This window comes from Pantoea phytobeneficialis (genome assembly GCF_009728735.1).
In the GTDB taxonomy this organism is placed as follows: Bacteria; Pseudomonadota; Gammaproteobacteria; order Enterobacterales; family Enterobacteriaceae; genus Pantoea; species Pantoea phytobeneficialis.
The window spans coordinates 557,199-656,760 of sequence record NZ_CP024637.1; the positions used below are offsets into that span (position 1 = coordinate 557,199).

Annotated in this window: 93 protein-coding genes and 2 pseudogenes (1 of these 95 running past the window's edge); 43 read left to right on the top strand and 52 right to left on the bottom strand. The window is 54.2% G+C overall.

Annotation, left to right across the window (positions count from 1 at the left end):
* The 3 genes from CTZ24_RS22785 to CTZ24_RS22795 all read left to right on the top strand — a co-directional run.
* Positions 1 to 1,020: the 3' portion of an iron-containing alcohol dehydrogenase gene (locus CTZ24_RS22785; protein ID WP_208725905.1), read on the top strand. Its footprint begins 141 nt before the window's first position; only the last 1,020 of its 1,161 coding nucleotides appear in the window; the start codon falls outside the window, past its left edge; its stop codon occupies positions 1,018 to 1,020.
* Positions 1,021 to 1,074: 54 nt separating this feature from the next.
* The gene (gene attM / locus CTZ24_RS22790; RefSeq protein ID WP_208725906.1) at positions 1,075 to 1,866 is read left to right on the top strand and encodes an AttM family quorum-quenching N-acyl homoserine lactonase; all 792 of its coding nucleotides are present in this window, start codon (positions 1,075 to 1,077) and stop codon (positions 1,864 to 1,866) included.
* Positions 1,867 to 2,132: 266 nt separating this feature from the next.
* Positions 2,133 to 3,512 carry an MFS transporter gene (locus CTZ24_RS22795; RefSeq protein WP_208725907.1) on the top strand — a complete coding sequence of 460 codons (1,380 nt, stop codon included), beginning with the start codon at positions 2,133 to 2,135 and terminating at the stop codon, positions 3,510 to 3,512.
* A gap of 38 nt (positions 3,513 to 3,550) precedes the next feature.
* Here CTZ24_RS22795 and CTZ24_RS22800 read toward each other — a convergent pair whose 3' ends face one another.
* The 3 genes from CTZ24_RS22800 to CTZ24_RS22810 form a co-directional block, all read right to left on the bottom strand.
* Entirely contained in the window at positions 3,551 to 4,903 is a 1,353-nt protein-coding gene (locus CTZ24_RS22800; protein WP_244634060.1) for a carbohydrate porin, read from the bottom strand.
* Positions 4,904 to 5,340: 437 nt separating this feature from the next.
* Complete coding sequence (locus CTZ24_RS22805; protein WP_208725909.1) at positions 5,341 to 6,507, bottom strand: M20 aminoacylase family protein; 1,167 nt, start codon at positions 6,505 to 6,507, stop codon at positions 5,341 to 5,343.
* Positions 6,508 to 6,522: 15 nt separating this feature from the next.
* Positions 6,523 to 7,866: an MFS transporter gene (locus CTZ24_RS22810; protein ID WP_208725910.1), complete on the bottom strand. Its 1,344-nt coding sequence runs from the start codon at positions 7,864 to 7,866 to the stop codon at positions 6,523 to 6,525.
* A 162-nt stretch (positions 7,867 to 8,028) separates the two neighbouring features.
* Here CTZ24_RS22810 and CTZ24_RS22815 point away from each other — a divergent pair, with 162 nt between their 5' ends.
* On the top strand, positions 8,029 to 8,967 hold the full coding sequence (locus tag CTZ24_RS22815; RefSeq protein ID WP_208725911.1) for a LysR family transcriptional regulator: 939 nt from the start codon (positions 8,029 to 8,031) through the stop codon (positions 8,965 to 8,967).
* Here CTZ24_RS22815 and CTZ24_RS22820 read toward each other — a convergent pair.
* A complete protein-coding gene (locus CTZ24_RS22820) occupies positions 8,958 to 9,836 on the bottom strand; it encodes a LysR family transcriptional regulator (protein ID WP_208725912.1) in 879 nt (292 codons plus the stop codon). The genes CTZ24_RS22815 and CTZ24_RS22820 overlap by 10 nt on opposite strands.
* A 126-nt stretch (positions 9,837 to 9,962) precedes the next feature.
* On the opposite strand from CTZ24_RS22820, the gene CTZ24_RS22825 reads away from it, so the two are divergent.
* From CTZ24_RS22825 to CTZ24_RS22835, 3 genes are all read left to right on the top strand, one after another.
* On the top strand, positions 9,963 to 10,580 hold the full coding sequence (locus CTZ24_RS22825; protein WP_208725913.1) for a glutathione S-transferase family protein: 618 nt from the start codon (positions 9,963 to 9,965) through the stop codon (positions 10,578 to 10,580).
* Between the two features lie 27 nt (positions 10,581 to 10,607).
* Positions 10,608 to 11,378 (top strand): enoyl-CoA hydratase/isomerase family protein, encoded by a 771-nt coding sequence (locus tag CTZ24_RS22830; RefSeq protein ID WP_208725914.1) that lies wholly within the window; start codon positions 10,608 to 10,610, stop codon positions 11,376 to 11,378.
* Positions 11,379 to 11,450: 72 nt separating this feature from the next.
* Complete coding sequence (locus CTZ24_RS22835) at positions 11,451 to 12,176, top strand: SDR family oxidoreductase (RefSeq protein ID WP_208725915.1); 726 nt, start codon at positions 11,451 to 11,453, stop codon at positions 12,174 to 12,176.
* A 48-nt stretch (positions 12,177 to 12,224) separates the two neighbouring features.
* Here the strand turns inward: CTZ24_RS22835 and CTZ24_RS22840 are convergent, their stop codons facing one another.
* Positions 12,225 to 13,337: an alkene reductase gene (locus CTZ24_RS22840; protein WP_208725916.1), complete on the bottom strand. Its 1,113-nt coding sequence runs from the start codon at positions 13,335 to 13,337 to the stop codon at positions 12,225 to 12,227.
* Between the two features lie 200 nt (positions 13,338 to 13,537).
* Between CTZ24_RS22840 and CTZ24_RS22845 the strand changes: the two genes are divergently transcribed.
* Positions 13,538 to 14,563 carry an AI-2E family transporter gene (locus tag CTZ24_RS22845; RefSeq protein WP_208725917.1) on the top strand — a complete coding sequence of 342 codons (1,026 nt, stop codon included), beginning with the start codon at positions 13,538 to 13,540 and terminating at the stop codon, positions 14,561 to 14,563.
* On the opposite strand, the gene CTZ24_RS22850 is transcribed toward CTZ24_RS22845, so the two are convergent.
* Positions 14,552 to 17,266 (bottom strand): cation-transporting P-type ATPase, encoded by a 2,715-nt coding sequence (locus tag CTZ24_RS22850; protein WP_208725918.1) that lies wholly within the window; start codon positions 17,264 to 17,266, stop codon positions 14,552 to 14,554. The two genes, CTZ24_RS22845 and CTZ24_RS22850, sit on opposite strands and share 12 nt — an antisense overlap.
* Positions 17,267 to 17,697: 431 nt before the next feature.
* On the opposite strand from CTZ24_RS22850, the gene CTZ24_RS22855 reads away from it, so the two are divergent.
* The 3 genes from CTZ24_RS22855 to CTZ24_RS22865 are packed head-to-tail and all read left to right on the top strand — an operon-like array spanning position 17,698 to position 22,806.
* On the top strand, positions 17,698 to 18,786 hold the full coding sequence (locus CTZ24_RS22855; protein WP_208725919.1) for an efflux RND transporter periplasmic adaptor subunit: 1,089 nt from the start codon (positions 17,698 to 17,700) through the stop codon (positions 18,784 to 18,786).
* Entirely contained in the window at positions 18,786 to 21,848 is a 3,063-nt protein-coding gene (locus tag CTZ24_RS22860) for an efflux RND transporter permease subunit (RefSeq protein WP_208725920.1), read from the top strand. Before CTZ24_RS22855 ends, CTZ24_RS22860 begins: the two co-directional genes overlap by 1 nt.
* Positions 21,841 to 22,806, top strand: a complete 966-nt coding sequence (locus CTZ24_RS22865) for an acyltransferase family protein (RefSeq protein ID WP_208725921.1) — start codon at positions 21,841 to 21,843, stop codon at positions 22,804 to 22,806. The genes CTZ24_RS22860 and CTZ24_RS22865 overlap by 8 nt, the downstream gene beginning before the upstream one ends.
* 40 nt (positions 22,807 to 22,846) lie before the next feature.
* Here CTZ24_RS22865 and CTZ24_RS22870 read toward each other — a convergent pair whose 3' ends face one another.
* Complete coding sequence (locus tag CTZ24_RS22870; RefSeq protein ID WP_208725922.1) at positions 22,847 to 23,200, bottom strand: DUF1428 domain-containing protein; 354 nt, start codon at positions 23,198 to 23,200, stop codon at positions 22,847 to 22,849.
* A gap of 178 nt (positions 23,201 to 23,378) precedes the next feature.
* Here CTZ24_RS22870 and CTZ24_RS22875 point away from each other — a divergent pair, with 178 nt between their 5' ends.
* Positions 23,379 to 24,065 carry a RipA family octameric membrane protein gene (locus tag CTZ24_RS22875; RefSeq protein ID WP_208725923.1) on the top strand — a complete coding sequence of 229 codons (687 nt, stop codon included), beginning with the start codon at positions 23,379 to 23,381 and terminating at the stop codon, positions 24,063 to 24,065.
* 31 nt (positions 24,066 to 24,096) lie between these two features.
* Here CTZ24_RS22875 and CTZ24_RS26770 read toward each other — a convergent pair whose 3' ends face one another.
* On the bottom strand, positions 24,097 to 24,354 hold the full coding sequence (locus CTZ24_RS26770; protein ID WP_244634061.1) for a hypothetical protein: 258 nt from the start codon (positions 24,352 to 24,354) through the stop codon (positions 24,097 to 24,099).
* A gap of 138 nt (positions 24,355 to 24,492) precedes the next feature.
* Here CTZ24_RS26770 and CTZ24_RS22880 point away from each other — a divergent pair, with 138 nt between their 5' ends.
* The gene (locus tag CTZ24_RS22880; protein ID WP_208725924.1) at positions 24,493 to 24,825 is read left to right on the top strand and encodes a gamma-glutamylcyclotransferase family protein; all 333 of its coding nucleotides are present in this window, start codon (positions 24,493 to 24,495) and stop codon (positions 24,823 to 24,825) included.
* Positions 24,826 to 25,101: 276 nt separating this feature from the next.
* On the top strand, positions 25,102 to 25,401 hold the full coding sequence (locus CTZ24_RS22885; RefSeq protein WP_208725925.1) for a hypothetical protein: 300 nt from the start codon (positions 25,102 to 25,104) through the stop codon (positions 25,399 to 25,401).
* Positions 25,402 to 25,651: 250 nt separating this feature from the next.
* On the opposite strand, the gene CTZ24_RS22890 is transcribed toward CTZ24_RS22885, so the two are convergent.
* Positions 25,652 to 26,944 carry a hypothetical protein gene (locus tag CTZ24_RS22890; protein ID WP_208725926.1) on the bottom strand — a complete coding sequence of 431 codons (1,293 nt, stop codon included), beginning with the start codon at positions 26,942 to 26,944 and terminating at the stop codon, positions 25,652 to 25,654.
* A 337-nt stretch (positions 26,945 to 27,281) separates the two neighbouring features.
* Here CTZ24_RS22890 and CTZ24_RS22895 point away from each other — a divergent pair, with 337 nt between their 5' ends.
* Positions 27,282 to 28,469, top strand: coding sequence for a low temperature requirement protein A (locus CTZ24_RS22895; protein ID WP_208725927.1), 1,188 nt, complete (start codon positions 27,282 to 27,284; stop codon positions 28,467 to 28,469).
* A 32-nt stretch (positions 28,470 to 28,501) separates the two neighbouring features.
* Positions 28,502 to 29,446 carry a LysR family transcriptional regulator gene (locus tag CTZ24_RS22900; protein WP_208726621.1) on the top strand — a complete coding sequence of 315 codons (945 nt, stop codon included), beginning with the start codon at positions 28,502 to 28,504 and terminating at the stop codon, positions 29,444 to 29,446.
* Here CTZ24_RS22900 and mdcH read toward each other — a convergent pair.
* From mdcH to CTZ24_RS22950, 10 genes are all read right to left on the bottom strand, one after another.
* On the bottom strand, positions 29,431 to 30,324 hold the full coding sequence (mdcH, locus tag CTZ24_RS22905; RefSeq protein ID WP_208725928.1) for a malonate decarboxylase subunit epsilon: 894 nt from the start codon (positions 30,322 to 30,324) through the stop codon (positions 29,431 to 29,433). The two genes, CTZ24_RS22900 and mdcH, sit on opposite strands and share 16 nt — an antisense overlap.
* Positions 30,321 to 30,926 (bottom strand): malonate decarboxylase holo-ACP synthase, encoded by a 606-nt coding sequence (locus CTZ24_RS22910; RefSeq protein WP_208726623.1) that lies wholly within the window; start codon positions 30,924 to 30,926, stop codon positions 30,321 to 30,323. The genes mdcH and CTZ24_RS22910 overlap by 4 nt, the downstream gene beginning before the upstream one ends.
* 2 nt (positions 30,927 to 30,928) lie before the next feature.
* Positions 30,929 to 31,888 (bottom strand): AEC family transporter, encoded by a 960-nt coding sequence (locus tag CTZ24_RS22915; protein WP_208725929.1) that lies wholly within the window; start codon positions 31,886 to 31,888, stop codon positions 30,929 to 30,931.
* A 130-nt stretch (positions 31,889 to 32,018) separates the two neighbouring features.
* The gene (mdcE, locus tag CTZ24_RS22920) at positions 32,019 to 32,807 is read right to left on the bottom strand and encodes a biotin-independent malonate decarboxylase subunit gamma (RefSeq protein ID WP_208725930.1); all 789 of its coding nucleotides are present in this window, start codon (positions 32,805 to 32,807) and stop codon (positions 32,019 to 32,021) included.
* Positions 32,804 to 33,640, bottom strand: coding sequence for a biotin-independent malonate decarboxylase subunit beta (locus CTZ24_RS22925; RefSeq protein WP_208725931.1), 837 nt, complete (start codon positions 33,638 to 33,640; stop codon positions 32,804 to 32,806). Before CTZ24_RS22925 ends, mdcE begins: the two co-directional genes overlap by 4 nt.
* The gene (gene mdcC, locus CTZ24_RS22930; protein ID WP_208725932.1) at positions 33,633 to 33,932 is read right to left on the bottom strand and encodes a malonate decarboxylase acyl carrier protein; all 300 of its coding nucleotides are present in this window, start codon (positions 33,930 to 33,932) and stop codon (positions 33,633 to 33,635) included. Before mdcC ends, CTZ24_RS22925 begins: the two co-directional genes overlap by 8 nt.
* A gap of 9 nt (positions 33,933 to 33,941) precedes the next feature.
* Positions 33,942 to 34,808, bottom strand: coding sequence for a triphosphoribosyl-dephospho-CoA synthase (locus CTZ24_RS22935; RefSeq protein ID WP_208725933.1), 867 nt, complete (start codon positions 34,806 to 34,808; stop codon positions 33,942 to 33,944).
* Positions 34,808 to 36,463 (bottom strand): malonate decarboxylase subunit alpha, encoded by a 1,656-nt coding sequence (mdcA, locus tag CTZ24_RS22940; RefSeq protein WP_208725934.1) that lies wholly within the window; start codon positions 36,461 to 36,463, stop codon positions 34,808 to 34,810. Before mdcA ends, CTZ24_RS22935 begins: the two co-directional genes overlap by 1 nt.
* Before the next feature lie 235 nt (positions 36,464 to 36,698).
* Complete coding sequence (locus CTZ24_RS22945; protein WP_208725935.1) at positions 36,699 to 37,175, bottom strand: nucleoside deaminase; 477 nt, start codon at positions 37,173 to 37,175, stop codon at positions 36,699 to 36,701.
* On the bottom strand, positions 37,172 to 38,479 hold the full coding sequence (locus CTZ24_RS22950; protein ID WP_208725936.1) for a nucleobase:cation symporter-2 family protein: 1,308 nt from the start codon (positions 38,477 to 38,479) through the stop codon (positions 37,172 to 37,174). Before CTZ24_RS22950 ends, CTZ24_RS22945 begins: the two co-directional genes overlap by 4 nt.
* A 122-nt stretch (positions 38,480 to 38,601) precedes the next feature.
* On the opposite strand from CTZ24_RS22950, the gene CTZ24_RS22955 reads away from it, so the two are divergent.
* Both CTZ24_RS22955 and CTZ24_RS22960 read left to right on the top strand, forming a co-directional pair.
* Positions 38,602 to 39,504, top strand: coding sequence for a LysR family transcriptional regulator (locus CTZ24_RS22955; protein ID WP_244634062.1), 903 nt, complete (start codon positions 38,602 to 38,604; stop codon positions 39,502 to 39,504).
* 533 nt (positions 39,505 to 40,037) lie between these two features.
* Positions 40,038 to 41,828, top strand: a complete 1,791-nt coding sequence (locus CTZ24_RS22960; RefSeq protein WP_208725938.1) for a sensor domain-containing diguanylate cyclase — start codon at positions 40,038 to 40,040, stop codon at positions 41,826 to 41,828.
* Positions 41,829 to 41,835: 7 nt separating this feature from the next.
* On the opposite strand, the gene bdcA is transcribed toward CTZ24_RS22960, so the two are convergent.
* Entirely contained in the window at positions 41,836 to 42,549 is a 714-nt protein-coding gene (gene bdcA, locus CTZ24_RS22965; RefSeq protein ID WP_208725939.1) for an SDR family oxidoreductase, read from the bottom strand.
* 193 nt (positions 42,550 to 42,742) lie between these two features.
* On the opposite strand from bdcA, the gene CTZ24_RS22970 reads away from it, so the two are divergent.
* From CTZ24_RS22970 to msrA, 3 genes are all read left to right on the top strand, one after another.
* A complete protein-coding gene (locus CTZ24_RS22970; RefSeq protein WP_208725940.1) occupies positions 42,743 to 42,988 on the top strand; it encodes a ParD-like family protein in 246 nt (81 codons plus the stop codon).
* The gene (map, locus tag CTZ24_RS22975) at positions 42,985 to 43,770 is read left to right on the top strand and encodes a type I methionyl aminopeptidase (protein WP_208725941.1); all 786 of its coding nucleotides are present in this window, start codon (positions 42,985 to 42,987) and stop codon (positions 43,768 to 43,770) included. The genes CTZ24_RS22970 and map overlap by 4 nt, the downstream gene beginning before the upstream one ends.
* Positions 43,771 to 43,835: 65 nt before the next feature.
* Positions 43,836 to 44,372, top strand: a complete 537-nt coding sequence (gene msrA / locus CTZ24_RS22980; protein WP_208725942.1) for a peptide-methionine (S)-S-oxide reductase MsrA — start codon at positions 43,836 to 43,838, stop codon at positions 44,370 to 44,372.
* A gap of 104 nt (positions 44,373 to 44,476) precedes the next feature.
* Here the strand turns inward: msrA and CTZ24_RS22985 are convergent, their stop codons facing one another.
* Both CTZ24_RS22985 and CTZ24_RS22990 read right to left on the bottom strand, forming a co-directional pair.
* Positions 44,477 to 45,832 carry an RHS repeat domain-containing protein gene (locus CTZ24_RS22985; protein ID WP_208725943.1) on the bottom strand — a complete coding sequence of 452 codons (1,356 nt, stop codon included), beginning with the start codon at positions 45,830 to 45,832 and terminating at the stop codon, positions 44,477 to 44,479.
* A 64-nt stretch (positions 45,833 to 45,896) separates the two neighbouring features.
* A complete protein-coding gene (locus CTZ24_RS22990) occupies positions 45,897 to 46,814 on the bottom strand; it encodes a LysR family transcriptional regulator (protein ID WP_208725944.1) in 918 nt (305 codons plus the stop codon).
* 127 nt (positions 46,815 to 46,941) lie between these two features.
* Here CTZ24_RS22990 and hpxD point away from each other — a divergent pair, with 127 nt between their 5' ends.
* Positions 46,942 to 47,973 (top strand): Rieske 2Fe-2S domain-containing protein, encoded by a 1,032-nt coding sequence (hpxD, locus tag CTZ24_RS22995; RefSeq protein WP_208725945.1) that lies wholly within the window; start codon positions 46,942 to 46,944, stop codon positions 47,971 to 47,973.
* Positions 47,974 to 47,984: 11 nt separating this feature from the next.
* Positions 47,985 to 48,950 carry a PDR/VanB family oxidoreductase gene (locus CTZ24_RS23000; protein WP_208725946.1) on the top strand — a complete coding sequence of 322 codons (966 nt, stop codon included), beginning with the start codon at positions 47,985 to 47,987 and terminating at the stop codon, positions 48,948 to 48,950.
* On the opposite strand, the gene CTZ24_RS23005 is transcribed toward CTZ24_RS23000, so the two are convergent.
* On the bottom strand, positions 48,947 to 49,660 hold the full coding sequence (locus tag CTZ24_RS23005; protein ID WP_244634063.1) for a LysE family translocator: 714 nt from the start codon (positions 49,658 to 49,660) through the stop codon (positions 48,947 to 48,949). The genes CTZ24_RS23000 and CTZ24_RS23005 overlap by 4 nt on opposite strands.
* Here CTZ24_RS23005 and CTZ24_RS23010 point away from each other — a divergent pair.
* The 3 genes from CTZ24_RS23010 (at position 49,659) to CTZ24_RS23020 (ending at position 51,823) form a co-directional block, all read left to right on the top strand.
* On the top strand, positions 49,659 to 50,573 hold the full coding sequence (locus CTZ24_RS23010) for a LysR substrate-binding domain-containing protein (protein ID WP_208725947.1): 915 nt from the start codon (positions 49,659 to 49,661) through the stop codon (positions 50,571 to 50,573). The genes CTZ24_RS23005 and CTZ24_RS23010 overlap by 2 nt on opposite strands.
* Positions 50,574 to 50,828: 255 nt before the next feature.
* A complete protein-coding gene (locus CTZ24_RS23015) occupies positions 50,829 to 50,993 on the top strand; it encodes a con-10 family general stress protein (RefSeq protein ID WP_013511857.1) in 165 nt (54 codons plus the stop codon).
* A gap of 368 nt (positions 50,994 to 51,361) precedes the next feature.
* Entirely contained in the window at positions 51,362 to 51,823 is a 462-nt protein-coding gene (locus tag CTZ24_RS23020) for an OsmC family protein (protein ID WP_208725948.1), read from the top strand.
* A 3-nt stretch (positions 51,824 to 51,826) separates the two neighbouring features.
* On the opposite strand, the gene CTZ24_RS23025 is transcribed toward CTZ24_RS23020, so the two are convergent.
* The 9 genes from CTZ24_RS23025 to CTZ24_RS23065 all read right to left on the bottom strand — a co-directional run bounded on the left by CTZ24_RS23025 (position 51,827) and on the right by CTZ24_RS23065 (position 62,009).
* Positions 51,827 to 52,903 carry a diguanylate cyclase gene (locus CTZ24_RS23025; protein ID WP_208725949.1) on the bottom strand — a complete coding sequence of 359 codons (1,077 nt, stop codon included), beginning with the start codon at positions 52,901 to 52,903 and terminating at the stop codon, positions 51,827 to 51,829.
* Between the two features lie 227 nt (positions 52,904 to 53,130).
* Positions 53,131 to 54,966: a methyl-accepting chemotaxis protein gene (locus CTZ24_RS23030; protein WP_208725950.1), complete on the bottom strand. Its 1,836-nt coding sequence runs from the start codon at positions 54,964 to 54,966 to the stop codon at positions 53,131 to 53,133.
* Positions 54,967 to 55,140: 174 nt separating this feature from the next.
* Positions 55,141 to 55,773, bottom strand: coding sequence for an aspartate/glutamate racemase family protein (locus CTZ24_RS23035; protein ID WP_208725951.1), 633 nt, complete (start codon positions 55,771 to 55,773; stop codon positions 55,141 to 55,143).
* Between the two features lie 43 nt (positions 55,774 to 55,816).
* Positions 55,817 to 57,094, bottom strand: a complete 1,278-nt coding sequence (fabF, locus tag CTZ24_RS23040) for a beta-ketoacyl-ACP synthase II (protein ID WP_208725952.1) — start codon at positions 57,092 to 57,094, stop codon at positions 55,817 to 55,819.
* Positions 57,095 to 57,114: 20 nt separating this feature from the next.
* On the bottom strand, positions 57,115 to 58,674 hold the full coding sequence (locus tag CTZ24_RS23045) for a DHA2 family efflux MFS transporter permease subunit (RefSeq protein WP_208725953.1): 1,560 nt from the start codon (positions 58,672 to 58,674) through the stop codon (positions 57,115 to 57,117).
* On the bottom strand, positions 58,671 to 59,696 hold the full coding sequence (locus CTZ24_RS23050; RefSeq protein ID WP_208725954.1) for an HlyD family secretion protein: 1,026 nt from the start codon (positions 59,694 to 59,696) through the stop codon (positions 58,671 to 58,673). Before CTZ24_RS23050 ends, CTZ24_RS23045 begins: the two co-directional genes overlap by 4 nt.
* Complete coding sequence (locus CTZ24_RS23055) at positions 59,693 to 60,238, bottom strand: winged helix-turn-helix transcriptional regulator (RefSeq protein WP_208725955.1); 546 nt, start codon at positions 60,236 to 60,238, stop codon at positions 59,693 to 59,695. The genes CTZ24_RS23050 and CTZ24_RS23055 overlap by 4 nt, the downstream gene beginning before the upstream one ends.
* A gap of 219 nt (positions 60,239 to 60,457) precedes the next feature.
* Complete coding sequence (locus CTZ24_RS23060) at positions 60,458 to 61,003, bottom strand: GNAT family N-acetyltransferase (protein ID WP_208726627.1); 546 nt, start codon at positions 61,001 to 61,003, stop codon at positions 60,458 to 60,460.
* Positions 60,996 to 62,009 (bottom strand): LacI family DNA-binding transcriptional regulator, encoded by a 1,014-nt coding sequence (locus CTZ24_RS23065; RefSeq protein ID WP_208725956.1) that lies wholly within the window; start codon positions 62,007 to 62,009, stop codon positions 60,996 to 60,998. Before CTZ24_RS23065 ends, CTZ24_RS23060 begins: the two co-directional genes overlap by 8 nt.
* 283 nt (positions 62,010 to 62,292) lie before the next feature.
* Here CTZ24_RS23065 and ascF point away from each other — a divergent pair, with 283 nt between their 5' ends.
* Together ascF and CTZ24_RS23075 are read left to right on the top strand one after the other, a co-directional pair.
* Entirely contained in the window at positions 62,293 to 63,741 is a 1,449-nt protein-coding gene (ascF, locus tag CTZ24_RS23070; protein ID WP_208725957.1) for a PTS cellobiose/arbutin/salicin transporter subunit IIBC, read from the top strand.
* A gap of 12 nt (positions 63,742 to 63,753) precedes the next feature.
* The gene (locus CTZ24_RS23075) at positions 63,754 to 65,184 is read left to right on the top strand and encodes a 6-phospho-beta-glucosidase (protein WP_208725958.1); all 1,431 of its coding nucleotides are present in this window, start codon (positions 63,754 to 63,756) and stop codon (positions 65,182 to 65,184) included.
* A gap of 57 nt (positions 65,185 to 65,241) precedes the next feature.
* Here the strand turns inward: CTZ24_RS23075 and CTZ24_RS23080 are convergent, their stop codons facing one another.
* The 4 genes from CTZ24_RS23080 to CTZ24_RS23090 all read right to left on the bottom strand — a co-directional run bounded on the left by CTZ24_RS23080 (position 65,242) and on the right by CTZ24_RS23090 (position 68,055).
* On the bottom strand, positions 65,242 to 65,841 hold the full coding sequence (locus CTZ24_RS23080; protein WP_303464706.1) for a nucleotidyl transferase AbiEii/AbiGii toxin family protein: 600 nt from the start codon (positions 65,839 to 65,841) through the stop codon (positions 65,242 to 65,244).
* Positions 65,842 to 65,867: 26 nt separating this feature from the next.
* Positions 65,868 to 66,140, bottom strand: coding sequence for a nucleotidyl transferase AbiEii/AbiGii toxin family protein (locus tag CTZ24_RS26910; protein WP_303464709.1), 273 nt, complete (start codon positions 66,138 to 66,140; stop codon positions 65,868 to 65,870).
* Positions 66,137 to 66,907 carry a type IV toxin-antitoxin system AbiEi family antitoxin gene (locus CTZ24_RS23085; RefSeq protein ID WP_208725959.1) on the bottom strand — a complete coding sequence of 257 codons (771 nt, stop codon included), beginning with the start codon at positions 66,905 to 66,907 and terminating at the stop codon, positions 66,137 to 66,139. The genes CTZ24_RS26910 and CTZ24_RS23085 overlap by 4 nt, the downstream gene beginning before the upstream one ends.
* 98 nt (positions 66,908 to 67,005) lie before the next feature.
* Positions 67,006 to 68,055: an NAD(P)-dependent alcohol dehydrogenase gene (locus CTZ24_RS23090; RefSeq protein ID WP_208725960.1), complete on the bottom strand. Its 1,050-nt coding sequence runs from the start codon at positions 68,053 to 68,055 to the stop codon at positions 67,006 to 67,008.
* A 111-nt stretch (positions 68,056 to 68,166) separates the two neighbouring features.
* On the opposite strand from CTZ24_RS23090, the pseudogene CTZ24_RS23095 reads away from it, so the two are divergent.
* A pseudogene (locus tag CTZ24_RS23095) lies at positions 68,167 to 68,597 on the top strand (winged helix-turn-helix transcriptional regulator).
* Here CTZ24_RS23095 and CTZ24_RS23100 read toward each other — a convergent pair.
* Positions 68,539 to 69,363 carry a helix-turn-helix transcriptional regulator gene (locus CTZ24_RS23100; protein WP_208725962.1) on the bottom strand — a complete coding sequence of 275 codons (825 nt, stop codon included), beginning with the start codon at positions 69,361 to 69,363 and terminating at the stop codon, positions 68,539 to 68,541. The pseudogene CTZ24_RS23095 and the gene CTZ24_RS23100 sit on opposite strands and share 59 nt — an antisense overlap.
* A gap of 104 nt (positions 69,364 to 69,467) precedes the next feature.
* Here CTZ24_RS23100 and CTZ24_RS23105 point away from each other — a divergent pair, with 104 nt between their 5' ends.
* On the top strand, positions 69,468 to 70,355 hold the full coding sequence (locus tag CTZ24_RS23105; RefSeq protein ID WP_208725963.1) for an SDR family oxidoreductase: 888 nt from the start codon (positions 69,468 to 69,470) through the stop codon (positions 70,353 to 70,355).
* Positions 70,356 to 70,435: 80 nt separating this feature from the next.
* Here CTZ24_RS23105 and CTZ24_RS23110 read toward each other — a convergent pair whose 3' ends face one another.
* From CTZ24_RS23110 to CTZ24_RS23130, 5 genes are all read right to left on the bottom strand, one after another.
* Positions 70,436 to 71,257, bottom strand: a complete 822-nt coding sequence (locus tag CTZ24_RS23110; protein WP_208725964.1) for a Cof-type HAD-IIB family hydrolase — start codon at positions 71,255 to 71,257, stop codon at positions 70,436 to 70,438.
* Between the two features lie 213 nt (positions 71,258 to 71,470).
* Positions 71,471 to 72,172, bottom strand: a complete 702-nt coding sequence (gene biuH / locus CTZ24_RS23115; RefSeq protein WP_208725965.1) for a biuret amidohydrolase — start codon at positions 72,170 to 72,172, stop codon at positions 71,471 to 71,473.
* Positions 72,165 to 73,475 carry a purine-cytosine permease family protein gene (locus CTZ24_RS23120; protein ID WP_208725966.1) on the bottom strand — a complete coding sequence of 437 codons (1,311 nt, stop codon included), beginning with the start codon at positions 73,473 to 73,475 and terminating at the stop codon, positions 72,165 to 72,167. Before CTZ24_RS23120 ends, biuH begins: the two co-directional genes overlap by 8 nt.
* Complete coding sequence (locus tag CTZ24_RS23125; protein WP_208725967.1) at positions 73,468 to 74,916, bottom strand: amidase; 1,449 nt, start codon at positions 74,914 to 74,916, stop codon at positions 73,468 to 73,470. Before CTZ24_RS23125 ends, CTZ24_RS23120 begins: the two co-directional genes overlap by 8 nt.
* A 218-nt stretch (positions 74,917 to 75,134) precedes the next feature.
* A complete protein-coding gene (locus CTZ24_RS23130; RefSeq protein WP_208725968.1) occupies positions 75,135 to 76,055 on the bottom strand; it encodes a LysR family transcriptional regulator in 921 nt (306 codons plus the stop codon).
* 112 nt (positions 76,056 to 76,167) lie between these two features.
* Between CTZ24_RS23130 and CTZ24_RS23135 the strand changes: the two genes are divergently transcribed.
* From CTZ24_RS23135 to CTZ24_RS23155, 5 genes are all read left to right on the top strand, one after another.
* Positions 76,168 to 77,313, top strand: a complete 1,146-nt coding sequence (locus CTZ24_RS23135) for a M20 family metallopeptidase (protein ID WP_208725969.1) — start codon at positions 76,168 to 76,170, stop codon at positions 77,311 to 77,313.
* Positions 77,310 to 78,707 carry a YfcC family protein gene (locus CTZ24_RS23140; protein WP_208725970.1) on the top strand — a complete coding sequence of 466 codons (1,398 nt, stop codon included), beginning with the start codon at positions 77,310 to 77,312 and terminating at the stop codon, positions 78,705 to 78,707. The genes CTZ24_RS23135 and CTZ24_RS23140 overlap by 4 nt, the downstream gene beginning before the upstream one ends.
* A 232-nt stretch (positions 78,708 to 78,939) precedes the next feature.
* Entirely contained in the window at positions 78,940 to 80,202 is a 1,263-nt protein-coding gene (locus tag CTZ24_RS23145) for a DUF1479 domain-containing protein (RefSeq protein ID WP_208725971.1), read from the top strand.
* Positions 80,203 to 80,280: 78 nt separating this feature from the next.
* Entirely contained in the window at positions 80,281 to 81,033 is a 753-nt protein-coding gene (locus CTZ24_RS23150; protein WP_208725972.1) for a DeoR/GlpR family DNA-binding transcription regulator, read from the top strand.
* Positions 81,034 to 81,116: 83 nt separating this feature from the next.
* Complete coding sequence (locus CTZ24_RS23155; protein ID WP_208725973.1) at positions 81,117 to 82,214, top strand: NADH:flavin oxidoreductase/NADH oxidase; 1,098 nt, start codon at positions 81,117 to 81,119, stop codon at positions 82,212 to 82,214.
* A gap of 82 nt (positions 82,215 to 82,296) precedes the next feature.
* Here CTZ24_RS23155 and CTZ24_RS23160 read toward each other — a convergent pair whose 3' ends face one another.
* Positions 82,297 to 83,682, bottom strand: a complete 1,386-nt coding sequence (locus CTZ24_RS23160) for an aminotransferase-like domain-containing protein (RefSeq protein ID WP_208725974.1) — start codon at positions 83,680 to 83,682, stop codon at positions 82,297 to 82,299.
* Between the two features lie 118 nt (positions 83,683 to 83,800).
* Between CTZ24_RS23160 and CTZ24_RS23165 the strand changes: the two genes are divergently transcribed.
* Positions 83,801 to 84,664: a DMT family transporter gene (locus CTZ24_RS23165; RefSeq protein WP_208725975.1), complete on the top strand. Its 864-nt coding sequence runs from the start codon at positions 83,801 to 83,803 to the stop codon at positions 84,662 to 84,664.
* Between the two features lie 60 nt (positions 84,665 to 84,724).
* Here the strand turns inward: CTZ24_RS23165 and CTZ24_RS23170 are convergent, their stop codons facing one another.
* Positions 84,725 to 85,831, bottom strand: coding sequence for an ABC transporter substrate-binding protein (locus CTZ24_RS23170; protein ID WP_208725976.1), 1,107 nt, complete (start codon positions 85,829 to 85,831; stop codon positions 84,725 to 84,727).
* Positions 85,832 to 85,950: 119 nt separating this feature from the next.
* A complete protein-coding gene (locus CTZ24_RS23175; protein ID WP_208725977.1) occupies positions 85,951 to 86,703 on the bottom strand; it encodes an IclR family transcriptional regulator in 753 nt (250 codons plus the stop codon).
* Between the two features lie 404 nt (positions 86,704 to 87,107).
* On the opposite strand from CTZ24_RS23175, the gene CTZ24_RS23180 reads away from it, so the two are divergent.
* The 6 genes from CTZ24_RS23180 to CTZ24_RS23205 all read left to right on the top strand — a co-directional run bounded on the left by CTZ24_RS23180 (position 87,108) and on the right by CTZ24_RS23205 (position 91,880).
* A complete protein-coding gene (locus tag CTZ24_RS23180) occupies positions 87,108 to 87,500 on the top strand; it encodes a RidA family protein (protein WP_208725978.1) in 393 nt (130 codons plus the stop codon).
* 110 nt (positions 87,501 to 87,610) lie between these two features.
* Entirely contained in the window at positions 87,611 to 88,435 is an 825-nt protein-coding gene (locus CTZ24_RS23185) for an ABC transporter substrate-binding protein (RefSeq protein ID WP_208725979.1), read from the top strand.
* Positions 88,436 to 88,484: 49 nt separating this feature from the next.
* The gene (locus CTZ24_RS23190) at positions 88,485 to 89,222 is read left to right on the top strand and encodes an amino acid ABC transporter permease (RefSeq protein WP_208725980.1); all 738 of its coding nucleotides are present in this window, start codon (positions 88,485 to 88,487) and stop codon (positions 89,220 to 89,222) included.
* Positions 89,219 to 89,863, top strand: coding sequence for an amino acid ABC transporter permease (locus tag CTZ24_RS23195; RefSeq protein WP_208725981.1), 645 nt, complete (start codon positions 89,219 to 89,221; stop codon positions 89,861 to 89,863). Before CTZ24_RS23190 ends, CTZ24_RS23195 begins: the two co-directional genes overlap by 4 nt.
* Positions 89,860 to 90,597, top strand: a complete 738-nt coding sequence (locus CTZ24_RS23200; protein WP_208725982.1) for an amino acid ABC transporter ATP-binding protein — start codon at positions 89,860 to 89,862, stop codon at positions 90,595 to 90,597. The genes CTZ24_RS23195 and CTZ24_RS23200 overlap by 4 nt, the downstream gene beginning before the upstream one ends.
* An 11-nt stretch (positions 90,598 to 90,608) precedes the next feature.
* Positions 90,609 to 91,880, top strand: a complete 1,272-nt coding sequence (locus CTZ24_RS23205; protein ID WP_208725983.1) for an alanine racemase — start codon at positions 90,609 to 90,611, stop codon at positions 91,878 to 91,880.
* 43 nt (positions 91,881 to 91,923) lie between these two features.
* Here CTZ24_RS23205 and CTZ24_RS23210 read toward each other — a convergent pair.
* From CTZ24_RS23210 to CTZ24_RS23220, 3 genes and pseudogenes are all read right to left on the bottom strand, one after another.
* A pseudogene (locus CTZ24_RS23210) lies at positions 91,924 to 93,239 on the bottom strand (MFS transporter).
* Between the two features lie 102 nt (positions 93,240 to 93,341).
* Positions 93,342 to 94,394, bottom strand: a complete 1,053-nt coding sequence (locus tag CTZ24_RS23215; protein WP_302474919.1) for an NAD(P)-dependent alcohol dehydrogenase — start codon at positions 94,392 to 94,394, stop codon at positions 93,342 to 93,344.
* Positions 94,395 to 94,503: 109 nt separating this feature from the next.
* Positions 94,504 to 95,337, bottom strand: coding sequence for an SDR family oxidoreductase (locus CTZ24_RS23220; protein WP_208725985.1), 834 nt, complete (start codon positions 95,335 to 95,337; stop codon positions 94,504 to 94,506).
* 132 nt (positions 95,338 to 95,469) lie between these two features.
* On the opposite strand from CTZ24_RS23220, the gene CTZ24_RS23225 reads away from it, so the two are divergent.
* Positions 95,470 to 96,411, top strand: a complete 942-nt coding sequence (locus CTZ24_RS23225; protein ID WP_208725986.1) for a LysR family transcriptional regulator — start codon at positions 95,470 to 95,472, stop codon at positions 96,409 to 96,411.
* On the opposite strand, the gene CTZ24_RS23230 is transcribed toward CTZ24_RS23225, so the two are convergent.
* The 4 genes from CTZ24_RS23230 to CTZ24_RS23245 all read right to left on the bottom strand — a co-directional run.
* Positions 96,389 to 97,618 carry a hypothetical protein gene (locus CTZ24_RS23230; protein WP_208725987.1) on the bottom strand — a complete coding sequence of 410 codons (1,230 nt, stop codon included), beginning with the start codon at positions 97,616 to 97,618 and terminating at the stop codon, positions 96,389 to 96,391. The genes CTZ24_RS23225 and CTZ24_RS23230 overlap by 23 nt on opposite strands.
* Before the next feature lie 163 nt (positions 97,619 to 97,781).
* On the bottom strand, positions 97,782 to 98,045 hold the full coding sequence (locus CTZ24_RS23235) for a PAAR domain-containing protein (protein WP_208725988.1): 264 nt from the start codon (positions 98,043 to 98,045) through the stop codon (positions 97,782 to 97,784).
* Between the two features lie 48 nt (positions 98,046 to 98,093).
* Positions 98,094 to 98,825, bottom strand: coding sequence for a T6SS immunity protein Tli3 family protein (locus tag CTZ24_RS23240; protein ID WP_437180287.1), 732 nt, complete (start codon positions 98,823 to 98,825; stop codon positions 98,094 to 98,096).
* Positions 98,826 to 98,830: 5 nt separating this feature from the next.
* Positions 98,831 to 99,562 (bottom strand): effector protein Tle3 domain-containing protein (locus CTZ24_RS23245; RefSeq protein WP_208725989.1); only part of this gene is annotated, 732 nt, incomplete at its 5' end.

Consider the following 99,562-nt stretch of genomic DNA (forward strand, 5'->3'; position numbering starts at 1 on the left):
GCTGGTCTGATTGCGCCGATCGTCGAGAATCTCACCACTGCCGGATTTAGCGTCAGCGTGTTTGATCAGGTGGTGGCGGATCCGCCGGAGGCGATTGTCCACGCCTGCGTTGACGCCGTGAAACAGGTCGGTACCGATATCATTATCGGCCTCGGCGGTGGCTCCTCGCTGGATATCGCCAAAGTCGCGGCGGTAATGGCCGAAGGTGATCAACCGTTAGCCGAGATGTACGGTATCGGTAAGGTGACCGGTTCCCGACTGCCGCTGGTGCTGATCCCCACCACCGCTGGCACCGGCTCTGAAGTGACCAATATCGCCATCATCACCACCGGTGAAACCACCAAGATGGGCGTGGTTGCGCCACAACTGTATGCCGATTTCGTGCTGCTCGATGCCGAACTCACCGTGGGTCTGCCGCAAATCCATACCGCCGCCACCGGTATCGACGCTATGGTGCATGCCATTGAGGCCTACACCAGCAAGCACAAGAAAAATCCGTTGTCCGATGCGCTGGCGCGTGAAGCGCTACGACTGCTGGGGGCCAATCTGATCACCGCCTGCCAGGATGGCAGCAACCGCGCAGCGCGCGAAGGGATGTTGCTCGGCGCGACCCTTGCTGGTCAGGCGTTTGCCAATTCACCCGTTGCCGCGGTGCACGCCCTCGCCTACCCGTTGGGAGGGCACTACCATGTCGCGCACGGTCTTTCCAATGCGCTGATGCTCGGGCCGGTGTTGCGTTATAACGCCAGCGCCGCAGCACCGCTGTATGCCGAACTGGCGGAAGTGCTGGGCGTGGCCGGCAGCGGCGATGCCGCTACGCGTGCCAGCGCCTTTGTCGAACATATGCTGCAACTGATGGAGCGCAGCGGCGCACCGCGTCGCTTACGTGATGTTGGCGTCACCGAGGAGAGTTTGCCTCGCCTGGCAAGTGATGCCATGTTGCAAACCCGTCTGCTCACCAATAACCCGGTAGAGGTGCTGGAGCAGGACGCGCTGAATCTGTACCGCGAAGCCTTTTAAGTTCTTACCCCTAAAACAAAAAAGTACCCACGACTAACCAGAGGAATGCCCAGTATGAAAGATATACGACTCTACATGCTCCAGTCCGGCACCCTGAAATGTAAGGTTCACAACATTAAGATGAACCAGGGTTCGGGGGCCGATTATGAAATCCCGGTCCCCTTCTTTCTGATCACCCATCCTGATGGTCACACCATTATCGATGGCGGTAACGCGATTGAAGTGGCCACCGATCCGCGCGGTTATTGGGGCGGGATTTGTGATGTCTACTGGCCGGTATTGGGCGAAGACCAGGGCTGTGTCGATCAGGTCAAAGCGCTCGGCATCGACCCGGCGGATGTGAAATATGTGGTGCAGTCGCACCTGCATCTCGACCACACCGGTGCCATTGGCCGCTTCCCGAATGCCCGGCATATTGTGCAACGCGCCGAGTATGAGTATGCCTTTACCCCGGACTGGTTTGCGGCGGGCGGCTATATCCGCCACGATTTCGATCGTCCCGGCCTGAACTGGCAATTCCTGAACGGCACCGATGATGATTTCTACGACATCTACGGTGATGGCACCCTGACCACTATTTTCTCGCCCGGTCACGCGCCCGGACACCAATCCTTCCTGGTCCGTCTGCCCAATAGCAAACCCCTGCTACTGACCATAGATGCGGCCTATACGGTGGATCACTGGGAGCAAAAAGCGCTGCCCGGCTTCCTCGCTTCGGCGGTGGATTCGGTGCGCTCGGTGCAGAAGCTGCGTGCGGTCGCCGAGCGGGCAGATGCGATTGTCGTCACCGGCCATGATCCGGATGCCTGGGCCGGATTTAAAAAAGCCCCCGAATACTATTCCTGAATCCCGAGGGGCGTTAAGCCCCTTTTTGTTGCCTGCTAAACGAAATTCATACGTTAACTTTACCTCTTCAGCGGCCAAACCCAGCCTGGCCGCGTTTTTCCTCTCTCACAGATTGTCAGCCAGCTCACAATATAAATCTAACTCATACCCCTAAAAGCCTTTTTTGACAGACACTGCCTCCTGCCATGCTTAAGGTGTGATCGGATTGTTAAATTTCTCTCACCATGACAATAGCCGTCTGACACGGCATAACAGAGAGCGTACCCATGAACACAAACAACCTGGTCGATATCAAAGCTTGGATCGACGCCCGGCCGATTTCACGCTTTCAATGGCGTGTGTTATTCCTCTGCCTGGTAATCATCATGTTCGACGGTTACGATGCCGCCGCTATGGGTTTTATTGCTCCGGCGCTGATTGAACATTGGGGTATCTCCCGCGCGGCGATGGGACCGATCCTTGGGGCGGCGATGTTTGGCGTCGCCATCGGCGCGCTAATCGCCGGACCGCTTTCCGATCGCTTTGGCCGTAAACGTATCATTCTGCTCTCCTTCCTGGTGTTCTCGGCGTTTAGCCTTGCCTGCGCTTTTGCCAGTACGCCGCTGCAAATGGCGCTGCTGCGCTTTCTCACCGGGCTGGGACTGGGGGCGGTAATGCCGAACTGCGTCACCCTGCTGTCGGAATATATGCCGGAACGCCGCAAAGGGGTGATGATCACCCTGATGTTCAGCGGTTTTAACATTGGTTCCGGTCTGGGTGGCTTTATCGCCGCGGGCTTGTTGAGTATCTGGTCGTGGCAAGCGGTGCTGGTGTTTGGCGGTATCGTTCCGCTGTTGATGTTGCCGTTATTTATCTGGCTGTTGCCGGAATCCGCCCTGAATCTGCTGGTGCGCAAAGCACCGCGTCGCCAGATTGCCGCGCTGCTGAACCGGATGGGCGGCAGCTTCAGTCATGACAGCAGCTTTGTGCTGCACTCACCTCGCGTGAATGGTCACAGTCCGATTTCGCAACTGTTCCGTCATGGTTTTGCGCGCGGCACCATTATCCTGTGGCTGACCTACTTTATGGGGCTGTTCGTGATTTACCTGCTGAACGGCTGGCTGCCAACCATTATGCGCTCTGGCGGCATTTCGCTGGAGCAGGCGGCGATTCTGGCCGGATTGTTCCAGCTCGGCGGGCCGTTAGGCGGCATTATTGTCGGTGCGCTGATGGATAAGCTGCACGCCAAATATGTGATTGGTGTGGTTTACCTGCTCGGCTGTCTGTGCCTGGTGGCGCAGGGGATGTTCGGCTTTAGTGGTGTGGCGCTTGGGGCCTTCATTTTTGTCATCGGCATGTGCATCAACGGTGCGCAAAACGGCCTACAGGTTTACTCACCGGCTTATTATCCCACGGAAATCCGCGCCACCGGCGTAAGCTGGATGCATGGCATTGGCCGTACCGGAGCGATCCTCAGTTCTTCTGTCGGTGGACTTCTGATGGGCGCTTTCCCTGGACAGTCGGCGATTTTCTTTGTCCTCGCCCTGCCCGCTCTGCTGGCAGCGCTGAGTATCGTGTTGCATCGCAACCTTCCTTTAACCCTAAAAATCAAAGGCGCCGGACTTGCCGACATCCCCGCGCTGTCACAAACCCTAAATAACCGATAGTAGCGGCGCGATTTATCGCGCCATTACGAAACAACGGATTAGAACGTCACCACCGTTTTCAGCTCACCTACCCAGGCATCCTGGGTTTCGCTCAGGCTGCCCGGACGGTGCCAGTATTGAATGCCCGGTTGTAACTCCAGCCAGCTCACGGGACGGAAGCGATAATAAAGCTCAGCGTTTACCGCATGTCCCGGCACCGGGCTGTACAACGGATCATAATAATCACCCACCCCTTGCAGGCTATTTTTCTCCTGCTGATTGCGGCTGTAGTGATTGCTGATATCGATATACGACACGCCCACACCAATCCAGTCTTCCGGGCGGGCATCAAACAACCCACGATAACGCAGGGTCGCCGCTGTGACATAGTGGATATAATTACTGCGCTGGTCGCCAAATCCCGCGTTGATGCCACCGCTTAAGCCGCGATTAGCGTCATCTGCATGGCGAGTGAGTTGCTGATTAAATCCGCCGTAAAAAAACCAGGTACGGTTATATTCTTTATAACCTTCAGGATCATTCGCCCCGGCATTTTGTGTTTTACCGCTGTAAAGATCGGATTGTTTGGCGTTAGTAAATTGCGTACCTAAATTATAAATACCGGGTAATTCATGAATGTGGGTTTTCCACTCCACTTCCAGCGGCAAAATAAACCCTTTGCTACCTTTGGTTGACCAACTCCAGGCATGGCTGCGATCGGTAGCCGAGGGATTTTGCTCCAGAATACCCGCTTTCAGGGTCAATTCAGGGGTGACTTTATACGCAAACGTGGTTCCCCAGGTGTGAATATTCCAGTTGCTCCACAACATTGAGTTGGCTGATTTACCACCGCACAACATCAGCGTCTGAAAATCACAGGGCACAATTTGGTCGAATGTCTGGACTTTATTCATCATCCCGATACGCCATTGTAACCGGCGATCGTCAAATGTCCGGCTGAAGGTTAACCAGCCCAGACGGGTAATTGAACCGGTTCCGGCACTTTCCTGAGTGGCATCATTAATATTCACCCGCGAATCCTGCACCCGTTTTGTCAGCAGGCTGTCATCGTGATTACGGTTAACAATATTGCCTTCAAGGGTGGCATCGGGAATACCGGTAAAGCGTTCTAAATCCTGGGTAAACGTGATGGCAAATTGATCAATATAGGCGAGGTGGTGATCGTGATTGTAGCCCCCGGCGATGTTGTACGCATTTTCATTGAGATACTGAAAATTATAGTTAAAGCCGTTATCGCTCAGAATGGGACGAATTCCCAGCATATCACCCAGTAAACCTTTACCCGGTGCTTCAAATCCCAATACCGTACCATTCCACTGCGGGTCTTCAGCGTGGGTATTTAGCGCAGTAAAAAGTAATCCAGCCAGAATTGTCGAACGAAAAACCCTCATGCTTTTTATCATGATTATCTCTTCTCTCTTTTTTAGGGCGTAGTTAACCCGGCAGATAAATATCTGCCTGAGTCAATTCACTGTCGGAATTTTGAGCAAAAAAAAACCTAAATCGCCGGACTCTGAATAACGAGAGCCAGGTGATTTAGGTTTTGCCTGTAAAACAGTAACAATCCTGAATGGGGAGCATCATCATCAAAGTACGACGCACAGGCAAGCGGTTATCGAAACCTTAATTAAATAATGTGAAGGAGATCTTATTAACATCGCTTTCAGGTCTGCGCATTAAAGCACATTCCGTAGCGGCGCAATTGGGGTTGTCCACATTACGGGTGCATATCCGCGCCAAAACCCTGTGGATAAACTTCTCCGGGCCGCGCCCCGCTTACCCGGAGAAATATCCGGTCATTTATTGACCGCCTTGCCGCCACTTTTCCTTAACGCAGAAAGGCTTCCGTTAATCGCGCCCAATAGGTTGCACCGATCGACAGGCAGGCATCATTAAATTGATACAACGGATGGTGCACCGCGTAGTCTGCTTCGCCGGTGCTGGTGCCCAGCCAGATATAGTTTCCTGGTACGTCCTCCAGCATAAATGCAAAATCCTCGCTGCCCATCAGCGGTTTGACCTCCGCGTAATCGGCAACACAATCGGCACCAAAGGTATCCCGTGCCACCTGGGTCGCGAAGTCCGTTTCCGCCGCATGATTGATGGTGACCGGGTAGCCAAAATCAGGCTGGATAGTGGCGGTCAGGCCAAAACTGGCGGCCTGCGCCTGTACCAGTTGTTCAATCCTCGCCTTCGCCTGCTCACGCACCTTCGCACTGAAGGTGCGCAGATTCAGTTTGAGTAACGCGCTGTCCGGGATGACGTTATGGGTGCTGCCACTTTGCAGGCTTCCTACCGTGACCACCACCGCATCCTGTGGATCAACATTGCGTGACACGATGGTTTGTAACGCCATCACCATCGCCGCCCCCGCCACGGTGGGATCAAGGGTGTTTTCCGGGGTCGCGCCATGCCCTCCTTTACCGTGGAGCGTAATGGTCATGCTGTCGGAGGAGGCCATCAGGGGTCCGGGTTTGGTAAAAAAATGTCCGGCAGGCAACAACGGAAAATTGTGCAGACCAAACACCGCATCGCAGGGGAACAAACGAAACAAACCGTCATCCATCATGCGGCGCGCCCCGCCGTATGACTCTTCCGACGGTTGGAAGATCACATGTAATGTGCCGCTGAAGGGACGTTTTTCCGCCAGATAACGCGCCGCCGAGAGCAGCATCGCGCAGTGCCCATCGTGGCCGCAGGCGTGCATTTTGCCCGGCACCTGGCTGCGCCACGGAATATCGGCTAACTCCTGCATTGGTAAGGCGTCCATATCGGCGCGTAATCCCAGCCGTTTGCTGCCGTTACCTGCCTTCAGCGTACCCACTACGCCAGTGCCACCCAGGCCACGATGCACGTCATAACCCCATGACGTCAGCAGTTCGGCAATGCGCGCGCTGGTACGAACCTCTTCAAAACCCAATTCCGGGTGCTGATGAAAATCACGGCGGATGGCAATCATCTCGTCTTCGAATGCGAGAATTTCTTTAATCAACATGTCAAACCTCAGCTTTTAGTCATCGGATAAAACCGGTTGCTCACGCCATGCCAGCAACGCCGACAGGGACACCACTGCACTCAACAGCAGATACCACGCCGGGGCCATAGCATCGCCAGTGACATTCAATAACCAGGTCACATTAAATTGGGCAAAACCGCCGAACAGGGTGACGCCAATGGCATAGATTAACGCCATACCCGAGGCGCGCACCGGACGCGGAAAGGCTTCGAGGATCAGCAGGAAAAAGGCCACCGCCGTGATATTCGCCAGAATCTGATCAAGGCTAATCAGGGCGATAGTCAGTGCAAAAGGTGCGCCGTGGTGCAGACTGGCAAAGATCGGCCATACCAGCAACAGCGATCCGATGCCACAACCCAACAACAATGGCTTGCGGCTCGGCAGGCGATCCGCCAGTTTCCCGGCAAAGAACGGCACCACCAGCGTTAATGTCGCGGCCATCAGGCTAATCCAGTACGACGTCCCCTCCGGCATGTGCAGGGTATGCACCATATAGGCGGGCATGTAATAGACGATGATGTAAAACGTGGTGGTACTTTTCATCACCAGCAGAATGCCCAGCAGCATAGTGCGGCGATGTTCGCGCCACAGACGGGCTGCCGGTGTTCCCTCGGCGTGAACAGCCGATGGCGTATGGGTTTCATTCAGGTGGCGACGGATATAGATCCCCACCGGCATAATCGCCAACCCAACGATGAACGGTATGCGCCAGCCCCAGCTATACAGGGCATCATGGCTTAAGCTATGAGTTAATAACGCCCCCATCGCCGCCCCGAGCAATGCCGCACCGCCCTGGCTGGCCATTTGCCAACTGACGCGAACGCCTCGCTGTGACTTGCCTCCCGCCTCCATTAACCAACTGGTCGCAGCGCCCACTTCGCCACCGGCGGAGAAACCCTGTAGCAAACGCCCGCAAACCAGTAAGACCGGGGCCAGCATACCGACCTGTTCATAGGTCGGTGCAAAGGCGACCAACGCCACGCCCAGCGCCATCAGCGCCATCAGCGCCATAATCAACGTCAGGGCCGCTTTACGCCCATGCTTATCGGCGTAGTGCCCCAGCACCAGGCTGCCGAGCGGTCGCATAAAAAAACCGACGCCAAAAGTCGCCACCGCCAGGAGTAACGAGGCGGAATCACTATCGGTGGGAAAGAAAAGGTGTCCAATAATGACAGAAAAGAAGCTGTAAACAGCGAAATCATAGATTTCGAGACCATTGCCGAGGGTCACGGCAAACAGCGATTTTGCATGAGCTCGTCGGCTATCCATAGCGGTAGCGCAGAAAGGAAGCGATACCGCAGCCTCCGCTTCGGCAGGCGCACATTTGACTTTTTTCATACGCATATCCTTCCAGTAACGTTCAATAAACGGTGGAAGGTGCACTATTGTCATAAATAAATTACATTTCAATCATGAGAAATTGTTATGCCCTGAGTTATCTGTCCTGAATGCTGATGGTGCGTTTTCTGCACCATCTCGTGAGTGAAGCCCGAGGAAAACGTGAAAATAAAACTCAATCAGCTCGATGTGTTACTGGAAGTGGCGGCTCAGGGCAGCATTGGCAAAGCCGCCCGCACTCTGCACCTGACACAACCCGCCATCAGTAAAACCATTCAGGAGATGGAAGCGGAGATCGGCATGCCAATTGTCGAACGTTCTTCGCGCGGCGTAGTGCTGAATGAGTATGGGCAGGTACTGCTGCGCCATGCGCGCGATATCGATCGTTCGTTGAGTCAGGCGCGTGAAGAGATTGACCACCTGCTGGGTAAAGCGATGCGCCAGCTTCGTGTCGGTTTCACCTCCGCCGCCGCCTGGGGGCCATTTACCACCACGTTACTTCAGTACCAGCAACGCTTTCCCGGCGTAAAACTGATCGCGATGGAGGGGCGTCCCCATCAGCTTTATGATGCGCTGGAGAATCACCGTATCGACCTCGCCGTGATTTCCTCCACTGATGGGATGCGTATTGCCCCGATGTATTATGAAATGCTCTATTCCCTGAGCAACGCCATCATCGCCGGTAAACAGCATCCGATTACCCACACCACGTCATTGCGCAATTTGCTGAGCTACACCTGGCTGGATTGGGATGAGCCGGGCGACCATTCCATTCTGGCGCAAGTTTTCCGCCGCTATAACCTGCCGCTACCTGAACGGGTGATCCACTGTTCATCACCCACCATCATGGCGCGTTTAATGGAAGAGGCTGAGATGGTCAGTATGTGGACGTCGGTAAGGCTGCGCTTTCCTGGTTATCAGGAAAGCTTGCGCCCCTTGTCCTTGAAGGAGGTACTTCCGGCCACCGACATCGGCATTTTGTGTGCCAATATTGGCCGTCTGTCGAGTGCCGGGCACAGCTTTTTGGAGCTGCTACGGGTGATTAGCCGTGACTGGTTACAGCAAAGTGATGCCCACGAAATGGTGGTAAATCAGGGCTGAAGGCATGACTCAACAAAGGAAGCAAACTGGCGTGCTTTCGCCGTCGCCATGCGCCCACCAGGGAAAACGGCCCATAAATCAATGTCGGGCAATTGCCATTCCGTCAACACACGCAGCACCGTGCCGTTGATAATTTCCTGCGAAAACATCCAGTCTGAGGCGATGGTGATACCCATATCGGCCAACACCGCCGCCCGGATACCCTCGGCGGCACTGAGATGCAAACGGCTTTCCGCGGTCACACTCTCTTCCTCACCCGCGCGGGTAAAGCGCCACTGGTTGTTGAGCTGACTGAACACCAGCGTCTGATGTTGCGTCAGGTCCTGTGGATGTTGTGGGTAACCACAGCGTGCCAGATAGGCAGGTGTCGCCAGCACGGAACGTCGCGTGGTCGCCAGCTTGCGCGCCACTGAGCTGGAATCATTCAAGGTTCCCATGCGCAGGCAGATATCAATCCCTTCCGCGACCAGATCAATCGGGCGATCGTCCAGCACAATATCCACCTTTAATTGCGGATGCTGGTCCATAAAACGAGCCAAATGGGGAATAACATGCAAACGGGAAAACGTCGGTGCGGCGGCCACACGCAAGACACCCGATAAGCCTTTTCCCGCCCCACGGGCCGCCATCTCAGCCTCTTCCGCCTGTTGCAACGTGATACGCGCCCGTTCGTAGTAGCGCTGTCCGGCCTCGGTAGGGGTCAGCCCGTGGGTCGTTCGCAGTAGCAAGCGGACTTCGAGATGCTTTTCCAACTGCGCGATGGTTTTTGAAACCGCCGGTTGACCGATGTTCATAATCCGTGCCGCTGCTGAAAACGATCCTGCATCAACCACCTGAACATACATCTGCATCGCCTGAAATCGATCCACCCTATTCCTCCTGGGAATATCCATTATCGTTTTTTGCTGTCTGCCATTACCGGGTGACATTAGCAGATACTTGTCTGCAACGACAACGGGATGCAGTCACCGCATCCTGACCACGGGAGAAAACCGATGTACGAACTCTATGCCTTCGCCACACCTAACAGCATCAAGCCCGCCATTATGCTGGAAGAGATCCAGCAAGCCTGGCAACTTCGCCCGGTCAATGTGCGTCAGGGGGAGCAAAAACAGCAGGACTTTCTGGCCTTAAACCCGAATGCAAAAGTGCCGGTGCTGGTTGATCACAGCAACGATATGACTCTGAGCGAATCGGCTGCAATTTTGGTTTATCTCGCCGAGAAACATCAACGCTTATTACCCGCTGCGGGTGCGCCACGCGCTCGTGTGTTCGAACAACTGTTTTTCCATGCTTCAGCCGTCAGTCCGGCTTTTGGTCAGGCGGGCTTCTTTAATCGTCTTGCCAGCGAACCCCAACCCCTGGCGCAGCAGCGTTTCAATACCGAGGCCGCGCGCGTCACTGGACTGCTGGACAACCTGCTCGCTACGCAGCCGTTCCTCGCCGGTGAAGCCTACAGCATCGCTGATATCGCTCACTACGGCTGGTTCTGGCGACGTGAATTTGCTGGCGTAAGCCTCGACGGATTGCCACATCTGGCCCGCTGGTTCGACACCCTTTCTGCTCGCCCTGCCGTTCAGCGGGCGACTGAAAAACTTAATGCTGTTATTTAATTACGCTAACTGAAAAGGAACTATGCCATGTCTCGCTTTGAAAACTATCGCCATGCCTTTGCCAATGCCCACTTAACCCGTTCTGCCAGCGGTGTGCTGGAAGTTAAGTTTCACACGGACGGCGGCGCGTTACTGTTCAACGGCCACACCCACGAAGAATTTGTCGAGTTGTTCCATCAGATTGGTGCCGACCCGGACAACCGCATCGTGATCCTGACGGGCTCAGGTGAGGCGTTTATGGAAAGCATCAGCCCGGAAGGCTTTGATTTCTTTACGCCACGCGGCTACGACAAAATTTACCGCGAAGGGAAGAAAGTCTTGATGAACTTGCTCGATATTGAAGTCCCGGTGATCGCTGCACTGAACGGCCCGGTTCGCCTGCATTCCGAATATGTATTGCTGGCGGATATGGTCCTGGCAACGCCGGATACGGTGTTTCAGGATAAGCCGCACTTCGAATTCGGTATCGTTCCCGGCGATGGCGTTAACCTGTTATGGCCAGAAGTTATCGGTAGCGTACGTGGTCGTTATTTCCTGCTCACACGTCAGGAACTGGACGCGACAACAGCGAAGGAATGGGGCGTGATTAATGAAATCGTACCACGCGACCATTTGTTGACGCGCGCACATGAACTGGCGGAGTCGCTGGCGACATTGCCGCCGCTGACCACCCGCTACACGCGTATCGCCCTGACGCAAAAATTACGCCGCCTGATCGATGAAGGCGCGGGCTATGGCCTGGCACTGGAAGGCATCAGTGCAGCGGATGTGGCGTTACAGGCCAGTTCCGGCGTCTGATCATCACGCAGATTATCCCCCACCAGCACAGGCCAACCTGTGCTGGTTTTTACGTTTGCAGGAGTTAAAAACATGAGCCAGAAAAGAACATTTCTGATTACCGGTGCCAGTAAAGGTATTGGCTTTGCACTTTCACAGCGTTTGGCGGCCAGTGGACATCAGGTGATTGGCATTGCGCGCAGTGCGCCAGCCCAACCCTTCCCCGGTCACTTTGTCGCGCTGGACCTGGCAGATAGTGCGGGATTCAAACAAGCCCTGGAGGACATCACTGCCCAATTCCCCCTTGATGGCGTCATCAACAATGTCGGCCTGGTCCGACCGCAATATCTGGCAGATGTCACCCTCGATGCACTGGATGAAGTATTAAAAGTGAATTTACAGCCAGCGTTGCTGGCAACTCAGGCCGCATTACCCGGTATGCAGTCGCGAGGTTTCGGACGGGTAGTTAACATTTCCAGCCTGACGGTACTTGGCGTGCCGCAGCGCACCTCATATGCCGCGGCCAAGGCGGCGCTGGTCAGCTTTACCCGGAGCTGGGCGCTGGAACTGGCAACCCAGGGGATTACCGTAAACGCCGTGGCACCAGGCCCCACCGAAACAGAACTGTTCCGTGCCAGCAATCCCCCAGGCAGTCTGGGAGAACAGCGTTACCTCAGTAGCGTACCGATGAAGCGCTTCGGGCAGCCGGATGAGATCGCCGCAACCATTGCGTTCCTGTTATCTGAAGAGGCGGGATTTATGACGGGGCAGACGTTATATGTCGATGGGGGAGCATCAATTGGGGTAGCGCAGATTTAAAGCCAGTGACAGCCAGTAACGGCGCGATTTATCGCGCCGTTTTCGTTGTTACGATACCCAGGCAGGGAAATCGGTATAACCGCGTGCATCGCCGCCGAAGAAGGTGTCACGATCCCAGGCAGTGAACGGGTGCCCCTGACGAATACGTTCTGGCAGGTCCGGGTTAGCGGTAAATAAGCGACCAAACGCAATCAGGTCAGCGTCCCCGTTTACCAGCATCGCCTCTGCCGCCTCCGGTTTAAATCCGCCAGCCGCAATGATCATTCCGCTAAAGAACGGGCGCAGTTCACGACTGGCGACCGGTTCCGCATAGCTGCCGTTCTCGCGATCTTCAGGTCCCACAATCCGTGGTTCGATAATGTGTAGATACGCCAGGGAAAAATCGTTCAATTTTTCCACCAGATAACGAAACGTGGTGGCCGGGTCGCTGTCATGCATATCGCCATAAATGCCGCTCGGTGAAATACGTACGCTGACACGCCCACTGCCCCAGACATCTGTCAGCACCGCCACCACGTCAAGTAAAAACCGGGCGCGATTTGCCAGACTTCCTCCCCACTTATCGTTACGCTTGTTGCTGCCATCTAACAGGAACTGTTCCGGTAGATAACCGTTGGCGGCATGCAGCTCCACACCATCAAATCCTGCCGCCAGTGCGCGTTGCGCCGCACGCTGAAATTCGTCGATGATGGCAACGATAGCGTTTTCATCAAGTTCCCGTGGCTCAGGGAATAAGCGCCCCTCATAGTTGCCCTGTGCATCTTTGCCGACGCCATAGGTATCGCGGGCAACCAGGGCAGAAGGCGCAACCGGTGGTCTTCCGGCGGAAAGTTCGGGCAGCGACTGGCGGCCAGGATGCCAAAGCTGCAACACAATCTGGCTCCCTTTAGCGTGCACCGCCTCAACCAACCGTTGCCAACCGGCTTGTTGTTCGTCACTGAAGATGCCCGGCGCATCGGCGTAGGCATTCGCAAACGGAGAAATGGCAGTGGCTTCTGCAATCAACAACCCCCCTTCGCTGGCACGCTGGCGATAATACTCCACCATCAGTTCACCGGGAACGCCGCCGACTTCCGTGCGCATCCGTGTTGTTGGTGCCATCACCACGCGATGTTGTAGACGAAGTTTTCCAGCGCTAATTGGGGTAAATAAAGTTTTCATTTTTGCTGCTCTCTTTGGCTAAAGAGAGCAGCCTAAAGTGCCTGTACTGATTCAGAAACCGGGCAACAGGCATAACCGCTATTCTCAAATGGAATGTGTATTCTCTGTTCAGCCCTGTGGTGAAACTATGCTGAATCAAAACATTGCAGATATAGTTAATGCACTATGCAGCGCATCGTTAACTTCAGGGAAATGACGAAATGAGCTGGTTTACCCCGTGGCCGCAGTTATATCGTGTGTTGATTCTCCTTGCCTGCCTGACCCTGATTTTGTTCGGGCTTCATCTGTCGGCGCACCTTATCAATCAGGTGCTGCTGGCGTTGCTGCTTTCCATCATGCTGGACCCGCTGGTGAGTTGGCTGGAGCATAAACGGATTCCGCGTATCCTCTCTTCGCTGGCGATCATTCTGGTGCTGCTGCTGGTGATTGTTGTCACCATTATTAAGCTCACGGTACTGACGCCGGACCTGATTCTGCTGAGCCGTCAGACGCCCCTGTTGTTAACCACCCGCTTGCAAGAGATCACCCAGGCGCTGGACCAGGTGGGCATTGCGCTGGCACCGGATGAGATGCTGGCTTTTATTGATGTTGGTGCGGTGGTGAAATGGATCACCGCTTTCCTCACCCAGATTCCCGGCGTGCTGTCGTGGTGGGTGATGGTGTTTCTGATGTTGTTGTTTATGTTGTATGAACTGCCACTGCTGAAAAATGCGCTGGAAAAACGCGCCCACGGCAAATCGGCGGCGCTCTACCGTGCGTTGGATGATGGCATCCAGAGCGTGATTGTCTATGCGCGGGTCAAAACCCTGACCGGCATCTTTGGCGGCATCATCGTCTGGGGGGGTGCGCAACTGCTGGGGCTGAAATTTGCCTTCTTCTGGGGTGTGTTGATGTTTGTGTTCAATTACATCCCGGTGCTGGGTTCATTTATGGCGGCGATTCCGCCGGTGGTGCAGAGCTATATCGCTTTTGATCTGGAAGTGGCGCTGGCGATAGCCGGTTTTTTTGTCCTGTTAAATCTGACGCTCAGTTCAGTGCTGGAACCGCTGATGATTGGTAAACGTCTCGATATGGCGTTGACCAGCCAGTTGCTGGCCTTTCTGTTCTGGCAGGCGTTGCTTGGCATCACCGGTGCTATCCTCGCCATTCCGCTGACTTATCTGATCAAAAAAGTCCTGCTGGCCAGCTATCGGCAACAGCAGGACTCGGCGTTATCAGATCAATGACTGCGTTTTAACGCCACGCCAGGAGCGCGTCAGACGTTTTTCTATTTCCACGATGATGAAGATAGCGATACTGACGATTAACGAGATAAACCAGTAATTAATCGGCAACGGACGGGTACCGAACAGCGTGTTCATCAGCGGTACATAGATGATGATGGCTTGCAGGACGATCAGCACCAGCGTCACCATCCAGATACCTTTGTTTTTGACCAGGCCGCCGTCAAGGGAGAAGCCTTCTGAGTTACGGCAGTTAATCATATAGGCCCATTGCGCTGTCACCAGCATTTGCAGCAACACGGTGCGGATAAATTCCTCACTGTAGCCGCGCGGCTGGAGCCAGGCTTCCAGCACGAAGGCGCTGATGGAGATCAACAAACCAACAAACACGACACGCCAGATGGCGTAACCATCCATCACATGCGCTTTGACATTACGCGGTGGGCGGCGCATCGCATTGGCTTCTGCCGGTTCAAACGCCAGGCCAAATGACAGGGTGGCGGAGGTTGCCATGTTCATCCAGAGAATCTGTACCGGGGTAAGCGGCAGCAGGTTACCCATCAGGATAGCGATGATAATCAACAAGCCCTGCGCCAGGTTGGTCGGCATAATAAACAGGATGGTTTTCTTCAGGTTGTCGTAAACCCGCCGTCCCTCTTTCACCGCTGCCGCAATGGTAGCGAAGTTGTCATCAGCCAGAATCATATCTGCCGACTCTTTCGTCACCTCGGTTCCTTTGATACCCATCGCAATACCGACGTTGGCCTGCTTCAGTGCCGGGGCATCATTCACCCCGTCACCGGTCATCCCGACAATTTCACCGCTGGATTCCAGCGCCTTCACCAACCGCAATTTATGTTCGGGACTGGTGCGCGCAAAGATGTCATAGGTTTTTGCCGCCTGCGCCAGCTCGGCATCATTCATATGCTCCAGCTCGTATCCGGTCACCGCAGAGTTGCTGTTGCCAATGCCCAGCATCTGCCCGATCGCCATAGCGGTTTCCTGATGGTCGCCGGTGATCATCTTGACGCGAATCCCTGCCTGCTGGCATTCGTGAATCGCCGAGATGGCTTCCGGACGCGGTGGATCCATCATGCATCCCAGGCCCAACAGCACCATGCCGTTTTTCAGCTCGTCGTGGTCGAGCGTGGTCACTGGCGCTGACGTTGGTTTCCACGCCGCCGCAACGGTACGCAGCCCTTCACTGGCATAGGTGGTGATGGCCGCTTCCCAATACGCCAGATCGAGCGGCTCAACCCCCTGCGGAGTTTGTTGTTGCTGGCACAGTTTCAGCAACACATCCGGTGCGCCGGTCAGCAAAATATACGACTGGCCGTCAGCGACACAGCTCACCGACATGTATTTATACAGGGAATCGAAAGGTAATTTACTGACCACCTCAACCGATTGTTTTTGCGTGATGCCCTTCGCCGCCAGCACTTTCATTGCGCCTTCGGTCGGACCGCCAACAATCACCCAATGACCATTGGCATCCTGCTGCAACTGGCTTTCGTTACAGGTATCTACCGCGCGTAAAAATTGCTGGAACAAGGGATCGGTCGCCGAATTTAATCCGCTACCGCCTTCCGCAACAATTTCGCCTTTCGGTTCATAGCTGTTGCCGCTCACACGCCATTTGCTTTTTGCCAGCACCACCGCTTTGACCGTCATTTCATTCATGGTCAGGGTGCCGGTTTTGTCAGAGCAAATCACTGACATCGCCCCAAGGGTTTCCACCGTCGGCAATTTACGGATGATGGCCTGTACGCGCGCCATCGACTGCACGCCAAGGGAGAGGATAATCGAGATAATCGCCGGTAAACCCTCCGGCACCGCCGCCACCGCCAGGCTGATGACCGACAGCGCCAGCTCAGGGAACGGAATGTCACGCAGCAACCAGGCAAAAATAAACAGCGCCACCATCATTAAGACAATGATGAAGAAAATGGCTTTACCGAGTTTGTCGATCTGCACCAGCAGCGGCGTTTTGACCTCTTTCACTGAGCTGATCATCTCATTGATATGACCCAACTCCGTATCGCCGCCACTGGCGACCACCACGCCTGATGCGGTGCCTGAACTGACCGTGGTGCCAGAAAATGCAAGGTTGAGACGATCGCCAAGGGATTTTTCTCCCTCCAGCGATGCCACGCTTTTTGACACCACCGTGGATTCGCCAGTAAGAATCGCCTCCTCGACGCGCAGGTTATGCACATCAAATAAGCGCAAATCTGCCGGAATTTTATCGCCAGGACGCAGCATCACCACATCCCCCGGCACGATATCCTGGGTGGATATGGTGGTTTGTTTGCCATCGCGCACCAGAATCGCTTCACTGGCTAACATATTCTGAATGCTTTTCAGTGACTTCTCAGCGTTACTTTCCTGAACAAAGCCAATTAAGGCATTGATCACCGCCACACCGATAATGACAAAGGTATCAACCCAATGTGCCATGACGGCGGTAATAAGCGCGGCGGCAAAGAGGATATAAATTAACACGTCTTTAAAATGTGCGATAAATTTCAATAACGCTGACTTCTCCGCTTTTTGCGGCAGCGCATTAGGACCGTATTTCTTTAAACGATCACTGGCGTCAGTTGATGATAAGCCAGCCGGTGAACTTGCTAAGTTCTGGAAAGTTTCCTCTGTGGAGTACTGATACCAGGGTTGTGCACCCTTATCCTGACCTTGAACATTTTCCATATTGACCCCTAGCTACTAAGCTATTGTTAAAATGAGTTTTTCTAAAAAAACACACATAATCTGAGGTAATTAGATTTGTAAGACACCTGCTGACATCATTATCCGAAAAAGCGATCTGACTAATGATTTGAATGAGATAAATTAAATCTAATCTATATTATCAGAATGGCAATGTTACTTTGTCTGCACCATCAGCTTCCGGCTGGATGCGTGCCCTTCCAGGATCATTAGATAAAAAAATAAAGGTAAACAGTAATGGAAATACAAACAGTTAAGTTGGTTTGTGGATTCGTTATCATGGCCGTTGTTGCCACCACGCTGGTCGGTTTGCTGACCTATGTTGTGGTATCGCATATTTCATGAAGATCGTTTGTTTAATCCTTGCGAGCTGTTTAATTCATGGCGTGGTATTTACGGGATGAGGGAAAATAATGATAAAATACAAGGCTCTACTTTTACTTGCCTGTACATTGCTAATTGCGGGGTGCGATGAAAAAAAAGAACCGCCGCCTCCCCAACCCCGCGTCGTTAAAGCGTTTACCATCACCTCAGGCAGCGCCAGCAATGTGCGCATCTTCCCGGCGCGTATCCAGGCGGGTGATAACACCGAACTGGCGTTTAAACGTGCAGGCCGTATTGAACAACTCGATTTACGTGACGGGATGGTGGTAAAAGCGAACCAGACCCTCGCCCGATTAAATGACACCGATGCACGTTTACGCGTGAAAGACCGGCAAAATAGTTTCCAACTGGCCGATCGGCAATATCAGCGTTTCCGTACCCTTTCCAATCGCAGCGCGGTGTCGCAAGCGGATATGGATGTACAGAAATCCAATCGCGATGCCGCAGCCACCGCGCTGAAAGTGGCTCAGGAAGAGTTGCAATTCCTCACCCTCAGCGCGCCGTTTGATGGCGTGATTGCCCGCGTCAATGTGCGTAATCATCAGGTGGTTGCCGCCGGACAACCCATCGCCTTGCTGACCCGCGCCGACGTGCTGGATGTGATTTTCACCGTACCGGAGAGTTTATTCACCGCCCTCGATATCCAGAACGCCAGTTATCAACCTGAAGTGCAATTCAATGCCCTACCCGACAGAACGTTCACTGCCAGCTACAAAGAACACAGCACGCAAACCGATGCCGCGACGCTCACCTGGCAGGTGGTGCTGACCATGCCCCGTCCGGCCGATTTACCGAATGTGGCCGGGCTAAGTGGCACCGTGCGTATTCAGTTGCACAACCTGCCGAACGCACCACAGCAATCGCAGGTGGTGGTACCCGCTGCGGCAGTATTCAATCCGGATCGTAGCCCAACCAATCAGCCACATGTCTGGCTGATTGTTGGTGAAGGCGACAATTTACACGTCAAAGATCAACAGGTTGAAGTGGGCAACATCAGTGCCGAAGGCATTGAAATTATCAGCGGCTTGAAAACAGGCGACCGCGTGGTGTCTGCCGGAACAGGCGAGCTGCGTGAGGGTGAAGCGATCCGTATCTGGACCCGTGAGCGGGGGTTATAATGCGGATTATTGACAACTTTATTAATAAACCTGTCCGTATCTGGATGGTGATTTTGCTGCTGGGCGTAGGCGGGATTTACGCCCTGCTAAACATTGGTCGTCTTGAAGACCCGTTGTTCACCATCAAGGCGGCGGTGATCGTCACGCAATATCCGGGGGCGTCGGCGCAGCAGGTGGAAGAAGAAGTCACGCTCCCGTTGGAAAATGCCTTGCAACGCTTGCCTTCACTCGACAACGTTAGCTCGATTTCCAGCAATGGCCTGTCGCAGATCACCGTCTCAATTCACACCAGTTATCTTGCCAACCAACTGCCACAAATCTGGGATGAACTTCGGCGACGGGTGGGTGACGCGGCGCGCCAGTTCCCACCTGGCGTCAATGAACCCTTCGTCAATGACGATTTTGGCGATGTCTATGGCTACTTCTTTGTTATTTATGGCAAAGACTTCAGCAACGACGAACTGCGTAATTATGCCGACCAGTTGCGGCGCGATCTGGTGTTGGTACCCGGGGTCGCGAAAGTTGCCGTCGCCGGGGTGCAACAGGAACAAATTCGCATCGCCCTCTCCAGCACCAAAATGAGCAGCTACGGCATCACGCCCGCGCGCGTAGCCGACTTACTCAGCCGCAGCAATGTGGTGTCTAACGCAGGGAGTATCCGTCTTGAGGGAGAATCGATCCGTTTCAACCCCACCGGGGAGTTTCAGTCTCTGGAGGATTTAGCCAACCTGCCGATATCCCGTCCTGGCACCACGCAAACGCTCCATCTGCATGACATTGCCACCCTGTCACACGATGTCACAGACACGCCGGACAACCTCTACCATGCCGACGGTCATGATGCGCTGGCGATTGGTGTCTCTTTCGCCCCCGGCGTTAACGTGATTAACGTGGGCGATGCGCTGACACAAAAGCTTCAGGATTATCAACAGGACAAACCCGCTGGCATCTCGCTGAAAGTGTTTTATAACCAGGCACATGAAGTGAAGCAGTCGGTGGATGGCTTTATCCTTAACTTTCTGATGGCGCTGGCGATTGTAGTCGGTACGCTGCTGATTTTTATGGGACTGCGCAGCGGTATTGTCATCGCTGCCTCGCTTACCTTTAACGTGTTGGGCACGCTGCTGGTGATGTACCTGTTTGGGCTGGAACTCCAGCGTATCTCGCTGGGGGCGCTGATTATCTCCCTCAGTATGCTGGTGGATAACGCCATTGTGGTGGTGGAAGGCATCAAGATCGACCAACAACGCGGTAAACCGTTACAACAGGCCACCACGCAGATGGTCAAGCGCACGGCACTGCCACTGTTGGGAGCCACGGTGATTGCCATCATTGCGTTTGCTCCGATCGGCCTGTCACAAGACTCAACCGGGGAGTACTGTAAATCGTTGTTCCAGGTGCTGCTGATTTCTCTGCTGCTCAGTTGGATCACGGCGCTGACGCTAACGCCGGTGTTTATTAAATGGAGTGAAGCGCGCCGTAAAGAATTGCAGTTACCACCACAGGATGATCAATCTCCCTATCAGGGTGTGGTGTTCCGCATTTATCGCAGCACGCTGGCGAGCTTAATTCGGCTACGCTGGCTGACCATCACCGTGATGGTGGCCTGCCTCGCTGCCTCTCTTTATGGTTTCACCTTTGTAAAACAAAACTTTTTTCCCTCCTCCAACACGCCGATTTTTTTCACCGATCTCTGGTTGCCCTATGGCACGGATATCAATTTTACCGCCGCGACGGCGGCTGAAATCGAGCGTTTTATTAATCAGGAGCCAGGCGTTGATGCCACCGTCACCACCATCGGTCAGGGTGCGATGCGCTTTACCCTGACCTATGACGCAACCCGGCAGTACAGCAATTACGCTCAGATTATGGTGCGGGTCAAAGATGGCCGCCAACTGGAGCGGATTGCCTTAGCCACCGAACATTACATTCAGCAGCAATATCCGCAGGTGAATGAGCGTATCAAACGCATTCAGTTCGGCAGCGCCAGTGACAGTGCCATTGCGCTGCGTGTCATCGGTCCCGATCCGGATGTGCTGCGTCGTATTGGCAGCCAGATTGATGGTATTTTCCAGGCAGATGGCACCACCTTCCCGGTGCGCAATGACTGGCAGGAGCGGAGCAAGGTGATCCGACCGCAATATTCAGCGTTACGCGGTCAGGAACTGGGTATCGACAAGCGCGACATTGACCAGGCGCTGCGGATGAATTTCAGTGGCGATGCGGTGGGGATTTTTCGGGATGGCTCACGGCTGATTCCGATCATGCTCTTCCCGGCGCCGGAGGAGCGGCAGAATATTGATCATATCGCCAACATCCAGCTCTGGAGCGCCTCGCTGCAACATTTTGTCCCGCTCAGTAACGTGATTTCTGATTTCCGCCTGGAGTGGGAAGACCCGCTGATTATGCGACGCGACCGGATGCGCGTATTGACGGTACAAACCGATCCCGACCCGGCGCAAGGATTAACCGCGGCCCAGGTGGTGGCGCGCGTCCAGCCGCAAATTGAACAACTCCAACTGCCTCCCGGCTATCGGCTGGAATGGGGCGGAGAACTGGAAAGTTCACGCGAAGCCCAAAGCGGCCTGTTAAGCTCGCTGCCAATCGGGTTTCTCGTGATGTTTATCATCACCATTCTGATGTTCAATTCTTTGCGAGATGCGGTGGCGATATGGATCACTGTGCCGCTGGCTTTGATTGGCGTCACCTGCGGCTTTTTACTCACCGGCATTCCGTTTGGTTTTATGGCGTTGATTGGTTTGCTGAGTTTGTCCGGCATGCTGATCCGCAACGGCATCGTGTTACTGGAGGAGACGCGTCAGTTCCGACAGCAAAAAGCGTTGCAGGCGGCGATTCTCGATGCCGCCACATCGCGTTTACGCCCCATTTTGCTGACCGCGTTCACCACCGTGCTGGGTCTGCTGCCGCTGTTGCGCGATGTGTTTTTCCAGAGCATGGCAGTCGTGATCATTTTCGGGCTGGGTTTTGCGACGGTGCTGACGTTGCTGGTGTTGCCGGTGCTGTATCGTTGTTTCCATGCCAGGGATGCTGCTGATGAATAATATCGGGTTGAATTTGTTGAAAACCCTGGCATGTATGACGGCGGTCTCCTTTTTCACGATGTATCAGAGCTACGACCGCTACAACTATAATTACAGCCTCGCGCTGAATATCCTGAGTTTTATCTCCACCATCGCCACGCCGCTCTACTTTTTGTTGAGCGGCTATCTCGATGCCGGACAGAAGCACAGTCCGAACTGGCAGTTGGAGAAGATCCGGCGCATTTTGCTGATCTTTCTCTTTTGGTTTAGTTTTTTCTGGTTTGCCGGGGTGCAAAATAAAGGCTATCTGATTCAACCGTGGTTTGTGATTTCCCTGATTTTGATTTATGTCTCGCAACCGGTGATTGACCGCCTGCTTCTTTTCCCTGGCAAAATGGCGTCGATTATTTTTGTGCTGCTGTTGGCCGCTTTCCTGTATGACATTTTGGCCGTGCTCTACCCGAATACACGCGCTTTCTCGCTGTTACCGCAATATCGTATCTGGACCTGGGTGTTGTATTACTTATCTGGTCGTCTGATGGCGTTGCCAGGCGTGGTACAACTGCTGCAATCGATACGGGTGGTACGGCTCAGTTTGTTATTACTGCCTGTGGTGTATCTGTTTACCTGGCTTTATGAACGTTATTATTTTATCGCGCGCTTTATCACTACCGGCAATGATTTCGTACTGACCGGCTCCCAGGTCTATTTCCTGGTGATTCTGATGGCGATTAGCGTCAACGGGATAACGGTGCCTGCGCACTGGAAAAAGGTGCCCGCGCTGTTCGCCACCCTCGGTAAAACTATGACCGGGGTTTATATTCTGCATTACCTGGTGTTCAACATCCTCGCCTGGTCGATTTCCATCCGTTCGCTGGCCGATAAGATCATGGTGATTTGCCTGACTGTGGTGGTATCAATGATGATTTCGTTGCTGTTGTTACAGATTCCCGGAGTGAAAAAACTGATTAGCTTGTGAGTGAGGTGGCTGGCGGCACGCCGCACAGCCATCAACCCGCTCATTCATCAAGAATGGGTGAGAAACCACCGTAAATCATGCGTTTGCCATCAAACGGCATAGTCTCGCCCATCTCTTTCATGCGCGGATCGGCCATCAGTTTTTCATTAGCGGCATCACGTACCTCTTTGGAAGGATATTCAATCCAGCTAAACACCACCGTTTCTTCCTCTTCAGCTTTGACCGCCATACGGAAGTCGGTGAGTTTGCCGTCTGGTACATCATCCGCCCAGCATTCAACAATACGGGTCGCGCCGAATTCCTTAAACAAAGGCGCGGCCTTAGCCGCCATTGCCAGATAGGCCTCTTTTTTATCCAGCGGGACCGGCACAACAAATCCATCAACATAAGGCATAGGAATTCCTCCGTCGTTAATGACGCGGCCAGTGGTGGCCGCGAAGATTAAGTGTACGAAAAATAGACCAGTGGTGTTTGCGTGACGGGCGGCAAAATGACAGGTTGACAGCATCCAGGCTTGTTACGCTGATTTACGATACACTCGCCTTCATCCTCGTTAGTCAATACGGAATTTTATGCGCATTATCATTGATCAGGCTGACCAGCCCTTTATCCAGAGCTTATTTGGCGAGAAAGTTGAGAGCATCGAAACAGAATCTCCCCAGGCGAAACAACTGCATCAGGCCCTTCAGGTTGCCCGCCAGCAGGTAAATACCGAGGCAGAACTGGACTGGAAACGCAGCGCCTTATTCCTCGCGCTGTTTGTGTTCCTCTATGCGGGACTGGGTGCGTCGCTGACCTTAGATCTCACCGCCAACAGCTCCAGCCATAAAAGCATTGCTTATGCGCTGGAAGCAGTGCCGGTATTGATCGCCTTTTCCGGGTTTTTCCTTTCTCTGCTGTTCCTGTTTTTTACCCGCAGTAGTGCACGCCGGGTACGTAACTGGGAACGCGGCATTCTGTTGCTGGAAAAGTACACCGCCTGCAACCTGAGCCATCAAATCAATATGATGGGCGCGCGCACCACGCATTATTCTCAGCCAACGATCACCATCTCACTGGCGTTATTTATCAGCGTGACCTGGGTGGTGATGTATAACTTTTTCACTTTTACCACCAGCGGCGTAATTGGTAGCGTGATCTCCTTGTTTATCAGCACTATGACTTATGTGATCCTCGATCTTCAGTTACTTAAGTCCGGCCAGCAGAGCGAAATTGATGAACCGTTGATCCCCGCTGATGACGAAAAAGAGAAAGATTAAATCTGGTGTAGCGGCGCGATAAATCGCGCCGCTACGATTCTGCCTCCGATAGCACTTCTACCAGTATCAGCGGGCACTTTCTTACCCGACATGCTTGTGAGTATGCCAGCGAGCACACTGAACACAGATCCCGTACGTCTGATTGGTATTCATATTCGGTGAAATAACGAAACTGGCCACGCTCCGGCTCGGTTCGCCAGAAACGTTGTGGCTCGAGAATTTCATCAAGTTGCCTGAAAGTCAGGGCCGACGGGTTATGAAACCCGACTCTTACACGATAAATAGTCATGATTTGATTATTCGTATCCAACCTGACATCAGCCAGACGTTATTAGTTTTCAATGCGATAGATCTCACTTATCACTCAGGATGACAGGCCGGATGTTCAGGGTTAAAGTGCTTCTTTTGTCTGATTTTACGAGGGAAAATGAAACGTTTATTTGTCTACGGCACGCTGTGTCCGGGTCGTTCCAACGCGCATATTTTAGAAAATATCGGCGGAGAATGGCTGGCCGGGCATGTGACAGGGACTTTTTATGAACGCGGCTGGGGAGCAGCAGCGGATTTTCCCGGCATTGTGCTGGATAAAAACGGCCCTCGCGTAGACGGTTATCTGTTTTTATCCAACAACCTGGAACCTCACTGGCCGATGCTGGATGAGTTTGAAGAGGGTTATGACCGGGTCGAGGTGAATGTGACCACCATCGAAGGTCAACGGATCACGGCATGGATCTACCAATTGCAACCACGCACTGCCTGATGAACATCCGCGGTCACGGCGATAATGTCCGTGGCCGCCGGCCAGCCATGCCGATCAAAACAACCAAAACCGTCGTAGTCTGATTTAAAAGGAAATCTTACCTCATGAAATTCCCATGAGGGAAACAGGGTATAATATTGAAATTAATTTCACCCTGTTTTTCAACCCTCCCACTTATATTAACATCGATAAAAACAGCAACTGCTAATGAGATTGCACAGGGACAGTATCCAACATATATACGCCAGGATGGCTTAAAGAAGCTGGAATCGAACGTTGATCTCACTGCTAATCTATTATTATAAAAAACCCGATTCTATTTCTGCTAACGGAAGCGTTGATGAGAAAGGCATTATTACCATCGGCGCACTCACATTCTATAATGAATGGGTAGTAAAAAATATCAATAAAGCCGATGAGTTATATGATTTCAATCAAAATACATTAAGCACCTCCCCTCTCCGTTGTATCTCGAAAGAGAAACATGTAGAAGTGATAGAAATTGACAAGATGGTTTTAGTGTCACTGGGTGCAAAAGTTGGTGATAAAACCGTAGAGATTTCCGTTCCCTCATGAGGCCCTGATGGAAAGCAAAAAATAGTGGAAGGTGGATTACTGGTCCGAATTTGGCTGGGAAATACCGACAAAGGTGAGCCAGTGTATGAATACTATGGCCTCAGCCTGCTGGATCGAGAAGATTATATTCCTGAGTTTATCGTTCCTCCTGATTTTTCGGTAGATCGCTAATCTTCGCACGGTTCATACACCTATTTAGCCGCAGGCGGCAAAGCCTGCGGCTCATCCTCTGACTGCGAGCCACTGCGTGTTACCGATCCTCCATGCCGCACTGCCCGACAATGCGCTCCCCAATGTAGTTGCAGGTTTCATGCAACCGCCCCGTCACGCAGGTATAACTCGTCTCGCCATCCGATCCCGGTGAGATCCGCACTTTTCCACCCCCCGATTTGCAGCAACTTTTAAACTTCGATGCGGTAGCAAAAGTACATTGACGCCCGGAACTTTGACCTCCGGCAGCACTGGTTAACGCCGTCTGTATTGACTGCATCTGCTCAGGATCATCAGAGGTCGCAATCGCCACGTTATTAAGTTGCACACCCGTGGCCTGCATCACATCCTGACCGCTTGATGCGGCGACAGCAATGCCGGTCGCCGCGCCGACCAGTGAAGACACCAATTGCTGATTTTTAGCCTCATTCTCGGCTTCAATCCGTTGGTTATCGATTTGCGCTTGCGCATTGCTGGCGTCCAGCGCGGCCATATATTGTGACTGTGCAACATATCTGCCTGCGATATCCGCTGAGGTCTTACCTAATCCGGTGAAACCTTTTTCGTTCATCACGTCAGCAATCAGCTTATAACGATTGGCCTGAGTATCGTTATAATCACTTTGTCCACCGAAAGGATAAGCCGCCTCCGCTTTACGTTGCGAGGCTTGCAGCAGCGTATATTGTTGTTGTAACTGCTGGTATGATTTTGCGTAGTCTTTGTTATTCGCCATAAAATCCAGCAACGGACGATAATCGTTCGCTTTGGCATCTGGCATGGTATTTAACGATACCGCATAATCATTGATGGTTTTCGCGCTGGTATCACCGTTCTTCATCATTGCCTGATAGGCGGGAATATCCAGTGTCGCCATATCATTCACAAACAGGAAATTACCTCGCGAGTCAATAATATTGACATACTCTTTGTAGACATCAACCGGGCGGCTATTTTTCTTCGCCTTACCATCGTACAGTTTAAAAAGATTGCCGTAGGTCGAGACGGCCAGGTTCGATCCCCCGATTGATTTATCGAAAGGAGGAATAGCCGAGAGCAGTTGATTAAATTGTTTGATTCCTTTCTCATAATCACCGCTTCTGCTGGCGTTTTCTATGATGATACTTTCCAGTTCAAACGTTGTGACTCCCTGAACGTCTTTGTATTCCTGTATATTACAACTGGCAAGAAAATGACTGTAGGCAGCATCGAACTCACTGGCATTACTCCTTAACGAGGGAGAATGTAATGCTTTCTCCATATCGGAACATTTGGAGTATTGACCTGCTGAGCAACCAGAAAGTATGAAAGTGATGAGTAGAAAAAATATTTTCATATTGACACCTTATTAATTTTATTGGCGTCCTTTTTTCATCGCGAGCAAAGGCGTTTTAATTACCCACGTCACGCGACCGCTGAGTTCCTTTAAGAGGTAGTTTCATCCCGAAACCAAAAGCTAATCTACGGCAACAGCTATAGTGTGTGAAGTGAAGATTAACAAGGGTAAAATTAGCGAGATAATCATTAGTAGATTATTGTTTTTTAAGCTGCGTTAGTTCCAGTTATCGCCTGAATACCAACTTTTATCTGCATGGTTGGTTTTATTCTTTTAGCCGGGAGCTGGCTATTTTCGCGGGCCATCCCATCGACTCTTCGTTAAATGAGGTTGATTAATGACTGATAAAATTGGCCTGAATGCGCTATTGCGCCAGCGCGATGGGCACCATGCCCGCGTCACCTGGGAAGAACTGTTTTTCGATCTGGTTTACGTTTTTGCCGTAACGCAACTCAGCCATACCCTGCTGCATGACCTTAGCGCCAGTGGGATGTTGCAAACGCTTATTCTGTGGTTTGCGGTCTGGCTTGGTTGGCAGTACACCTGCTGGGTAACCAACTGGTTCAGTCCCGATACGCCACAGATCCGGGCGTTGCTTTTTGGCGTGATGGCGGCCGCGCTGGTGATGGCCGCCGCGCTACCAGAAGCATTCGGTGAGCGGGTGTGGTTCTTCGTTATCGCTTACATCATCATTCAGGTGGGCCGTACCGCATGGATTGTCTGTATCCTTGGCCCGCAGCATGCCCTGACAGCGAATTACCGCCGGATGCGGGTATGGCTGGTGATCTCAGCGCTGATCTGGTGTGCCGGAGCACTGAGCAGCGGCGGTTTACGCACCGCCCTCTGGGCCTTAGCGGTGCTGTGTGAATATCTCTCGCCAATGACCGGTTTTGCCTTTCCCGGGATGGGACGATCCGCCACACGCGACTGGACTATTGAAGGCGCTCATCTCACCGAGCGTTGCCAGCTGTTCGTCATCGTCGCGTTAGGGGAAACCCTGCTGGCCACCGGTGGCAGCCTGGCGGAGAGCGAGGCATGGACCTTCCCGGTGCTATCAGCCATGTGCGCTACTTTTCTTTCAGCGCTGGCGGTGTGGTGGCTTTACTTTGGCACCTCCGGCGAGCAGGCAACGCAAGCCATCACCCATTCTCCTGATCCCGGTCGCATGGGCGCACGTTTTCACTATATTCACGTCATTTTGGTGGGTGGCATTATCGTGATGGCGGTAGGGAATGACCTCATCCAGGAAGGCCCGGAACATCATGTAACGCTGCTGCATGGCGCGGTGATTAGCGCCGGGTCGGTCATCTTCCTGGTGGGTAGCGCCATCTACAAACGCGTGGTGTACGGCGCCATCCCCATTACCCATATTCTTGGCGCACTGGCGCTGTGTCTGGCCGTGGCGCTGATGCCGGTCCTGACGCTGGAACAGGCCGGTTGGCTGACCACCCTTATCATGCTGATCACCGCCCTGGCGGAATCACGGGTGCATCAGCGCCGCATGATTAAAATGAAAGGTGTATGATAACCATCATCTTCATTTTTAAGTCTTTATCCATGAAACTCAATGTCGACAATGATCTGACGGTACGCAAACTTTTCATTTTCTGCACTTACATGGAAAGCGAAAATCTGGCGCGTACCGCAGAAACCCTCGGTATCAGCACCGTCAGCGTGCACCGCGCGCTGCATACGCTGGAAGAGAGTCTGCGTTGCCCGTTGTTTACCCATAAGGGACGCAATCTGGTGGCGCTGCCCGCCGCATGGACACTGCTGGAGTACAGCCGTGAAGCGTTACAAACCCTGAGTCAGGGGCTGGATGAGACGCGCCGCACCGCAGGTATCGGGCTGGGGCATCTGCGCATCGGCACTTTGTATTCGCTGTCGCTGGAAACCGTGCCGCGTCTGATTATGAATATGAAGTTGCGCCGACCGGAGCTGGAGTTAAACCTGACGATGGGTTCGAATCAGGTACTGACGGGGATGCTGCAAAATAATCAACTGGACGCCATCATCATCTCGGTGACGGAAACGGAAATCAATCAGAAGGTGTTTGAGCAGGTCGGATTGTTTCAGGACGACATCTATCTGGCGGTGCCTGGCGCTGAACCCCGCGATGCCACAGAAGATGTCGATCTACGTGAGTACAGTGACAAACCTTTCGTCTCGCTCGATGAAGGATTCGCTACCTTCACTGGCTTTCAGGAAGCGTGCCATGTCGCGGGGTTTGAACCCAATATCGTCACCCGCGTCAATGACATCTTTTCGATGCTCAGTCTGGTGCAGGCCGGTATGGGATATTCACTGGTACCGGGCCGCATGCGTAAACAATACGAACACGATTTGCAGTTCCGCAAGCTGGCCGAACCGTATCAGATGCGTCAGCAGATCGCCATCGTCTTCGCCCGCAATCGCGAACATGACCCCAATCTGCTGGCGTTAGTTGCGGAGGGCCGGATGTACGCGCTGAGTTTACAGGATAAGGCTCAGCCCCGGGCGTAGAGATGTTGCACCAGTTCCACGCTGCTGCGTTCCAGCGCCAGACACTCGCCCTGCGGCTGTGTACTGCGCGTTAGTCCGGTCAGCACCCCACCTGGCGGCATCTCAAGCACCAGCCGCACCTCACGTTCTTCTGCGGCCACCATCGCCTCATGCCAGCGTACCTGGCGCGCCATATTCATCGCCAGATCATCAGCAATGCGCTCCGGTTGCCACAACACCCTGGCGCTGTTACCGCTGAGGTAAGCACAGCGTGGCGGTGTTAGCCGTACCTGCTGCATATGTTCCGCCAGTTTACGCGCCGATTCATTCAGTAACGCGCAGTGGGATGGCACGCTGATCGCCAGCCGACGTACGCAGTTTGCGCCTTGCGCCCGCGCCGCATCACCGACCGCTTTCATCGCCGCCTCACTGCCCGCGATCACGATCTGCGACTCTGAGTTGATGTTAGCGATAAAGCTGTACCGGTTATCCACCAGCGGCTCCACCTGTTGCAGCGGCAAGCCGTTGATGGCGGTAAGGCCATAACCGTGCGGATAGGCGCCTTCCATCAGATCACCGCGCCGCGCCACCAACCGTAACGCATCGGCGAAGTCCAGCGCACCGGCAATCACCGCCGCCGGATACGCGCCAATCGACAAGCCACAGACCATATCCGGTTGTACACCCTGCGCCATCAAGCCACGCGCCGCAGAAACCCCGGCAATCAGGAGCGCCAGTTGTACCGCACGAGTATGCTGTAACGCCTCATGGCTATCCAGCCGCGACAGTTCATCACCTAATACCTGTTGCGCCTGTTGCCAGGTGTCATCACGCGGCAGGTCACTGAGCATCCCCGGTCGCTGAGCGCCCTGGCCGGGAAATGTAAACAAGGTTTTCATGGCGTCTCCTCTGCCCAGGGGTTGTCCGTTAAACGCGGTCCGGTTGCGGTTTTTAGCAGCACGCGCCCACTGCGCAGCCACTCATTTAAGGCAAAACCGCCCTGCGGTGTCTCGATTTGGCTGTCGGCGCGACAGGGTAGCGTCGACAATACCTGTTGCCAGTGGGCCACATCAGCGGGTCGCAACGGGTTGGGCGCGCGGATCAGCAAATCCAGGTCGCTGTCCTGATGCAGCACCGGCAGGCCGGTAGCCAGCGCAAATCCGGTGCTGCCGGTCACGCCCCACTCCCACGGCCAGTGATGCTGACGCAGCACCACCAACGCCTGCACCGTTGGATGGTGGTTTAACTGCCTCGGCACCACCAGCATTTCCGGTGACACTACCCGAACCACTTCAGTCGGGGCCACCCATCCTGCCGCCCGTTGATGGCGTGCCTGACCACGCACGCCAACCGGAATCAATCCCTGTTTCATCACATCACGTCGCACCACCACCGGTTGCTGACAATGCCACAGCTCAGCTACCCAGGGGTCTGTCACCCCGAGCAGCGCCGTATCATGGCGCAGCCAGAGCAAGTCATGGGGACGTGCGGTGATGTTCATCATCAGATTCCTGCGGTTAAGGAGATAAACAGCGGCAGCGAGAGGATCGACAGCAGTGAACTTAACAGCAACACCGCTTCCGCATCCGGCGACTGCACGCCAAAACGGTTACCGAATACCACACCAAAGAAACCGGCGGAGAGCGCGATCATCAGAATCGCGGTGATCGCCACGGTGCCATGTAAACCAAACACCAGTACGATACCCCAGGCCAGCGCCGGTTGAATCAATAACTTGGTCACGGTGGAGCTGATCACCATGCTGTTGATTTTCAGTTTGCGCGCCGAGAGGATCACCCCGGTCAGGAACAACGCCGCCGCGGTGGCCGCCAGTCCGAGCGGTTTAATCGAGGCCAGCAACAGATCCGGCATCTTCACGCCAAACGCCGACAGTACCACCCCAAGCAACGGTCCCCAGACGATAGGTTTTTTCACCGAACGCCACATCAGCACCGGCAACATTGCCAGGGTGGAGCGTTGCGTTTCACCCGCAGCGCGCGCTTTTTCCCGTTCGAGGATCAGCAGGCAAAACGGCGTCATCAGCACCGAACCACAGGCGATGGACACCGCCACCGAGAGTGATGTCGCAGAACCTTCACCCACCACGCTGCCGAGAATTGGCAGCCCCAGCGCGGCATAGTTCGGCAGTGCCACCGTCAACGTGAGTACCGCAGCGTCCTGTGGCGACTTTTTGAATACGCCAGTGGCGATGAAATACAGCGCTGCATAGGCAATCCACATTGCCAGAGTCAACACGGCAATCAGTGGCATCTGCGCCACGATACCGCTCCACGGCGTTTGCACCGTGGCGCTGAACAACGCGGCGGGTAAAGCAAAATCCATAACAAAAATATTCAGTAGCGAGACGTTCTTGTTATCGACCATCCCGGCTTTGCCAGCCCAGAAACCCAGCAACATAATGACAAAAATGGGTGCGAGGGCATGAAGAATCACGTAAGTCATAAATCACCTGTTATTAGAAGAGTGAATACTGACGCGATGGTGTTTATTTAACAGACGCTACAGTTAGCCGGGTGTACCAACACACCCGGCCCTGTCGCTATCCGGCAGGTTTATTGTTTTTTATGTTTAACTACCAACTGGCGCGCATACGCGCGCGGACATCAGCCGAAGCCTGTCGATTGACAGCGACTTCACCGGAACCACGACGTGGATCCTTGCGGGCATCCTCGATCGCCGCCGCTAAGGTATCGCGAACGCGTTGTACATCAGACGCGCCAGGCGCATCGGGGTCGGCGATATTCAGCAGCGAGGACAGCAAACCCAGAGTGGCGTAATTGCTGATGTCATAAGCCATCGGCGGTACGGTGGCCGCCAGTTTTTCCAGCGCTTCCACGGTGCGCAGCGTAATACGTGCGGCGGATTCTTTACCCATGGCATGAACCAGTACGCCCGCGTCATTGAAGGCGATCAGGCGATTGGCCTGATAACCGTGCGCCAGAAACGCCCCGGACATCGCCTTACCGACAATCAAGCCGATCACCGGGTGACCTGCCAGACGTGCCTGGGCATACGCCCCTGCCGCACCCGCCAATGCCTGGTGGATACCAAACGCCTCTTCACGACGACCATAGGCCTGGCTCGGCACATCAATCACCGCCACAATCGGACGTTTGATGGCGCTGTTGGCATCGGCCGCGAGGGTTTCCTGTACCACTTTCGCCAGCGTCCATCCTTCCAGTAACCCCACCTCACCTTTGGCAGCGCGCGGATAGCGGTTATGTGCATCCGGGACGACCGCAATGTAACGGACACCGTCGGCGTCAGCGGCCAGCACCGATGGACACAACCCCTGAATCCGCTCTGCACCGCCGGTCAGTTGGTTAAACCAGCGTTCACCACGGCTGTTATTTGTGCTCATTTTTTCACCTCCGGGGCAAAGACCTGATGAATCACAGCCGTACTGGCCTGCTGTTGGGTGTCGAAACGCGTCAGGCGATCAAGGTAAAAGGCGTAGTTTTCGCTACGATGCTGCGCCGGAACGCCCTGAGCGATGGCGGCATCGACGGCGGTTTGCACCGCATTCACACCATCGCCAACCAGCGCATCAACCAACCCGCTTTGATAACGGATTTCGCCGCCAGTCATGCTCCAGATAAAGGGACGATCGCGGGAGTCGTACTCTGCTATCCCGGCTTCCTGTTCAATGACCTGTGGACCATTCAGGCCCAGACGCGCTTCACGGGTGACAATCAGATAGCTACATAACGCCGCCGCAATCGACATCCCGCCAAAGCACCCGACCGTACCGGCAACAATGCCGATGACCGGGGTATAACGGCGCAGATCCACAATCGCCGCGTGAATATCGGCAATCGCCGCCAGACCGAGGTTGGCTTCCTGTAGCCGCACCCCACCGGTTTCCAGACAAAGAATGGCCTGCGTCGGGATACCGTTACGGTTGTCCTCCGCCGCCAGCTCCAGCGCGGCGGCCATTTTGGCCCCGGACACTTCACCCATACTGCCGCCCTGGAAGGTGCCTTCGATTGCCACCACCACCGTCGGTTTGCCGTGGCGGCTGCCTTTCATCACCACCATGCCGTCATCGGCCTGCGGCACGATGCCCTGCTGTGGCAACCAGGGCGACATCACACCGGCGAACGGGTCGAGCAATTCGCGTGCGCTACCTGCATCCAGTAGCGCCAGCGCCCGTTGCCGCGCCCGTAACTCAATAAAGCTGCTGTCGTTACGCATGAGCGACCTCCTCAAACACCTGTTCAATGCGGATACGCGCCACACCCGGTGTCGCACCGAAGTCATGAATAACCAGTTGGCCCGCAGGCAAGTCGGTGAGCTGCGCCAGGCGATTGAACAATGCTTCCCAACGCGCGTGACTGTTATTGACTGACGTGGTGATAGCAATGTTCAGAACGTGGCTATCATCCGCCGTGAACAGCACCTCCATATCCCCCGATCCCACCACGCCCGCCAGCGCCTTGCCGCTGAGCGTACGGCCGGACGGGTATGACAACGTTATGTGTTCCATAGCTACCTCTTAATCATTAAATGTTGCTGCCTGAGCGCCGGTGATGCGGTCAAGAAACAGCGTGGCGGCCAGTAAATCGGCGGCCCCACCCGGCGAGGCATTGAACCTCAACATCGCGTTATCCAATTTTTCCAGCGCCTTGCGCCCTGCCGCCCCGGCATAGCCCCCGGCCGTCAGTACCTGGCGCGCACCCTCCTGCATGGCACGCAGCGCCGGTAAACCTGCCCGGTGCAGTACGCAGGTGTCGGTTAGCGAGGTCAGGATGGCCATCAGCGCATCAATGCGTGCTGCCGTTTCATCGGCTCCGGCACGGCGACTGGCATGGAGTTGCGGCAGCGCCAGCCGGGTAATATGGGGAAAACCTTGCTGCGCCTCTTCACGCGCACCCGGTACACGAAAACGATGTACCACCCGTAACCCTTTGCTGAAGGTTTTCGGGGCCGCGCGATCCGGCAAACGGGCAAGCTGGGCGGCAACCTCACAGACGCGGTGGCTGTCGCCAGTCCCCGCCAGCATCGCGCCAGCGCTGACCAGCAAGCCAAGCGCCCAGATAGCACCACGATGGGTGTTAACCCCGGCAGTGGCGGCCATCATTTGCCTCTCACCTTCACGTCCCAGTTGTCCGATGGTTTCCCGCAGCGCAATATCCGCCGGTCGTTGCCAGCTTTGTTGTGCCAGTGCATAGAAGGTAGGCGTCAGGCTACGCGCAGAGCGCTCCATCAGCGCCAGCGTGAGGTCGTGATGCGCCCCACTGCCACGGCGATCCACCAGCCCAGGTTTGGGCGTGAGGTTCACTTCTTCGATCAGACACGCGGTCGCCATCTGCGCCAGTTGATGCAGATGATGTTCAACCGGTGTGGGTGAGAGTCGTTTCATTACCAGCTCCGGAATTTAGCGGGCGGGTTGTAGAGGCCGTCTGACCACTCGACCAGGTCAGCGACGCTACCGGCAGCCAGCAGTGAACGGGTGGCATCTGAACGACGAATGCCGATATCTTCCGGGAACACCACTTTGCCGCTGCGACGTAATTCAGCCACGCGTTTAGCATCCACACCCAGACCGATATCGGTGATACCCGCCACCGCAGCCACCATCGCCCGACGTTCTTCCAGGCTGGTCGCCCGATAGAGGTAGGCAATACCTTCTTCGGTCAGAACGTGGGTCACGTCGTCGCCGTAGATCATCACCGGGGCCAACGGCATACCGGCGCTTTTCGCCACCTCAACGGCATCGAGGGTTTCCACAAAGGTCGGTTTGACGCCCGCCTGGAAGGTTTCCACCATCTGTACCACCAGCTTGCGCCCACGTTGCAACGGATCTGGCTCGTTGATCATTGCCAGCCAGGCGGGTGTGGCATGACGGCGTCCGTGGGGGTCGTGGCCCATATTTGGCGCGCCACCAAAGCCCGCCAGACGACCACGGGTGACGGTGGAGGAGTTACCGAGGCCGTCAACCTGCAAGGTCGAACCGATGAACATGTCCACCGCGTATTGACCGGCAAGTTGACACATCGCGCGGTTTGAACGCATTGAACCGTCGGCACCGGTAAAGAAAATATCGGGACGCGCGCGGATGTACTCTTCCATCCCCAGTTCACCACCGAAGCAGTGCACACTCTCCACCCAGCCACTTTCGATGGCCGGGATCAGGGTCGGATGCGGGTTAAGGGTCCAGTGCTTGCAGATTTTGCCTTTCAGGCCGAGTTGCTCACCGTAAGTCGGCAGCAGCAATTCAATCGCCGCGGTGTTAAAACCGATACCGTGGTTAAGTGATTGCACCTGATGTTCGGCGTAGATGCCTTTGATGGCGAGCATCGCCATCAGGATATGTTCCTGTTTAATCAGGCGCGGGTCGCGGGTAAACAGCGGTTCAATAAAGAACGGTTTATCCGCCACCACCACAAAATCAATCCAGGAGCCGGGAATATCGACACGCGGCAGATCGCACTCGTCATCCACCAGTTCATTGACCTGGGCGATCACGATGCCATCATGGAAGGCAGCCGCTTCCACCAGCGCCGGGGTGTCTTCGGTACTCGGCCCGGTGTACAGGTTGCCTTTTCGGTCGGCTTTGTAACCGGCGATCAGCGCCACGTTCGGTGCCAGATCGACATACAGGCGCGAATACAACTCGATATAGGTATGAATAGCACCGATTTCGAGGATGTTATCCTCCAGCAGCTGCGAAATACGCAGGCTCTGCGTACCGGCGAAGGAGAAATCGAGTTTACGGGCGATGCCTTTTTCGAAGATATCGAGGTGCTCGCTGCGCCCGACGCTCGGCATGATCATATGCAGATTATTAACTTTGGCGGGATTGACCTGCGCCAACATGCGCGAGAGAAAATCGGCTTGTTTCTGGTTGTTGCCTTCCAGCACCACCCGGTCACCCGAGGAGATCAACCGTTCAAGCATCTCTGCCATTTGATCGCTCGGTAGCACTTTCCCTGCCACCTTCACTTCTGCCAGTCTCCGCTGTTTTTCGATGCGCCGCGTATTCCAGACGCGCGGCGAATGCTGTCCTGATGACATGACTAACCTCCTGAATTCGCGAATCTCAATGATTGCTTCAACTGGATTCAGTCTGGCGTCAGGGCGCGGTTCCATCAATCAAGCAGCGGAGCAGATCGTTAGCCTGAGAGTAATGATTGGATATTCAGAAGTTTGATGGGGATCAACGACGTTGGCGTAGCGGCGCGATTTATCGCGCGTTTTTCCCCATCGTAAAGGTCAAAAGAGCGCGATAAATCGCGCCGCTACGGTTTACTTAACGTTTCTGCCAGAACGACTGTTGCAGCGCAAAGGTTTCCTCATCCAACGCAGCCACCGGGCCGATTAAACGGATAGGTTTCTGCCCATGCGCAAAAACCGCTGCTGCCGACAGACTCATGGTTGGGTTTTCCTCATGGCTGCCGGTGCATGCCAGTAAGCGCGTTTCACTCATGCCAAATACCACCCGACCGATATTGGCCCAGTAAATGGTTCCGGCGCACATGCAGCAGGGTTCAACGGCGGTATAAAGCGTACATTGCCACAAATATTCCGCCGGGAAGTTGCTGGCGGCGATGCGCGCCAGGGTCGATTCCGCATGGTTCACCGTGTCGATATTGCATTGCGTCAGCAAAACGGTTTGATTGTCCGGTGCCACCAGCACTGCGCCAAACGGATGTTTGCCTAATGCGATAGCGCGTCTGCCGACCTCATTTGATAAACGCAGAAAGTGGATATCCTGGTCATTAATCATGTGCGTGCTCCATAACCATTCAGGATGGCGTTCAATACCACGGCGGTGAAACCGCCCAGGAAGATGCCGCTGTCAAAAATCAGTTTTAAGGAGGGCGGCAGGACATGGAAAATTGCCGGAAAGGCCATCGGAACAATCCCCACGGCAACCGAGACAGAGATGATCAGGATGTTCTTTTCATTATTGAAATCGGTATTTTTCAGCTCCTGAATACCCGCGCTGATGGTCATACCAAACATCAGAATACCGACGCCACCCAACACCGGGCTGGGAATGGCGGCAATGATCGCGCCTAATTTCGGGAACACGCCTAAGCCCACCAGAATCGCCCCCGCAGCAATCAGCACCAGTCGACTGGTCACTTTCGTCAACATTATCAAACCGGCATTCTGCGAAAATGCATTGTACGGAAAGCTGTTCAGGCAGCCGCCGAGCATGGTGGAGAGTCCATCGGCCCGAATGGCATCCGCCAGGCGGCGGGAGGTGGTGGGCTGGCCGATCAGTTTGTCGATCAACAACACGTTGCCGGTGGTTTCGGTCATCACAATCAGCATCGAGAGACACATCACCACAATGGGTGCGATATGAAACTCCGGCATGCCAAAGGCAAATGGCAGGCTAAAACCCACCCAACCGGCAGTGGTGACCGCAGAGAAATCTGTCATTCCTGCCAGGTATGCCAGTGCCGAACCACAAAACAAGCCGAAAAGAATACTGAAGTTACGCAACACGCCACGGGTCGCGCAGTAGAAAATCAGCGTGATGATTAAGGTTCCGGCCCCCAACAGCAGTTTATCTACGCTGGCAAAATCAGGCGCATCCGGGTTGCCACCACCCAGCCAGATAGCGGCAGCGGGCATCAGCGAGATACCGATTAACGTAATCACACAGCCAATCACCACCGGCGGAAAAAAGCGCACCAGTTGGCTGAAAATCGGGGCCACCAGCAGGGTAAATAACCCGCAGGCAATCGCCGCACCAAATACTGAGGTCAGACCAAACTCATGCCCGACCATTAACATCGGCCCCAGCACCACGAAAGAGCAGCCCTGAATCAACGGCAAACGCGCCCCAAAACGCCCTATTCCCCACGACTGTAAAAGAGTGGCTAATCCCGAGGTCAGTAAACAGGCATTGATCAGCACGATAGTTTCACTGGCTGAGAGTTTCAGCGCTGATGCCAGAATCAGCGGAACCGTTACGGTGCCGGCATACATCACCAACACATGCTGGAATCCCAGCGACAGAATACGTCGGACGGTGAGCGGATTTTCCGCCTGCCCGCTGTTTAACACGCTTTCCATACAGCCCCCTGAAAATGAACCATTGAATGATTGACCGCCCAACTATATGTAATTAAAAATGGCAACCAATAATTAGCTGCTTTCAATAAAACTGAAAGGTGGGGTGTCAGGTGAAGTATTCATTGGATCAACTTATGACCTTTGAGCAGGTTGCCCGCTCAGGATCATTTTCTGCTGCCGCACGGTTGATGAAGCGTTCACAATCCTCGGTGAATATGGCGATGAGCAACCTTGAGGACGAATTTAACCTCAACCTGTTTGTGCGCACCCCACGCCAAATCAGCCTTACCCCGCAAGGCCAGACTCTGCGGGAATATGTCAAAACCATTCTGGAGCAATGCAACGCGCTGGAGCAGCGGGTCAGTGCCTTCAATATCCAAACCGAGGCACACGTTAGCCTGGCGATTGAAGTCCCCTACACCACCGTCGCCGCCGTACTATACGAATTTGCTATGCATTTCCCGGAAGTGGATATCCATGTGCGTGAACCCTTTCAGGGTGACGTGGAGGCAATGGTAAGAAGAAATGAAGTGGATGTCGGTATCTCCATGTCTCGCCCGGTTGACAGCGATGCCATTGAGTTCGCGCAGTTAGGCAAACTGATCATGGTGCATGTGGTCAGCTCACAACACCCGTTAGCACAACGTCTGCCGGTGTCATTTGCCGATCTCCATCGCTGGCGACATATCACCTTCGGTGAGCAGCAGAAAACCATCTCCACCACGGAATATCTCGGCAGCCCGATGACCTGGCGGGTGGAGAGCTACAACGCGATGATTGATGCCGCGCTTGCCGGGCTGGGCTGGGCTTCCCTGCCCCGCATTTTTGTGCAGCGAGAGCTGGAACAAGGTGTGCTGACGGAATTGCGCCAGCAGGAATACCCGCATACCGATTGGGTTGTCGGCGTGGACCTGCTATGGTCGCGCAAGAAACAGCCAGGCCGTGCATTAAGCTGGCTGATTGACCGGCTGATTAAAAATAAAATTTTTGAACGAGATGCGGCGGGAAATAGCACGACACTTTGAAAAAAAGGGCTCGCCATTTTTTATTATTTTGCTCCCGAGATGTTATTCACGGTGATTATCATCATGAATGTAAATCCATAAACATATATTTGCTGCCATCTGATTAATTAATTGTACTTTTTTATATCTGGAAAACTTCTTCCTGGCAGAATAATTCCCTGGGATTAAAAATCTAATCATCACGGTCAATTTAATTCGCCGATCATTTTCTGTACACCGCCACGCTCGTTGCTATTATAGCAACGCAAAGCACACACACAGCAACGTGCTGCGTACGAGAATTTTCCTGAATTAAATGTGCAGCATTTTAACCCGCTCCGTGCGGGTTTTTCTTTTCAATGACTCTCCATTCCCGTCTTGCAGACGTAAAGAATGCGTTAAGACAAATAAGAATGACAAAATCTGGCGACAAGCCTATGATAATCAACTTAAAAAAACGACCTGTCATTGTCGGAATAAACGGCTTACCAGGTTTACATAATTCGTTTTCATTTTAATTTTCGCATCTGAATCAGGGTCAGGGCGGAGGAATAATGTACATAAACGACAGTAGCGAAGATGGCTGCCAGCGTCTCGCGTTGCAGGTACTGCGGGACCCGGATGAAAGCCGGGATGATGTACTAAGAAAATTTACCAGCCTGGTCAGTAAAACCTTGGGTATCCCAAGTAGTTTTATCTCGGTAATGGACGATGACCACCAATATATAAAAGTCGCACACAACTTTTTGGTGGGGAAAACCGCCAGGGTTGATTCGATGTGCCAGTATGTGGTTGACGGTGAGGGTGCCATGATCGTCCATGACACCTGGCAGGATCCCCGTTTCGCAAACAATCCCTTTGTCGTGGGTGAACCTTTTGTTCGTTTCTATGCCGGGGTGCCGCTAACAAACCGGGAAGGTATGGTACTTGGCAGTCTGTGCGTGGTTGACCGCCAATCCCATCCATTCAGCCCGGACCAGGTGAATACCCTTAAGTTACTGGCTGAACTGGTGATGTCATTTCTTGAAGCATGGCATGCGGTGGGTTACACCGACCCGGTAACGGGTCTGCCTAACCGCCAACGCCTGATACGCGATCTTCAATCTCTCGCATCTTCCGGTGATAACACGCCGCGACGCCTGGTGTTGATCGATTGTATTGATATGCCCAGAGCCTATGAGCTGGCACGTTCTCTGGGGATGGCCCCGGTTGAGGGGCTGCTTAAAGATGTGGCTACGCTGCTGCCCTTACGCCTGCGCCCCGGTAATGATGCGTTGCTGTATACCATCGCGACGGGACGTTTTGCGGTATTAACCAAACAAGACGGTCGTTTAAGCGCCGCCTGGGTTGCCACAAGGCTTGAGGGTATCAGTGCCGATATGGGAGAAGGTTTGTCGGTCGATCTGACCACCCACACCGGAGAGACGGACTTTATCCCCTCGCGACTTTCCGCACATGAGATTCTGCGACGATCTGTCAGTGCCCTACATGAAGCCATCTGTCGTGGTGTCCCCGCCATGAGCTTCAGCCTGGCGTCCGATGAACGCCGGACAGAAGATTTCACCCTGGTCAATGATCTGGCTTCAGCGCTCAAACATGACCGCGAGCTTTACCTGGTTTATCAGCCGAAAATTTGCCTGCAAAGCGGTGAACCGCTCGGTCTTGAAGCGCTGATCCGCTGGGCGCATCCCATCAGGGGAGAATTGGCACCCGCAGAATTCATTCCCCTCGCGGAGCCGACCACGTTAATAGAAGAACTGACGGTATGGGTAGTCACCCATGCGATAGATCGTCTGAAACGCCTCAAGCATAGTGCGATTCAGCTCCCGATTACCGTGAACGTTAGCGTCCGTGACTTCAGCAAAAAGGGCTTTGCCGACTGGCTCGAAAAGCTGATGATTGACGCCCGCTTGCCAACCTCGTTGCTCGGTATTGAATGTCTGGAAACCGAACGAATTATTGAAAGCCCGGCTGCCATTGATGGCCTGGAGATGCTGAAACTTCGGGGATTTGGCATCTCACTGGACGACTTCGGCACCGGTTATAGCAACATCAGCTATCTGCGCCGCATGCCGCTGGATGTCATCAAGCTGGATCGCTCAATCATTAATGGCCTGTCCACCGACACCGCTTCACGTATCATCACCAAAAGCATCATCTCCATGCTGAAGGAATTGGATTATATGGTGCTGGCTGAAGGAGTGGAGAATATGGAAACCCTTGAGGCATTGAAGGAATTTGGCTGTGACCAGGCGCAGGGTTATTTCTACTCCCACCCTTTGCGGGAGGAGGAGTTGGATAACTGGCTGGCCTGGAAACTGCGTAATGTTACTTGTCAGCGTTAGCTGATTATCAGGCACCAAACGCACCGTCAATGGTGTGCATGGCCCCGGTCACAAAACTGGCTTCCGGTCCGGCCAGCCATGCCACCATTCCGGCCACCTCTTCCGGCCGACCATGACGCTTAATCGCCATAAAGCCGTGCATCAATTCTTTCAATGGCCCCTCAGCCGGATTCGCATCCGTATCGACGGGACCGGGCTGGACCACATTGATGGTAATCCCGCGCGGGCCAAAGTCACGCGCCAGGCCGCGCGCCATCCCCTGAAGGGCGGATTTACTCAACGCGTATGAGGCCATGCCGGGCACGGGCATGCGGTCACCATTAACAGAACCCATGATGATAATGCGCCCCCCGTCCGGCATCTGACGTGCCGCCTCGACAGAGGCAAAATAGGGCGCATTGATATTGATTCGAAACAGGCGCTCAACCTCGTCGGGGTCCTGTTCTAACGCATCACCGAAGGCGATGATCCCCGCGTTAACCACCAAAATATCCAGTGGCCCGCTGTCTCTGACCCGGCCAATCACCGCATCGCGATCCGCGCTGTCGGTCTGAAAAGCCTGACTGCCCGTCTCTTCCGCCAGCAGTCTGGCGGCTTCTGCCGATCCGGCATAGGTGAAGCTGACCCGAGCGCCTTCTGCGGCAAAGCGCCGCACAATCGCTGCACCTATGCCCCGGCTGCCGCCAAGTACCAACACTGATTTACCGTCAAAATAAGACATCCTCGACTCCTGCGTGATTTGAGGTAGCCGCGAATGGCTACGATGCAGTCAGTTTAGTCGACGTTCACGACAGGTTACCGCACAAATGCGCCCGCTCCCCCAGGCCAGGACCGGCTAAAAGTTTACCTTCCAAAATCAACGCACCCGGCGTAATCTATATATAAACCATATACGTTTCATATAGGCTAAGGTGATGGGAATCGTAAAAATCTCCGATCTGATGCATGAGAACCTGCGCGTGGCGAGCACGGCGTTAAGTCGCTCAATTAACGCGCAGGCGGAACACTGGATGAAAATCGGCATGCTGGCCGAGCTTTACCCGCAGCTTAGTCATCAGGAGTTAACACGCCTGTTGATGCGCGTGGAAATTGATGGCGGCTCCGATCTGGCGCAGCTGCTGAACACCTCTTTACCCACTACGCAGGGAATTGCGCAATGAACAACATCAAAATGCACTCCGCGCAGGACATCGAACTGGCGCGTGCAGCAGGCCACGACGCTGCCAAAGTGCTGGCGATGATCACGCCTTACGTGAAACCGGGAGTGACCACCGACGAATTGGATCGCATCTGTCACGATTTCATCGTCAATGAACTAAAGGTCATTCCCGCCAATATCGGCTATCACGGCTATACCCGCACCGTCTGCACCTCAATCAACCATGTGGTGTGCCACGGCATTCCCGGCGAGAAAAAACTCAAAGACGGCGATATCGTCAATATCGATGTGGCAATTATTAAAGACGGCTGGTACGGCGATACCAGCCGGATGTATTTCGTCGGCACGCCATCGGTACGAGCCAAACGTCTGGTGGAGATCACTTATCAGTCGATGGTGGCCGGGATTCGCGTAGTTAAACCGGGTGCCACCCTGGGGGATATTGGTGCCGCGATTCAGCAGGTGGCGGAAAAAGCCGGTTTCTCGGTGGTGCGTGAATATTGCGGTCATGGTGTGGGTGAAATCTATCATGGTGAACCGCAAATTCTGCATTACGGTACGCCGGGCACCGGTCTGGCGCTGGAAGCTGGCATGATTTTCACCATTGAACCGATGATCAATGCCGGTAAAGCGGGCACCAGCGTGTTGTCCGATGGCTGGACGGTGGTGACCAAGGATCGTTCTCTGTCGGCCCAGTGGGAACACACCGTAGCGGTGACGGAAACCGGGTTTGATCTGCTGACGCCGTGGCCGGATGGTACGGGCGAATACGAAGCGATTTGATCGTAGCGGCGCGATTTATCGCGCCGCTACGGGTAAACCATATATATCAGGATCAGGGTGTAAGTGTGAAACAAGAAAGCGCAATTTTTGCCGGTGGCTGCTTCTGGTGTACCGAAGCGATTTTCCAATCCATTGATGGCGTGATTTCGGTAGAAAGTGGCTATATCGGCGGCCATGTCGTCGCGCCCACTTATGACCAGGTGTACAGCGATACCACCGGTCATGCCGAAGCGGTCCGCATCGTTTTCGATGCTGATACCGTCAGCTACGACGACCTGCTGGATATTCACTTCGCCACTCACGATGCCACTCAGCCCAATATCAAAGATGGCGTCGAACGTTCCCGTTACCGTTCCGCGCTGTTCCCGACCTCGGCAGCACAACGCCTCGCCGCTGAGCAGGGCATCACGCGTGCGGCAGAGGAGTTAGGCCTGCCGCTGGTGACGCAGCTGGAACCGCTAAGCGAATGGTATCCGGCAGAAGATTACCATCAAAATTTCTGGGAGAAAGAGGGCCAGGAAAACGCCTTTTGTATGATGAATATCCCGGCCAAACTGCAAAAGCTGCGGAAGAAATTTCCGAAGCAAGCGAAAGAGACTTAATATGCATAATCTGGGTGATAAATTATCACCCAGACTTATCTTAAGTCACCTGTCTGTCTGATTAAACATATCAACAATTAATGTTGATGATGTTCTTCGGTATCTTATTCAAACCGTAGGAATTTACTTCTATCACTGATCATTTTCCGGTAAATAACATTCCCTTTCGTTTCCTCACCCCTTAAGTATTTTGTCACCATGAAAGGGGATTCCCCTGTAGATAACCTGGCAGCTGCCTTCTCAATTATCGAATGTTTGTATTTGGTTGCGAAAACATACGTATCTGAATAAATTAAAATATTTTTCTTTGTTATGTTCCGCAGTTCCTCTCCAAACTTTTTCGCACCGTCTGGCGTACTGCAACACGTTACTTCGAGCGTATCGTAGTCCGAGTCAAAATTCCGATGAAATCTTTTTAGATATTCATAGAACTCATCAGGTCGATATCCCATGCCATTGATCTGAGGCTCACCTGTTCCTGATAGTCCATGAGAGGAGAAATACAATTTTCTCTTTTCCTCCCTGAGGGTATAAGTAACCGCGGGGCGCTGATCATCTCCTATACCCACAACGGTAATATCCCGAAGCCTGTAGTTTTCATCTTCAAGAGGATGAAATTCGCCGAGATAACCTTCCGCTAGTTTTCCCAATGCGTTAATTTCATTGTTCAATTCTTCTGTATTTTTCTTCTTCTCGTCCTGCTGTTGCGAGTATTTGAATACACTATCCAGCACGAAGGAAAGCCCGACTACCACACTGCCCAGAATCGCAGAACAGAATTCAAAATTTTCGAGTTCGGAACCTGACACCCATGCTGCACCCGCTAATGCATAAATCGCAAAACCCGCACCCATCACCTCCTCTTTATTAACGGTAATTCGCCCATCCTCATCAGTGAAGGTAACCGGGTTATTCTTCACCATTCTGAAAAGATTAATTCCGTCCACCCCTCCAGCCGGGTCTGTGTTAATCCAGCGCATCATCCACGGAGCGTAATAACGGTAGCGGTAGTAAAGTAATCCGGTAATATCGCGTTCTTTAGCAGCATAGCGCAGGGTTTTGTAATGGGACGTTATTTGCCTTGCTGTTGCCAAAAGAGATGTCCCACCAAATGGATAATAGTGTTCCCGACTGATTATATTCCCCTCTCCATCCAGCTCAAACCGGATGTTTTCACTACGATCGGCAAGAGAAAAGCGTGGTTGATAAATATCGACACCTTCAGGCTTGCCCCGCTGCCAGTGCAAAATACGCACACCTTTGAGCGTAATGACACGCAGATCTTCGTTCATCTGAGAAGTCATATTGGTCGTACGTAATTCCAGCCCCGTAAGGTAACGTACTTGTTGCTGGTGCATACCCTGTTTTATTGGCTGACAGGTTGACTTTGTGACACGTTGACCTGCACAGACGTAGCGGTAACGCTCACAGCTATTGTTTAACGCTGAAGCTTCTTTCATCGCAATAATTCCTCACTGGAGTCATCGCTTCACGTTAAGCGCACCGCCGTCCGGCAAATAGTAGTTAGCGATGTTGTTGCGGCGTCATCTCCTCAATCACCGCAGTGATGCGTTGAATCACCTGTTGTGCCGCACGCGACAGCTGACGAGAGGGGGCGGTACACAGCGCCAGCGTCAACGGGCGTAGCACGCTATTTTTCAGCGGCACGAAACACAGTTGTTGCTCCTCCACCTCACTCATCACATCCAGCAGGCTGAGGACACAGATGCCAGTGCCCTGCGCCACCAGACTGCGGATCAGACGGATATCATTGCAGGCGATGATATTATCCGGTGCCATACCCTGTTTGCGATACAGCGCCGCGACACGTTCGTGCACCACCAGCGACTCGCCGGGAATGATATGTCGTTCGCCACTTAACTCGCTCAGGGATAACGCGTTGCGGCCACTCAGCGCGTGTTGTGGCGGCAGGACCACCCCCATCTCCAGCTCGGCAAAGGCCAGCACATCCAGACCGCTCTGCCCGGCCGGGTCGAGAATCAAACCAAAATCAATTTCCGACTGGCGGATCCGCTGGCTGATGGCATGGCTGTTGTCGACCGTCAGCTCCAGCCGCAGCCATTGATGCTGGCGGGCAATATCCGCCAGCGCATCGGCCACCTTGCCTTTGGTCAATGACTGCACCAGCCCGGCACTGACATTGCCGCGTTTCAGGCCCTGGATATCATCGAAACGCTGGCGGGTGACGCGAAACTCACGTTGCCAGCGCATCACATCGTCATACAACAGTTCTCCAGCTGTCGTCATGCGCAAGCCGTCGGGCAAGCGTTCAAACAATGCCGTACCGAAACTCTCCTCGGCCTGCAAAATTTGCCGGTTAATGGCGGATGCCGAGACGTGCAGCTTCTCCGCCGCCTTACGCAAACTGCCGCTACGCGCCACCTCAGCAAAATAAACGGCAAATCGGGAAAATGGACTCATGGTTCACCTGTACAGTTTTTTGCAACACATAATTGAATTAATGCTGATGGATTTGTACAGGCCTGATTATTCACAATGACCAGACAAAAATGAAGAGTTTATTGTGAGCTACTGACAGGACATCGCTATGAATACCCTCACCCCACCCGCCCACTGTACATTTGAACCCGATGACTGGTTGCGCCTGGCTCGCCAGTGGCACCCGGTTGCCCGCTCCTGCGACGTTACCGGTGCCCCCACCAAAGCGGTGCTGTTGGATGAGCAATTGGTGGTCTATCGCATCAAAGGCCAGGCCGTGGTGGCGCGTGATGTGTGTCCACACCGTGGCGTCCCCTTAACCCTCGGTTTTCATGACGAAGAGGGGGTGGTTTGTCCCTATCACGGCCTGCGGTTTGGTGAAGGTGGCAAATGCAACCGTATCCCCTCCAGTCCTGGCCAGCCCATCCCCGCCAAACTGAATCTGATCAACTATCAGGTGGAGGAGCGTTATGGTCTGATTTGGGTATGCATGGCACCGGATGCTGACAACCCATCACCTTTGCCGGTAATGCCGCACTGGGACGATGCCGGATTCCAGCAAATCAACTGTCCAGGCTTTGATGTGAACGGTTTCGCCGGCCGCCAGGTGGAAGGTTTTCTCGACGTCGCCCATTTCGCGTGGGTCCACACCGAGACTTTCGCCGATGCCACTAATCAGGTCGTACCGCCCTACAATCCGGTTGAAACCGCTTACGGTTTCGCGGTGGATTACTGGAGCTCGGTCAGTAATTTCGCCGCCGACAGCGGCCAGCAGGCACCGGAAGGGTTTGAATGGCTGCGCCATTTTGAGATGCACCTGCCTTTTACCGCCACGCTGACCATTCATTTCCCTGGCGAGGCCCGACTGGTGATCATGAACGCGGCATCACCGGTTTCGGCACGTAAAACCCGGATGTTTGCTCCCATCGCCCGCAACTTTGATCTGCATATCCCGGTAGAAGATGTGCATGCCTTTAACCAGCGAGTGTTTGAGGAAGACCGGTTGATGGTGGAAACCCAGATGCCGGAGCGCCTGCCACTCGACCTGGCGCTCGAAGCCCATATCCCGGCTGACCGCAGTTCCATTGCCTATCGTCGTGGCCTGAAACGTATGGGCTTCGGTGAATTTTTCCTGGTGTAACGGGGGCAACGATGAGCACAACATTACAGGTGGTGGTGGACGGGATGTTCCGCCAGGGCCGGCACAACCTCGCCGTTAACCTGGTCGCGGAAAATGGTCAGCCGTTACCGTGCTGGCAACCCGGCGCGCATATCGATGTTCATCTGCGCGAGGGATTGGTGCGCCAATATTCCCTTACCGGACAGAGTGACAACACCCGTCATTATCAGATTTGTATTGCGCGCGATCAGCAGTCACGCGGTGGATCGCGTTATGTCCATGAGATGCTGCGCCCCGGTCAGGTCCTCCGCATCTCGCCGCCGCGCAATCTGTTTCCCATGCAACTCGCCGGAAAAGTGATCCTGATGGCAGCCGGTATTGGCATTACGCCGTTGTATGCGATGGCAGAAGCGCTGGAAGCGGCGGGCGTGCCCTTCGTGCTGCACTATTATGTGAAACAACGTGGCGACGAGGCGTTTCTGCCCGAGCTATCCAAACCCTTCCAACATGGTTTTTGTGAAATCTGGCACAGCAGCGAAGGCCGCAGCCCACGCAGTCATGCGCCGGCAGAGTTGCTTGATCCGGCAGAAGATACCCATCTTTATCTGTGCGGCCCGGCGGGTTTTATGAGCCATATCCGCGCCACCGCAATCCGTCACGGTTGGCAAGAGCAGCATATTCACACTGAAGCCTTTAAGCCGCTGTCGGCTGTCGCTGCACAGGATGAAGCAGGTTTCACCGTCACCCTCGCCTCTACCGGGCAGCAATGGCCGGTCGCACCCGGACAGACCATCGCCACGGTGCTACTGGAAAACGGCGTCGATGTGCCGCTTTCCTGCGAGATGGGCATGTGCGGAGCCTGTCTGACCCGTGTCACTGAAGGCGAGATCGATCATCGCGATACCGTGCAATCCGCGGCAGAAAAATCTGCGCCGGAACAATATATCGCATTGTGCTGCTCACGCAGTTTGTCGCGCAATCTGGTGATCGAACTTTAAAACAGTTCGCGCAGGTTATACCCCGCCCCCACCAGCGCCATCAGCAGCAGCAGGTATTGGGAAACCATTGCCAATTGATGCTGCTGAACGCCATTGACCCAGCGCCGCACCGCGAGGATATAACAGGCCATGACGCAGAAATCGAAGGCTATCCACAGCAGCGAGAGCAACAGCAGGCTGGTGCTGAGGTGTGGCGTAACGGCAATGAACTGGGGAAACAAGGCAGCAAAAAACAGGATATCTTTCGGATTCGAAAAGCCCACCAGAAAACCCTGCACTATCCCGCCCTGCTGCATTGGCGCGACATGCTGTGCCGGTACCGTCCTCAAGCCTCGCCAGGCACCGTAGCCGATATAAAGACACCCGACCAACGCGGCAATGCGCAAGCTCAGCTGACTGATGGTGACCAACCCAACCAGCATCAAGACTGCCAGTGCAATCAACACCAGCGACGCACCGTGGGTGCCTAGCACCGTGTTAAACGCGCGTCGGCTACCGTGACGGGCGGCGGTGCCGGTCACCAGCGCCACCACCGGACCCGGCGTGGCTAATAAGACGAAGATGGAAAACAGATAAGTACACAGTAATGGCAGATTCATGGTGGTTATTAACAGAGAAATCAGACCGTCAGTATCGCCAGCCACAACGCAGTTGAAAAACGCATTAAACTGCCGTTGAATGTGAGTTTTACTCAATATGGCAAAACCCATGTCACTTCCTCCTCTTTATGCGCTACGGGCTTTTGCCTGCGCCGCCCAATACGGTTCCTTTAGTCAGGCGGCGACGGTGCTGCACGTCACACCGGGTGCTATCAGTCGACATATCCGCACGCTGGAAACGTTGTTTGGCTGCGAACTGTTTATTCGTCGGGGACCTAAAGTGGAGGTCAGCGCCGCAGGCCGCGTGCTGGCGACACAACTACAATCAGGATTCGACAGCCTCGAACGCGCCTGTGCCGCCTTTAGCCAACAAAGTAAAAACCTGCGCCTGAAGGCCCCCTCGACCTTGACCATGCGCTGGTTGCTGGATGTGTTACAGGCATTTCGTGAGAAAAACTCAACACCTGAAGTGGCAATCTCCAGCGTCTGGATGGCAACAGACAGTGTCGATTTCAGTCGTGAACCTTTTGATTGCGCGATTTTATTGGGTAACGGCGATTTTGGCCCCGGCACCGAGAGTCACCTGTTATTTAAAGAGTGGCTGATTCCTGTCTGTTCCCCCGCTCTGAAACCGCAGGCACAGCAGGATCTCGCAAGCTGCGAACTGATTCACCCCACCGCTGACCGGCGGGACTGGCAGCGCTGGTTAAGGGGAGTCGGACTGACGCCGGGCGCGAACCTTTGGCAGGGCAAAGTCTTCGACACGCTGGAGCAAGGCAATATGGCCGCAATCAGTGGTCACGGTATCTCGGTTGGGGATCTGTTGCTGAGTCTGAATGCGCTGCGCGACGGACTGCTGACGCTTCCTTTTCCCCAGGCGGTGGCAACCGGCGACGGTTATTATTTTGTCTGGCCGGCCAACGCCCCGTTTAGCGCCGCACGCGACACGCTACTGAGCTGGTTGCGTGATCATCTTCCCGCCCTGCCAACAACCGGAATCGATGGGTTAATACTGATGAAATAACCGACTCCTGGATGGGATATAACAGCACATGCCCTATTCTCCACAATGAAAATAGATAGCAACCTAACGAATATAAATAAGCCCGAGATATCATATTAATTATTTATTTCTTACATGAACAAAACGGCAAAAATGCCAACTTAGGATTATTCTTAGTTTGCCTTAATTAAAATTACCGCTACAGTTATTCTTGCTTCCTGATGTGAGAAGAAGCGCGCTCTGTTAATCGGCAAATACATCGAAGAGGAATAAACAATGACGCAACGTCGTGGTGGTTCAGGTAACTTTGCAGAAGATAAGCAACGCGCGGCTGAAGCGGGTCGCAAAGGTGGTCAGATGAGTGGTGGGAATTTCCGCAATGACCCGGAGCGTGCCATCGAAGCCGGTCGAAAAGGAGGAAAAATCAGTCGCCGCAAGTAAAGCAAACGCTCAGATATTCCATATTCAATCTATTTTTGCGGTAACGCATATCCTGACCATCGCCTGTTCGACGTCGGGAGGTGTTTTTATTACCCGCAAACACCAGGCTATTTCCCTACCATCTTATACAATCAGTCGATTTAATTTGTACAGGGTTATATTTCTTGTACAAATTAAATCTGCGCTATATATATTTATTCCGGCGTTCTGGAATATCCGCTGAATACCCTAACTTAATAATAAATCATGATTTATTGCATCTTTGATGCTACTTTATGTTGCAAGCCCCAGGTGTCTGCGCCCTGGTGATTGCAGAAGATCTATACAATGCGCGATAAATCGCCCCGCCTCATAAAAGGAGCAGCACGATGGCAGCACGGGAACATCATTATCAGGTGACGGTTCGCTGGACCGGCAATCGCGGTGACGGCACCGCCAGCTATACCGCTTATGATCGCAATGGCGAATTGCTGGCAAACGGCAAACCCACCTTGCCCCTCAGCGCCGATCCCGCGTTTCGTGGCGATGCCAGCCGCTGGAACCCGGAAGAGCTGTTGCTCGCCGCCGCGTCTGCGTGTCATAAGTTGTGGTATTTGCATCTGTGCGCCGATGCCGGGATTAACGTGGAAAGTTACGAAGATGCCGCTGAAGGCACTATGGTGGAAGGTGTGCGCGGTCGGTTTACGCAAATCACCCTGAAACCGCGCATCACCTTGCGCAACCCGGCAGATGCCGAGCGCGCAAGAGAACTGCATCATCAGGCGCATGAGGCCTGTTATATCGCTAACTCACTTAACTTTCCGGTAAGCTGCGAACCCCGCTTCGCATAAACGTCAGGCCGCGCCGGCCAGTACGGGTTGCCACAACCGCACCCCGTTACGTCCGGCGCGTTTCACTTCATACAGAGCTTCATCAGCATGACGCAGCCAGTAGCCAAGTGACTCCGCACCGGCTGCTGCTGCGATGCCAATACTCACTGAACAACTGAAATCCGGCGAGGCCGGCAAACGCAGTTGCGCAATTTTCTCTTTCAACCGTTCCGCCAGCAGCACCACGGATTCATCACAGGAATGATGCACAATCACCCCCAACTCATCGCCGCCAAAGCGGGCGGGGATATCCTGGATGCCGACATAGTTGCGCAATAACGCGGAGATCTCCGCCAGCAAAAAATCGCCCGCTTCATGGCCCCAGGTGTCGTTAACCGCTTTGAAATTATCGACATCAATCAGCAGCAGATATGCGCTGCTGTCACCACGACGGGTGCTGAGAAATTCACTCTCCAGCCGCCGTTCAAACAGACGCCGGTTGGGGATTTCCAGCCCAGGATCCATCAGCGCGATACGTTCCAGTTCGCGATTGCGTTTGCGCAACTGCCAGGTGAGGTTGTACGACGCAACGCTGAGCGCCAGCATATAAATCGTTGCCAGCGGCAGCGTCAGCCAGACAGTTTGCGTGCTGAAGGTGGGCCGGAAGCCAGTGCCATCCACCAGCCAGACCATCATAAAGGTACAAAAGAAGGCCTGAAGCGCGGCAATCAGTTGCGCACTGCCTCCCGCCGCATAACGATCCGAGGCCAGCACCGCCATAATAATAAACGAGGGCATGGGGCTGAGCCCCATCAGCGCGACCCAGGCCCCGCCAAAGGCCGCGTCCAGTGTCAAATTACGCCGCTCGGTGGCGGTGGAATCTACAGCGTGCAACGCCAGACGATACGCGATCCACGGCCAGATAAATGCGTTGGTAAACAGCAGACCGCACAGCTCAAGGCTACGGTTCATTTCCATCAACACGGAAAGAATAGGGAAGAAACACAAGATCGTGCCGAGCTGGCGCATTAAAAACATGCGGCGAACGAAGCGCACCGAACGACGCTTCAGGTGATTATCATCAGGTGAGTAGTAATTCATTCACGGGCAATATCAAACCGACAAGACATGCAGTTTATCGGAAAAGCATTAAACCGCGTGTACTTTTTCAGATTTTTTCCCTTGAATAGACACGACAGCACAATTTTTTTCCATTATGGGGAAAATAAGCACTGGCCCCATTGGTCGCAACGCGATTTATCGTGCGGTTTTCCCAAAAAAAACAGCGCGATAAATCGCGCTGTTCCTGAATGGTGCTCCGGTGCTTGTTAGCTTGCTTTACCTTGCAGACGGAATTGTGCCACCAGACGTTCCAGCATCAGTGCCTGTTCTTCCAGTGAATTTGCGGAGACAGACGAGGCGCTGACCAGCGAGGCGTTCTGCTGAGTGGTGGTGTCCAGTTCACCCACGGCACGGGCAATTTGTTCAATACCACGGCTCTGTTCATCCGACGCTGCCGAAATTTCTTCCATGATCTCATTCACGCGCGCAATGCTGCCGAGAATTTGATCCATAGTTTCACCGGCACGCGCCACCTGCTGATGACCGTTGCTGATACGGCTGACCGATTCGCTGATCAGCTGTTCAATATCTTTTGCTGCCTGCGAACTGCGCTGTGACAGGTTACGCACTTCACTTGCCACCACGGCGAAACCACGTCCCTGCTCACCCGCACGCGCAGCTTCCACGGCGGCGTTCAGGGCAAGGATATTGGTCTGGAAAGCGATGCTGTTGATCACCGCGGTAATATCAGCAATTTTCTTCGAGCTATCAGAAATTTCACCCATAGTGCTGACCACATCGCGTACCGCGACACCGCCCTGATTAGCATTGCGTGTGGCTTCTGCGGCGATTTGGCTGGCCTGACGCGCATTCTCGGCATTATTTTTCACCGTAGCGGTCAACTGCTCCATGCTGGCGGCAGTCTCAACCACCGCCGCCGCCTGCTGTTCCGTGCGTGAGGACAGGTCGAGGTTACCCTGATTGATCGCGCTGGCTGCCTGCGACACGCTGTTGACGCTACTTAACACGTCGCCAATCATGCTGCGCAGCCGTTCATTCATTCTGCCCATCGCTGAGGTCAGCTTGCCTAACTCATCACGACGATCGGTGGCAAACTGCGAACTGAGATCACCACTGGCAATGCGCTCCGCCAGTTCGAGGTTATGGAATACCGGCTGGGTAATTTGACGGATGATGTACCAGGCCACCAGCACGCCCAACAGGATCGCCAGCCCGCCAATCAACAGCGACAGGGTGGAAGAACCGTTAGCCAGTTCATCGTTGCGTGTTTTAACAATGGTGATGACTTTCTTGATGGCCGCGCTGCTTTTATCACCCGCCACTTTTACGCCGTCTTCCGCGCTGCGCAGTTGCGCATAAGCCTGAGCCGCTTGCAGGCTCAGGTCTTTAAAGCGTTCGGTATCCTGCCATAGCGCGGTAAAGCCCCCCTGCTGTTCTGGCGGAAGTTGCGCCAGTAACGCTTTCATCCCCTGATCGGCGCTACGGAAGTGGGCTTCCAGCGCGTTACGCAACGGTTCGCTGACGTTGAAGCGCAGCGCCAGCGCCTCTTCCCGCACATTGCTGATGGCAAACAGTTGGTCGTAAATCTGGTTGGTCAATTCCGGCGTGGCTACCGGGGTACGGATCAGTTGGGTATAACGGGAGGTGGTGTCCTGCTGGCTGATATTATCGAGTTGAGCTCGCAGGCTATTCAGTTGCTGGGTGGCCTGCGTCATCGCGCCGATACGTTGCTGGAAATCGGTGAGATGGCTGCCGATCTCGTCGATAATCGGTGCGGCATCGTCTGACCAGTTGAGTTTTTTGGCCTCCCCGGTCAGTTGCTGCGCATGGGTGACATATTTCGCCATCACCGCGCCAGACTGATCATCGCCATAAAGGTACTTCAGGCGGTTAATTTTTGCCTGGAACACTTCAATATTGATGTCATAAATCAGATTCGTTTTTTGATAGATATTATGAATTTCGTTGAAACGCTGTACGCTCAGCCCGGTAGCAAGCGCCACCAGCAACAGCACAATACCGAATCCTGCCGACAGTTTTCGGGTTATGCGCACGTTTCGCAATCGCGATACCAATCCCATGTTTCCCACTCCTGCGTTTATCATTTTTGTAAGGGTTACTGAGAGGGTTATCGGAGGGATTAGGGAATTGTTTATTGTCGGAAGCATAAAAAAAGCGCGCCGCAACGATTGAATGGGATCCGTAGCGGCGCGATTTATCGCGCAATCCGTGACGCGTTTATCGCGCAAGGGGTATTACTGCGGGGCCAACTGACTGATAAACAGCCCCGCCGCGCTGACCGCATCAACGGCGATACCGCCCAATTGCGCGCGGATACTATCGCCCAACGCGATGGTCGAGAAGCCGGTGCAGGAGAAGGCAATCACCTCAATCCCTTCGCGATACAAACCCTCGGCACAGGCCAAAGCACTGGCGCGGCCTTCCGTCGTCAGCAGATCGGTGGTGTTGCGAATCCCTTCTGGCCGCGCATAACGCACTGACTCACCCAGCAACTGGCGGAACGGTGCCGGTGCGGTGGCACCTATCCCCATCACTGCCACCGGTCTTTTTAACATGCGGGCGATACTGGCCGCTGCACTGCCCGCGCTAATTACCGGTACCGTCACGGCCGCACGTAACTCAGCCAGCCCCGGGTCGGCGGCACAGCTGAGAAACAGCGCATTGCAGCCCTCCGCTTCCAGTTGCTGGCCCAACGTCACAATTTTGGGCACTGCCAGCGCCTCGCTGGCATCGTCAAAAATACCTTTAGGTTGATCGGGAATCGCCCGGCTCACCGATGCAATGCCATACTCCTGGTGAATTAACCGCCCGTGTTCTTCAACAAAGTGCTGATCCGGGTGGGTCAAAACACGAATAATCCCCAGCATGTCCAAACTCCTGCATGATGTTGTTGTTATTTTGCTGACGCCGCTACGCCTGCCAGCGGCGGAAAATCAGGCTAGCATTGACGCCGCCAAAACCAAAACCATTCGACAACACATATTCCATCGGCATCGGGCGCGCGGTTAACGCCACCAAATCCAATCCCTCCGCCGCCACATCGGGTTGGTGCAGGTTCAGCGTCGGTGGTGCCAACTGGTCACGCAATGCCAGAATGCTGAAGATGGCTTCAACACCCCCCGCCGCACCTAACAAATGGCCGGTGGCCGATTTGGTTGAGGTGATCGCCACCGGGCTGTCGGCAAACAGCGCGCGGATCGCCGCCAGCTCCCCTTTATCGCCCACCTGGGTTGAGGTGGCGTGTGCATTGATATGTTGAATTTGCGACGGAGTAATCCCGGCCTGGCGTATGGCGGTTTGCATGGCCCGACGCGCACCGCTGCCATCTTCCGGCCCGGCGGTGAGATGGTAAGCATCGGCGCTGGTGCCGTATCCCACCACTTCCGCCAACGGGGTCGCGCCGCGCGCCTGGGCATGATCCAGCGATTCAATCACCAGCAACCCCGCTCCCTCGCCCATGACAAAACCGTCGCGCTGTTGATCGAAAGGTCGCGAAGCGCTGGCAGGCTGGTGGTTAAATCCGCTGGACAGCGCTTTCGCCGCGGCAAATCCGCCGAGGCTGACACGATGAATCGCCGCTTCGCTACCGCCGCACAAGGCGATATCCGCCTCTCCACTTCGGATCAGGCGTACCGCATCGCCAATCGCCTGCGCACCGGCAGCACAGGCTGTCACCGGCGCACCAATCGGCCCACGAAAGCCGTGCGCAATCGAGACGTGACCCGCCGCCAGATTGGCAAGAAAGGAAGGTACGGTAAAAGGTGACAGGCGACGTGGACCACGGTTATGAGTGGTTTCTACCGCCGCCGCGATTTCATTAAAGCCGCCGATGCCGGTGGCAATGATGGTCGCGGTTCGCTCGCGCAACGCTTCCAACTGAGGAAACCAGTTAGCCTGGGTGAGCGCCTCATGAGCAGCTACCAGCGCAAACTCAATAAAGCGGTCCATTTTTTTGCGCTCCTTGGCCGGGATAACCGCCAGCGGATCAAAGCCATGTTGCGGGTCCTGTTCTACCGAGGGCACCTGACCGGCGATTTTGCAGGGGATATCCTGCACGATGGCTTCGGGCAACGGGCTGATCCCGGATTGCCCCTGCACAAGGGCGCGCCAGACATGTTCCACGCCGCACCCCAGTGGGCTGACGATCCCCATGCCGGTAACGACGATGCGTTTTAATGAGATATCCATATGATCTCCAGTTGTGATGATTAGGTTTTTGGCACTTTCATAAACGGCACCAGCAATGCGGCGATAAAGAATCCGATCATGATCAGCCAGAACGCGTCGGCAAAAGCCTGAGTTTTGGCTTCACGCAGCGTCAGTGCCGCAAGGTTTTTCAGCGCGGCAGTCTGTGCAGCATCGGGGCTGAAACCCTGCTGGGTCAGCGCAGCGGTGGATGTGTGCATAAATTCGCCCAGCGTCAGGCTGGCACTGTTGAGATGGTCTGCGAGACGGCTGTAATGCAGGTTGGTGCGCTCATTAAGTATAGTGCCGCACAGGGCGATGCCGATGGCCCCACCCAGATTACGCATCAGGTTAAACAGCCCGGATGCCAGTTTGAGGCGCGGCGGTGGCAGGCTACCCAGCGTCAGTGTCACTGTCGGTGCGACGGCAAATTGCTGCGCCATACCACGAAACGCCTGTGGCAGCAGCAGCTGATCTGCACCCCAGTCGTGAGTAATCGGCACAAAACTGTACATCGATACGCCAAAAGCAATCAGCCCGGCCGCCAGCAGCCAGCGCAGATCCACCCGATTAGCCAGCCACGAGTACAGTGGAATCGACAGCACCTGGAACAGGCCGGTAGAGAAGATCGCCAGACCAATTTCCAGCGCGCTGTAACCCCGCACCGTGCCGAGAAAAAGAGGCGTGAGATAGATGGTGGCAAAAATGCCAACCCCCGCCATAAACGAAAAATAGCAACCGAGGGTAAAGGTACGATCTTTTAGCGCGCGTAAATCCATCACCGGTTGCGCGTGGCGCAGCGTACGGATGATAAACATCACGCCACATACCAGCGCCAGCCAACCGGTGATGGTCAGGGTGCTGTCGTCAAACCATCCCCAGCGCGGCCCCTCTTCCAGCGTATATTCAAGACAGCCCAGCGATACGGCCAGCAAGCCGATACTGAGATAATCAGCGCCGCGTAACAACGAGGTATCCGGCGTATCGATTTTTACCAGCGCAGGCACCGCCAGCGTGATGTATATGCCCGGCACGATATTGATGAAGAACAACCAGTGCCAGTTGAAATTCTCTGTGATCCACCCGCCGACAGTGGGGCCAAGTGTCGGGGCCAGCGATGCCAGCCCACCAATCGTGGCGGCGGCAATCACCCGTTGCTTACCCTGGAAAAAGGCAAAGGCGGTGGTAAACACCAGCGGGATCATCGAACCCCCAGCCAGTCCCTGCAAGGCGCGAAACGCAATCATGCTCTGGATATTCCACGCCCAACCACACAACACGCTCATCAGGGTGAAACCGGCCGCCGAGGCGGCGAACAACCAACGCGTTGACATGACCCGCGCCAGCCAACCGGAAAGCGGGATAATGATGATTTCGGCAATCAGATAGCTGGTCTGCACCCAGACGGTTTCGTCATCCCCCGCCGACAGACCACCACCGATGTCACGCAATGAGGCCGAAACAATCTGGATATCCAGCAGCGCAATAAACATGCCGAGACACATAGTGGCAAAGGCAATGACTTTTTTGCTGACCGGCATCTCTAATGCCGGTGCAGCAGGCAAGGCCGTCTGGCTGCTCATGGCGCAGGTTTCTCATCAACCGTTACCGTAACCGACAGCCCCGGACGCAACAGCCCCAGCTTTGCCGCTTCGCCATCCAGCGCAATACGTACCGGGACACGTTGCACGATTTTGGTGAAGTTACCGGTGGCATTCTCCGCTGGCAGGATGCTAAAGCGTGAACCGGTGGCAGGCGACAGACTGACAACATGGCCGGTAAAGGTTCGGCCCGGCAACACATCAGCGACGATCTGCGCCTGTTGTCCGGCCTGTAAATGCGCCAGTTGGTTCTCTTTAAAATTGGCATCTACCCACAACCCCTGTGCAGGCACAAGCGACAGCAATTGCGTACCGCTGCTGACGTAAGCCCCGGACCAGGCGCGGCGATTACCGATCACCCCATCAAAAGGGGCACGAATTTCGGTATAGCCAAGATTGAGTTTTGCCATTTCCAGACCCGCCTGCGCCTGTACCAGCGCCGCTTGCGTCTGTTTCTCACGCGCATCCAACACCTGTAACTGGCGCTCCGCAACGCTTTTATCGGCGCGAGCTTTGCTCTCCTGCGCCACCGCCTGACGGTAATCCGCCTGCGCGTAGTCGCGGGTTTGCGCAGAGACCGTCTGCACCAACGCCCCATAACGTCGGTTGTCGCCTGCGGTTTTTTCCGTCATCGCCTGTGCGGCATTCACTGCCGCTACTGAACCGGCGATGGTGGCGAGTTGTAACTCACGCGTGGCGGCGATATCCGCCAGCGCAGCCTGCTGAGCGTCGACTTCTCCACTGGCTTTCATCAGTGCTGCCTGATAATCACGCGCATCAAGCCGCACCAACAGATCACCTTTTTTCACCCGCATGTTGTCCTGCACGGCGATTTCCTGCACGTAGCCCGCCACTTTGGCGGAGATGGTGCTGATATCGCCGCCGACATACGCATCATCGGTCGATTCAACAAAACGGCCGGACTGCCACCACCACAGGCCATAACCCGCAGCCAGTACCACGGCGGCAACCGCCACTAACGGGATCACTTTGCGCCTGTTCATGGCTTATCCACCTGTTTCGCCGGTGGGACAAATTTCAGCGCTGGCTCACCCGCACGTTTTTTCTGGATGTATTCGTGACGATAGCGAATCACTGGCGCGGCTACCGGACCGGGCACGATCGAATACTTATCCGCGGTCAGCGGCTCACGCGTTTCGCTATCCACCATAATCGCCTGCACCGGACGTTGGGTGGCGGTTTCCACCAATTGCACCTGACGACCTTCCGGCGAGAAGTGGCGGCTACCCCACTCCACCAACGCCAGAATGACAGGACGAAAATCACGTCCGATCTCGGTGAGGTGATATTCGTAGCGCGGCGGGGTGCTGCTGTAGCACACCTTCTCCAGCAGTCCATCCTCCACCAGCTCCTTCAGGCGTCGGGAAAGGATGTTCGGGGCGATGTCGGCATTCTTTTGAAATTCATCAAAGCGGGTAAAACCTGCTAGCGCATCACGCAGAATAATCATGCTCCAGCTATCGCCAATGCGTCCGAGGCTGCGGGCAATGGGACAAGGGGCGTGGCAAAGCGGTTCGTTTTTCATCTTGCTGGCTCGGGTTGGTTCGCAATGCGCTCAGATTTCCACAGTAACTATCAAAATGCAAGTTACTCTGATTGGCAGGAAGTGTCGCGGCGCAATTTATTGCGCAGATTTTTCCCTCAGCGTGCACGAAACCGCGCGATAAATCGCGCCGCTACGGGTGAGCCAGTCAGGGTGTAAAAATGTTTGTTTAACAGATGTGTATCAGGCAGGTTTTACCGCTTAATATCTGAACTCTTCGCTTAACAAGCCAAAAATCCAGTCATCCTGCCAACGACCATGCAGGAAATAGTTTTGCCTGAGCGTGCCTTCCTGATGAAATCCAGCGTTAAACAAGGTCCTGCGTGAAGCTTCATTTCCTGAAGTCACCGTGGCGGTTAATTTGCGATACCCCAGGGTATTAAATGCGAAACGGGCAATATCTTTTAGCGATTCACTGCCAAAACCCTGACCATGAAATTCGGCGGCGAGGATAAAACCCACTTCCGCAATGCCTTCATCACGCTCGATAAAGCCGGTGACGCCCATCGGTGTATCTGTATTCTTTTGACACATAACAAGACATAACCAATGCTCACTGCCTTTATGCCAGGGTTGCAAACGTTTCTCGAAAGACTGGATTCTGATTTCTTCATCCGTGCGTGAATCGCTAATAAAATGCATGACGTGACGGTCCTGATTTAACGCCTTGAAAAATGGCCAGTCAGCAGGTTCGAGGCAGCGATAATCCAGCCTGACAGAAGAGATTTCCTTGTAATGTTTAACCATATGGCCCCGGCCCGATAGATTCGCGCATGACCAGGCGCGCGGTGAAATTTTTGTTCTGCGCCATATTGCCGCCATCCAGCATCGACACCAGTTGTTCAATGGTCTGCTGGACCATTTCGGTCACCGGAATTTTCATACTCGACAGTGAAGGAATGGTAAACGGGGCCAGCGGGATATCATCAAAACCCACCACCGACACCTGTTCAGGCACGGCAATCTTCGCGGCAGCGAGTTGTTTCATGGCGCCAATCGCCATCTCATCGTTGCTGGCAACAATGGCGCTGAAGTGACACCCGCGTGCCAGCAAGGACGCCACCGCCGCCATGCCACTTTGCGCATGCCACTTACCCTCGACAATCAGCGCATCCTGCACCGCGATCTGATGCCCGGCCAGCGCCGCTTTATAGCCGGAAAGACGTTCCAGCCCGGTAGGAGAATCCAGTGATCCGGTAATAAAGGCGATATCACGATGGCCCAGCGCAATCAGTTGGTTGACCGCCAGCGTGCTGTTGGCGTGTTGATCGGAATAGATACAGAAACTCTGATGCTGCCGCAGACGGCGGTTAATCACCAGAATCGGTTGTTTATGTTGGGAGATAATGTCGTCCATCTCATCGATGGAGAGAAAACGGGGGTAAATGATGATGCCGTCGCAACGCAAATCAAGCAGAAACTGAATCGCCGCACGCTCTTCGGCTGCGCTGTGTTTGCCATCGGCGAGGATCAGCTGTCGCCCCTGTTGCTCCATCAGGCGCGCCGAGTGAGCCATCAGCTCGCTGAAATAACTGCCGCTGTAGAGCGTGTTGGTAATCACCAGCCCGATGGTTTGCGTCGATTTCACCGCCAGATTACGTGCCAGCAAGTTGGGGCGGTAATCCGTCTCGGCGATCGCCCGCAGTACCCGTTCGCGTTTTTCCTCGCCCACATAGCCATTCCCCGATAACACGCGGGATACCGTTGCTTTTGACACACCGGCTTTTTTCGCCACTTCGAGAATGGTTGTCATCGTTTTCTCATCGCAATCAAGACGAATCGCAGTTTACCTAACATGCTCATAGATTAGGAAATTTTTCTCCTGACTGCCGCCCTGCCGTCACAGCCATTAAGTGATGAGCGTCACAATGTTTTAAATCAAATTTCAAATGTCTTGTCAGGTTAAAAATACAACTTCATTATTTTGTGAAACCGGTTTCTCATGATGAGAAACTGAACATCTGGTTGCCTCTGCCCTACAGCTGATGCACGAACGGCCAGATAAGCGATCTATTTTGATAAGAGACGAAAAATCCATGTCGAAGAATTATGCCGAGATCTCCCGCGCCATCGTCCAGGCGCTGGGTGGTGCCGAAAACATTGAAGCCGTCACGCATTGCATGACCCGGCTGAGATTTGTCGTCAAGGACACGGGCCTGGTGGACAACGCCGTGCTGAAAGCAATCCCCGGTGTGATGGGCGTGGTGCACGCCGATACCCAGTGCCAGGTGATTATCGGCAACAACGTTGGACAGGCGTTTCAGGAAGTGCTGAAGCTGGCAACACCGGGTTCAGCACCTGCCGCACAACCCGTACGGCGCAAAATCACCCTGAAACGCATCGGTGCCGGGATTCTTGATGCGCTGGTCGGCACCATGTCACCCCTGATCCCCGCCATTATTGGTGGTTCGATGGTGAAACTACTCGCCATGATCCTCAATATGACCGGCGTGTTCGCGGAAGGCTCCTCAACGCTGGTGATCCTCAACGTCATCGGCGATGGCGCATTTTTCTTCCTGCCGATCATGGTCGCGGCTTCTGCGGCGCTGAAATTTAAAACCAATATGTCGCTGGCGATTGCGATCGCTGGCGTGCTGGTGCATCCCAATTTTATCGACCTGATGGCTAAAGCCGCACAGGGCCAGGCGGTGGAGTTTGCTTATATCCCGGTGACGGCAGTCAAATATACCTACACCGTGATTCCGGCTCTGGTGATGACATGGATCCTGTCGCACATTGAACGCATTATCGATCGTATCACCCCGGCAGTGACCAAAAACTTCCTGAAACCGATGTTGATTGTGTTGGTTGCCGCACCAATCGCCATCGTACTGATTGGCCCGCTGGGTATCTGGATTGGTAGCGGGATTTCCTCGCTGGTGTACACCATCCACGGTTATCTTGGCTGGCTGTCAGTGGCCATTATGGGGGCGCTCTGGCCCCTGCTGGTGATGACCGGTATGCACCGTGTGTTCACCCCCACCATCATCCAGACTATCGCGGAAACCGGCAAAGAAGGCATGGTGATGCCCTCAGAAATTGGAGCCAACCTGTCGCTCGGTGGCTCCTCCCTTGCGGTCGCGTTCAAGACCAAAAACCCGGAACTGCGTCAGACGGCTTTGGCGGCAGCAGCTTCAGCGATTGTTGCCGGGATTTCAGAACCGGCATTGTATGGCGTGGCGGTGCGGCTAAAACGCCCACTGATCGCCAGCCTGATCAGTGGCTTTATCTGCGGCGCGGTGGCCGGTATTGGCGGTCTTGCCAGCCATTCGATGGCCTCGCCAGGCCTGTTCACCAGCGTGCAGTTTTTCGATCCCAATAACCCGATGAGCATCGTCTGGGTCGGTGCAGTGATGGCGCTGTCGGTGGTGCTCTCGTTTGTTTTGACCCTGGTGCTGGGCTTTGAGGATATCCCGGTTGCGGAATCCAGCCCGAAAAAACCAGACGCGGTGGTTGACGCCGCAAAACCTGTAAACGCCAATTAATTGAGGATTTTCATGTCTGAACTGACATTTCCTGCGGGATTCTTATGGGGCGGCGCCCTTGCCGCCAACCAATCGGAAGGGGGGTATCTGGCAGGCGGCAAGGGACTGACAACCGTGGATATGATCCCACATGGCCCACATCGTATGCCTGTCAAGCTGGGGCTGGAGCAGCGTTTCACCCTGCGTGAAGACGAATATTATCCCAGCCATCAGGCCATCGATTTCTACCATCGTTACAAAGAAGATATCGCGTTGATGGCAGAGATGGGCTTTAGCGTATTCCGCACCTCGATTGCCTGGAGTCGTCTCTATCCCAATGGCGATGAGCTGCAACCCAACGCGGAAGGTATCGCTTTTTATCGCGATGTGTTCCGCGAATGTAAAAAGCACGGTATCGAACCGCTGGTGACGCTGTGCCACTTCGATGTGCCAATGCATCTGGTGACGGAATACGGTTCGTGGCGCAATCGTAAAATGATTGAGTTTTTCGCCCGCTATGCCCGCACCTGCTTTGAGGCTTTTGATGGCCTGGTGAAGTATTGGCTGACGTTCAATGAAATCAATATCTTGCTGCACAGCCCGTTCTCTGGCGCAGGTCTGGTGTTTGAAGCTGACGAAAACCCTGAGCAGGTTAAGTATCAGGCGGCACACCATGAGCTGGTTGCCAGCGCGCTGGTGACGCGCATCGCCCATGAGGTCAACCCGCAAAACCAGGTCGGTTGCATGCTGGCGGGCGGTAACTTCTACCCGTGGTCGAGCAAACCAGAAGATGTCTGGGCCGCCCTCGAAAAAGATCGCGAAAACCTGTTTTTTATCGATGTGCAGGCGCGTGGCGCTTACCCCTCATACTCGGCCCGGGTGTTCCGCGAGAAGGGAGTGAAGATTGAGATGGCACCTGAAGATACCGAGATCCTGAAAAACACCGTGGATTTTGTCTCCTTCAGCTACTACGCCTCGCGTTGTGCTTCCGCCGAGATGAACGAACAAAACAGCAGCGCTGCCAACGTGGTGAAATCGCTCACCAATCCGCACATTAAACGCAGCGAGTGGGGCTGGGGCATTGATCCGCTCGGTCTGCGCATCACCATGAACATGATGTATGACCGTTACCAGAAACCGCTGTTCCTGGTGGAGAATGGCCTTGGCGCACGCGATGAGATTAACGCCGACGGTGAAATCCATGATGATTACCGCATCAGCTACCTGCGGGAACACATTCACGCGATGGCGCAAGCGATTGATGATGGCATCCCGGTGATCGGTTACACCACCTGGGGCTGCATTGACCTGGTTGCGGCCTCGACCGGTGAGATGAGTAAGCGCTACGGTTTTGTCTACGTGGATCGCGACGACCACGGACAGGGTTCGCTGAACCGTATGCGTAAAAAATCGTTCTGGTGGTACAAGAAAGTCATTGCCAGTAATGGGCGGGATTTGGCGTAGTCTGGATTTACATGGGGCGACTACTTTGGTCGCCCTCTGACGAGATGAGTCAGCTTATCAACCAGTTAGAATCATTTCCAGATTTTCCAGTTGAGTCCTCCATGCTTCATGATTATGTTCCCTGAATTTCTCCAGGTTAACCATTTTCCACTTTACCGATGGATAATGCTGGTAATCATATATATCCCAGTCTGGTTCCAGTCTATTTAAGGATATCAAAAATCGTTTGTCTTCCTGAGTTAACCGGGTCCTGATAAGGCGAATTAACTCTGACCTTGTCTCTTCATAATCATCATAACTAAAGGCAACATTGCTCATCCCCTCAAATTGATTCATAAAGGCTACTCTTTGATCTTGTAGATGAGGGTCAAGCATTTCAAATGTTGGCCGGTTACTACTTACCAGACCAAAAATCAGCCCTTTCTTAATTTCTTCGGTGAAGCCTTCATTGTTCAACAATAATTTCACATCAAACAAATCTCGTGGATGTTGTCGATCAAGGGCCGCACACAACTTACCACCAAATAGCTGAGATATTGGTACAATCGGGACGACACAAAATGCATCAAATTGCTCCTGGGCAGCATCACATAATGGCATCATGATCTTTTCACCGAGCAAACCTCGCCCTACCGGATTCACTTTAATTTTAATCACTACTTCGCTATCTGTGACCTGTAGTTTTAAACATCCGATCGATGCTGGAAATGCATCGTATTGCGTAATCCAATAATATTTTTTTGAATGCGGATAAGTGCATCATTTATGGCCGTGAGTGATGTCGCTCTTTCGGCAATGTCAATATAGGTCAGATCAATATCGACAGAGAGCCTGGGCATATTACGCAGAAACAGATTTATTGCTGTACCGCCATGCATAGCTAAGCATTTTTCCTTCGCCACTTCTGGCAATACATCTAATAGCAGCTGAACTTGTTTCTTGTAAGCATTATTCACCGAATTGATTCCAACTCCTTTGGTACAATTATTTGGTATTTCGGGATATATATCCCGTTATCCACAATGGCTCTTTTCCCTTTGCCAAGATCTATTCTTTCTTTTTTTAAATAATTGAACCAGTCATGCCCAGCCTTGTCTGCCAAATACATAAACAGACGTTTGACCTTAACCGATGTACACTCTTCCAAAAGTTTTTGCACGGATGTCGGCCTTAGATTATTAAGCCCTTCCATCAATTCGTAAACTTCCAGCAACGGTTGCTCTCCCGGACTCAGGTAAAGACACTCCATCACAGCACGAGTGGGGCCGGATACTTTAACACTGAAGCCTCTGTGCTCAATATCAACCAAGCCAAGTTCAGCGGGTAAAAAACCAGACAACTTAAAGTTTACCTGCTTCTCCCATTCTTGTTTTACAAACCATAGCGGTGGCTTGTCAGCTGGTGAGCCAAATAACATGACACTCTTCTCAGCAAGCCCCAGGTAATGGGACTTGCCTTGTAGTGACAACGCCGTTTTAGCACCCGGATGCAGAGTCATCCCCAGGTGTGCTTGTAATGCGTAGACTGCCCCCAGATAGTCCACGTCATCATCCCACCGAACCATCGCGCCAGTACCGATCGTTCTAAACCACCGACTCTTTCTGTATTGCTTCTGTAACTCAAGGCTATAACCTTGTTGTGCTAACCACGCAGAGGTGAGCACGATTCCTGAAGGAATCATGCTCAGTAAAGAGTTTATTTTTGATGTTTTTGGGGTATTCATACTACCTTTATAGGCATATTTTTAATCCACAGCAACAGGCGGGTTTAAAAAAATGCATTTTACGGTATTATTTATACCTAAAACATATGAAAAATTTCTTACCAGCGCGTAGCCTGCATATCAATCACGAAGCGATACTTCACATCACCGCGCAACATGCGCGCAAACGCGGTTTCGATCGCCTCTCCAGCAATCAGTTCAATATCCGCCGTGATAGCGTGTTGACCACAGAAATCCAGCATGTCCTGGGTTTCTTTGATGCTGCCGATGGACGATCCACTGATGCTGAGACGGCGGTTCACTATCGGGCTGACGTTGGGAGACGGATGCGGCTGCTCGGGAATCCCCACCAGCACCAGTTTGCCGTTGGTTTTTAACGTTGCAAGGTAGGGGTCGAGATCGTGCGGGGCAGAGACACAGTCGAGAATCAGGTCCAGAGAAGCCTGGCAGGCCGCCATCTGCGCGGCATCACGCGAGATGACCACTCGCTTCGCACCTAAGCGCAGCGCATCTTCGCCCTTTTGCGGCGAGGTGGTAAACAAGGTCACTTCGGCACCCAGCGCACTCGCCAGTTTTACGGCCATATGCCCTAAACCACCGAGTCCTACCACGCCGACGCGGTCCCCGGCTTTCACGTTACCATAACGCAGTGGCGACCATACCGTGACGCCCGCACACAACAGCGGAGCGACACCCGCCAGCGGCAGGTTGGTCGGAATCGCCACGACAAAGTGTTGGTCCGCCACCACATGCTGCGCATAGCCGCCCCAGGTGCTGCCGCCAGTATATTTATCCGTGCCGTTATAGGTCGCGGTCCATCCGGCTTCACAATATTGTTCTTCCTGCTGCTGGCAGAAATGACACTCGCGGCAGGAATCGACCATGACGCCGACACCCACTAAATCCCCGGCCTGAAAGCGTGAAACGCTTTTGCCCGTTTCCACAACACGTCCAACAATTTCATGTCCCGGCACCAGCGGATAGTTGCTGACGCCCCATTCATTGCGCGCCATATGCAGATCCGAATGGCAAACGCCACAATAAAGGATCTCAATTTTGACATCCTGAGCCTGCACGCTGCGCAGCGCGATCTGACCAGAAGAGAGGGGTTGTGTGGCATGGGGTGCGACTAACGCGTTGATTTTCATTGCGCCTCCGAAAGCTTGTGGCAATGGCTGTGTGAAGGCGGCAGACTATAAAGAACAAGGTTCAGAATTGATAGTAGTCACCATTTGGTGACCATCCGAGGAGATAAGCACATGCCCGCCTGGGTTGACGGTAAATTGATGTTCTTCGCGGATTCCCCCCGCGTCGCCTGATGGATCTTTTTTCTCTGAAGTGGAGCAGCATGGTGCTGCATGCGTTGTATCACTGGCCGGATCATCGCGCCCGTACTGGCGAACTTCAACGCAGTTTGCAGGGGATTTCGAAGAAGATGCTGTTTCAAACCCTTAAAGAACTGGAACAGCGCGGCCTGATCGCGCGCCATGTTTATGAGGTGATACCGCCAAAGGTAGATTACCGCCTGACGCCACTCGGTATGACCCTTGCCGCACCGATTGAACAGATGTATCAATGGGGACTGGAGAATCAGGCCGCGCTGGACCAGATGGCCGCCAACTACCACGCGGCTACGGACGCGCCATCAAACGTAGCATGCACAGCTGATCCTGCTCCCGACGCGGATTAAATACCACCAGGCTCAGACCGGGTTTGCCCTCGACGGCAAAGGTGCTGTACTCCAGCTCCAGCACCCCTTCGTCCGGTAGCCAGAGTTGTTTAATGCCTTCCCCGTGCTGGCTGACTTCCTGCGATTGCCACAGGTGACGGAAGGTTTCACTCATGGCGCACAACTCCGCCACCAGCGCACGCACATGTTCGCTGGCCCCGGTGCGCGCCACATCGGCGCGGAAGTTCGCCACCAGGTCGCGCGTGACCTTCTCCCACTCGGGTAAGCGCTTTTTCATCTGTTCATCGCGGAACATCATTAGCAAGATATTGCGCTGCTCGGGTGGCAGTTGCGCATAATCGACAAAAACTTTGGTGGCCGCCCGATTCCACGCCACCACCTGCCATTCGGCGGTTTTCACCAGCGCCGGAGTGCCTGGCATGCTGTCCAGCACCCGTTGCAACGAAGGAGATACGCTCACTCCGCCCTGCCAACTGACGCCAGGCAGACGATTCTGCGCCAACAGAAACAGGTGATCGCGCTCGGCGGCACTCAACTCCAGCGCCTTCGCTAACCTTTCCAGCACCACTTCAGACGGCGCACCGCCTCTGCCCTGTTCCAGCCAGGTATACCAGGTGGTGCTGACGCAGGCGCGTATCGCCACTTCTTCCCGGCGCAGACCCGGGGTACGACGGCGCTGCATCGGAAAGCCGAGTCGGGCTGCATCCAGCCGCTGGCGGCGTTCACGCAGATAATTGCCCAGCAGATTGTCGTCTTGCATCGTCATGGTGTTTATCCTGTTAGTCCCGATACCCGTATAAGCTCACGACTGTTCACCCGATCGCTGGCTTTTATCATAGTGCCTGTTAACAGCCTGTGAGGAGCACGAATATGCGAATTTTTGTGACCGGGGCGAGCGGCTTTGTTGGCTCAGCCATTGTGAAAAAACTGCACGCGCGTGGTCACGCGGTGCTGGGGCTGGCGCGCAGTGAGGCGTCAGCAGAGAAATTACACCTGCAAGGTGTGACGGTGTTACGCGGCGATCTGGAAGATATAGCCAGCCTGCGCGCCGCCGTGCGCCAGAGCGACGGCGTGATCCATGCCGGTTATATCCACGACTTCAGCCGCATGGATCACGCTGCCGCGGTTGATCAGCAGGCGATTCTGGCGATGGGCGAGGAACTGGCCGGTTCCGATCGACCATTGATTGTGACCTCCGGCACCGCCCTGGTGGCACCGGGACGGTTGGCGACTGAGCAGGATCAACCGGTGGCAGGCGCGCATCCGCGTTCTGCTTCCAACGTAGCGGCACTGGCGCTGGCGGAAAAAGGGGTGCGCGTGGCGCTGGTCCGCTTACCGCCCACGGTGCATGGCGCTGGCGATCACGGTTTTGTACCGATGCTGATTAACCTGGCAAAGGAAAAAGGCACGGCGTTTTACGTGGAAAGTGGCGAGAACCGCTGGCCTGCGGTCAATCGCTTTGACGCTGCCGAGCTGTTTTGCCTGGCGGCAGAGCAGGCGCAAGCGGGAGCGATTTTGCATGCGGTGCAGGAAGAAGGCATCCCCTTCCGCCAGATTGCGGAAACCATTGCCGCCGGATTAACGCTACCGATAAAAAGCCTGACGTTGCAGGAGGCACAGGAAGCGCTGGGCTGGATGGCGCGCTTCGCCGCAACCGACAATCCGACCTCCAGCAGTTGGACGCGCCAGACCTTTAACTGGCAACCAAACGGTCCGGGTTTGTTGCAGGACATGCGCGAGACGGATTATTTTCTCTAGCTATTCTGCATCGTAGCGGCGCGATTTATCGCGCGTTTTTTTAACACCAAAGGTAAAAATCGCGCCGCTACGGTTAGCTGTTATGCGAACGGAAATTCACGCGCCAGCAGACGCGCAATCACATTCAGCGCGCCCTCATCATTGTTGCTTTCGGTTTTATAACGCGACACCGCGCTGACTGGCGCGGCGGCATTCGCCATAGCAAAGCTGTAGCATGCCTGGCGCAGCATTTCGAGGTCGTTAGCACTGTCGCCAATCGCCAGCACCTCACAATCATCAATACCCCATTTCTCCTGCAACAGCGCGATACCATGCGCCTTATGGCAGCCGGGGATAATCAAATCGACAAAGCCAAAGCCACTGGAAACCGGGTGCATGATGTTCTCAATCGCATTCAGTTGCGTGTGCAGACGTTCCAGCAACGCCTCGACACCTTCATGCGCCAGATTGAGCGAAAACTTGAAGATGGTGTCGTCGATATCATAAAGATTGTCGCGTTTTTCCAGACGATGGTAATGGTTGGCAAGCATCGCCATCACCTCATCCGGCATCGAGGTATGTACATAGGCACCATTACGGCCACACACCACGGTACTGATCTCAGGCTCTTTTGCCAGAATATCGAGGATCTGATGCACCGCTGCCGGTGCCAGCTCTCCGCAGAATATCTCTTCGTTGCTGTCCGTTACCCAGGCACCGTTTTCAGCCACAAAGGCAATTTCGTTTTTGATTTCAGGAAAATAGCGCAGCAGCTGATAATATTGATTGCCGCTGGCGACCACGAAACGGATGCCCTTCTCTTTCAGCAACGCGTACTGACGCAAAAAGCGTTGTTTGTTGTACTGCTTGTTGTCATCCAGAAATGTGCCATCCATATCCACCGCAATCATTTTCACTGCCATAGTGCTCTCCTGTAACTGTGTGCCGTCAAATCCATCCGGCTTCAAAGGTTTTATTCAGCTTACTCGCGGTGTGGATTAATGAGAATGTGAATTATCAGATTGTTCACCGCTTTCAGAGATTTCCAGACCAATTATTACTGTAATTGGCCGCCTTTTTCCCTGATCCAGCTACAGATTCCGGCGAGGGCGTTGGTATCACACCCTCGCCCGACATCAGGCCGCAGCGCTCTCGCCCCTCAATCCTGCCAGCAGCGTCTGCGAGCTGGCTACCGCACCAAAGATGCCGCCCTGCATATGGATCATGCTTAAAGCAGCCTCATGATGTTTACGTTCCGTTGCGGCACAACAATCCGCCAATACCAGACATTCAAAGCCACGGTCATTGGCTTCACGTAACGTGGTATGCACACAAACATCGGTGGTGATGCCGCTGATGATCAGATTACGAATGCCGCGACTGCGCAGAATTAACTCCAGGTCGGTGGCATAAAAAGAGCCTTTACCGGGTTTATCAATGATCACCTCATCGGGCAGCGGTGCCAGTTCGGGAATGATCTCCCAGCCCGGCTCACCACGTACCAGAATGCGGCCACAGGGGCCGGGCGCACCAATCTCAGCCTGCATACGCTTTGAACGCCAGCGCTTGTTGGCTGGCAAATCGCTAAGGTCCGGGCGATGCCCTTCGCGCGTGTGAATGATGGGAAAGCCCAGCGCACGCATGGTTGCCAGCACCTGCTGCAACGGCACGATAGGGGCGCGCGTCAGGGCGATGTCGTAACCCATGCTGTCAACATAACCGCCTTTACCACAAAAATCGGTTTGCATATCGATAATCACCAACGCCGTATCGCGCGGGCTGAAGCGACCATCAAACGGCCAGGCATAGGGCGTGGAATCAATGGCATAGTCAGGCATTTTCTTTCTCCAGATTCTGTACGCTGACGGGGCGCTGCATTTTCACAATCAGGGTATAGCTGATTGCCGCGGTCACCAGCCCAATCACCGCTTCACCAAACTGCGGGAAGGCGACATGCGCCAGCACCGCACACAGGCTGCCAATCGCCCAGGCGGCAAAAGCGCTGCCGCGCAGACGGCGAGTCGGGCGTTTTTCACTGACTTTCGCCATGAAGATCAAATCGACAATCATGACCGCGCCAAAAGGTGGCACCACGATGCCGAGCAGACTGAGCCATTCAAGGAAGTAAGACCACACGCCCGCCAGCGCCAGCACGCCGCCAATGGCACCGAGGATCAGCGTCCAGAGTCGCATTTTGCTGCTGAACAGATGACTAAAGCCCACCGCGCCGTTGTACAGGCAATGGGTGCAGACCGAACCGAGATTGATAAACACAAACAGGAAGGCAACCGTCGAGAGCAAGACGCCGTGGCCCATCAGCATCGGCAGGAAATTACCGCCGTTGCTCGCCGGATCAACCGCCGCCCCCACCGCCACAATCACCACACCAAACAGGTACGAGATCACGTTCGCCAGCGGGAAGGCCGAGAACGCGGCGATGACCGCCGAGCGTCCATCTTTGGACCAGCGCGTGAAATCTGCCGTCATGGTGCCTGAATCGGCAAAGCCTGCCACCACCATCGTGACCGCCGTGCCCATACTCATCGCCCCGGCGGCGCTGGCACTACCCTGCCACTGCGTGAGGGTGCTGAAATCATGGTTTTCCGCAATCAGCCACAATGCCACCAGCCCGAGCACCACAAACAGCGGTGCGGCGATCATTCCCAGCACCGAAAGCGCCCGCACCCCGAGAAAAGTGACGCCGGTATACAGCACCATCGCGAACGCGGTCACTGCCAACGCGTTCCAGCCGAAGGTTTGATTAATCACCGTTCCGGTCAGGCCGGTCTGAAAGGCGTACCAGCCAATCACCACCGTCGACAGGAAACCGGACACCAGAATGTAGCCTTTCGTACCAAAGGTTCGTTTTGCCTGGAGCGCAAAGTTCATGCCGGTGTTACCGGCAAACCAACTCAGCGCACCCACATAAGCAAACAACACCAGATTGCCCAGCAGGATGGCAATCAGCGCAGGCCAGAAGCCGAGATGCCAGGTGATGATGCCGCCAAATAACGCATTGGTTAAGATCATCGGAAAACCAAACCACACCGCCGAAACGGAACGCGTTGAATGGCGATGGCTAAGGGGAACAGGTTCGTGTTCGAATTCCTGCTCCAGCGCAGGGGAAGATTTATCACTCATGGACGACTCCGGTAACAGCAGGATAGAAATGATTCCAGGGTTGAATGCGCTCAAAAGCGGCACTTGCCGCCAGCACCAGGCCATCGTCCAGATGACGACCTACAATCTGCATGCCAATCGGTAACCCGCTGGCAGTGAAGCCTGCCGGGACGGATGCCGCCGGTTGGCCGGTAAAATTGAAAGGAAAACAGAAAGAGAGCCAGTGGTCGCTGCGAACCATGCGACCATCAATGATCTCCGGGCCTTGCATGCCCAACGGGAACGGAGGTGTGGCTAACGTGGGCGTCAGCAGCAGGTCGTACCCCTGCATAAAGCGCCACAGTTGATTACTGAGTTTTTTGCGCGCCACCAGCGCATCGGTGAAGGTTTCCGCCTGCCAGTTATGTTGCAGCATGGCAGCCAGATGGGGAGACATGCGCGACCCCAGTTGCGTACGCAGGTCTCGCATGCCATTCAGGTCGCTTTCCAGTGCCACCAGCGCTGAAAAAGCGGCAACTTCATCTTCGATCGCCGGGTTAACCTCCTCCAGCTCTGCCCCGAGTTCGCGAGCAAAGCGACGCGCGGCGGCAGTCACAACGTCGCGCACTTCAGCGTCGACCGCCACATAACCAAAGTCCACGCTAAAGGCGATACGTAAGCCCCGCAGCGGTTTGTCCAGCGCTTGCAGCCAGTCCACGTCACTACAGGGAATGGAGTGTCGGTCACGCATATCCGGGCCAGCCATCACCGACATCATCAGCGCGGCATCTCGCACGCTGCGCGTCATCGGCCCGATATGTTCCAGCGACTCCCAACTGGAAACGCCCGGATAGCGTTCGTCACGGCAACCGGGCCACAGCGGCACCCGCCCCATCGACGCTTTTAAGCCATAGACGCCGCAATGCGCGGCCGGAATACGTACCGATCCCCCACCATCGCTGCCTAACGCGACAGGACAGAGCCGGGCCGCCAGTGCGGCTCCCGAACCGGCGCTGGAACCACCGGGAGTTTTGCTCAGGTCCCACGGATTGCGCGGTGACGGGAACAGCGGATTGTGCCCGACACCGCTATAACCAAATTCCGGCGCGGTGGTTTTCCCCAACAACACCGCATCTGCCGCCAGCAGGCGCTCGACAGTGATGTCATCTTCATCCGGGATAAAATCGGCATAGGCGGCGGAACCGGACGTGGTTTTTACTCCGGCAGTGCAAATCAAGTCCTTCACCGCCAAAGGCACCCCGGCCAGCGCGCCGAGGGGTTCCCCTTTCAGCCGTCTGCTGTCAATTGCGCTGGCTTGTGCCAACGCCCTCTCCGGCACCAGGGTACAAAAAGCCTGCACTTGCGGTTCCCGCTGCGCCAGGCGATCAAACGCCGCTTGCGTTAGTTCGCGTGCTGAAACCTCGCCGTTGCGCACCAATGTCGCCAGCAACGTTGCATCGCCATCCAGTAACTCATCAAACATGACTTTCTCCGGGATAATCGGGGTTACCCGGAGTCAGTGCAGATCGCGTGCCACATTGCGCAGCCAGAACGGCGACAAAACCAGAAAGTCAGTCAGGATACGGACTTGGATACAAGATCGAATTCTTATAACAAACTCTTGTTAGCATTATTGCTAGCAATGCACTAAAACGGCGCGTGGGTTGCGGCAAAACCGGGCACTGGAGTGCGATGCGAAGATCATTCCTTCACCTCTGACTCATAGAAGAAGTTACACAACAACTGCCAGAGATAGCTGGCTGCCGGGGTGAAACGATGATCGACGCTGCGCAGTAAATGACACTGGCTTTCGCGCGCGATACGGTGATCGATGGGTATCGCGCGTAATCCCTGCTCCAGCAAGGCGCGCGGTACCGCCTGTTGGGTCATAAATGCGATCCCTAACCCGGCCTGACACAGCGACAGCGCACTGGAAAACAGGTTGCAGCAGTATGCCGGTGCCAGCACCTGTCCTTCACTTTTGAAGATGGCGCTGAGATAACGTTGCAGACCAAAGGTGTCGCTCATGGCGATCAGACGGTGCTGAGTCAACTCCGCCACGCTGATTGACGAGTAACGGGCAATCGGGTGGTCCGGCGTCACAATGGCGCAGATTGGCCCGCGCGTAAAACTATGACTTTTTAGCCCTGGCGGCCCGGCAGTACCAAAACCGACCGCCATATCCACCTCACCGCGCATAATCAGGTCAACGGTGGTTTGCATATCCCCCGAACTGATATCGATAAATACGCCCGGCCAGGCAACGGAGAACTCCTGCAAAACATGGTTAACCACCTCTTCCACCATGCCCTGGCCTATGCGCAACGTGACCGATCCACCGCGCATATGTCGCATATCCCGCAGTTGCCGCTCCAGCAGTTTGCGCCGCTGCGTGGTTTGCGCATAATCCTCGGCCAGCAACTTACCGGCCTCCGTGAGCACCACATTGCGCCCGCGCCGCTCCAGCAGCGGCAATTGCAGGCTCCGTTCGAGCAGCGATAGCTGGCGGCTGACTACCGATGGGTTGATCCCGAGCGCATCTGCGGCACGACGGATACCGCCCTGCATCCCTACTTCATATAAATAACTTATCGCTTTCTCGGGATAAGCGGCATTTGTCATAAGATAAGCCTATCTGTTGCTTTCAGGTCAACAATTCTAGCATTCCCAGTTCATTTTTAACCGCTGACTTTTCTGCGCATACTGCCGTCTGGACTAAGGCAGGAAAACATAAATGAACCATATAAAAAATTACTTACAGCAACACGCCGACGAGATTCTGGGTGATATCAAGCGACTGGTACAGGCGGAATCACCTTCACTCGACAAAGCCGCCGTTGACCGTTGTGGCGAAGTGCTACAGGGTATTTTTCAGCAGCGCCTGGGGATCAGTGCTGAAGTCGATCATCAACCGAGCTACGGCAACCATTTGCGTTTTGCGCTGGGTGAACATGGCCCGCAAACCACTGTGATCGGCCATTTTGACACCGTCTGGGATCATGGCGAGTTAGCGCTGCGTGAAGAGGATGGCAAATTCTATGGCCCCGGCGTGCTGGATATGAAAGCCGGGCTGGTACAGGCCATTTGGGCGGTGCGCGCGCTGGTGCAACTCAATCTATTGACCGATCAACGCATTGTGTTCCTGTGCAACAGCGATGAAGAAGTGGGTAGCCCCAGCTCCAGCGACTGGATTGGTCGCCACGCGATGGGTTCAGAGCAGGTGCTGGTGGTGGAACCGGCGGAAGTCGGCAGCGGCGCGCTGAAGGTTGCGCGCAAAGGCACCGGACGTTATGACGTGGTGATCACCGGTCTGGCTGCCCATGCGGGCAACAACCCCGAAGAAGGCGTCAGCGCCGTACAGGAGATGGCACATCAAATCCACGCCCTGCACGCCCTGAATGACCCGGCGCGCGGCACCACGGTGAATGTCGGCATCGCCAATGGCGGCAGCCGCATTAACGTGGTGGCTGACCATGCCGAATTGGGTATTGATACGCGTGTCACCAGTGAAGAAGAAGCGCAACGCATTCATGCCGCCATCAGCAACCTGCAAGCGGTGATGCCAGGGATTACCCTGAAAGTGACCGGTGAGCAGGGACGACCGCCAATGCGCCAAACCCCGGCTTCTGGCTTGCTGCTGGAACGGGCACAACGCGTCGCCCTGCAACTCGGATTTGCCGTTGAAGGCAAATCCGTCGGCGGCGGCAGCGATGGCAACTTCACCGCTGCATTGGGGCTGCCGACGCTGGATGGCCTCGGCGCGACTGGCCGGGGTATCCACGCGCGTCATGAACACATCAATATTGCCGATATCGTACCGCGTGCCGCTCTGGTTGCCGGTATTATCCTCAGCGACAGCACAGCAGGTGACGCAGCATGAGTCAGGTAAACATTGCGCCATCTGCCAGCGTGTCGGCAGCCCGTCCTGCGGGACAAAGCCCGTATCTGCTGCTGTTTATTATGCTGGTGGTGGCGGCTGTCGCCACCTGGCTGATCCCGGCTGGCGCATTCGATTACGAAACCCGCGAGGGGATTAAATTTGCGGTGAAAGGCAGCCTGCATGCTGTGCCGCAGTCCGGTGTGTATCCGCTGGAGATCTTCACCGCGATTGCCGATGGCATGGTGAAAGCCGCACCGATTATCTTTTTGATTCTGTTCACCGGTGGTGTGCTGGCGGTGGTGGAGTCAACCGGGGCGATTAAAACCGCACTGAACTCCCTCGCCCGCAGTACCCGCCTGAGCGATACCCGCATCATCCTGATCTTCGGTGTGATTTTCGCCATTCTCGGCACCACGGGTGCGGTGATCAATGCGGTGGTGGCTTTCGTTCCCATCGGTTTGCTGGTGTCGCGTTCGCTGGGATTGTCGCCGATCCTTGGCGCATCGCTGGTGTATCTCTCCTGCGCCGCCGGGTTTAACGTCTCGGTATTAGGTCCGGCCACCACCGGGCTGACGCAGCATTTGGCACAACTGCCGATTTTTTCCGGCATGCTGCTGCGCGGGCTGACTTTTTTGCTGTTTGCGTTTAGCGCGATGGGGTATTTGATCTGGTCAGTACGCAAGGCACGTAAGGCCGGTGAGCTACGTCCCAAACAGACGGAGACGCAGGATGCCACACTGGTGGTGACACCGCGACATAAGTTGATTCTGGTGACCTGTGCGCTGGCGCTGATTATTTTTATCAGCGGTGCCGTCAGACTGCATTGGGGCACCAATGAAATGTCGGCCATGTTTGTCTTGCTGGCGATTGTCGTCGGATTGATTGGTCGTATGTCTGGCACCGATATCGCCAACACCTTCCTTTCCGGCTGCTCTGGTCTGGTAAAGGGCGGGTTTATCGTCGGTCTGGCGGGCGCGGTTTCACTGGTGCTGCAACAGGGTCATGTACTCGATCCTATCGTGGGGTTCCTGACCGATTTGCTGGCCCCGGTGCCGCAAAAAGTCGCGGCCATTGGCATGTTTATCAGCGCAGCATTGATTCACTTTGGCATCTCATCCGGTTCCGGCGAATCGGCGGTGCTGATCCCGATCTTCTCACCGCTGGGCGATAACCTCGGCCTGACCCGCCAGGTCACAGTGCAAACGGTGTTGCTGGGCGAAGGTATCGTGAATTGCATCAGTCCGACGTCGGGCGTGTTGATGGCGGTGCTGGCGACCGCCGGTATCCCGTTCGGCAAGTGGCTACGTTTTATTGCGCCGCTGATTGCGGTGTGGTTTGCCATTTGCGTGGTGATGCTGCTGATCGGTGTCTCAATCAAGTGGGGACCGTTCTGATTTTATAATCCGCAACAAGCGTAACGGCGTGATTTATCACGCCGTTTTTTTTGCCCGCGTTGGTGGAAAACTGCGCGATAAATCGCGCTGCTGCGGATTACCCACCTTCTGGCTACCCTCAGATCAACTCACACAACATTTCACTGTTGCGGTTTTGTTATTTTCGCTGCATATTACGAATGAAAGTTAAAATTAATTCATTCGAAACCTCGTACCCGGATCAGGAGTTGCTATGAACATGCCTTTTACTGCGGTAACCCTCCCAGAAGATCACAAGGCGAAAATCCGCCTGATGAAACAACAACTCAGAAAACAAATTGGCGATGTCGAAGGTTTATTCCTTCAAGTGAAAGCCAAAATCAACCAGGCCATTGCGCAGGCGAAGGAAGATGAAGCACAACGCGGCACGGCCTGGCCGATGGTGAACTGGCGAGATATCGCAGAGAAGAATGTCTCTCAGGAACAAATCGACTTTATCAAACGTCGTGGCTGCGTGGTGGTGAAACAAAACTTTGCCCGCGAGGAAGCGCTGGCGTGGGATAAAGCGATGCTCGATTATCTTGAGCTGAACGATTTTGATCGTCAGTATCGTGGTCCGGGTGACAGTTTCTTTGGCAGCCTCGAGGCTTCCAGGCCGGAAATTTATCCCATCTACTGGTCCAAATCGCAGATGGAAGCCCGCCAAAGTGAAGGGATCTCGCTGACACAATCGTTCCTGAACCGGCTGTGGAAATTTCAGTCTGGTGACGTGACCTGGTTTGACCCGGATGTCAGCATCATTTATCCCGACCGCATCCGCCGTCGTCTGCCCGGCACCACCTCCAAAGGGCTAGGTGCCCACACCGATTCCGGTGCGCTGGAGCGTTGGCTGCTGCCCGCTTATCAGCAGGTATTCAGCAAAATCTTCAATAACCAGTTTGCAGACTACGATCCCTGGGATGCCGCCCATCGTACCGACGTCAATGAATATGATGTGGCGAATACCACCAAATGTTCCGCCTTCCGAACGTTCCAGGGCTGGACGGCGCTTTCGGATATGGAAGCCGGTCAGGGATTGCTGCATGTGGTGCCGGTGCCGGAAGCAATGGCGTATGTGCTATTGCGTCCGTTGCTCAGTGATGTACCGGAAGATGAACTGTGCGGCGTGGCACCCGGTAAGGTGCTGCCGATCTCTGAGCGTTGGCATCCCGATTTGATTGAGGGCTTGTGTTCCATTCCGCCGTTGCAGGCAGGTGACTCGGTCTGGTGGCATTGCGATGTGATCCACGCCGTGGCCCCGGTTGAAGACCAACAGGGCTGGGGAAATGTGATGTATATTCCCGCCGCGCCGTTGTGCGATAAGAATCTGCGCTATGCCGAAAAAGTCGCGAATGCGCTGGACTTCGGTATCTCGCCCCCCGATTTCCCGCGCGAAGACTATGAACGCGACTGGCAGCAACGTTTCACCACCGCAGACCTGAACGCCATCGGCAGACGTAGCCTGGGGTTAGCCTGACCGCCATCCGCCCGGTGCTGCCGGGCGGGTTTCTGTTACACTGCCGACATTATCCTAACCGTGCCAAAGCCTGATGCGATGAATAGCCGACACCAACAGATTATCCAACTGGTAAATGAAAGGGGCAGCGTCACAGTTAACGAACTTTCGCAGTTAACCGGCGTTTCCGAAGTGACCATCCGCCAGGACCTTAACGCGCTGGAGCGCGAGAATTTCCTGCGCCGCGTTCACGGCTCCGCCGTCGCGCCCGACAGCGATGATGTGGGTGCGCGCATGCGCACCCGTTACAAAATCAAACAGGCGATCGCCGAGCGCGCCGCCTCGCTCGTCAATGAAGGGGAAGCCATTTTCATTGAAGGCGGCAGCACCAACGCCCTGCTGGCGCGCTGTCTGGCTAACCGTAAAGATTTAACCATCATTACCGTTAGCCACTACATCGCCCAGGTGCTACGCGACTCGCAATGCGAGGTGATAATCCTCGGCGGCCAATACCAAAAAAGCAGCGAATCGGTGGTTGGCTCACTGACACGCTTCTGTATCCAGCACATCAATTTCCATAAAGCTTTTCTTGGCGTCGATGGCTGGCATGCGGAAACCGGTTTTACCGGCCGGGATATGATGCGCTGTGATGTGATCAATGCGGTGATGGCAAAGCATACCTACACCATCGCCATAACCGACTCCTCTAAATTTGGCGTGATCCATCCCTACCCCAGCTCTCCGGAACACCCGTTTGACGCGGTGATAACCGATGACGGCATTCCTGCCGCCGCGCGGGAAAATCTGTCTGAAGCCGGGGTGCGGTTAGAACTGGTGACACAACCTGAGTAATCTGGCAACGCACAAATTGATCGTTGCCCGGCCCTGGGATAAGCGCATCATGTCCTCCTTTGGCCTAAAACCAGGATCAACACATGAGCAAATTGTTTAGTCCCATCAAACTGGGGTCACTTGAACTGGATAACCGCATTGTGATTGCCCCAATGTGCCAGTACTCGGCACAAGAAGGCTGTGCCACCGCATGGCATCGTATCCATCTGGGACAACTGGCGTTTTCTGGTGCCGGGTTATTGATCGTCGAAGCCACCGCCGTAGAAGCACAAGGACGCATTTCACCGCAGGATCTCGGTTTGTGGGATGACACAACGGAACAGGCCTTGCAGACGGTAGTGAACGATGTTCGTCAGTACGCCGATATTCGCCTTGGGATTCAGCTCAGTCATGCAGGACGCAAAGCGTCAACCTCCGCGCCCTGGCAGGGCGGTACGCAAATTCCGCTGGAGCAACAAGGCTGGCAAACCGTCGCACCTTCCGCCATCCCGATGCATGAAGGTGAGCACCCACCGACTCCCCTGACCCATTCTGACCTTGCTCGCATTAAACAATCCTTCGTTGCCAGTGCCCTGCGCGCGGTACGCATTGGTTTTGAGCTGATTGAACTTCATGCCGCCCACGGTTATCTGCTGCACCAGTTCCTGTCGCCGCTTGCAAACCAGCGAGAAGATGAATACGGCGGTAGCCTGGAAAATCGTATGCGCTTCCCGCTGGAAGTGCTGGAAGCGGTGCGTGCGGCCGTGCCTGATCATGTGGCCGTCGGCGTCAGGATCTCCGCTACCGACTGGGTCGAAGGTGGCTGGGATGTGAAGCAATCCGCTGAGTTCTGTCAGAAAATTGAAGCGCTTGGCTCAGCGTATGTGCATGTTTCCAGCGGAGGTTTGTCAGCACAGCAGAAAATTACCGTATCGGCGGGTTATCAGGTACCGTTTGCCCGTGAGTTGCGCAAAATCACCCGTATGCCGGTGATCGCCGTCGGACTGATCACCGAACCACGCATGGCGGAAGATCTGTTACAGGACGGCGACGCCGACCTGGTGGCCCTGGCGCGTGGCATTCTTTATGATCCGCGCTGGCCGTGGCATGCCGCAGCCGAGTTGGGTGCCAGCGTGCATGTGCCGCCCCAATATCTGCGTTCAGAACCACATGGGGTCAAAGGCAGCATCAAAGCCCGTTAAGCCTCCCCCCGGTCGTAGCGGCGCGATTTATCGCGCGGATTTTTCACGCATCGCGCACGAAATTGCCCGATAAATCGCGCCGCTACGACTGTATTACGTCCTTAAGTACACGATAAATCCGCTCATCGCCGCATTGCGAGACATTAAAGCGTAAAAATCGGTCACAGCTCCCCGACTGGCTAAAGGTGTTGCCGGGCGCGAGTACCACGCCCTGCCTCAGGCAAGCGCGTGAAAACTCGGCGGCATCCAACCCTTCCGGCAGTTCACACCATAAAAACAGCCCGCTTTGTGGCACCAGCCACGGGCGAATACCGACTTCTCCAAGCCGCTGCATTACCTGTCGTCGGCTATCTGCCAGACGTAACTTGATCGCTTCCAAATGGCGTCGATAGCCGCTATCTTTGAGCACATTCAGCAACAAATCGGCGGCCAGCCTGCCACTGCTGAAGCCGGTGGCAATTTTCATATCGATAAGTTTTTCCACCCAGGTCGGTTTGGCAGCGATATAACCGCAACGCACCGAGGCTGAAACCGTTTTCGAAAAGCTGCCAATCACCATCACCCGTGCAAAACCATCCAGCGCCGCCAGACGTGGCGCGGTATGCGTCTCCAGATCGGCAAAAATATCATCTTCGACAATCACCAGATCCGAGTTTTCGGCGATTTTTAGCAGACGATGGGCAGTGGTCGGGGATAGCGTGCCACCCGTTGGGTTATGAATGCCCGAGTTGGTGATATACAGCCGTGGCGCATGCTGCGTTAATGCCTGCTGAAACGCCGCCAAATCCGGCCCCTGAAGTGTCCAGGGAATGCCAACCACCTGCACGCGCTGCGCCCTGAGCAGGGCATGGAAGTTAAAATAGCAGGGATCATCCACCAGCACGGTATCGCCTGGCTCCAGCAGAAAACGACAGATCAGATCAATGGAGTGTGTACCGGAGTCGGTCAGCAACAGTTGGTCGGGCGTGGCGGAAAGTCCATAGGCTGCCAGACGCCGGGTCAACAGTTGGCGCAGTTCCGCGCTACCCGCCGGAACGGCATAGTCGGTCAACAATGCGCTTTCGCTGCGTGCCGCCTTGCGTAGCGCTCGCCGGATACCCTCTTCATACATCCACTCTGGCGGCATCCAGCCACATCCTGGTTTTGGCCTATCCGGTGCGGCGTCCAACGCCTGACGCGTAATCCACAGCGGATCAACATCGCGCTCCACGGTCGGTGCCAGCTGTGCCAAATCGAGCGGCGCAATCGGCCCGGAAACGAAGAAACCTGCACCGGGACGCGAAACAATCACGCTTTCGGCTTCCAGCCGGTCATAAGCCTCCACCACCGTCGAAACGGATATCCCGGCAGATTGGGCACGCGCACGCACTGAAGGCAGGCGGCTGCCTGGGGTCAAGGCCCTTGAGGCGATCTGCTGACGGATATCGTCCATCAATTGTTCGATACGGGTTTTGTTGCGCAATGTCATCACCCCTCAGCTGTACTGCCCAGTTAACCAGTACAGTTTCTTTAAATTGTACTGGATTGTATCTGTTATCGTCCCGGAAATCAGTGGTTAACTGCGCAATATTAACGAAGGAGGGATCATGAAAATTGCATTAAACGGTTGGCTGAGTGGTTTTATTGGGGTGATGATTTTTGCCGGTTCGCTGCCTGCCACACGCGCCGCCATCGGCGGATTTGATCCGTTATTTCTTACCTGCGCACGCGCCACTATTGCGGCGTTGTTGGGTGGCGCGTTGTTGATGGTGCTGCGCCAGAAACGTCCTGCTCTGACGGATATCCCAGCTCTGGCGATAACCGCGCTGGGCGTGGTGGTCGGTTTTCCGCTGCTGACTGCATTGGCCGTACAGCATATCTCCTCTGCTCGTTCGATGGTGTTTCTCGGGCTTTTGCCGATGTCGACCGCCATTTTTGCCGTGCTGCGCGGCGGCGAACGGCCACGTCCGGTATTCTGGCTGTTTTCCCTGGCGGGCAGCGCCATTATTGCGGGCTATGCGCTGGGCGGAACGGCGGGAAACATGATGGCCGGTGATGTGCTAATGATTGCTGCCATCATTCTCTGTGGCTTGGGTTATGCCGAAGGGGCAAAACTATCACGACGGCTTGGCGGCTGGCAGGTGATCAGTTGGGCATTGCTGGTGGCCGTTCCGGTGATGTTACCCGCCGCGATTTACACCGCGCCTGCCACCTTTAGCGGCATTGCCATGCCCGCGTGGTTAGGGCTTGCCTGGGTATCGGTATTTAGCATGCTGATAGGTTTTATCTTCTGGTATCACGGCCTGGCGAAAGGCGGTATTGCGGCGGTGGGACAACTGCAACTGATACAACCCTTTATGGGTTTTGCGCTGGCGGCTTTGCTGCTACACGAATCGATCAGCTGGGCCATGCTGGCGGTGGCGGGTGCCACCATTATGTGTGTGTTTGGCGCTAAGCGGTATGCGTCATAGCGTAGCGGCGCGATTTATCGTGCGCGGAAACGGGCGATAAATCGTGCCGCTACCTGTCCGCTATTGGTTCTGCGGATAACTCAGGGTTATCGCATCATCCGGCAGTTTGGTGAAGTCTTTGATAAGGGTGTGGAAATCCGCTATCGGGCGGAGATCGCTAAACTGTTGCGGATAGAGGTCTTTCGCCAGAATTTCCATGCCAATGATGTTGTAAGGATGGTTATAGAAATGGTGATACACCCCATACACCCGGCCCTGCTTCACTGGCTCGATCTGCGCCAGCCCGGTACGACTCAGCAGTTTCTGGAAGGTCACACCCACATCTTTCGGATCGACACCGTAGCCAAACGGCAGCACGTTAGCGTTCGGGCGTTTGGAACCGGTCATGATGTAGACATCGGGTTTCATGGCGATAATTTTTTCCAGCGCCACAAAGCCTGAATTGCCCGGCAGCAGCGCAGAGCCGATATTTTTGCCACCGACCGCTTCAACCAAGCCACCCCAACCGTTGTGTCCGTGGGTAAAACAGCAGTTGTCGCTGTTACCGGCGATCGGTTCAATAAACACCGTAGGTTTATTTTTAACGTTATCAATGACCTGTGTCATCTTCTGCATATGCTGCTGGTAGAAATCGGTATAAGCTTTCGCCTCTTTTTCACGGTTCAGAATTTTACCCAGCAACGTCACGCTTGGCGCGGTGTTCTGTGCCGGATGCAGTTCATAATCGACAAAAACGACCGGAATATGCAGGTTATTGAGGGTATCCAGCACACCTGATTGCTTCAACGCCGGTTTTGCACGTAGCTGGGCGATCATCAGATCCGGTTTTTGCGCCAGCACGCTCTCCAGATTGACCTGCCCCTGATCGTTAAAACCCATATCAACGATTTTTGTCGCTTCCGGCCAGCGGCCTTTCAGCATGTCCCAGGTCTGAGTGTCCTGTTTTTTCGGCAGGTTGTTCCAGGCAACCACGCGTTTAAACGGGTCATCACGATCCAGCAACGCCAGCGTCAGGACGTCGCGTCCATCCTGCAAAATAATGTGTTGCGGTTCGTGATTGATGGTCTGGGTGTGACCATCCATATCGGTGACACTCAGTGGATAGGTGGTGGCGCAGGCCGCCGTTGAAGCCAACAACCCGATAGCCAGTAACAGGCGCGTTTTCATCGCAAACTCCGTGATAAAAAGAATAGTTATTATTATCAATAACCTTAACACAACCTTAAGTTGCAAAAATAAACTGCACATCAATAGGTTGTGCCGGAGTACGAGGAAAATGCACCAACTCAGGTGAAATCCGATAATTTTTGCCCGGAAACGATCAATTCTTTCAACAGCATCTGACGCCGTTCTTCTGGCGTATCGCGACTCACCATAAAGCAGATCGCCGCCACCGCCTGCCCGCTACGCGAACGAATCGGCGCGGCCATACAGCAGGTAAAACTCTCGGATAACCCTTCGGTCAGGCAATAGCCCAACTGTCCGGCACGATGGATATCTTCGAGGAAGGCCTGTTTGTCGAGGATTTGCCCATTCGCCAGACGGTAGTCCTCTTCCGGGATGAGATCGAGAATGGCGCTATCCGACCAGTTACTGAGCAGCAAACGGCCGGTAGCGGTCCAGGTAATCGGTACCCGCACCCCGATATCAGACGTGATTTTAAATGGGTGGGCGTTGCTTTCCGACAACACCACGGTGTACTTATTCCCCTCCAGCATACATAGCTGTACCGTTTCACCATGACGGGCCACGATCTCAACCATTAGCTGATGAGCACGACGGATAAGATCGTTATGCGCCATGTAGTCTGCACCGTAATAGTGCATTTCGCGGCCAAAGAACACGGCACCGTCGGCATCCAGCTCCACCAACCCGGCTTCACTCAGCAGGCTGACTAATTCATAGACGCTGGAACGCGGCGCACCGGTGGCGTCGATCAAATCACGCATCGCCATAGGCTGACGGGCGATATGCAACTGGCGAAAAATGTCGATAACCCGGTCAACGCCGCGCGCACGCGATGGCTTTTCGTCCGGCATAAGCAAATTCTCCTGATGCAGTCGGGCGGTCGCGCCAGACAGTAAAAAAGAAAAGCATCATACACCCAGCGCCGACGTTAACCCATCCCCGTTAATTAAAATTTTAATGTCTGACTTTATATTTCTTTGTTCTATTTTGGTGCCTCATTTTAGCGCATGGCAGTCAGATCTTTTTTTTAAATCACGAGAGTGGTCACATTTCCATTTGGAAATTCCCCTCCTCTCTTTTTTATTTTGCGATCGCGACGACATCACAAAAAATTAAATCCCTGGCGACATATTGCAAAAGTAAAAATCCTGTGCAAATCTTGCCCTATCCGATATTGCAGATAGCAGTCCGATATACCAGACGGCTGTCATGCAGTGCAAATTAGCATTCTCAGAACAAAAAGGAGCAGCGTTGCATGACGATCACACGTTATGGCATTGAAGGCGGCACGGGTACCGGTGGGCAAAAACTGCCGTTCGCACGGGCAGTTGAGGCCGATGGCTGGCTGTATATCTCGGGCCAGACACCGATGCGTGAGGGCGAAGTGGTGGAAGGTGGCATCATCGAACAAACTCGTCTGGCCTTTGATAACTGCCTGTCTATCATGCGCGAGGCGGGTTATGCGGTGGAGGATGTGGTACACGTCACGGCGGTGTTAACCGACGCACGTTACTTCAGTTCATTTAATAAAGTTTTCAGCGAGATATTTACCGGAAATCCTCCGGCGCGTATTTGTAGCGTGCAGGATTTAGTCGTCGACTGCAAAGTGGAAGTGGATATGAAATGCTTCCGCGCCGATCGAAAATAATATTATTCACCTGATTATAAACTGCGTTTTTATTTACCCGCCCACACCAGGGCAGTCCGTTAATCACTGATGCTTTTCATGTCGTCTCCATTAAATAAGCGAGCAAAACAATGAATGCAACTTCGTTAAAAATCATCGGCGGAGCGCTGGTCATGCTGGCCGTTGCCGGTTGTACCCCCACGGAAGAGAAAAAAGAGGCGGGAGCAGCACCGCAATCGGCGCTGCAAACCGTATTGCAACGCGGCACGTTGCGCGTGGGTGATTGCCTGAGTTTCGCCCCCTTCGGCTTTTACGATAAAGACGGCAATCCTGATGGTTATGACGTCGATTTGGCGAAAGCCCTGGCAAAAGAGATGGGGGTGAAGCTGGAGATGGTAAACACCACCAGCGCCAACCGCATCCCTAACCTGCAAACCAACAAAGTGGACGTGGTGTTCTGTAACTTCACCCGCAACCTGGAACGTGCCAAAGAGATCGGCTTCACCAATCCATATGTGGTGGCGAGCGAAGCGATGCTGGTACGTAAAGAGAGCGGCATCAAGTCGGCGCATGACATGGCCGGTAAAACCATTGCGACGGTGAAAGGATCAACCAACGGTGACGAAGTGCGCAACATGGGCATTGACGTGAAAATTCAGGAGTACGACTCCTCACAGGCCGCCATTCTGGCGGTGAAGCAGGGTCAAGCCGATGCGATGATCGAGGATAACAACTTCCTCGCTTACCAGGCCAAGCTCGATCCGACGCTGACCGTCACCAACGAAGCGCTGGTGCCGCTGGAGTACAACGCCTTTGGCGTGAAACAGGGTGACCAGGTGTGGTTGAACTACCTCAACGAGTTCCTGTTTGAGATCAACGCCTCCGGTGAGAATGCCACGCTGTACCAAAAATGGTTTGGCGATAAGCCGCGTTACCCACTGAACCCGCAATTCTGATTGCCTGCGGCGCAGCAGCACGGGCTGCGCCGTAAGAAGGAGCCCATCCATGAGTTATCAATGGCTAACCCTGTGGAATTATGGCGAGACTTTTCTGGCCGCCGCCTGGCTGACACTACAGGTCACCCTTCTCGCTTTTATGCTGGCGGTCGCACTTGGGTTGCTGGCCGCTCTGGCAAAAGCCACCGCGTTAGCCCCGCTACGCTGGCTGAGTCACTGCTATGTCGAATTCATCCGCAATACGCCAGTGTTGCTACAAATCTTCATCATCTTTTTCGGTCTGCCTTCACTCGGTATCACCATGAGCGCCTTTACCGCTGGCGTGCTGGCACTGGGGATTAACGTCGGGGCCTATCTGTCGGAAACATTTCGCGCCGGGATACAGTCGGTGCCCAAAGGGCAAATGGAAGCCGCATGGATTTTGGGTATTCCACGCCATCAGGTGTTTTTAAGCGTGGTATTGCCGCAGGCGGCGCGCGCCGTGTGGCCTGCCATTATCAACAATCTGATTCAGCTATTGCTCGGTACGTCGCTGTTGTCGGCGATTGCGCTGCCGGAGCTAACCGGTACCGCCACGGTGATTAACGCCCGTACCTTGCTGTACATCCAGACCTTCAGTGTGGTGGCGCTGGTGTATCTGCTGTTAAGTAATCTGTTTTCCTGGCTTGGTAACCTGGCGGGACGGCGCATGTTTCATCCGCCGCTGGTGACAAAGGTAAAAAAGTCCGCCTGGTGGTGGGCAAAAAAATGGCTGACTAATCCACTGAAACGGGAGAATGCGCTATGAGCGACTTGATCATCAGCTCGTTGCCGCTGTTGCTGAAGGGGCTGGGTATTACCCTGCTGCTTTCTGTCGCCGCCATTATTGGCAGCACCCTGCTCGGCCTGCTCGCCGCCGTGTTGCGAACCAGTCGTGTGCCGGTCGCCCGACAAATTGCCGTGTTGTACACCGAGCTGTTTCGCGGTACGCCGGTGTTGATCACCCTGATGTTTATCTACTTTGGCGTGGCTTATTTTGGCTATGAAATCAATCTGTTTGCTGCGGGCATTCTCGGTCTGAGTATTTACCAGGGTGCCTACATTGCCGAAGTGTTTCGTGCCGGGATTGAAGCGGTACCCAGGGGGCAATGGGAAGTGTCGTGGATTCTCGGCCTGTCAAAACGCCAGACCTTTCTCAGCGTGATTCTGCCGCAGACTCGCGGCATCGTCTTGCCGCCGCTGGTGGGACAGTATCTGTCCCTGATTAAGGACACCTCGATCGTTAGCATGATCGGCATGTCGGAACTGATGCACCAGGGCCAGGCCATTGTCGATCGTATCGGCCAGCCGGTGGTGATTTATGGTCTGGTGGCCGTGTTGTATTTCGTTGTCTGCTTTCCCCTTTCTCGTTGGGTTCAACATCATCAAACCAGGAGCCAGTTATCATGAGCAAATCCGCCATTACGCTGAGCCGTATCACTAAATCGTTTGGCAGCACGCAGGTGCTGAAAGAGATCAGCCTGGATGTCTCGCCCGGCGAAGTGCTGGTGCTGATTGGCGCGTCCGGTTCGGGCAAAAGCACCGTGTTACGCATCATGAGTGGGCTGGAAACCGCTGACGGCGGTGAAATCTGGGTTAACGATGTGCCGCTGCACGACACTAAACGCAGTCGGGAAATTTGTGGTCATGTTGGCATGGTGTTCCAGCAGTTCAACCTGTTTCCCCACAAAACCGCACTTGGTAACGTGACGCTGGCGCTGATTAAAGCGCAAAAATTGTCCGAAGCCGAAGCCAATAAACGTGGCATGGCGGCCCTGACGCGTGTCGGACTGGCGGAGCGCGCCCATCATTATCCGGCGCAGCTCTCCGGTGGACAGCAGCAACGTGTGGCGATTGCCCGTGCGCTGGCGGTAGAGCCAAAAATTATGTTTTTTGATGAGGCCACTTCGGCGCTCGACCCCGAGTTAGTCGGTGAAGTGATGGAGGTGATGCGCAGTCTGGCGCGTGAAGGCATGACCATGGTGGTGGTCACTCACGAGATGGGCTTTGCGCGCAAAACCGCTGACCGCGTCGTGTTTATGGATCAGGGCGTGATCGCTGAACAGGGATCGCCCGAGCAGATTTTTGTTCATCCGCAAAATCCCCGTACCCAGCAGTTTTTATCACGCGTGCTTGAGCATTGATCGGAGGCGTTATGTCGATTCATTTTCCGTTGGTGGCGGATGGCCTGCTGGATGCGCAACAACCCGCGCCACGCTTTAAATCCGTGGCTGGTCGTGGTGATACGCCGTTGCCGGCTGGCACCCCGGTGTTTGCCAGCGATCAGGTGTTTTCCCCGCTGATGCTGATGAAGCAGTCAGCGCTGGAGAATAATTTGCGGCAACTGGCAGATTTTTGTCGCGAGCAGGGCGTGATGCTGGCGGCACACGGCAAAACCTCGATGTCTCCGGCCATCCTGCGCCGGGCGATTACGGAAGGCGGGGCCTGGGGATTAAGCGCCGCAACCCCGGCGCAGGTGCGCGCACTGCGCCAGTTCGGCATTCGTAACGTCTTTCTTGCCAATCAACTGGTCGACCCCGCAGGTATCCGCTGGATTGGCGAGTGGCAAAAGCAACATCCAGACCACGGCTTTCTTTGCTATGTCGATTCAATGCAAGGGGTGCGTTTACTGGAGCAACATCTTGGCGACAGTCGCATCGCCGTGCTGCTGGAGATGTCGGTGAGCGGCGGGCGCACCGGTTGCCGCTCAACATCTGCGGCACTGGAAATCGCCACCGCGATTGCCGCCAGCCCTGCCCTGCAACTGGTGGGTGTCGCGGGCTATGAAGGTGCGCTGGGAGCCGGACGCGATACCGTCGGTATCGCCAGAGTGCACGATTATTGTCAGATGCTGATCGCCACGGCGGCGCTGCTGGTAGAGAAGCAGCTGTTCAGCAGCAACACCATTATTCTCAGCGCCGGTGGTGGTGCCTGGTTTGATGTGGTCAGCACCTGTTTTACCGAAGCCCGGTTGCCGCTACCAGTCACGCCGCTGATTCGCTCGGGTGCCTATATGGCGCACGATAACGGGTTGTATGCCCGTATCACCCCGTTTGCCCAATCGGGCAGCCAGCATCATTTTGCCGCCGCGCTGGAAGTCTGGGGGCGGGTGTTATCGCGTCCTGAGCCAGGCCTGGCATTTGTTGATTTCGGCCGCCGTGATGTGCCATTCGACCAGGACTTGCCGAATCCGCTGTGGGTGCGAGATGTCGATGGCAGCGCGCCTCGCGTGGCTGCTGGCATGCGTATCAGCGAGGTAAATGATCAACATGCTTATTTGTTGTTGCCAGAAGAGGATGCGCTCAAGCCCGGTGACTGGGTGGGCTGTGGCATTTCACATCCCTGCACCGCGTTTGATAAATGGCGGTACTTACCGCTGGTCGATGACGATTATTACGTCACAGATTCACTGGAAACAGCATTCTGAGTGATTTTTCGCCAACCGCCAGAGCAGATTCTGGCGGTACAGCTCACTTACGCTTGATCAGCCCCAGCACGATGACCACCGACAACGCGACCAATCCCGTACCGGCGAGAAAAGCCAGATGATTCTGGTGCAACATCAGGCTTATCCCTTCCAGATGAGAGGACCCCGCTACCGCCGTGGCAACCATGATGCTCAATCCCAAAGCACCACCCATTTGATGCGCCGCATTGATCAAGCCCGATGCTGCTCCGGCATCACTCGCTGCCACACCACTCAACCCCATCGCGGTTAGCGGGCCGGTCGCGCCGCCAATACCAAACCCCATCAGAATTAACGGCAGCAGCAATCCCGACAGATAGTGGCTTTGCGCATCCAGGCGACTCAGGAGCGCCATACCAAGTAATACCGCCAGTAAACTGATTAACAGTAGATTTTGACTCCCGAAGCGCCCCGTCAGACGTGGTACCTGCAAGGCCACCAGAAAGTTAATCAGCATGGCCGGTAAAAAGGCCAGTCCGGCCTGGATAGCGGAGTAGTGCAGAACGCCCTGCATAAATTGGGTTGAAAAAAAGAAGAAACCCATTGCAGCACCGATATAGAGGATACGCGCCAGATAAGCGCCACTGCGCATGGAACTGTGAAATAACCTCAGCGGCATAATGGGTTGCTGCGCATGTTTTTCGACCAAAACAAACACCCACAGCAGAATGATTGACGCTGCGAAAGTCAGCATCGTGGTGATACTTAACCAGCCATTGCTCACTGAACTGATGGTTGCGTAGACCAGCCCCGTCATTCCCAAAGCCGATAATACCGCGCCACCCACATCAAATTTCCCACGATGGCGTGCAGTTTCCGGTATGAAACGCAGCGCGCAAATAATGAGCAAGATACCAATCGGGACGTTGATTAAAAAACCAGCACGCCAGGAAATGAGATCTGCCACGATACCGCCAACCACTAATCCGATACTGGCCGAAAGACCACCCGCCGCCGCATACAATGAAATAGCGCGTGCTCGCGCGTGACCATCAGCCATTCCGCCGTAGGTGCAAGCCCAATACACAATGAGGAGAGCGTGAAAAGCGCTAACCCTGCCACCAGCAGATGACGACGACCTAAGATGTCACCAGCGCGGGCGCACAACAGTAATAATCCGCCAAAGGTCAACGCATAAGCGCTGGATACCCAGGACAACCCGGCTGACGTAAAAGCCAACTGGGTTTTGATTTTGAGTAACCCGGTGATCACCACCGAGTTATCAATGACAATCATGGTATAGCTGACCAGGATAATTGCCAGGATAAGATTCGAATAAGAAACTGACGCGGTCGTTGACGGCGAAGCACTATCGCTCATGGTAAATGCTCATTTGTTAGCGAGTTAACGGTGGAGTATTAACAGAGGTGTGATGTAGAAGAAGGGGAGTAACCGGGCAAACCACTGCCCGGTTAAACATGGTCAGTTTAATGTGGACATATCGATCACAAATCGATATTTAACATCACCTTTTTCCAGACGTTCAAAAGCGTCATTCACCTGAGCGGCCGTAATCATTTCAATGTCGGCGGTGATGTTGTGTTCGGCGCAGAACGCCAGCATTTCCTGGGTTTCATCAATCCCGCCGATATTTGAACCGGCAAAACTTCTGCGTCCTTTAACAACGTTAAATGCGCCGATCTCAATGGGTTCTGGCGGTAAACCGACCAACACCACCGTGCCATCAATCGCTAACTGTTGCAGATACGCATTGATGTCGTGTTTGCCTGATACGGTATCGATGATCAGATCGACTTTACCGGCAAATTTTTTCATTTGGTCAGCATCTGACGTCAACACCGCCTCATGTGCCCCTAAGCGTTTAGCATCCGCCACTTTCGCCTGCGATGTGGTGTACACCACAACCTGTGCGCCCATCGCACGGGCAATTTTAATTGCCACATGTCCTAATCCACCAATACCCAGCACGCCGACCACTTTTCCCGGACCCGCCTGCCAATGTTTTAAGGGGGAATAGACGGTGATGCCCGCACACAACAAGGGGGCTGCCGCAGCCATATCGTCAAAATGCGGCATTTTCAGGGTGTAACGCTCTTTACACACATAGGTTTGGGCAAAGCCACCCAACGTCATACCACCAAGATGTTTATCCGGTGTGTTAAAGGAGAGCGTGGTGCCATGTGCGCAGAATTGTTGCAGATCGCGTTCGCAGGCCGGGCAGGTTCCGCATGAATCGACAATGCAGCCCACGGCAGCAAAATCACCCACGTTGAATTTTTTAACTTCTGAACCTACGGCAGTCACCCGACCCACAATTTCATGTCCGGGCACCATCGGGTAGTGGCTGGCACCGAAATCATTTTTCACCTGATGAAGGTCAGAATGGCAAATTCCGCAGTAGAGGATTTCCATCTCAACATCATCGGGCAACAAGCCGCGACGCTGAATGCTAAACACCTGTAAGGGATGGGTGGATGAATCCGTGCCAATCGCTTTAATGGATTTGATCATGATTTCCCCGATGACAACTTGAGTGATAAGGGATCATACTGGCTGACGCCAGCATGATTAAGCCAGCCAGAGATATTGAGGATATGAATCACATTCATGAAATTCCCCCCTCTCATCCCGGCGTTTGCAGTTTCCCGGCTCGCATCGCCGCAATCACGCCACCATCAATCAACAGATCGCTTCCGGTGACAAACCCGGCATCCGGCCCCAGCAGGAAAGAGGCGGCAAGCGCAATTTCCTCCGGAGGTGCCATGCGTTTTACCGCGGAGGCATCCACCATGGCACGATAAATATCACCAATTTCCGAGTTGAGTTCATGCAATGCCAGCGGTGTCACCACCACACCCGGACTGATGGCGTTCACGCGGGCGCCCTTCTCACCCCAACTGACGGCAGATGCCTGAACGCGCAGATGGTTGGCACGCTTCGCCAACATGTAGGCCACAAGCGTGTTCGGGACAGCGTCCTGTTGCAGGAAGGGTAGCGCCAGCAATTCTTCGGTTGGCGTATAGGCTAATGCATGGTCCTGTTCTGCGGATAGCGCAGGCATCATATGACCGGCCATGCTGGAGATAATCAACCCGGCACCGCCCGCTGCGATGACTGTTTCGAACACCTCAAACACCAGCGCTGCGCCATAGAGATCCACTTCCAGCACTTTTTCTACCGGTGCCATATTGGGCGACAAGCCTGCCGTATTGATGACCTGCATCACCTTGCCGAGCGAGGAAGCACGGGCCGCCAACTTTTCCACCGACTCACGCGAGGTCACGTCAACATCCTGCGTCTCGACGCTATAACCTGACGCATTAAGTTGTTCTGCTGCCTGTTGCAGAGTTTGTGGATTGAAATCAGCCAGCAGCAAGGTTTTACCAAAACCCTGACGGCGGGCAATCGCCTGACCAATGCCACCAGCGCCAATAATTACCACGATATCTTTCGTCATGTTGACCTCACAATCATTTGAATGGGGTGAACGCCCGACCAGGCGGTTCAATCAATGAGCGAAAGTCTATACGCGGCGGATTCAGGTGATAAGATGCTTAATAGTTAATGAACTTAGATCTGAGATTTATAAATGCTGCGAGATGAGCTGGGTGACCTGGCTGCTTTTTTAGTAGTGGCTGAGGAAATGAGTTTCACGCGTGCCGCCGCGAGGCTCTCAACCTCACAGCCTGCGTTGAGCCAAACTGTCCGACGTCTGGAAGAGAGGCTAGGCGTACGGCTGTTGATTCGTAACACCCGCAATATGGCTGTTACCGAAGCCGGTGAACAGCTGTTGAATACCTTGCGCCCGGCGTTTAGCGATATCGACAATCGTTTGCAATCACTGAGCCAGTTTCGTGATAAACCTGCTGGCACCGTACGCATCACCGCTGGTCAACACGCCGCAGATACCCTGATTTGGCCCGCCATTAATGAGGTGTTGCACACCTACCCCGATATTAAAATCGAGCTATCGCTGGATTCCGCGTTGACGGATATCGTCAGTGAACGCTTTGATGCCGGAATTCGTCTGGGTGAACGGGTAGAACAGGATATGATTGCCGCTCGTATCGGCCCCGAGTTACGTATGGCCGTGGTGGGCACACCTGACTATTTCACCCGCCATCCAGCCCCTACGTCGCCACACGATTTACCTCAGCATGCCTGCATCAATATCCGCCTCCCCAGTTCCGGTGGCATCTACGCCTGGGAATTCACTCAGGGAGAACGCGAGCTTAACGTTCGCGTCAATGGGCCGTTTATTGTCAACAACCTCAGCGCGGCGCTGAAGGCTGCACAAGCCGGAGTGGGCCTGGCGATGGTGATGGAAGACATGGTGGAAACCCAGTTGGCAGAAGGTCAGTTAGTGCGGGTGTTGGCAGAATGGTGCGCACCTTTCGCCGGTTATCATATTTATTACCCCAGCCGTCGCCTGCTCTCTCCGGCGTTTCAGGTGTTATTACAGACGTTACGTCGGAGAAATGCAGCTGAAGAAAAACCACGCAGGCCGGTTATCGACGGTAATAATCAATAATCCGTTCTCTGTGGCGACGCGCAATATTTAAACCCTGGGTAAAAATCCCCAGGGCAAGTAACATCATGCCTGCTGGCATGATAAACAGGTATATGAACGCATCGTCCTGAGTCTCTTTGGGCAAAGAGAAGCGAATCAACAAGATTTCAAGACCGATGAGCGAAATGAGCGTAATAATCTTGAATATTCCATGAAGTATCTGTAGCCAATTATTGCCATCATCTGCGGGGGAGTTGATACGTTCTCCAGACATCATCGCCACGTTAATTTGCTGTTTTTCGCCCTGTTGCGTTGCGAGTAATTGGCCCCGTTGCCCATGACGTATCGCCTGCGCCGCCCACTCCAGCATCAGCCACCGATAACCCGGCGTCCAGGTTGCAGCAACCGGTAAACGGTGCCAGTTATGCTCTGGTATGCCACTCAGTGTTTCGTTGAAGGCATCCTTGAGCAAATGCAAAGCTTCACCCTGCAAATTCCCGCTCCATACGTGGCGTAAATTGGCTGGCACCACCTGCTTTGCGGCGAATAAGATATCCAGGTATTTCTCGACCTGATGCTGATGGCAGTTCAGGCTGCGAAAACACCACACCGGCATCCGGGTGTCTGGTGATGGACATTGATGAGCAAATAACAGCGCCGTGGCGTATTCACAGAATGCGTCGTCATTAGCTCCCTGCAACTCCATGATAATCAGCAAACGGGAATCACAAAAATAGGTCATGATCCATTCTTCCAGCATCGAACATTGTGGCAGCGCCTGGAGCAAATGGAGGGTCGGTTTTTGCAGTAATGTGTGATTATGTATGATGGCGCTGGCATCCTGCTGGGTTGGTTGATCGGCGTTGCGGATGTATAGCCAGACTTCCGGCCTGTTAAGCGTTGCAATATCGAGTTGGTCTAACAAATGGGTTAAAATCTGTTGCGTGCGACTCAACCCCATGTCTTCATCAACGCCGACACTGAGTTTACGCGGAATATCTTTTAGCGGCGGCATTTCCCCTTCCAGGCGAAGCATTTTAAGAGCCGCATCTTCCACCGGAAAAAGCGAGCTATGTTCAGCCAGTCGGATACCGGCTGAGGCGTGGTTAATCCACCAATTACGCTGCTCAATATAACTTTTTTCCATCATGTCGGCCCAAAACTGACTGACACTGTGGAAAAGCAAGATAAGGGTGTAAATGAAAGCGCCTACAAGGGCAGGGATCACTAGTATCCATATGATCTTCAGCTTTGTGGATGCCTCCGGTTCTAACACCAGTGCGCTGATAATCGCAATAATAATTCCCGGCAAAAGAGAGAAGAACAGGCTGATCAGGCCAGGGGAGCGCAGATCGTCTGGCCAATAAGGTCAGGGAGGGATTTCCAGATATTCATGATTCAACAGCCCCTGCGACAGGTAATGAAGAAACAAACGAGCAGCCGCATTTAGCCTGGTACGCCTCTGTCACCACATTCCGGCCATTCATGGTCCATCCAGGATGGCCCTCGTCAGCCTTGGTTTTACCATGAATGGTGCAACGGGCGCCGTCGCCCAATAACATGACGGGTTTGCCATCAAACATTTCACCGGTCGCATCAGTCACGCTTCCACCGTGCGATAATTTGTCTCCGAGACGGATAACGCCTTTTATCATGTGCTTAATCCTTTAATGTCCATTATTTATTGTGCACCGGGTAAATAATCAGAGCCCGGCATTCAGGTCGCATTTCATATGCGTCCAGCCCTGATAGTTTTTAACTTCGGGTACTCGGTCGGGCAGGTTCTGGAAGTTGGTGTAATACTGTTTTACTGAGCGATGTAAAATGCGCGGGTCGATATAGTCCCGGCCCCATAATGATGTATCCAGACCTTCAGCCGGACGTATGGCGTCGATATGGTGTGCTATTTTCCTCCCTCTGAACTCCACAACATAATCCACACCTGTTCCGCCGGGTTGCAGACGCGGATCGTCAAAAGGCAGCGACGACATATAAATGCGTCCCTGTTTGGTGAGGAGAAAACCCTGATCGTTGACGACGGTCAGGGACTGGATATTGTCGTAAGTCGGTGAATCTGAACCGTCATCTTCTTCTCCTTTAATTGAAGATGTCTGCCAGGTTCTTCCATAATCTTTTGAAACACTCATAACTCCGGTCATATCCCAGCTGGGTACCGCAATATAACGTTCAGACGCATTGATATATTGCTTAGTAAAAATTTTATAGAACTGAAACCAAAGCTGACTGCGAATCCCCCGTTTTTGATCCACAAACCAGAGTTCTCCCTCACAGTTATAACCTTTCAGCTCCAGCCAGCGATGGTCATCAAACCGGTACACCACCTGTACCGGTTTCTGACGTGGTTTTAAGAAGTTGTGTTGACACCCGCTAATCATGAACATCGCAAGAACCGCTATCATCGATATATATTTCATCATATTCAAAACACCATTTTGTGGCCCGTTGCGGGAAGATCTTTATGACTTGAAGGTTCCGGCATATCCCATTGAGGCAACGGAATCTCTTTATTATGGAATTCTGGTGGACGGGCAGGTTCAATTTTTACAGCCGGATGGAATTCATTGACAACGCCAAACTCACCTTTGGGTAAGGTGTTATCAGGTTTATTCATGAACTCTTTGGTCTTCTTATCATTTAATTTACCGGTATGATAATATCGGTTTGTATCCTCATTCGGATTATATTTATGCCGCCAGTCGGCCAGCTTTCTCAGTCGCAGCCAGAATTCCGGATCCTCAAATGCCATACAGTTACCAATCGCCAGGTCATACGCCACCGCTTTTTCCTGCACGATCGGGTCCATCACAATGGCCGAGTGCTGACTGAATTTGACCGGGTCACCATATTTCGCCATCTCTTCAATTTCCTGGTCGGTTTTGTTCCGCAACAACCGATATTCCATACGCTGCTGAGAACCAATAACCCGGCCGCCGGTAAACTGCGTTTTGTAATAAAAATTCACCGCACTCAATTCATTTTCAGTGAGTACATGCCCCGGTTGCATAAAATAGGCGTGTAGCTCCAGCACCGGCCGGGTTTCTTTTACCTGCCATACGCCCTCGTGGGCTCGGGCGGAATAATCGATATAGCGATCCTCTCCCGCAATACCGGTTTTAAACTTCATCTCCCCTTCATTGCTGCTGCCCATCAT

What these genes read in the sequence shown, in the direction of transcription:
- attM (WP_208725906.1), top strand. Translation starts at nt 1,075, where the DNA reads ATGAAAGATATACGACTCTACATGCTCCAGTCCGGCACCCTGAAATGT.
- CTZ24_RS22795 (WP_208725907.1), top strand. Translation starts at nt 2,133, where the DNA reads ATGAACACAAACAACCTGGTCGATATCAAAGCTTGGATCGACGCCCGG.
- CTZ24_RS22800 (WP_244634060.1), bottom strand. Translation starts at nt 4,903, where the DNA reads ATGAGGGTTTTTCGTTCGACAATTCTGGCTGGATTACTTTTTACTGCG.
- CTZ24_RS22805 (WP_208725909.1), bottom strand. Translation starts at nt 6,507, where the DNA reads ATGTTGATTAAAGAAATTCTCGCATTCGAAGACGAGATGATTGCCATC.
- CTZ24_RS22810 (WP_208725910.1), bottom strand. Translation starts at nt 7,866, where the DNA reads ATGAAAAAAGTCAAATGTGCGCCTGCCGAAGCGGAGGCTGCGGTATCG.
- CTZ24_RS22825 (WP_208725913.1), top strand. Translation starts at nt 9,963, where the DNA reads ATGTACGAACTCTATGCCTTCGCCACACCTAACAGCATCAAGCCCGCC.
- CTZ24_RS22830 (WP_208725914.1), top strand. Translation starts at nt 10,608, where the DNA reads ATGTCTCGCTTTGAAAACTATCGCCATGCCTTTGCCAATGCCCACTTA.
- CTZ24_RS22835 (WP_208725915.1), top strand. Translation starts at nt 11,451, where the DNA reads ATGAGCCAGAAAAGAACATTTCTGATTACCGGTGCCAGTAAAGGTATT.
- CTZ24_RS22840 (WP_208725916.1), bottom strand. Translation starts at nt 13,337, where the DNA reads ATGAAAACTTTATTTACCCCAATTAGCGCTGGAAAACTTCGTCTACAA.
- CTZ24_RS22845 (WP_208725917.1), top strand. Translation starts at nt 13,538, where the DNA reads ATGAGCTGGTTTACCCCGTGGCCGCAGTTATATCGTGTGTTGATTCTC.
- CTZ24_RS22850 (WP_208725918.1), bottom strand. Translation starts at nt 17,266, where the DNA reads ATGGAAAATGTTCAAGGTCAGGATAAGGGTGCACAACCCTGGTATCAG.
- CTZ24_RS22855 (WP_208725919.1), top strand. Translation starts at nt 17,698, where the DNA reads ATGATAAAATACAAGGCTCTACTTTTACTTGCCTGTACATTGCTAATT.
- CTZ24_RS22860 (WP_208725920.1), top strand. Translation starts at nt 18,786, where the DNA reads ATGCGGATTATTGACAACTTTATTAATAAACCTGTCCGTATCTGGATG.
- CTZ24_RS22865 (WP_208725921.1), top strand. Translation starts at nt 21,841, where the DNA reads ATGAATAATATCGGGTTGAATTTGTTGAAAACCCTGGCATGTATGACG.
- CTZ24_RS22870 (WP_208725922.1), bottom strand. Translation starts at nt 23,200, where the DNA reads ATGCCTTATGTTGATGGATTTGTTGTGCCGGTCCCGCTGGATAAAAAA.
- CTZ24_RS22875 (WP_208725923.1), top strand. Translation starts at nt 23,379, where the DNA reads ATGCGCATTATCATTGATCAGGCTGACCAGCCCTTTATCCAGAGCTTA.
- CTZ24_RS26770 (WP_244634061.1), bottom strand. Translation starts at nt 24,354, where the DNA reads ATGACTATTTATCGTGTAAGAGTCGGGTTTCATAACCCGTCGGCCCTG.
- CTZ24_RS22880 (WP_208725924.1), top strand. Translation starts at nt 24,493, where the DNA reads ATGAAACGTTTATTTGTCTACGGCACGCTGTGTCCGGGTCGTTCCAAC.
- CTZ24_RS22890 (WP_208725926.1), bottom strand. Translation starts at nt 26,944, where the DNA reads ATGAAAATATTTTTTCTACTCATCACTTTCATACTTTCTGGTTGCTCA.
- CTZ24_RS22895 (WP_208725927.1), top strand. Translation starts at nt 27,282, where the DNA reads ATGACTGATAAAATTGGCCTGAATGCGCTATTGCGCCAGCGCGATGGG.
- CTZ24_RS22900 (WP_208726621.1), top strand. Translation starts at nt 28,502, where the DNA reads ATGAAACTCAATGTCGACAATGATCTGACGGTACGCAAACTTTTCATT.
- mdcH (WP_208725928.1), bottom strand. Translation starts at nt 30,324, where the DNA reads ATGAAAACCTTGTTTACATTTCCCGGCCAGGGCGCTCAGCGACCGGGG.
- CTZ24_RS22910 (WP_208726623.1), bottom strand. Translation starts at nt 30,926, where the DNA reads ATGAACATCACCGCACGTCCCCATGACTTGCTCTGGCTGCGCCATGAT.
- CTZ24_RS22915 (WP_208725929.1), bottom strand. Translation starts at nt 31,888, where the DNA reads ATGACTTACGTGATTCTTCATGCCCTCGCACCCATTTTTGTCATTATG.
- mdcE (WP_208725930.1), bottom strand. Translation starts at nt 32,807, where the DNA reads ATGAGCACAAATAACAGCCGTGGTGAACGCTGGTTTAACCAACTGACC.
- CTZ24_RS22925 (WP_208725931.1), bottom strand. Translation starts at nt 33,640, where the DNA reads ATGCGTAACGACAGCAGCTTTATTGAGTTACGGGCGCGGCAACGGGCG.
- mdcC (WP_208725932.1), bottom strand. Translation starts at nt 33,932, where the DNA reads ATGGAACACATAACGTTGTCATACCCGTCCGGCCGTACGCTCAGCGGC.
- CTZ24_RS22935 (WP_208725933.1), bottom strand. Translation starts at nt 34,808, where the DNA reads ATGAAACGACTCTCACCCACACCGGTTGAACATCATCTGCATCAACTG.
- mdcA (WP_208725934.1), bottom strand. Translation starts at nt 36,463, where the DNA reads ATGTCATCAGGACAGCATTCGCCGCGCGTCTGGAATACGCGGCGCATC.
- CTZ24_RS22945 (WP_208725935.1), bottom strand. Translation starts at nt 37,175, where the DNA reads ATGATTAATGACCAGGATATCCACTTTCTGCGTTTATCAAATGAGGTC.
- CTZ24_RS22950 (WP_208725936.1), bottom strand. Translation starts at nt 38,479, where the DNA reads ATGGAAAGCGTGTTAAACAGCGGGCAGGCGGAAAATCCGCTCACCGTC.
- CTZ24_RS22960 (WP_208725938.1), top strand. Translation starts at nt 40,038, where the DNA reads ATGTACATAAACGACAGTAGCGAAGATGGCTGCCAGCGTCTCGCGTTG.
- bdcA (WP_208725939.1), bottom strand. Translation starts at nt 42,549, where the DNA reads ATGTCTTATTTTGACGGTAAATCAGTGTTGGTACTTGGCGGCAGCCGG.
- CTZ24_RS22970 (WP_208725940.1), top strand. Translation starts at nt 42,743, where the DNA reads ATGGGAATCGTAAAAATCTCCGATCTGATGCATGAGAACCTGCGCGTG.
- map (WP_208725941.1), top strand. Translation starts at nt 42,985, where the DNA reads ATGAACAACATCAAAATGCACTCCGCGCAGGACATCGAACTGGCGCGT.
- CTZ24_RS22985 (WP_208725943.1), bottom strand. Translation starts at nt 45,832, where the DNA reads ATGAAAGAAGCTTCAGCGTTAAACAATAGCTGTGAGCGTTACCGCTAC.
- CTZ24_RS22990 (WP_208725944.1), bottom strand. Translation starts at nt 46,814, where the DNA reads ATGAGTCCATTTTCCCGATTTGCCGTTTATTTTGCTGAGGTGGCGCGT.
- hpxD (WP_208725945.1), top strand. Translation starts at nt 46,942, where the DNA reads ATGAATACCCTCACCCCACCCGCCCACTGTACATTTGAACCCGATGAC.
- CTZ24_RS23000 (WP_208725946.1), top strand. Translation starts at nt 47,985, where the DNA reads ATGAGCACAACATTACAGGTGGTGGTGGACGGGATGTTCCGCCAGGGC.
- CTZ24_RS23010 (WP_208725947.1), top strand. Translation starts at nt 49,659, where the DNA reads ATGTCACTTCCTCCTCTTTATGCGCTACGGGCTTTTGCCTGCGCCGCC.
- CTZ24_RS23005 (WP_244634063.1), bottom strand. Translation starts at nt 49,660, where the DNA reads ATGGGTTTTGCCATATTGAGTAAAACTCACATTCAACGGCAGTTTAAT.
- CTZ24_RS23015 (WP_013511857.1), top strand. Translation starts at nt 50,829, where the DNA reads ATGACGCAACGTCGTGGTGGTTCAGGTAACTTTGCAGAAGATAAGCAA.
- CTZ24_RS23020 (WP_208725948.1), top strand. Translation starts at nt 51,362, where the DNA reads ATGGCAGCACGGGAACATCATTATCAGGTGACGGTTCGCTGGACCGGC.
- CTZ24_RS23025 (WP_208725949.1), bottom strand. Translation starts at nt 52,903, where the DNA reads ATGAATTACTACTCACCTGATGATAATCACCTGAAGCGTCGTTCGGTG.
- CTZ24_RS23030 (WP_208725950.1), bottom strand. Translation starts at nt 54,966, where the DNA reads ATGGGATTGGTATCGCGATTGCGAAACGTGCGCATAACCCGAAAACTG.
- CTZ24_RS23035 (WP_208725951.1), bottom strand. Translation starts at nt 55,773, where the DNA reads ATGCTGGGGATTATTCGTGTTTTGACCCACCCGGATCAGCACTTTGTT.
- fabF (WP_208725952.1), bottom strand. Translation starts at nt 57,094, where the DNA reads ATGGATATCTCATTAAAACGCATCGTCGTTACCGGCATGGGGATCGTC.
- CTZ24_RS23045 (WP_208725953.1), bottom strand. Translation starts at nt 58,674, where the DNA reads ATGAGCAGCCAGACGGCCTTGCCTGCTGCACCGGCATTAGAGATGCCG.
- CTZ24_RS23050 (WP_208725954.1), bottom strand. Translation starts at nt 59,696, where the DNA reads ATGAACAGGCGCAAAGTGATCCCGTTAGTGGCGGTTGCCGCCGTGGTA.
- CTZ24_RS23055 (WP_208725955.1), bottom strand. Translation starts at nt 60,238, where the DNA reads ATGAAAAACGAACCGCTTTGCCACGCCCCTTGTCCCATTGCCCGCAGC.
- CTZ24_RS23060 (WP_208726627.1), bottom strand. Translation starts at nt 61,003, where the DNA reads ATGGTTAAACATTACAAGGAAATCTCTTCTGTCAGGCTGGATTATCGC.
- CTZ24_RS23065 (WP_208725956.1), bottom strand. Translation starts at nt 62,009, where the DNA reads ATGACAACCATTCTCGAAGTGGCGAAAAAAGCCGGTGTGTCAAAAGCA.
- ascF (WP_208725957.1), top strand. Translation starts at nt 62,293, where the DNA reads ATGTCGAAGAATTATGCCGAGATCTCCCGCGCCATCGTCCAGGCGCTG.
- CTZ24_RS23075 (WP_208725958.1), top strand. Translation starts at nt 63,754, where the DNA reads ATGTCTGAACTGACATTTCCTGCGGGATTCTTATGGGGCGGCGCCCTT.
- CTZ24_RS23085 (WP_208725959.1), bottom strand. Translation starts at nt 66,907, where the DNA reads ATGAATACCCCAAAAACATCAAAAATAAACTCTTTACTGAGCATGATT.
- CTZ24_RS23090 (WP_208725960.1), bottom strand. Translation starts at nt 68,055, where the DNA reads ATGAAAATCAACGCGTTAGTCGCACCCCATGCCACACAACCCCTCTCT.
- CTZ24_RS23100 (WP_208725962.1), bottom strand. Translation starts at nt 69,363, where the DNA reads ATGACGATGCAAGACGACAATCTGCTGGGCAATTATCTGCGTGAACGC.
- CTZ24_RS23105 (WP_208725963.1), top strand. Translation starts at nt 69,468, where the DNA reads ATGCGAATTTTTGTGACCGGGGCGAGCGGCTTTGTTGGCTCAGCCATT.
- CTZ24_RS23110 (WP_208725964.1), bottom strand. Translation starts at nt 71,257, where the DNA reads ATGGCAGTGAAAATGATTGCGGTGGATATGGATGGCACATTTCTGGAT.
- biuH (WP_208725965.1), bottom strand. Translation starts at nt 72,172, where the DNA reads ATGCCTGACTATGCCATTGATTCCACGCCCTATGCCTGGCCGTTTGAT.
- CTZ24_RS23120 (WP_208725966.1), bottom strand. Translation starts at nt 73,475, where the DNA reads ATGAGTGATAAATCTTCCCCTGCGCTGGAGCAGGAATTCGAACACGAA.
- CTZ24_RS23125 (WP_208725967.1), bottom strand. Translation starts at nt 74,916, where the DNA reads ATGTTTGATGAGTTACTGGATGGCGATGCAACGTTGCTGGCGACATTG.
- CTZ24_RS23130 (WP_208725968.1), bottom strand. Translation starts at nt 76,055, where the DNA reads ATGACAAATGCCGCTTATCCCGAGAAAGCGATAAGTTATTTATATGAA.
- CTZ24_RS23135 (WP_208725969.1), top strand. Translation starts at nt 76,168, where the DNA reads ATGAACCATATAAAAAATTACTTACAGCAACACGCCGACGAGATTCTG.
- CTZ24_RS23140 (WP_208725970.1), top strand. Translation starts at nt 77,310, where the DNA reads ATGAGTCAGGTAAACATTGCGCCATCTGCCAGCGTGTCGGCAGCCCGT.
- CTZ24_RS23145 (WP_208725971.1), top strand. Translation starts at nt 78,940, where the DNA reads ATGAACATGCCTTTTACTGCGGTAACCCTCCCAGAAGATCACAAGGCG.
- CTZ24_RS23150 (WP_208725972.1), top strand. Translation starts at nt 80,281, where the DNA reads ATGAATAGCCGACACCAACAGATTATCCAACTGGTAAATGAAAGGGGC.
- CTZ24_RS23155 (WP_208725973.1), top strand. Translation starts at nt 81,117, where the DNA reads ATGAGCAAATTGTTTAGTCCCATCAAACTGGGGTCACTTGAACTGGAT.
- CTZ24_RS23160 (WP_208725974.1), bottom strand. Translation starts at nt 83,682, where the DNA reads ATGACATTGCGCAACAAAACCCGTATCGAACAATTGATGGACGATATC.
- CTZ24_RS23165 (WP_208725975.1), top strand. Translation starts at nt 83,801, where the DNA reads ATGAAAATTGCATTAAACGGTTGGCTGAGTGGTTTTATTGGGGTGATG.
- CTZ24_RS23170 (WP_208725976.1), bottom strand. Translation starts at nt 85,831, where the DNA reads ATGAAAACGCGCCTGTTACTGGCTATCGGGTTGTTGGCTTCAACGGCG.
- CTZ24_RS23175 (WP_208725977.1), bottom strand. Translation starts at nt 86,703, where the DNA reads ATGCCGGACGAAAAGCCATCGCGTGCGCGCGGCGTTGACCGGGTTATC.
- CTZ24_RS23180 (WP_208725978.1), top strand. Translation starts at nt 87,108, where the DNA reads ATGACGATCACACGTTATGGCATTGAAGGCGGCACGGGTACCGGTGGG.
- CTZ24_RS23185 (WP_208725979.1), top strand. Translation starts at nt 87,611, where the DNA reads ATGAATGCAACTTCGTTAAAAATCATCGGCGGAGCGCTGGTCATGCTG.
- CTZ24_RS23190 (WP_208725980.1), top strand. Translation starts at nt 88,485, where the DNA reads ATGAGTTATCAATGGCTAACCCTGTGGAATTATGGCGAGACTTTTCTG.
- CTZ24_RS23195 (WP_208725981.1), top strand. Translation starts at nt 89,219, where the DNA reads ATGAGCGACTTGATCATCAGCTCGTTGCCGCTGTTGCTGAAGGGGCTG.
- CTZ24_RS23200 (WP_208725982.1), top strand. Translation starts at nt 89,860, where the DNA reads ATGAGCAAATCCGCCATTACGCTGAGCCGTATCACTAAATCGTTTGGC.
- CTZ24_RS23205 (WP_208725983.1), top strand. Translation starts at nt 90,609, where the DNA reads ATGTCGATTCATTTTCCGTTGGTGGCGGATGGCCTGCTGGATGCGCAA.
- CTZ24_RS23220 (WP_208725985.1), bottom strand. Translation starts at nt 95,337, where the DNA reads ATGACGAAAGATATCGTGGTAATTATTGGCGCTGGTGGCATTGGTCAG.
- CTZ24_RS23225 (WP_208725986.1), top strand. Translation starts at nt 95,470, where the DNA reads ATGCTGCGAGATGAGCTGGGTGACCTGGCTGCTTTTTTAGTAGTGGCT.
- CTZ24_RS23235 (WP_208725988.1), bottom strand. Translation starts at nt 98,045, where the DNA reads ATGATAAAAGGCGTTATCCGTCTCGGAGACAAATTATCGCACGGTGGA.
- CTZ24_RS23240 (WP_437180287.1), bottom strand. Translation starts at nt 98,825, where the DNA reads ATGAAATATATATCGATGATAGCGGTTCTTGCGATGTTCATGATTAGC.